Origin of the sequence: Endozoicomonas sp. ALB091 (genome assembly GCF_049310265.1) — a bacterium.
In the GTDB taxonomy this organism is placed as follows: Bacteria; Pseudomonadota; Gammaproteobacteria; order Pseudomonadales; family Endozoicomonadaceae; genus Endozoicomonas.
Genome location: NZ_JBLYNQ010000006.1, coordinates 660003 through 775345, shown reverse-complemented (window position 1 = coordinate 775345; position 115343 = coordinate 660003). Strand labels below are relative to the sequence as shown.

Here is a 115343-nt window from a genome sequence, read left to right as displayed (position 1 = left end):
TTCACGAACCTCTCGCAATGAACGCCACCCAAGCAAAACCAGAATCGAAGCCGCGCCAGTAATGATGAAAAAGATATTGTTAACGGTATCCGTTGTATAGCGAACTGCTCGATCTGAGGCATCCAGCCGGGCCTCAGCAACTTTATTGATCAGTTCAGCCCGCATGAACTGCTGGTCCTGACGGAGATTCTTGAGCTCATCAAGAATATAGCGCTCAATGAACGGCTTATATAGGGGTTCATCAATCTCAGCTGGGGTTTGAGCCTTAACTGAAGAGATGTTCAGCATTACAGAGCAGGCAAGCAACAGCTTGAGGATAAGTTTATGGGGCATTAATCCTCCCTGGATTAGCCATCGTCTGATAATAACTGCGTTAAAGCTCTACCTTATCCCGACACAGGAAAACGGGTCAATGAGCTAAAGTTTTAACCTGAATCAAACAAACGTCCATTAGAAACCGGCAAGTCGAGTTTCAGATTTTAACAAAACTGTCATTTTGAATTCTTAGGATGTGTTCTGTTGACTAATAAAATCAGAAATGGATCATTATAAATGAACATCAGAAAATTGATCGTGTTTGCTGGCTTGAGTGTCTCCTCTTTTGCGGCATCAATTGCACAGGGTGCAACCGAATTAACCTTGTGGCATGCCATGGGTGGCAGAAATGGTGAAGTGGTTGAAATATTAGTAGACCGCTTTAACCAGAGTCAGGATGAATACAGGCTGACAGCGGTAAACAAAGGCGGTTATGAAGACACGATGACTGCCGGTATTGCAGCTTTCAGGGCAAGAAAAGCGCCACATATCATACAGGTTTTTGATGCCGGTGCTGCAACTGTTATCAATGCGAAGGGTGCCGTCTATCCAGTGCAGGATCTGCTGGAAGATAATGGTATTGCCTTTGATAGCAACGATTATATCCCCGGTGTTCGACACTTTTATGCAGACTCTGCCGGCAAAATGATCGGAATGCCCTTCAACAGTTCCACACCTCTTCTTTATTTCAACAAAGAAGCCCTTGCCAAAGCCGGTGTAACTCCACCCAAAACCTGGGAAGAGTTTGAGCAGGCCGCGCCCAAACTGAAAGCCGCTGGTTATCTGGCATTGGCTCAGTCTCACAGCCCATGGATCTTTTCCGAGAACTTCCATTCCCGCCATAACCTGCCCATGGCAACTGGCAACAACGGTTACGACAGCACTGATGTAAAAATTCTCTATAACAACGATGCCCTGAAAATGCACTGGGGCAAAGTCAAAGAGTGGATGGATGATGGCTACTATGGCTATTACGGCAGAGCCTGGGGCGACAATCAGGATGCCTTTACCAAAGGTCAGGTGGCAATGTGGCTGGGCTCATCCGGTTCTTTCGGAAACTTGCAAAAGACGGCTGACTTTGAATTTGGCACAACCTATCTGCCCTACTGGAACAGCCTGATCGAAGAGCCCAAAAGCACCTTTATTGGTGGTGCAGCACTGTTCAGTTTTACCGGGCACGATGCGGATGAATACAAGGGCATTGCTGAATTCTACAAATTCCTGACACAGGCTGAGACTCAGTTGTTATGGCACAAGGAAACTGGCTATGTGGCCATCACCAACGATGCCTATACACTGGCCAAAGAGAGTGGCTATTACCAGGAAGCACCGGATGCTGAGGTTGGTATGCTGCAGTTGAGCCTTGCTGGTGGCGAGTGGACCAAAGGCTATCGTCTGGGCTACTACGTTCAGATTCGTGAAAGCCTCTACAAGAATTATGAAAAGATTCTCTCCGGACAGACCAGTGTGGACGATGCCTTCAATTCTATTGAGCGTGAATCCAACAAACTGCTGTCCCGCTTTAACGACACTTATAACTAAGTGGCTAATTGTTCTATCACCACAGTTACTCAGGGGCTGTGGTGCTTCTGGTAACATTTTTCGGGTTATAAATTGTTGTGCAGAAAAATCAGTTTCAACACAGTGCACTGCCGTATTTCTTGATATTACCCCAGGTACTCATCATCCTGGTGTTTTTTCTCTGGCCATCTGGCCAGGCTATTCAGCAGTCATTTTATATGGAAGATGCTTTCGGGCTTTCCAGCGAATTTGTCGGGTTGCGAAATTTTACTGATGTTCTGGAAGATCCGGAGTATGTCAGCACGGTGTTGTTTACCTTGTTTTTTTCAGTGATGGTTACCCTTTTTTCTCTATCACTGGCATTACTACTGGCGGTTCAGGTGAATGAAGTGTTGACCGGTGCCGGGGTTTATAAAACCTTTCTGATGTGGGCCTATGCCATCGCGCCTCCAGCGGCTGGCCTGGTTGGCAGTTTATTGTTCAGCCCTTTGATGGGGGATCTTTACAATGGTATCAACGCACTCGGCTTTGACTTTAACCATACCCGGGATGGAAGTGATGCGATCTTCGTTGTCGTTTTAATTTCTGTATGGAAGCAGTTAAGCATCAACTTTATTTTCTTCTTATCCGGTTTGCAGGGGATACCTGCTTCTGTTCAGGAAGCTGCAAGAATTGATTGCCCGGGTTCTATTAAACGATTCTGGACAGTTACCTTTCCACTTCTGGCTCCAACCACGTTCTTCCTTTTGGTTATCAATACGACTTATGCTTTCTTCGAAACTTTTGGCGTGATCGATCTGACCACCCGTGGCGGCCCCGCAGGCTCAACTACGACATTGGTGTACAAGATTTATCAGGATGGTTTTCTTGGCGCTGATTTGGGAGGTAGCGCCGCGCAGTCGGTTATTCTGATGCTGTTTGTTATTTGCCTGACGATTATCCAGTTCCGTTATGTTGATAAAAAGGTGCATTACTGATGAGTAAACCATGGACTCGCACCGTCATACGTCACGGTATTTTAATAATGGGCACCCTGATTATGGTGTTGCCTTTATGGATTGCGCTCATGTCATCCACCCATACGCCGGAGACATTGTTTAAGGAAGGGCTGCAATTTTTTCCCGGAGGGCATGGATGGGAAACGTACAAGGCCATTCTTGGCGGTAATGATGATTTATCAACACCCGCCTGGCGTATGTTGTGGAACAGTCTTGTGCTGGGTCTGGGCTTTGCTATTGGCAAGATCATTATCTCCACCATTGCTGCCTATGCCCTGGTTTATTTTCGGTTTCCCCTGGCAACACCGTTGTTCTGGATGATTTTTGCAACACTGCTGCTACCTCTGGAGGTCAGGATTATTCCTTCCTATGAAGTGGTCGCCCAGCTGGAGCTGCTCAACAGCTACGCCGGATTGATTATTCCCTTGATCGCATCAGCGACGGGCACTTTTTTCTTCCGGCAGTTCTATCGCTCAGTGCCTGGAGAATTAATGGAAGCTGCCCGTATGGATGGTGCCGGGCCGGTGCGGTTCTTTGTCGATATTCTTCTGCCTTTGTCGTCCACCATGCTGGCTGCAATTTTCATCATCATGTTTGTGGTTGGTTGGAACCAGTATCTCTGGCCATTACTGATGACAACAGATACTGACTACTACACAGTCGTCATTGGCATACGACAAATGTTTCAAACCATCAACGAAGGTGGTGACTTACCTCAGTTTAATATCGCCTTTGGCTTAACCATTCTGGCGACAATTCCCCCGGTTCTGGTTGTGGTGATCTTCCAGCGAATGTTCATCAAGGGGTTGGTGGAAACCGAAAAATAACAGGATATCAATATGTCTCGAGTGCAAATAGACGGCCTTGGAAAGACTTATGCCAATGGTGTTGCAGCCGTAAAAAACATCAGCATCGATATCGCTGATGGTGAGCTGGTGGTTGTCGTTGGCCCGTCCGGTTGTGGTAAATCAACGCTTCTGCGAATGATTGCAGGCCTGGAATCCATCACCAGTGGCGACTTGTGGATAAAAGATCAGCGGGTGAATGACAGGGAGCCGGCGTACAGGGATATTGCCATGGTGTTTCAGAACTATGCGCTCTACCCACATATGACGGTGTTTGACAACATGGCATACGGCCTGAAAAATCGAAAGCTGGCAAAGGCTGAGATTGACAAGCGGGTTAAAGAGGCTGCAAAAACGCTTGAGCTTTCTCAACTGCTGGATCGGAAACCAGGCCAGCTCTCAGGTGGACAACGTCAGCGTGTGGCCATGGGGCGCGCAATTGTGCGTAAGCCTGAGGTCTTTCTCTTTGATGAACCTTTATCCAATCTGGATGCAAGGCTGAGAGGCCAGATGCGACTTGAGATCAAGAAGTTGCAGCGTCGGCTTAAAACAACTGCCATCTATGTGACCCATGATCAGATCGAAGCCATGACGTTAGCCGACCGATTGATTGTTATGAATAATGGCATACCCGAACAGATTGGTACACCGGACGAACTCTATAGTAATCCGTCGTCGCTTTTTGTCGCCGGCTTTCTTGGCTCTCCCTCGATTAATTTGTTGAAAGCAACTCAGTTAGCTGACGGAATTGCATTGGGACATAGCCAAATTGCCACACTGTCGGGCAAACTCGATGGTGACTCGGCTATTTTGGGCATCCGTGCTGAAGATTTACAGCTGTGCTCAAAAGAGGATGCGGACCTGATACTGTCTGTGGAACTTGTTGAGCGGTTAGGCTCTGAGTTACTGGCGGTCGGTGTTGTAAAAGGCTCTAACGAGAGGCTTAGTGTTCGCCTTGATAAATCTGCCCAGATTGATGAAGGGCATGAGTTGCCACTGGAAATCAACCGGGATCATTGGCACTGGTTTGATGCTGACACAGGTCTGCGCAATGTAGACTGTTATCGTGAGGCCATTAGCGAAGCAGTGATTTAATGCTATTGATGATGCGGTTTTTTATCCTCAGCAGGGAATATAAAAACCGCTATTTATAAAGGAATACGCCATTTACCTGCCTTAAAAACGAAGAAAGGCGAAGTTCTGAATATCGGCAGCGGTTGTCTTGAGCCCGCTCTTTCTGTTAGCTGTCACTACCAGTAATGTCCAAAAAGCACGGTAAATTCATCACTTTCGTCATGTTCATAGGAAAACCTTAACTCCCGGTTTTTGCTAATCTGATATCGGGTATCAAAGCGGAAGCTGTTTAGGTCTGATCTGGAGCCATCAATTTGCTTCTTATGCTGGTATTCAAAAAGTGCATTTATCCGTTCAGAGATGCTGGCCACGGCATTGACGGTGATGCGGCCTTCCAGATTTCCGGCCCCTTGTTTGTTGTCACGAACGGCGGCACCAACAAATCCGGAGAGAGCCAGGTGATCGGTAGCCATTGCCGTGTATCCCCTGTCGCCCTCTAGCTGAAGTGTCAGACAGGTTTCTGAACAGTCGGGCCGGGCAGGCTGTAAACCCGCTTTCAGTCTCCACGAATCATACCCATCACCGGGAAGCCCGGTCGCTTCTGTTGCGAGGCTCTGAATACTGACAAAGTCCACACCATCCACAATGACTTTGTCGTCAAACATGGACAGTTCAACCTGGCCCATAATCAGCTCACCAAACTCAGCATGTTCTGCCCCTCCATCCAGACTGTCATAATAGGCAGGACGAATATTCACCGTCATACCACCGCCAAGCTCGTCATTGTAACGCAGCCCGAGTTGAATAAGGCTTGGGTCGCGCCCTTCATCGGGCGAGACGGGCTTTTCATAGGTGGGATTACTGCCACCGGGAGGAAGAGTGTAGCGGTGTGCCAGTACATTGTGATAGGCCAGCTCAATGGCGTGTTGATCGTCCTCTGAAGCGGTCTGACCAAGGAACTGATAATAATCAAGCAGGGTATCCAGTATTGAAAACCTGTCGTCCATACGTTCTGACTGGAAAATATCCGTATCGAGTATGTGCGGGTTGGCAATGGCTTGTGCAACCATGCTTTTATGTCGGTCCTGAAGCGTGCGAAAACGACTATAGAGACGGAACTGCCTTGATGGCTGAAAAGTAATCGCTTTTACCAAGTGTTTGCCGTTTAATGTGGCTTTGTCCAGTTCCAGAATTTGAGATTGCGGTATCACCCAAAAATCATTATCGGGGTTGGCTTTCACTCCATCGATAATCTCAAGCAATTCCCCAAGACGAAATGAGCAATTTTTATTCAGGAAAAAGTATTGGTATTCCTTACCCAAGACTTCCCATGTATGGGCGAGGACAAAATCGACCTGTTCAGGTGTTAAATCCAGTTCATACTCCCAGAGGTCACGCAGTTCCAGCTCCCCATAATTCTGATTATGAAAATAGTATTCAGCATGGCTGAAGCCTCCTTTATATCCACCAAACAAGCCCTTGAAAATGTAACTGACCGGGTCTTCACCATCTTCTACGATGGCTCCAAAATTGACACTGGTATCCAATAGCTGAGTACGGTCTTTGTCTTTTGAGTTCAGCTTCAGCAGGGTGTGGCCATAATAAGATGCCGGGTTACCCAGGTACCCCGAGGCAAAAATAATGCTTAATGATTTCGCATCACCGTACTCGGACCATTCAGAAAATTCAGGGCAGTGAACAGGCGTCACTGACTCATCTGTTAAACCAAGTTCCGACTTGAGCCACTGATACCTTGCAGGAAAACGACATTGTGCGTGAGAGTCAGGGTCACTGTCCACTGGCTGTGAGAATGCCTGTAGTGTTGCCAGTAGTTCAGCTTCCGGTTTGGTTCGACCATCGGGAGCCAGAAAGAATTCTTTGGTCTGAATTGCACTTTCAACTTCTGCACCCAATAAGCCGGATGGCTCATAAACCAGCAATTTTTTCCATGTATCGGTTATTGATAGCTTTTGGATGGTAGCAAGATGGATATAAGGATTAACAGAGGAGGTGTCAGGCTCAACAGCAAAAGAAGACAGCGATAAAAGCAACAGGCAAAGAGAGAAGATAGGTTTAGTCACTGCTTACAGGTCTTATGGTTTGACTGAGATATGGACTGGCGCTGTCTGCAGACAACGCCAAACATCAGATCAGGCGGAGCAGCTATCCGCTACACTGGCAACACCTGCATCCATCGCCTGATAATATTGAGTGGCTTTTTCCACGTCAGACAGGGTTGAATAGCTGGCAGCTGTCACGTTGCCCACCATGTCTTTGCGGATAGACTGAACAATCGTCGGGTGAGCCGATGCCTGACACCCCCGCACAGTCAACATTGCGGTCAAATGCTCACCTTGTCCAAGTGCCGTTTCTTCGGCCAGATTGTCGTAATTATCAATAATGAATTGTGCCGTTTTTACTTTGCTGCCATTACATGTTTCAGGGCTCATGGTTGCAGAAGTAACAGCCGTTGATCCAATATCCCAGATGACATTTGAGGTTACCGCAGCCCACACAGGACCTTCGGAAAACAGAGCGGCTCCAATACCACAGTCTGAATATGGGTTAGGACCGGATCCAACCGGCTTGTCGGCAGCGCTTACAGATGTGGCTACGCACAGGAGTGCAGAGGCAATGACTGGAAATTTTAACATTGATAAGCTTCCCTGATGATCATTCTGATTTGAGTCAAACTCTCGCATACGCTGTCCGTATGGCATATACAAGAGCTTAGTATGTAACAATACTTATCAGATCATAGAAATACAATGCAATCTTTCAGGTATTTGGTGGTTTAAATAAATTTAACGACAGAATTCGCCAACCTGAATATCATCGCAAACCTAACAATGAAACCATCAGGGTAGTGAAAGTTTAATGCCTATCTCAAGTACAAGTGCTGATACCGCACTGTCTATTCTGGCTGTTATTTTCTTTGTTATCATGTTAACCGGGTTTGCCATTAATACTGGCAGTCAATATTTACACAACAACTGTTAGATAACTATTGAGAAGGCGACTACTCTGTTGACATTATCTGCGTTTGGCTGCTTTCTAGCATTGAAAATTCACCACTCTCCGAGGGTTATCGGTTGTTTAAGCTGTTTTTGTCCAGCGTGCTGCTATTTTTTGGCATCTTGCCACTAGCCTATATCAGAAAGAACCTCATTATTGAAAACGAGTTGTATGGCCTGTTTTTTGGTAATTATGTCTATCTTGCACACTACTTGCTGCTTACTGTACTGATACTGCTGATCGTTCATTATCTGATAAAGCCTGTGCCGGTCTATCTTCGAAAATGGATTATTGCCGCTTCGCTATGCACAGTGACTGTCATTGGTTATATCAGCTATCGTTATACCGATGTCGTTCATACCCAAATCACTGTTAACAAAATCGCTGATAGAGAACAGCTGCGTATCGCCTTTATAAGCGACCTCCATCTTATGCCAACGTCCAACAAACAGCTGTTTGTGGATATGGTAGCGAAGGTTAACGCTGAAAATCCCGACATCATTATGTTTGGTGGCGATATTTTTCAGGACAGCCATACCAACGTTAATGAGGGATACAAAAAAGTTTTTGCTGAATTAACAGCAAAACATGGTGTCTATTCGATTCTTGGTAATCATGAATACTACGGTAACGATGTGGATGGTAATGTTGCCTTTATCAAGAATTCAGGAATTGAGATTCTGCACGATGAGGTACTCACTATTGATGGCATTCGCTTAATTGGCCGCGATGACATCGGTAATAAGTTTGCCGTTACCAATCGGATGAGTCTGAAAGAAATTTATGAGCGCGACAATGTTCAAGCCAGTGATCCGATCATTGTCTTTGACCATAATCCCGTCTCTATACCAGAAAGTATTGAGAACAAGGCCGATCTACAGGTTTCCGGTCACACTCATGCTGGCCAGTTTTTCCCTTATAATCTGATCTTGCGTCGAATGTACCCGAACGTCGTTGGCCATAAAGTTATCGACGGGCTGCACACTATCGTCACCGCTGGTGTTGGCGTGGGTTGGTGGAAAATCGTTGGGCCATGGCAAATGCCCTACCGATTTGGCACCAGAGGCCAAATTAATATTATTGATGTGAGCTTCGCAGCACTCTAAACAAGGCAGTTGAAATAAAAAGCAACGAGCGCAACAAGCCCTGCCAGACTTGTCCTGTGCAGGTCTTTTGGTCGCAATAATACAGTCATTTGCCCGTTTCCAGGGTGGTGTATTGTATTTAGGACTGGCATAAAGGCAGCTTGAGCCTTGAATCATAACAACGAATGTTGCGCTCGTTGCGGTTTTAATCAAGAGTGAATAACCTGGGGGCTTGTTGCAGTTAACAAAAACCTATCTTAGTTACTTGAACCTATTCACAATGAGTAAGTTCTGTTGTGAATGATCGATACTCCATCTCTCAGGCCGCTGACCATTTAGGGGTATCCCCTTCTCGCTGGGAGGCTTGTGGAAAACTCGTGCCTGAGCCTACTGTCGGCGGTCAACGACCTTACAGCGCCAGTCTGTTAATGACGAAACAGTCTCCACAGGCACAGCGCAAAACGGTGGGTTTCCAGTCATACCAGAAAGAAAAAGACCTGGAGAGGCAGCAGGAAGTGCTTTCGTTATATTGCGCTTCTAAAGGCTGGTATGGCAGTACGAGATCATCAATGATCTTGGCAGTCACAAAAACCAGCAGCGGATGGAGAAATTGATCAAAGTTGTAGAGGATGCTGGGTAGCCATGAGCGAAAAAGACTCGTTTCTGACTGACTGCCTGTCACTGACCTTTCAGACCCGCCTGAACGTCTCCGCTGCCCAGCATGCCGCCCTGTCCGCTATCGCTGGGCTGATGACGTCCATCGAACGTGGGTTATATGCCCAGTGGCGTAAGGGACAATCACTGGCTTCCCTGAAAAACAAGACCATTGCCCGTTACCGGATTCCTGCCCGGTACTTTAATGCAGCGAAAGCCAGCATTGAGGGTAAGATTCGATCAGTCATATCCAACCTGGCAAACACTGAAGACAGTTACCAGCGTCGCATCAAGGCAAAGCATCGGCACATAAAGAAACAGACAAAGGCACTGAACAAAGAAGATAATCCTCAAAAACACGCTCAACTGCGCTTTGGCCTACACCAGTCTAAACGATGTCTGTCAACCTTAAAGGCTCGCCTGCTTCACATACGGCAGAGGTTGGAAAACAATGACCCGGCTATCTGCTTTGGCTCCAGGGTCCTGTTTAAAAAACAGTTTCACCTGGAGAAAAACGGCTATTCTGGCCATAGCGAGTGGCAACAGGACTGGCAGGAAGCTTGGCTTAAAATCGGGCTTTGGCGTAGCCGCTCACCGCTCAAGAATCTTAAAGACTCTATAGGAACGGAATCTCATAGCAATTCTCCAGCAACCTATGAAGTAAGTCCCTTGTTGATATGCCTTGGGCGGATTACTACTTCACATCAGGGCTGTAGAGCTAATTAAGGAGCTGTCCTGAAATAATTTCCACATTTCTGAGTTTCAAAACTACGTTCGTCCTGAGTGCTGAGCTTGTCGAAGTATCGAAGGGCGTGAACTCCGGCCTCATGTATTGTGCCAATCACCCTTCGATACTTCGACAAGCTCAGCACTCAGGATGAACGGAGATCGAGTCCAAAATGTGGAAATTATTTCGGGGCAATTCCTAAGATTGTTACCTGGCCACTTCAGATGTCAGCCACACCTTCTTGTGGTAGTCGTTGGTGGCCTGCTATCAACGCCTTCATTTCGCGGATAACAAAACGCGGCATCCAGTCGCATAGCGCCTCAAAATCAAATCGCTCGTTGTTTGCATTGCCCTCGGGCGTCATTAAACGATTGAGGATCAGCGCATGGTAAAGCGATTCATCCAACTGTAGAGATATGCCGTAATCATCAAGTAACTTGCAATGCAGTTGGTGGGCGATTTTCAAACCGGCCACATCCAAGTCACCAAAATAGAGCAATTGCGTCACTTGCTCCGACTCAAGCAGCTGAGATACACGCTCCGCCTGACCTGATACCTTGTTACCGGCACCATAAACAACCAGGGACCATCGTGTTTTGTCACGATTAATTTGGCACAGCCTGTAATACACGTCAGAGTTCTCAACGATCACAGCCGGAAGGTCGGGACGGCCTGATGTTTCATACGGCAGCGGCGGCGCACGACGGATAGCACCCATGTCAGCCAGTGTCAGCAGGACATGCTTCCAGCCATTGGCAGGCATGGAGTCCAACGTTTTTTCATCGCTAAAGATCAATAGCGAGCGCTCACGGTGCCCAAGCGTACCCGGGAATAGTGGCTTATCCCGTTCAGTTTGGCGAAACAGGTATGCATTCAGCCGCTGCAGACGCTCCTTTACCTGCACTGTTACTGGGCCGGTAATTCGTCCTGCCAGCCAGGGATGCCACGCGATCTCTTGCGCTGTCTTTACGGGGGCGCTGATACCGTTGTACACAAATGCACTGGGCAGACGTAGGCCCCGCCAATAGGGTTGCCACTTAGCTTCGTTTTTGGGCTGAGCTCGCCAATCACCCGCAATCAGCTCTTTAATCGCCTGACGCAGCAAATCAGGGATGTCATGGCTTCGTGATTCCTGCTGATGGGTACGTAGCACCTCTTCTAGTACTGCCTGGGCTTTCACAGTGCGGGCGCTTTTGCCAGCCATACGGCGGTGTTTATGGGCGGTCGACTCCAACCGGGAGAGCCACGTCGTTACAACATTCATCATAGCCCCCTACAAGACCGGCTCAGGCTGAGGTTTAGCGGCCAACGAGGCAGCCCATAAAGCTTGGCGGCTATTGTCAATAGTAACCAGATCCCGCCTTTTCAGCTTCTGTGTCTTATTCAGAAAAAGATGGTTATCAAACATCGACTGGGCGTTTTCATCAGAAATGCCAGTCAGATAAATGAGCTGAATGTTGTAGGCCCGGGCCATCTGAGTTTGAATGCGCAACAGGTCATCGGCATTCGACTTGCCAAGCGGGTTATCCGCCAGCAAGAAGCCTGCGCCTGAAATTCCAGTGTCATACTCACGTACTTTGCCTACCGTCACAAAGAGCAGGAAGGCCGAGGTGAGGAGCTGGCCTCCTGAGCCTTCAAGCTGAGTGATATGAGTCCACTTCGGGCGGCTAGCGTTGGTCTTCAACATGCGCACATCCAGATCCCCTTCGCTCAATACCGACTGAACCAGGTCAGCTGTAAGTACGTCTCGGTTGGGGGAGCGGGCTACTTGCCCCTTGGCGATCCAGTGCTGCAGGCGGGCGCTAGCAAAACTTTCGAGGTCTGCAGGAAGATCATTCAGCCGGTCCGTCATCTTCAGAATAGCGCGGCCAGGCAACACAGGGCAGTTGTCCGGTATTCTAACCGACTTGGCGCGCTTCAGAAGCTTGATGGCTCGATCCAGATGAGAAGTCAGTTGCTTAACGGTCAGCTTAATCGAGCGCTGGAACTGCTCCAGACTGTCCTTCACCGCCTCATACACCTCTGCTATCCCAGTGTCTACACGCTCCAAATCGCCCAGCACCTCTCGCCAGGTGGCGATGGACTCCAACCGGTGCAGGTATTCCTGACTGGCCCGATCATCTGGGTTCTTGGCGGATTCTTCCATAATCCGATTGCGATAGTGCCCCCAAACGATGCCTACTTGCGTTTCTTGCACCTTCAGCGTCTTTTCCAACTGCGCATACCTTTGGCTCTCAGTGCGCAGTGCATCCACATACTCGGCTATATCCAGAATCTTGACGGGCAGACCTGCCGCAGGTGTCGGTGTGTAAGACTGAATCATCGCCTGAGCGTTATCGGCCTTGTGAAGTTGCTCTTTCACAGCCTCTATATCTTTGGAAAGGAGCTTCTGCCGTTCCGCCAGGTGATTAATTCGCTCCTTCGCTTCCCTTAGGGCTGCATTGGTATCAGAAAGGGTTGTTTTTATCGTCTCAACCTCAGTGGGCTTTTCCGTCCACACAAAACCCTCGACTAATGCCTCGCGAGTCTCTTCACATTTCTGTCTAATATTTTGCAGAGTTGCCTGCGCCGTGATTTGTCGCTTCGAGCACTCTTGCTGTTGCCTCTCAAACTGTGTGATCCGGTCATTGATCAGCGCGAGAGCACTGCTGGCCGCAGCTTGAACATCACCCAAGTGCGTGCGGTAGGCGGAGTGAGTGGATAATTGATCATGCGCATCGTTCTGTGCCTGCTCGGCTTTTTCCCGCTGGTGCTTAAGTTCCGTGACCTTATCACCTTGGGCCGCCTCAAGTAGCTGCTTCTGTGCCTGAACGGCAGCGTCATGTGCATCTTGCGGGTTCCGATCAGCTCCACCTTCGGTTGCCAGCACTCCTGAATAAAGGGCTTGGTTACTCAGGCTGGCCCACTGGTCAATCTGAAAGCTGAGCCGGGTTGCCTCGGATCGGTCGCTTTCTGCTGCCTGTTCGGTCTGCTTTAACTCGTCACTTTGGGTCTCAAGGGTATCCTCGCACCGCTGTTTCTGCTCATTCAACTTCGCTAGTTTTTCTATTGCTGTGTTGCGCGCAGCCCATTCCGTTACCACAAAATCATCCAGAGTGTCATGGAATTTTTGGGCCTGCTGGTGCTGTTGTTGAGCACTTTCAAAGAGTGCTTGAGCTTGACCTTTTGCATCACGCAGCTTCTGCTCATGCTGTTTCGCCTGCTCCAATTTTTCTACCATCTCCGCCAGTGCGGAGCGAGCCTGATCTAGCTGATTGACCAGGTTCGACCAGTGCTTCCCGTATTGATCATTGTGCAAGCGCCAGTCACCCTTGAATGCCTCCAGCATCATCAGGTCACGCTCTGCCTCCTCCACAAGAGTCTCTTGCGAAACGACAGCTTGTTCCAGCTCCTGAAGCCTTGCCTCGTAAGCCGCCTGGCTATAGCCGTATTTATCGGGATTAGAAAGTACCGCCTGTACTGAGTCGGGTGACCCGCCCAGGAGATCCTTCGCCTCATCGAGTCGATGAATGGCAATCGGCACTCCTTTCCATGGCAGCGTGTCGCTCAGTTCGCTGACCTGTGCGAACGTTGCGTCATCCAGCGCAACCAGACTCAGATAGCGGCCCGGATTTTGGTCGATCACCCCCGCAATACGTTCCGCATCGTCATTGAAGGCGGAGGCGAGGTATCGAGGGAAGGCCCACAGCTTTTCACGCGCAATGCCCGCCGCGTAAAACCCCTCAAGCGCCTTCTTGATCTGCTTGGTGACCATTTCATGGCCCGTCTGCTTTAGCTCATCCCGCTCGTGCTGGGCGGCCAGCAGGCGCTGCCTAGAGACCTGCAGCGTTTGAGTATCGGTTTCCAGTACCTCATCGATCCGCAATCCGCACTGCGCGCTGTGCCAGTTAGCATCTTCAAGATCAAGGGCACGCTGAGTCAGCGTGGGAAGCGTATGGTAGTTACTAGTCAGCGCCTGTGCGCTGTCCACCCCCTCCTGATGCTTTTGCTCGACCTGGGTGAGTGTGTTCTGGGCTTGACTGCGTGCAACTTCGGCTTGACTGACCACAGAATAATGCGCCTCAAGGACCTGCTCAGCCTTGTCTGCATCGATTTTGGTTTGCGCCTTATGTTGTGCGGCATCTTGTAAGAGCGATGCCAATCGGTGCTGCGCTGACGCTGGGGTTTCATCCCCCTGAATCAGGCCATCCTCGCGCAGCGAATCCCGCCGCAATTCGCCTTTACGCCGGTCCTTTCTGCACTGCTTACTCTCAGCATTCAGACCACCTAGCTTGGCCCTCAAATCGCCAATGGACTCTCCAAGAGTCTGAATTTGCGTTTCAAGCGCTGCCAGCTGTCCCGTGACTTCAGACTTCTTCTTTTGGTGACCACTTATCGCTCGCCGCAGTACACCTAATGCCTCGCCAGCCGCGCGGTCGAAGATAACCTGCAGTGGTTTTTCCGTCTCGCTTTGGAACACCTGAAGGTCATTAACCGATTGGCGGTAGCGATCTTTCGCCGTTGCATAGGTTTTGTAATCGATAGCAGCATGCGCAATCTCTAAGTGACACTGATGAGAGTCCGCTTCATCATTGAGTTTGTCGACATTACGCTGTTGTTCGTTCAATTGATGTTGAGCAAGATCATGTTCGAGAAGCACCTTGCGTTTTCTATGCAGAACACGGTCAGATGTCGCTTGATCAGCCTCTTCCTGCAGCCTTTCAGACTGTTCCTTCAGACGGGTGTGCTCTGCCTGTGTACTCTCAGCAAAGGCTGTGAGGTCTCGCATAGCCTCGCGAAATCCTTCAGCCATTTCCTGCTGCTGCGCTTCTGCAGCCTCGAGTTTATGAGCCGGTTCAAGGAACTTCCGCCAATTAGACAACACATCCCCCAGGAAGGATTCGTTACGTCGAATCGCTTCCAGCTCCCCCTGACGATGGACCTCGTGCGTCACCAACTCGCGTAGCTGTTCAGTTGTGTCCTTGGACATACTGCACGCAAAGAAGGCACCGAGAAAATCCTGTTCGGTCTTATAGTCGATGAATTTAGTTAACCCGCCCTCTTCAGAGTTGAAGGTCACCATGGTCTTGATAAGATCAACGTTGATCTGTTGCTCCACTAGAAACTCGCGCCACTCTTTATTTACCCGAGTCTTGCGCCAGTGCATACCACCGTCACCACCTGCCTTCTGATTAAGCCAACTCTCAAAACTGTGCAAGGTGTTAGCGTAGGGGCGCAACTCACGACTACGCTCGGCGCGTGAGTATGAGGGCACCTCATCAAACGGTGCATCCAGCAGGCTGTCGGGAGCGTCGCAGATAAAGAATAATCGTTCCACCTCATTCCCATTGCGCTGATGAGCGTGCCCCAGCAGCAAGGTTTGGCCGTCCTCATTCACCATCTCCACCAGGATGACGGACAGCTCCCGATAGAAGTAATTTTTATAGTGGTATTGGCTCTTGCGGCGGTTGGCCAGGTATTGAGTGAAGTCGTTGACAGATGGCTCAAAGACAGATAGTAGCAAGGCGATGTAGGTAGACTTTCCACCCCCGTTCACCAGTTGCTGATAGGTACTGACCACTGCCTTTGTATTCTTGGCAGGGGCTCTGCGCACTGCATCATCCGGCAGTTCGGAAGCTTGGGCGAGGCCGATGTAATTCAGATTGAGGTCCTTGTAGAAAGCCTCTTCGTGACCAGCGCCATCCATATAGACCCGTTTGATCAGCCACATGATCAAACCTCCAATTTGTGTTGTGTTTCTGCGGTTTCGATAGAGGCAGGCTGTCCTCCGTCCTCTGCGGATTGAGGATGATCGACTGATGTCGTCGCCTCAGCATTGCCTGGGGCAGATGGCTGCTCCTCTGTTGCAGGATCGATATCCATCACGAAGCGCACTGTCTCTTCAATGCCTGTATGGCGCAGATAGTGTTTGAGCTTCTGGGTCGGATACCAGTCAGATTCTCCCGACAGGCTGCTGTCCTCAGCCAGAAAGCCTTCCTCCTGCAGCAACTGTATCCAGCGCATTGCCATCTCAGTTTGCGAGCGAATACTGGAGACGCGCGCCACCTTTTCGTCGTAGATACGGGGGATGCGCTCTTCCTGCACAAACCGGGCAGCAAGGAGCAGGCCATCCACCGCCCCATCTACCTCGGCCTTGCGCTGCGCAATAACCTGATCGGCTACATCGTTGAGCTTGGCCACCACCGAGGCTGCACTGGTGCCTCTGACTTGACCAGACTCAACCCGAACCGAATCAGGGTTAGGAAACATGTCCGCAAGCAACGCGATAAGCGTCAGGCCTGCAAAGAGGCGCTGCTCCTTGCGCTCTTTGCCCATCTGCTCAGTGGTCACATCGTGTAGCAGGCGCTTATTAAGCCAACCCAGGGTGGGGGCATACGGACCACGACCATTGGCGGTCAACAACACCCCATAGCTCTCGTGCATACCGAGATAGTTCAACTTCATGCCAGCCGCGATGCCACGAATAATTTCCATAAACAGGACATCACCATGGAGTTCCAGAGCCCGCTGAATCGCATCATCAGCCATTTTGTATCCCAATGAGCTCATGATCGCTTGCGTGGCGATCTCGGCGTAGCGTTTAGCGTGTTGATCTGCGTCGTACATAACTACTCCTCGAGGGTCGGTACAGGGGCTGCTGTCAGCAAGATGATGTTGTCGGCTCGCCAAAGAGCTGATTCGATAGGGGTGTCGTCCACATCTACTTCAATGGAGGAATCGTTGTTGGTCGCCAAGCTGCCGATATGAAGCAAACAGACCTGCTGCTCCTGTTCGGATAACTCACCCTCCTCGTAGGCATCAAATACGTCTGCAAAACTGACTTGGCCCTGCGCTTTCAGACGGCTGGACACCCAGCTACTGCAATGACGGATCACCGAATCGGGAATGCCTTGCAGACTGGTTTCTATCGCCTCGGGTTGTTCGGTGGGGTCCTGGATCTCGTGTGGCAACACCTGATCGAACTGATCGATGTAGAGGTTCAGCACCAATTCCAGATCAAGCAGGGTGTGGCAATCATCATATTGGCAGCGCGGGGCCAGCAGGCATGCAACTAAGTCGTCCATGCTTTGTTCAGCTGCCGTTGGAGTGTGGGCCAGCAGAGGCTTAAGTGCGGCTTTTTCAAGTGTCTCCCGGAACAGGGTATTATCCCTCGGAATGATCAGCTTTAGACGGGCCTGCTCAAAGTCCTTGTTCACATCATGCAGGCAGTCCTGATAGCTCAGCGTGAAAGTGCTGACGTCGGCGAAGATTTCCTGCGCCTTGCGCAGCTTATTGAGCTTATCGGGGTGCAGTTCTGAGCGGCCATCGGCAAGCATTTCTGTGATGGTGGCGAGTGTGCTCTGGATATGCCCAAGCACCTCCTCGGTCTTATCGAAGGAGTCGCTGAGAATTGGCCGGATGTCCTGTGCGTAGGATGCACTTAAATCACCTGCCTGGGCGGCGCGCACTTTCATTCGCATACCAATCAGGTATTGCTCAAGTTGCCGCTGGGTCGACTGGATCTGGTGCACCGCTTTGTCGATCTCGCCACGACGGATAGTCTTGAGGGTGCGCCAAGCCAGTATGGCGGCACGTTCGATTGGCGTTTCATCAAGACGAAGGGTATAAAACATCATCCCCTCATCGGTCAGTGACCAGAGGATATCGTCTGAGCCGACAACCTGGTCATGACGCACCAGTCGAACCACCTGCTCGTCAGAATGTGCACGTTCGGTAAAGTCATAGAACCGCAGACGGAAAGGATCCTTGATCGCGGCGAAAATCTTGCCGGCTACCTGCACATAGCTAGCATCATTGTGTCCAGGATACGCCTCTCGCATGTGTTCCACTAGGCACAGTTCCGCCTCTCTACGGGTCATACCCGGCTGTCGCTCACGGTCGGTGTAGTACAGCATGGCGTCAAATAGGTACATGATGGCCGCAAGGACATCAAAGTCGATTCCGCCGAACGGCTTGCGTTGTAGGGCGCTGTAAATTGAATCGAGCGTTCGTACAACGAGCAACGCATGAGACTGAATGGTCAGTTCTCGACGCGCCATCGGTTCGTTGCGAGCTTGCTCCAGAAACTCTAGCGACATAGCATTCTCCGACTGAGAAGACGCCACTATAGCACCACGCAGTAACTCAAACAAAGATACTTTGCATAATATGATCTACATGCAATATTATTTGTCCTGAAATAAGTCAAGCCATATACTGGTTCCGAGTATCGGTTAGATCTCGAATTACACTCCGTCCACCAACGCCGAACAAAAACTGGTATGCATTACTCAACGTTTCTCGGTCAGCACAAAACATCGCTCAGTCATGCGCAGTGGCTGCGCTTACGTTATATCGAGCGTCAGTTGCTTTGGGAGCGCAAGGTCACATCGCGCATGATTGCAGATGAGTTTGGCGTCTCTGCGCAGCAGGCCCGGACTGACGTACGAACCTATTTGGAGCTGGCACCTGGTAACGTGGTTGACCAAAGCGGTAGCCGCAAGGGGTATTTTCCCAGCGCCACATTTTCGCCTGTATTGCTGGGGGAGAATGACCTGGTATGGCGCGCGACGGCAGAGTTTCAACCGCCGCAAGCGGCTCATGTGCAGGAAATCCCGATTATTCATCGCGCGGTACCCAGCCGCACTTTGTCGGTTTTCCTGTCTGCGATCGAGCAGCAGGGTCAGGTGCACGCGACCTATGCGTCCATGGAGAATCCGGAAGGTACGCCTCGAAGGCTGACCCCCGCAGTCATTATCACCGTCAACGGACGACAACATGTACGCGCTTATGATTGGGGCAGTTCGGCGTACAAAGACTTTGTTCTGGCACGATTCATAGGCGTCCCGGAAATAATTACTCCTGCCGAAGCTCCGCTAATTGAAGACAAGGCATGGGATATTGCGATCCCTGTGCGCTTTATTGCCAATCCTGCGCTGAGCAAGGCGCAGCAGAGGGTGATTGAGCAGGACTACCTGCTTGAGCCCCGCGAATTCAGCATTCGCGCGCCGATGATTTTTTATTTATGCCCCGAGAACAACCTACCCAAAACCGATGGCGAGTATGCGGAGGCTACTGATCCTAATGGCCACGGACCCTCCGTTTATCCGGTTCTTGCTGTTCACGCTCAAACGGGTGAACCCATTCACAAGTATCGTTGTGCGGGTGAGCATTAGAGTGTACTTCCCACGGTTTGGTAAACACTTCTGGGTACGCTCTGAGCTTAGGAACTCAGGCCATGAACAACCGTGATAAGATTCAAACTGGTAGTAAACTGATCGGTTACAGCCTCAATGTTTATCTGGAATTTTTCAGCAGTTTTTCTACTGCCCTTTTGCGTTTGTACAAAAATGAATAACGTCGATCTACCATCATGTAAGCAATTTCAACCAGATTCCCCCTGGACTCCAACCAGGTCTTGCGGTCCGAACTGCGCTTCTTGGCCAGCAGCATGTCCATCCGCTGAGTCGTCTCCTGCTCATTGTCGAGGGTCAACTGAACCAAACGACGAGTGTCTGCAGACATGGTGGTTTCACGCAACTGCAGAGGGTTCATTTCGCCCAGTCCCTTAAAGCGTTGCACATTGATCTTGCCTTTCTTTTTCTCAGCACGGATGCGTTCAAGAATGCCTTCTTTCTCCGCTTCATCCAGGGCGTAATAGACGTCCTTGGCCACATCAATCCGGTAGAGCGGAGGCATGGCCACATAAATATGGCCGCGTTCCACCAGCGGGCGGAAGTGTTGAACGAACAGGGCGCAGAGCAGGGTCGCGATGTGCAAGCCATCGGAGTCCGCATCGGCCAGGATGCAGATTTTTCCGTAGCGCAAACCATCCAGGTTATCCGATGCCGGATCAACTCCCAGGGCTACGGAGATATCGTGTATTTCCTGGGAGGCCAGTACTTCTGAGGAGTCGACTTCCCAGCTGTTGAGGATTTTACCCCGCAACGGCATGATGGCCTGGTACTCACGGTCACGGGCTTGCTTGGCAGAGCCGCCCGCCGAGTCCCCTTCCACCAGGAACAGTTCGGTCATGCTCAGGTCCTGACTGGCACAATCCGCCAGTTTACCCGGTAGTGCTGGCCCCTGGGTCACTTTTTTACGGGCGACCTTCTTGGCTTTGCGCATCCGTTTCTGGGCATTGCTGATGCAGAGTTCTGCCAGCAGTTCAGCTTCAGCGGTATGCTGGTTCAGCCAGAGACTAAAGGCATCTTTTGCCACACCAGAGACAAAGGCGGCACACTCTCTGGAAGAGAGGCGTTCTTTGGTCTGGCCGGAGAATTGTGGGTCTGCCAACTTGGCAGATAATACGTAGGCGCAGTTTTCCCACAGGTCATCGCCACCGAGTTTCACGCCACGGGGCAACAGGTTCCGGAACTCACAGAACTCCCGGATCGCTTCCAGCAGGCCGGTTCTCAGGCCATTCACATGGGTGCCGCCCAGCGGGGTGGGAATCAGGTTGACATAGCTTTCCGTCAGCAGTTCACCACCCTCGGGTAACCATTGGACGGCCCAGTCTACCGCCTCGCTTTCCCCTTTCAGGGAACCGGTAAAGGGTTCAGCGGGCAGCACGGCAAAGCCTCTGGTGGCACTTTTGAGATAGTCATTCAGGCCATCTTCGTAGTACCACTCGGTCACGTCTTCAGAAATACGGTCATCAAATTCAACCCGCAGGCCAGGGCAAAGGACTGCCTTGGCCCGGAGAATATGCATTAGCCTTGGTACGGAAAATCGTGGGGAGTCGAAGTAGCTGGCATCGGGCCAGAAACGAACCGTTGTTCCGGTATTGCGACGTCCGCAGGTGCCGGTTTCGTGAAGGTCTTCATCCTTGTAGCCATCTTTAAAGCTGATGGCAGAAACAACGCCGCCACGGCGAACGGTCACTTCCAGATGGCTGGAGAGCGCATTGACCACAGAAACACCCACCCCGTGCAAACCACCGGAGAACTGGTAGTTCTTGTTGGAGAATTTACCACCGGCATGCAGGCGGGTGAGAATAAGCTCAATACCCGAGATGCCATGTTCCGGATGGATATCGGTGGGCATGCCACGGCCATCATCCACTACTTCCAGAGACTGGTCTTTGTGCAGGGTGACCTTGATATGGGAAGCAAACCCTGCCAGAGCCTCATCCACACTGTTGTCGATGATTTCCTGGGCAAGATGGTTTGGCCGGGTGGTGTCGGTGTACATTCCGGGGCGTTTGCGCACCGGGTCGAGGCCACTGAGTACCTCAATCGCCTCGGCATTGTAGTCGTTCTTTACCATGAGTCCTTGCTGACTGATCGCTTTATGATGTAAAGCGTGAAAATGGAGAGTGTAACGAATCGACGGTGATTTGTTCAAACGGATGTCGGAAAATCCTGTTCCAGAAAGTCAAATATTTCTGGTAACACGGTCTCAAAATGATCAAAAGTGTGGCTGCCACCTTCCTGTACGATCGCTCTGCATTGCTGATATTTTTCCACCGCCAGGCGGTAGTCCAGGGTTTCATCGCCCGTCTGTACCATAAGCAGTGTGTTGTCCGGTGATGCTGGTGGCTCTGTTTCCAGAAGGAGCAGCTGCTCAACATACTCTTCGGTCATAACCCAGTCGGCTCCCGTATGGAAGTTTTTCTGGGGGCCGAGAAAGGCTTCGAATCGTTCATGGGGAACGACGGCCGGGTTAATCAGCACCAGTCTTGCCTTTTTCCGGTGGCCATTATCCAGTAGCCAGCGTTGCAGCCAGGTTCCCAGGAAGCCACCAAGGGAGCTGCCAATGATGTAGATATCCCTGAGGTTCAGCGACTTTTTCAGGTGGCTCTGTATACACTGCACAATATCCGATGGAAAAACCGGCAGATCTGGTATCCATAATTCAATATCCAGCCGGTTATCCCGGACATACCCGGTGGTTTGGATAGCCTTGCTTGACTGGGATGAACTGTTCAGACCATGCAGATAAACCAGCAGCGGCTTCATATTTTTGCCCCTATCATTCTATTCACCAGTTCTGCCGGGGAGTGGTCAATCACCAGCTGTTCAAACCAGTAGCGGGTGATAAAGCCTTCATCCACGGCATTCTCCAGCCAGGCCACCAGGTGATCATAATAGCCAGCCGTATTCAGAATGGCGCAGGGTTTACCATGGTAGCCTACCTGCTTATGGGCAATTTCCTGAAACAGTTCATCCATGCTGCCAACACCACCGGACAAGGTGATAAAGCCATCCGCCAGCTCACCCATGGTCTGCTTGCGCTGGTGCATGTCCTGCACATGGATCAGTTCGCTCAAGCCTTTATGGGCCTGCTCCTGTCCGACCAGGGCATGGGGAATCACCCCAACCACCGTGCCACCTCCGGCGATGGCTCGATCAGCGATAGCGCCCATCAGTCCAACATTACCACCGCCATAAACGATGGTGATGCCTTGCTCTAACAGCGAGTCCACCAATGCCTCAGCGGCCTGACGGTACGCTTCCTTACGACCAGACCGGGCACCGCAGAAGATTGCCACTGACTTCATTGCTTATCCCTCTATTTCTCTGCATGGCAATAAGTAGCTAACCATATGAAATCATATATTTCTGACTCCTTGTTCAGGCACTCCCGGCAACCGCTCCTGCGTTGCTCTAGCTCCTGCATCCATGCAGTCGTGCTTCGTTACAACTCCGGTCACATAGCTACGGCTATGTTCCCTCCGTTGTGCCTCGCATAGCACCTGCCCAAGTAGCCAGAAATATGTGATTCCATATGGCCAGCTACTTAGCAAGCATACACAATTAGCTATACTGCTGCCTGTCCTAATGATCAGAATAACGCTCATACCATGCATAATATCGTGATTGACATTGATTATCGGGAAAGGGCTTCAGGGATTGTTGACATACTGCAGGGGCGGGAAGGGATTGTTGTGAACACCGTCTCTCTTGATAGTGGAGATTATAAAATCAACAACGACTGGCTGGTTGAGAGAAAAACGCTGACCGATCTGGCGGCCTCCATTATTGATGGTCGGTTATTTCGGCAGTTGAGCCAGTTTAGTTTTCCTTATCGCAAAGTATTACTGATTGAAGGAACTACTGACATGTTGTGTTCATCGGGTATACGACGAGAGTCTATTCAAGGGGCTCTGGTCACAGTGTCACTGTATTTTGGTATTCCCGTACTTCGTTCCATGAACCCGAATGAGACTGCTGCATTATTGATTATGGTGGGGCGACAATGGAGCAAGTTCAGAGGGCTTATGAATTCTGCGGGTATGGGGTCCCGGCCTGTTCCATCTAAAAATCCGGTCCGGCAATCGTTAAATATGCTGCAGTGTTTGCCGGGTGTTGGCTCGCTGAAAGCCCGGGCTCTGTTGCAGAAATTCGGTTCGATTGAAGCGGTCTTGCTGAGTTCGGTTGAAGAGCTGGCACAAACCAGGGGGATTGGCAGAAAAACAGCGCAGGGCATCAAGCAGATGTTGAAGCATTCCTACGCTGGCAAAGCTGAAACTGAATGACCACATCATAGGTCATTCAGTTAAACCTTGATTAACCTTTAACACGAAGGTGCACAAACCACTTGCTCAAACCCACCATCACACCACCACCAATGATATTACCGATGGTAACCGGCAGCAGATTCATAAAGATGTTGCCCAGGCTGATCATGTCGAAATCGGCAGCGGTGTAACCAATCGCCTGCCAGAACTCAGGGCCAGCCACAGTCTTAACCATGTAGCCCACTGGCAACAGGTACATGTTGGCTACGGAGTGCTCAAAACCCGCTACCACAAACGCCGCTACCGGCAGAATGCAGGCCATCATTTTACCCGCAGCTGTGCGTGCACTCAGGGTCATCCAGTAGCACAGGCAAACCAGCAGGTTACAGAGAATACCCAGGATCAGGGCCTGGAAGAATGGATAGCCCAATTTGGCCTTGGCAATATACATGGCAGAGAGGCCTACCTGACCATTGCCGCCTTCCCAGACCCCGCCACCAATAATCAGCAGGGCAAAGAGAATAGAGCCGATAAAGTTACCAACGTAAACCAGCCCCCAGTTTTTAACGATGTTACGGAACTTCAGTTTACCCGTTGCCTTGCCCATCAGCAGCAGAGTACTGCTGGTAAACAGTTCGGCACCGCAGAGCACTACGAGCATCAGGCCGGTACTGAAGACAATACCACCCACCAGTTTGGACATACCGTAAGGCATGCTTTGGGCACCGGCCATCACTACGGTATAGAACATGCCGGCAATGGCAATAAAGATACCGGCCATAATCGCCAGGATCATGGTTATCTCAGGGTGTTTTTTGGCTTTGCCTATTACTGCCTGCTCAGCCAGCTTTGCCATTTCCGCAGGAGGAACCGCACCATAGTTGGGCATATTTTGAACTTGCATGGGGTTATCCACAGCCAATCGATGTTGGCGCTAAGTCTACCAGTGAGAAGAATCGGGTATCAGAGTGGTAAATTCATCGGGTATTACGAAAAATACTTAGTACATGGCGTGAACACTTCATAAATTGAATCAATGAACAAAAACAGTGCATTAAAAAATAGATAGAGTTTGTGCAAAAGAACAGTTGCTTCTTGTGATAAATACAGCGACGATAAAATGAGTTGTGTTATAAAAATGCTGTTCAATATCCACAGGCATCGAGCATACCGTTTTCCGGTTCTTCACACACCAATGGAGAAAAGGATGGAGGGAAAATGCCATGAATAGTCATCTGCTGATCATTGCCCTGGGAGTCACTGTTCTCGGCTCTGCGCAAGCAGACGACCATGGGCAGATGCCTGGTGATGTTGAACTGCTGCCGGAGCAACACGCGGCAGAATCCCCGGATAAGCCCTCTACCTTGGAACTGAGCAACCAGTCATTAAGCCCGGCTGATAACGCCAGAGGCCTGCGCATTGATTATCAGCCTTTTGATAACAACTTCAGTATGTCGGCTGGCAGTTTTCGCCATGCGGCAAAAGATTCACAGAATTCACGCTACAACAACAAAACCTATCTTGGTGTAGGTTGGAAGAAAATGGTGGATCAGGCAAGGCTGGGTGTTCGGGTTGATATTGGTGCTGTTTATGAAAATAATGAAGGCAGCAATCTTGCCGCCCCTACGGTTAACAGTTTGAAATCCATCTCAAGAAACAACGTTGATGAAACGACAACTGCCCGCTGGCAGCCTGTGATCAGTTTTGGGGTTTCCTATCGTTTCTAGCGCATCCAAGCCTTAATACCCACGCATCTTCACACCTGCAGAGGACGGCCTTTGACAGTCCATTTAAATGGCTTGGCCATCCTCTCATTGAAGAACTCAATAAAACCGTAGAGCCGTACCTTCAGGTCCTCTTTGGAAGTGAAGCTGTTCCTTTTCAAAAACCTTCTGACCAGGATGGAAAACCAGATTTCAATCTGATTCAGCCAAGACCTGCTTGCGTCTCGTGTTTTCGTGTCACATCAAGACAAAAATCACCGACCTCGGATAACAAGGCGGAACTTTTTTACAGAGCGATTGCTCTAAGCATCCACCTATTCGGACAGATGGCAAGTTACCATGCAACCACTAAATACCGGGGGTTACCCTGGCTTGCTACCAGCCAGTGCTGCCGGAACCTCGAAAACTTCGGAGAAAGTAGACGACACTTATTTACCGACCTATGCAAAACAGATTCCCCGTATCTCTGTTCCCGACGATCCGGGAATATCCGGCAGAGTCGGGTTACAGCCCACTTATGGTCATAATCTGTCTGTGGCCGTGCAATCCGGAGTCAGGACTGACGGTCTGGCTGCTGCAGGAACCGGCGACAACCGTTGTATGGTCGCACATTGCACCGGCGCTGCCAGTAAGGTCCCTCTGAATTGTGCAGTTGAGTGCGGGGATATCAATATGGTGGCATGGCTGTTGCGCAATGGCACCGAGGTTAATGGCCGCGAGGAAGGGTTGCGGAAGCAGCATAAAGCCCTCAGGTTCCCCGGCAGAGAAGGGTTTACCCCATTGACCCGGGCAGCCATGTACGGGTTAGTTGACATCGCGAGGTTACTGCTTGAGTCTGGAGCTCGTGTTGACCACCCCGATTGCAAGGGCATGACGCCACTGGCCACAGCTGCGGCCTTGGGTAACACTGAACTTATGCAACTGTTGATTGATTGCCAGGCGGATATTAACAGCAATACCCTTGGCTGGCCGACTCCCCTGACTCAGGCTGCCAGGAACGGACAGGTCGGGGCGATAAGCCTGTTACTGGAGCATGGAGCGGATATTTACAGCTTTGCCTACGGAGGCGGAACGCCACTGACTCAGGCTACCATGCATGGGCATACCGAGAGCGTACGAATGTTGCTGACTATGGGAGCCGACGCCAACAGTAATAGTTCTGGAAGGGGGACGCCACTGTGCAAGGCTGCGGGCAAGGGTTATATTGAGATTGCCCGGCTACTGGTGAGTCATGGAGCCAACATTAACAGGTTTGATGGCGGCTATTTCAGGTCAAATTCCCTGAGCGAAGCTGTCAAGCATGGGCATGTTCAGCTGGTTAAGCTGTTGCTGGAACATGGTGCGCATTGGCAAGGTCCGGGTATGGAGAAAGGTCTGCTTAGAGTAGCTGTTGAGAAAGGTTGCATCGAGACCGTGAAATTGCTGTTGAAGCATAATGCGGATGATGTAAACGGCGGAGGATTCAGACCACTTTCACCACTGTCAGGGGCAGTCAAAAAGAGGGATATTGATTTAGTGAAACTTCTGTTGCAATTCGGTGCAGATCCTGATTGTAATGCCTTAGGTGGTGTCTATCCCCCCAATCCGCTGGCCACTGCGGCTGAATTTGGGCGAATTGAATTTGTTGAACTGCTGTTGCAATCCGGTGCCGATGTTCACGGCCATACCTTTGGGAAGAATTCGCCCTTGACGCTTGCGGCGGCTGCAGGACATTACCAGGTGGTGCAGTTATTGTTGCAGCATCAGGCGGACGTTCATAGCCGTACCAAGGGTAATGATACTCCTTTGACACAGGCGGCGGCTCAAGGGCATTACCAGGTAGCGCAGTTATTGTTGCGGCATAAGGCGGATGTTAATAGTCACTCCTCTGGTCTTGCTACTCCTCTGACGCAGGCGGCTATTGCAGGACATTACCAGGTGGTGCTGTTATTGTTGCGGTATAAGGCGGATGTTCATAGTCGTGACGTTAGAGATGGTACTCCTCTGTTCTGGGCCAACAAACGAGGGTTCTGGAAAATTGCTTTTGAACTTATCCACTACGGCAGCTGTCCAGAGAGAAGCCTGTCACCGAATGTTATCAGTACAGTCACTCAGAAATTTGGCTTCAACCCACAAGAAACTACTCTCAGTCTGGAAAGTTTGTGCAAGAGGAAGCTGCATGATTTGCTTGATAGACGAACAATATCTTCTTTAAATTTGCCTTATGGTTTGAAAAATGCACTTCTGAAGGAAAATTTTTTCCCATAAGTCCATGGCCTCCGCAGTTCAGCTGCCTGGCTCCCTTATAACCAGAGCGACAGATTCCCACGTTCCACAAAAGAACCTGAAATCAGTTCATGTCCCGGACAGCGCCCAGTCAGTAACCGGATTACCCCCTGAACTTCTTCATCTCGCCTGGGGGCATCTTCCGCTGCGGCGTCATGATAGATGATCGCCAACGACAACAGGTTTTTTCAGATTCAGAGAAATACATCAGATCGAATTTCTCCAGTAGCTCGATGTACCACATCAGATTGTTCCGGGCCAATATATGGCAGCAGGTGTGATCCGGCTTCCTTACCCCATAAAAATGGAACATAAAAAGGAACATCCCACTTTCACCACCAAAATAACGTAATCATTTGATTTTGAAGCATATATTCTATTCGAATATATGGTTGGCACGATATTTAATCGTTTAAAATCAAAATGTTACCAAGGGGTGGTGAAGGTCGGAACATAAAAAGGACACCCACTTTTATCGGTCGAAAAGTCTATGGGTGTCCTTTTTTTTTCTGGGTTAACAGTTTGAAATCCATCTCAAGAAACAATGTTGATGAAACGACAACTGCCCGCTGGCAGCCTGTTATCAGTTTTGGGGTTTCTTATCGTTTCTAGTGCATGGTTTCAATGCAATTGATGGGCTCTTTCCTTGACCTCCAAACTCCGTTCGTCTTGAGCGGAGTCGAAAGGCGTAAACTCCATACCCTGAATACTGTGCCAATCACCCTTCGACTCCGCTCAGGGTGAACGGAGATTGTACGTCAAAATCATTGAAACCATGCACTAGTGCAGATAGGCGCTAATACCACACCGCTATCAGGAACCTCGGTAACGAGGCACAGTCGTCTTCTATGGCGTGGTTTTCATTGGCTTAAGCGCAGCCGTCTTCTTTTCTTCCGGCTTAACGGCAGTAATCGTATTAATGTGCATCCCTTTTAATACATTCAACGCCTGATTCAGCTGATAATCCTGGGCCAATAGCTCCGCTACCTCTTTCTCTGCCTTACTGGCCCTGGCTTTCTTACTGTTGGATGCATCCTCTTTATTGCCATTGCTGAGATGTCGTTGCAAATCGGCTTCCTTATACTGCTGAGGGGCATCAATCGGGGTTACTTTGGCACGCTGGACCAAAATATCCGGCTTAATCCCTTCGGCCTGGATGGATCGGCCATTGGGCGTATAATACAAGGCAGTGGTCAGTTTTAATCCCTTGGCTGCATCAACACTCAACGGTAAAACGGTTTGTACCGACCCCTTGCCAAAAGACTCGGTTCCCATCAGCACAGCACGCTTATGATCCTGCAGGGCACCGGCAACAATTTCGGAGGCTGAGGCTGAACCGCCATTGATTAACACCACCAACGGGACGCCCTCTGACGGGTCATCAACCGATGCGCTAAACCTCAACTCAGAGTTTGGAATACGACCTTTGGTGTAAACAATCAACCCTTCGCTGATAAAGGCATCGGTAACGCCAACCGCAGCCTGCAGCACACCACCCGGATTGTTGCGCAGGTCAAGGACCAGGCCGTTAAGTTTGCCATCTTTCTGTGCTTGCTTGAGTTCTTTCAAGGTATCCACCAGCTCATGGCCGGTATCCGCCTGGAACTGACTGACACGAATATAACCATAACCCGGCTCAAGATGCCTGGCCCTGACACTCTGGACTCGGATAACCGCCCGCTCCAAGGCAATCTCAAGGGGCTTCTCCACACCCTCACGGACAATCGTCAGCTTGATCGGGGTGCCTGCCTTACCGCGCATCTTATCCACCGACTCTCCCAGGCTCATTCCCTTAACCGAGACATCATCCAGCTTGATAATCAGATCCCCTGCCTGAATACCGGCTTTTGCGGCAGGTGTGTCATCAATGGGGCTCACCACCTTGATAAAGCCATCTTCCATGCCCACTTCAATACCCAGGCCACCAAATTCTCCGGAGGTATTTTCTTCCAGCTCTTTGAAGTCATCCGGTTTCAGATAAGCAGAATGAGGATCAAGCCCGCTGAGCATTCCCTGAATGGCATTTTCCAGCAACGTCCTGTCATCGACTTCCTCAACATAGGCTTTTTTGATGCGTTCCATGACTTCGGTGAAGGCCCGAAGTTCATCAAGAGGCAGCTTTCCTTTTGGCTGCTCACCGTGCCCGGTGTCCTGGTCTACTGGAGACTGGCTGTTGATTTCAGCGGCAGGAGCCTTTGGGGGCTGTTCTTCCTGAACAGCCGTATCAGCCCAGCCATTGAATGCCAGTCCGGTAGCCAGCACCAGGGCCGATGCCTTGATAAGCCGGTGGAGGTTAAAAATCAAATTCATGAATGCTCCCGAGCATTATTTAATTCAGTGAAGTATAGAAATTACTTATCGGTATCACCGTTTGAAACTACACTGAGTTCGGGATACTCTCCGACAGTGGTACATGGTTTGGATTCCCTTACTCACTTACGGCCAAGCCATAAAGATGGGTCTTGGGGTTTGCCCTTCAGGCGCACTTCAAAATAAACGCCCTCAGTCTGCTGCCCTCCACTTTGACCACTCAACGCCAGTGGCTCACCCGCCAGCACCGTATCACCTTCCTGCCTGAGAAGGGTGTCATTGTGAGCGTACAGCGTCAGGAAATTATCACCATGGTCAACGATCACCAACAGGCCGTAACTGCTCAGCCAGTCGGCAAAGATAACCCGGCCATCATGCACGGCATTAACTGTTGTTCCGGAGGTTGCGGCAATGAACATGCCCTGCCAGCGCATGCGTGTTTCCGGATTCTGATCGTTGAACTTAAACAACACACGCCCTTTTACCGGCCATAACAGCTTGCCTTTACGACTGTTGAAAGACGCACTGTTACCGTGCTGCCGACTGATAATACTGGCCAGTACCTTATCCAGCTTTTCTCGCTCCTGTTCCAGTTGTTTAAGCGCTTTTCCTCCCTTTTGATAACGACTCGCCAACTCACTCAACCGCTGTTTACGTTCAGACTGCTGTTTGACCAGGGACTGCTTTTTCTGGTCAATCACGGCTTTTTCCTGATTCAGTCGGGAGAGGAGGGTTTGCTGGTCATGTTCCACAGATTTCAGTTCCGCAAGGGTTTTCTCATACTCACGGATAGACTGAAGTTGTGCCTTTTGAAAGTAATCAAGATAAACCAGTTGTCGGGAAACACTGTCCGGATCTTCCTGGTTCAGCAATAGCTTGATGCGGCTGTCACTCAGACTCTTATAAAGCGATTGCAGACTCCGGGCAACCTGAACCTTCTGTTGTTCACTCTTTGCCGTCAGTTGCTGCTGACGGCTCTGGAGCTTTTTTATTTCGCCCTGCCCCTCCTTAAGGCGCGCTTCCAGCGTGATGATATCGGTGTTCAGTTGTTGAATGGCCTTGTCGTTCTTCTGCACCTGTTTCTGGGCAGAAGTCCGTGCCGCATTGAGGGATTCCAACAGCTCTTTCGTATGTTGGATATCACTTTCAATGGCTTTGATTTCTGCCTCGGTTGCCACCTGTTCATTACTGATGCCCAACTGAGGAATGATTGAGCAGGCAGCAAACAACAGTGCTGTGAACATTTTTTTATATCTGCCCGGGAGCAGCGAATTGAAAAGCATCATGGGAGGTGTCTTTGGCTATTGGCGAAAATTCTAAGTAGTTGGCCAAATGGAATCGTATATTTCTGGCTAAGTGGGCAGTTACTATGCAAGGCACAACGTAGGGAGCATAGCCGTAGCTATGTGACCGTAGTTGTAACGCCGCAGAGTGACTGCCCACTTAGCCAGAAATATACGATTTCATTTGGTTAACTACTTATCAGTATGCCTGCAATTAAAGACCAGATATAGACAGGGGGTGACACTCAATTCAATGAATGCCACGGGCGGTTACTCTTGATTAAAACCGCAACGAGCGCAACATTCGTTGTTATGATTCAAGGCTCAAGCTGCCTTTATGCCAGTCCTAAATACAATACACCACCCTGGAAACGGACAAATGACTGTATTATTGCGACCAAAAGACCCGCACAGGCCAAGTCTGGCAGGGCTTGTTGCGCTCGTTGCTTTTTATTTCAACTGTTCAGGCAAGGCGATATTTCGGATAGGGTCGCTGTATAACTCAGCTCTACCGGCACCGGTGATACCACTTATCATCACCAGCGCCTCAAATCTGCAGCCGCAATAGGGAGTGAGAAGTACTGTCCCCACATCATCTCCCCGGAGTCAGTTTGTGACTGTCATTGATTGACTTAAGCGATATTTTCATTTCGCACAAAAGGTTTTTCGCACTACCCTGCTCGAAATCTAACTGAAATAGTTTATTGATCAGGTTTGTGACATTCCTCATGGTCCATTTACGGGATTTAATGCCAAAATCAGAGGGTTTCTGGCTTTCCAGGATTGTCCTGAGTTCCTTTTTTTGTTTATCCGTTATGCGATGAGCCTTCATGCTGATGATGTGATCAGATGTTGAGCTATATATTCCACACAGTGGCCGTGGCGTTGGATGTTGTCTAAAGAGTCTGGACAGTTCCAGCTCTTTCCTGTTTCCCGACAAAAAATCCCGAATATACTCATCAAGGGCATTTTTAGGTAAGAATTTTTTCGATTCCTCAATCAGCCCCTTATATTCTTTTAACTCCGCTAAACGTTGATAGTACTCCTGCTCCCGGGTACAAGAATCCGCTGTTGCAGATTCCGGAGGGTTATAGCAGTCCATATCGTTAGCAGTCGGAGGGGTTCTTTGCTCACTGTTATTTCCGGGAAAGTCAGTTTCTACTATTGGCATTTCATATCGTTCGAACGTCTGATTACCCATTATGTTGAACGATGGTTCATCATGTTCGCTAAAATCATAATATTGCTGACCTGTGAAGCCCTCGCCAAAATACCCCCCGGAATAAACAGGCCGAACAGATCGATAACCTCTCTCAAAACAGTAAGAATCGCCGTCAATCCGGGCACCCGCACTGGCAGCCATTGCCCTTATGGGTACCACCTCTGTGCAATGATGTGTGCAAAAGCGGGCAGGTTCACCCGCAATCCGTGGTAACTCAGCGTTGCCATAACCTACGAAGGTGGGTGTTGGAGCTAAATAAATATATCCGGGATAAATCATCAAGAAAGCCCAAATAAACAATAACTAACGTGATCGATATCAACTAGACAACTAAATGGGCAAGAAATTTCATAAGTTCGAAGCATTCCTCTGATACAATAAAAATTGAATTATGATAAAGCAGGTGTTCATGAAACTGACTTTTCTGGGAACTTCGGCTGGCATGCCCACCACCGAAAGAAATGTCACGGCACTGGCACTGGCCATCGATGATGCCAGACAATGGTATCTTGTGGACTGCGGTGAAGGTACGCAACATCAGTTGCTTCGCTGTCGCTATACCCTCAACAATCTTAAAACCATCTTTATTACTCATGTTCACGGCGATCACATGTATGGCCTGCCCGGGCTGATTACCTCTGCCAGCATGCAGGGGCGGCAGGGGGCCCTGACCATCTGCGCGCCTGACGGCGTTCGGCAGTTTGTGGAGGCGGCACTACACTATGCCGATGTCCTGGAACTGCCATTCACTATTGAGTTTATTCGCAGCGACCAGCCAGCTTTTCACTACCAGGATACCCGGGTTGCTGTCACGGCTCACCAGCTCTCCCATCGTGTACCAAGCTTTGCCTATCGTTTTGCGGAAAAAACACTCAGCACCCAGCTGAACATTCAGCAATTGACGACACTGGGCGTTCCCAGGGGAGAGCTATGGGGGCTTTTGCAAAAAGGGCAGGCCATTACTCTTGAAGATGGCCGGACGATACTCCCTGAACAGGTTCTGCAACCACCACCCGCCAGCCGGGTTGCCATTATTGCAGGTGATAACGATAAGCCGGAATTGCTTATCGATGCACTGCAAGGCAGCCATCTATTGGTTCACGAAGCCACACTCACCGAAGCCGCCCTGCAAAAAGCCGGACCAGTCTGGATGCACAGCTCAGCCCGAATGGTTGCTGAAGCAGCAGAGGCCAGCGGTGTTCCCAATTTGATTCTTACCCACTTCAGTGGCCGCTATCAGCGCTCTGCTGAGGCTGGAGCCAACAGTATTCATGCGTTAAAGGCAGAAGCTGAAATGTACTATTCAGGAAATACAGGCATGGCCCGTGATTTCAGTACCTGGGTAGTGGATAGGGACGGCCGACTGGTTGAAGCAGATTGAAATCTGGTTTTCCATCCTGGTAAGAAGGTTTTTGAAAGGAATACCTCCCCCATGGGTAGCGTTTATCCCTTACCTATTTTTTCCTTTTCACTCTGAGGTCTGCGCTGATGCCATAAATATTTACATCGACCTGTTCTACCACCATGAAGTCATTGCCAGAAGTGATAATACGGCGTGCACGATCAAGTACATCGCCTGCCGACGTGTGATCAAACTCCAGGTATTCACCGCTCAGGGCAATAACAACATCCTCCATGGAACGGGGCAGCACATCCTCGGATACGTTGATAACAATTTTTGAATCAGAATCCAGTCGGATTTTTCCAGTGGCCTTAAGCAGGGGCTTATTCCAATTATGATCTTCTGGAAAAGGATCAAGTTTTGTTATGGTGATATACGTGGTTCCTCCGGAGCCATTAAAGTCAGCCACAACGGATCCCTGTTCAAACGATAACGTACCTTTATTCCTTACATTACCGCTGCTGGTGATGACCCCAAGGGAAGCGACCGCCCCCATACTATTGACAAAGTGCCCATCACTCCAGTAACTGCCAGCGGTCAGTGTTCCCTCATTGATGGCCGTAAATATACTTCCGGAAATATTCAGCCCCATAGCAACATTAACGGAGCCACCCGCTCTATTGGTAAAAGGGCCGTTGACATTCATATTACCGTTTATGTTGATTGAGCCAGCGTTATCGATACCGGCAGAATCATAATTTTCGCTCACAGAAAGCATATTGCCCCGAACCATGACCTCTTCAGCCATTACCGGGGAAGCCAACGCAGTTGAAAGCCCGGCCGTAAGAACTAATCTGATAAACGGCTTTTTATATTTATCCATGTGTCTTATTTCCTTCATCCCGGTTTAAACAGTAGAAATTTCTGCTCTCACGTTTTACTGTCGACACACACAGGGAGAGTTTTAAAAATCGTGATGTAGAGACAGGCTCAGCTCCCATGGTAGCCAACTCACGACCCGGGCATAAATGGGATGAACCAAATAATTGTTTTGGGGTCAAATGGTCGTGTTTATAATCCAGACTGGGCTTTATTTTGAAACCATCACCCACTGCATCACCATCATTTTTCTCCCATCCAAACACTGCTGGCCGGGTTGATCCAGAAGCCGGTTCAAGCGGGATTTCTGGCCATTCTACCGGTACATTCAGTGGTAAAGGCATCTCAAACCGTCCGCCTCATGGAGATACAGCCACCCCCTTGAGTGAAGGCAAATGTATTGAAGATGCCTTTTGGGAAAAAAAACCATTACAGGGACGACAAATCACTTCTTCAGATGTGCTTGCAGCCTATGGCAACGATAAAACGTCGCTCAGGGGTGGCCTCTTCCTGCAAAAACTGTGCTTGCAGAAAATTCCACACGACAACAGAAAAGTGACCCCGGATGACGTTATTCAAGAATTCAACCGGGTGCCAGATCAAAATAATGAGTCCATGCTGGCGATAGAGCATTTCAAAGATGAGTTAGCCAGCGCCCATGCCGCCGAGGAAGCGCGGTTGAAAGTGGAATGTTATCTGAGGGGGGATGTCGGGAAAGGCCTGCAGGTGACTAAGGATGAGGCGTTGGCAGCCATTGAATTTCTTCGCAAGGAAGAGTCGTTCCCATTGCCGTTAGCGCGCTTTAAAAGTCAATTTAGCCTGAGGGACCTGGCGAGGCATGGCCAGCGTGCGGCTCCTGTTGCCGTTCAGAGAGATAACCCTTTCCGTATGCCCGGTAATGAAATAGAAAATACCTCAGCCAATCAGCGTTACCGCAAGTCCGGCTGAAACCATTATTAAAAACAGGCGGACCGGGTTTTCCGGACAATCAGGCTCCGCCGTTAAATTTGCTAACACCGTGTTGATTTTGAACACAGAGCTTATTCCTTACCTATTTTTTCTTTTTCACTTTAAGGTCTGCGGAGATGCCAAAGATATCCACCTCGACATGTTCTACCACCAGGAAGTCATTGCCAGAAGTGATAAGATGGCGGCCCGCACGATCAAGCTCTGAGCCCGTCGAATCGTGATTAAACTGCAGGTATTCACCACTCAGGGCAATAGCAACCCTTTTCACGCTATCGGGCATCGCACCCTCGGCTACGTTGAGAACGATCTTTGAGTCAGAATCAAGTCGGATTCTTCCAGTGGCCTTAAGCAGGGGCTTATTATATTGATTTTGGAAAAAATTAAGTTTTGTTATGGTGATATAAGTGGTTCCTCCGGAGCCATCAAAGTCAGCCACAACGGATCCCTGTTCAAACGATAACGTACCTTTATTCGTTACATTACCACTGCTGTTTATCACCCCAAGGGATGCGACCGCCCCCGTGTTATTGATAAAGTGCCCATCACTCCAGTAACTGCCAGCAGTCAGTGTTCCCTCATTGGTGGCGGTCAATGTACTTCCGGAAATATTCAGCCCCATAGCGACATTAACTGAGCCACCCGCTCTATTGGTAAAAGGGCCGTTGACATTCATATTGCCATTTATGTTGATTGAGCCAGCGTTATCGATGCCGACAGAATCATAATTTTCACTTACAGAGAGCATATTGTCTCGGACCATGACTTCTTCAGCCGTCACCGGGGAAGCCAGGGCGGTTGCAAGCCCGGCCATGACAATGAATCTGAGTACTGGTTTTTTATACCTGTCCATGGGGCTTATATCCTTTTTCCGGAGTTAAACAATAGAGATTTCAGTCCATTCGCTTTCTGTCGGCACGCTCAGGGAGGAATTTAAAAATGAGGTGGCTATCGCAAAAAGCAGGTCTTGACGATAGCCGGTGACGTCCATTCCGGATTAAAAATCCAGCATGTAGTCCTTGGTGTTTACCGGAGTTTTCAGCTCTCCAGTCGCTTGCAGATAGTCAGCAAATGCCTGATAACGGCCCGCATCCCTGGCGGCAGGTCGCAGATCAAAACGGGGAATGGTGTCAAACCAGGCGCGGCGGTTCAGTTCATTATCCAGTTTCTCCGGGCTGTAATCCCTGAAGATCTCCCAGGATTTTTCCGGGTTATTCACAATATATTGAGTGCCCAGTTCAATCGCCCTGAGAAAACGACGAATGGCGTCTTTATCGTGCTGCTTGCTGTTGGCGATAAAAATCAGTTCATCGTAAGGCGGGATATTGTTTTCCTCGTAATAGAACATACGGCCCTTACGCCCTTCAATCGCCAGCTGATTCAGTTCGAAGTTACGATACGCGCCCATGATGGCATCCACCCGGCCACTCATCAGGGAAGAGGAGAGGTTCCAGCCCACATTGACCAGTTTTACATCCCCGGCACCAAACCCGTAGGGTGCAAACAGCGTGTCCAGAATGGCATTCTCTATGCCGCCAATATTCAAACCGATGGTTTTACCTTTCATATCCTTCAGGGATTTGATCGGGCTGTCATCCAGAACCAGCAGGCCGTCCAGGGGGGTGGCCACCAGGGTTCCGGCCCAGGCAAGGGGAAGGCCGTTGGCTACTCCGTGAATCATGCTGGGCTGATAGTAAACGGCAAGGTCCACCTTTTCTGCCGCCACCAGTTTGGGAGGAAGGTTGGGGTCTGCCGGTTCCTGAATAGTCACCGTAAGCCCCTGGTCTGCAAAGTAGCCATTCTGCCGGGCAATGATGATGGGGCCGTGATCCGGGTTGACAAACCATTCCAGCATCAGGGTCAGCTCTTTCAGCTCCCTGGCCGGTGCGGTGCTGGATACCTGACTGGCGCTGGCCTGCAGGCTGACGGACAGCAGCCATGCCATTGCCCATAAAAAAGTGTGTTGCATCAGTTTATTCATTTCTTATTCCTGGGAAGTCTCCGGTTGCCACGGAATGAGTCTGCGTAAAACACGGTCGGTCGTGTAGTAAAGGGTCACGGAACAGAAGGCCAGCACGGTGAGCGCAGCAAACATCTGGTCAGTCCAGAGTCGTGCATTGGCCTGAAGCATGAGATAGCCAAGGCCAGCGCTGGAGCCAACCCACTCCCCGACAACGGCACCAATCGGTGCCACCACAACGGCTACCCGCAGCCCGGAAGCCAGGGCTGGCAGTGCCGCAGGCCAGCGGATATGGCGCAGAATGGCCAGCCGGCTGCCGCCCATGGTCTGGGCCATATCCAGCCAGCCCTGGTGGGTATGGCGCAGTCCGTCATAACAACAGGTGGCCACGGGGAAAAAGATCACCAGAATGGTCATCACCACTTTCGACGTCAGGCCGTAACCAAACCAGAGCATCAATATCGGTGCGAGCGCAAAGACCGGAATGGCCTGGGTAATCAACAATGGCGGTAAGAGCCAGGGTCTTAACACGGTAAAATAGACCAGCACCAGCGCCAGAATAATACCCAGCAGAACACCAAGTAACAGACCCAGCAGCATTTCACTGAGGGTAACCAGCGTGTGTTCCCACAGCAGGCTGGCATTGTCTACCATGCTGTTGGCCACCGCTAACGGACCGGGAAGGATGTAGGATGGCATCTCAAAGGCCATCACCAGGGTATGCCAGAGCACCAGCAGGCCAATAAGAACGACAAAGGGTTTGACGGAGTCTTTCATTCTTTATGGCACTCCAGCCTGTTCATCAAACGACTCATGACGTAAACGATCCAGCAGTTTGCCCTGTAAGGCCAGCAGGTCATTATCATCCAGTGAGCGGGGTGTCTTGCCCGGTGGCGTAATGGCATCCGTCAGTCGGGCCGGGTGCCCCCTCAGGTGATAAACCTCATGGCCAAGGCGCAGGGCTTCCAGGGGATCGTGGGTGATTAACAGCACCGTACGGTTCTGTAACAGCTCACAGGCCAGGTCTTGTAAATTGAGCCGGGTGATGGCATCCAGTGCGCCGAAAGGTTCATCCATTAATACCAGTGGCCGGTTTTCCATCAGGGTCCTGGCCAGTGCTACCCGCTGGCGCTGACCGCCGGACAGATGCTGGGGCAGAACGTTGGCTTTTGCGCTCAGGCCTACCTTTTCCAGAATGGACATGGCCTGGTCCCGAACCTCGGCTGACAAGAGCGGACGACGGGTGAACACATCGGTCAGATTGCGGCGCAGGCGCTGCCCCAGGGTGATATTGTCCAGTACCGAAAACCAGGGCAGCAGCAGGTCCTGCTGCGCCATCCAGGCGATTCGGTGATGAACCGAAAAGCCGTCCTGACAGACCACTTCCCCCGTTGTCTCGCCCGCAGGCAGACCGGCAATCAGACGCAACAGACTGGTTTTGCCCACCCCGCTGCCACCCAGAAGGCAAGTCCACTGGCCGCCTTTAAGGGTCAGGTTGAGGTCGGTAAAAACACAGTGGTTGCCAAATCTCAGGCTGGCCTGGCGGATAATCACATCAAACATGCGTTGCGGTATTCTCTATGACCAGGTTCGGTAAAAGTGATGGACCGGGCCATGGCCGGAACCGATGTTCAGATGGTCGGCATGGCCAATGGCATCGGCAATGTACTCCTTGGCAGAGCGCACGGCATCGATCAAAGGGTAATCCCTGGCCAGCAAGGCAGTGACAGCAGACGACAATGTACAGCCTGTCCCGTGGGTGTTACGGGTTGCCACCCAGGGAGACTCAAGTTGGTGCAGGGTGTTACCGTCATGGAACAGATCAACGGCCTTCTTATTGCCCTGGTCTGAGGTAAGGTGGCCGCCTTTGAGCAAGACTGCACTGGCTCCCAGGGCCATCAACGGGTCAATCATGGCGACCATGGCTGCCAGTGACTCAGGTCGGGGGCAGTTCAGCAGAACCGCTGCTTCCGGCAGGTTGGGGGTAATCAGGGTTGCTTTGGGAATCAGTTTGCGACGCAGGTTATCGATGGCGGCTTCCTGAAGCAGAACATCACCGCTGGTGGCCACCATCACCGGGTCAACCACCAGGTATTTCGGCTGGTAATCACTGACCGCGCGGGCAACCGCATCAATCACTTCAGGCTGGCTCAGCATGCCCACCTTGGCGGCAGAAATGTTCAGGTCGGAAAAGACCGAGTCCAGCTGCTCCCGGACAAAGGCGGGTGAGACATCAAAAATACCCTGAACACCCACCGTGTTCTGTGCGGTCAGCGCAGTGATCACACTGCAGCCGTAGGCACCAAGGGCTGAGAAGGTTTTCAGGTCTGCCTGAATGCCGGCACCACCGCCACTGTCAGAACCGGCAATGGTCAATGCGATGGGTGTAGAAGACATAAGCTCGCGCCGCTCCACAAGAGAAACTCCATATCATTAGGACTGGCGGGAACAACGGGCGGGGTGTTGCAGTTCCTGTCGGGGCAATAAACTGCATTGATTAACTGGCTTGCACGATGGTGAGTACATCAGGGGTTTAGCAGCTCTCAGGCCCGTCGGTTTCCTACGCCAGCATTATCTGGTTCAGGTTCAATGGGTGTATCTCAGTTCTGCCATCACTGGCAGAACACCCCAACCAACACCGGCGGAGTCTATGGGGTTTGCCACAGGCTGTCCAGCGATTGAGTGAATTGACGCTTATCCGGTCTTACGGACCAACCAGAAATACATCGAGTAGGGCAGGTGACGCAGAAGCGCCATGATGGCGGCAAACATGCGCGGGAAGCGAATCTCGAACTGCCGCCCCTTCATCCCTTTGACGATGACCTCCGCCGCTTTATCCACCTCCATCAGAAAAGGCATGGGGAACCGGTTCTTGCTGGTCAATGGTGTTTTGACAAAACCCGGGTTGATCACTTTGATATCAATACCCTCTTGCCAGAGCTCCGAGTTCAGGGATTCCGCCATATTGATTAACGCCGCCTTGCTGGCACCATAACCCGCTGCTTTGGGCAGGCCACGATAGCCTGCCAGCGACGCATTAATGGCAATCACCCCTTTACCCTGTTTTTTCATGGCAGCGATCAGTGGCTCAAGGCAGTGACAGACACCCATCAGATTCAGTTCCATCTGTTGGCGCACCACATTGCTGGTAAACTCCGCTGCGGGCGAAGCAATATAGGTGCCGGCATTTAAAATCGCCTGGCCAACGGCACCATGATTGGCAATGATTTTGTTGACCGTCTCATTCACGGCTGTTTGATCCGTCACATCCAGCGGATAGGGAACGATCCTGCCCGGCAGTTCATCTGATTGCCTGGCCAGTGCTGCCAGCCGTTCTTCATTTCGGGCACTGGCCGCTACGGTCACTCCTTCCCGGGCCAGGGCAATGGCAACGGCTTCGCCAATGCCCTGGCTGGCTCCGGTGATCCAGACCACCGGAGCATTAGAAGGCGTTGTATCCTGAGTAGAGTTCATATCTGCTGCCTTTATGGTTCTTCTTCTGGCCCGGGTTTTTCAAAGGCGACCGTTAAAGTACCCAGCTTGATCCCCCATTTGCTCATGGTGGCGACATTCAGTAGTACGCCATCTTCTTGCAGGAACATCCAGTCATCAAAGGTCACCACCCACTCCCGGCCACGGATGGGCAGACGCATCTGGTATTTGAAGTTAAAGGCATTGCCGGCACTGCGGCCAATGGCCTGGCCAACGATATCTCCGGCGGTGCCCAGGTACTGTCCGTCACCCATAATGTTGACCTTCCAGATACGGGTTGACTCGTTACCATCGGAATAGATGAAGCGTTCATCCAGAGTCAGTACACCGTCTTTGACGTCTCCGGTCATCAACACCTTGAACCGCTGTTGAACATTGCCGAACCGGTCCTGAAACATGCCCCAGGCAACGGTTTCCCCGGCAAAGTAGTGTTCAATTTTCAGACTTGGTTCACTAGCTGCATAATCTTCAATATTCATGGCTGAGCACCCCGTCAGCATAAACAGTAGGGTCAGGAGCCAGGCCCGTCCCGACGTCCAATCTTTTATTGTTGTTAACGCGACTCGCATGATGCGGCCTCCCCTGACACAGGTTTGGTGAGTTTGTAGAGGCAAACATCAATACTCCTGAATTGGAAACCGGTCGTGCAGTAATCCAGGTAAAATTGCCACAGGCGTTTAAAGCGCTGATCAAATCCGAGCTGTTCAATGGCAGGCCAGGCCGAAAGAAAAAGCCGTTTCCATTCATCCAGCGTTCTTGCATAGTCGAGACCGAAAGAGAGGGTATTGGTTATGGCCAAACCGGCCTTTTTGGCCTGCTCTTGCATCACCCTGTCACAGGGCAACATACCGCCAGGGAAGATGTAGCGCTGAATAAAGTCAACACCGCGGCGATACTCCTCGAAACGGGCGTCGTCAATCAGAATGGCCTGGATAACGGCGGAACCTCCGGGTTTCAGGCTGCGGTACAGTTTTTCAAAATAGACCGGCCAGTGCTCTTCACCCACGGCCTCAATCATTTCGATGGAAACGATACGATCATACTGCTCATGGATATCCCGGTAATCCGTAAGACTGAACTGATGGGACTGGTTGTCCGACATCTGTTGCGCATAGGCCAGCTGTTCCTGCGACAGTGTTATCCCTTTGTATGCGCCCTGGTGCCGCTGATTCAGCGCCCGGGCAAAGCCGCCCCAGCCACAGCCTATCTCAAGCACGGAATGCCCCGGACGAAGCTCAAGCCAGTCGATAATGGTGTTGTACTTATTGCCCTGTGCGGTTTCCAGGTCCTCATGCTCATCAAAATAGAGGGCGCTTGAATAGGTCATGGTCGGGTCAAGCCATAGCTGGTAAAAGTCGTTGCCCAGGTCATAATGCGCGGCAATATTGCGACGGCTGCCGGAGCGACTGTTACGGCGTATTTTGTGCAACACCCGGTTAAACAGATTGCTGAACCAGTTGGCAGTCATCACCTCCTGCAGATTGTCTTCATTGGCCATGGCCCAGTCGGTCAGCGCTTTCAGGTCCGGAGAGCTCCAGTCGCCATTAATAAACGACTCTGACCAGCCCAGTAACCCCTGGCTGCCTTGCTGGATTAACCCCACCGGATTATGGATATGCAGACAGGGGATGGGTGTACCTGACCGGAACTGCCCCACCATCACACTTTCGTTGCCATCAATGCGCAGCTCAATTCTGCTCACCCCCGCCTTGACCAATCGTTTTTCCAGCCAGGAGAGTACATTTCTCAGCGCAGGGAACCAGGGTTTGCTGGTGATCTCCGTGGAGCTGGTTGAGTTCATGGTTTCTTCCCCCTGTTCGCTGTATTGTTTTGTGAAAAATATTTTGCTTTCTCACCGTTCATCGCGGCGTAGGTCGCAAAATTTTTTTCTTTTGCTTTTCGCGTTTCTGCACGGGTATGGCTGAAAAAGAAATGTCTTGGCGTGTGTGAGTAAATCGATATGCCCTTTAGCCAGAGCCGCAAGGCTTCCCAATGGATGGCCGCCATGACTTTCATGGTTTGCAGTGGCAGCAGCATGGTCTGTTTTACGATAAAACGATCGGTGATGGTTTTGCGCAGCCCTTTGAACACGGCAGTGAACAGCTTGCCGCTGGCATCGTTCAGGTTAATGGCGAGAGTAACCTTCTCTTTGGGGGGCTGGATCCGGAAATGGTAATAGCAGTCCATGGGAAAGAAAGGGGAAACATGCAGTGCTTTATCGGCCTGTTGTTGAAGGGTTGGTTGAACAATCTGCCTGCTATGCGCTATCAGTCGTTGATCGTCCGACTGCTTTTCAGGCTGCTCTCCAGACTCGACGGCCGCCACATAGGAATGCCTTTCGCCAAAGGTATTGCTGACTTCATAGACGATGGCGGTCAGCTGTTGATCCCGATAGCAAAAGTACACCGCCAATGGGTTAAAGGTGTAGCCAAACATCCGTGGATAACAAAGTAAGCTGACGTTATCCGGTGTCTCAATATTATAGTCGTGAAGCAACCGGTTGATCTGTTCCCGCAACGGTGTCTCTGAACCATCACCATGATCACGGGGGTAAAAAGACACAACATTAAACCGGTTAAGGGAAAACAGGGAGAGCTGCTGATCCAGCGCCTCAATGGTGTCCAGATCCAGCAACCAGGAAGCCACCTGATAAGAGAACCGATGTTTCTTCGGTTTGAACCGGTGGTGCATCAGCTCGCCAACATAAATAGAAGAACCTGAGGAAGACTCCATTCTCAAGATTCCTGCTGCCGAGGCTCAGAGGATTCAAGTTGCGTGCTGTCAACACCCGGGTCAAAAAAGCTGCGGCCAAACAGATCCGGACGATGGAGCCGGTCATTTTCCCCTTTGACCTGCCAGGGGCGGCGAATGCCTCCAAGGCTCTCCGCGACAGCCAGGCCGGACTGTAGCCCATCTTCATGGAAACCATAGCCCATCCATGCACCGCAATACCAGGTACGGTTTCTGCCCTGGAGCTTCCAGATTTTCTCCTGGGCTTCGATCGCGGCGCGATCAAACACGGGGTGGTCATACAGGTAGCAACCATGAATCAGATCGGTGGCCGGCTCCTGCTGGGGATTCAGCGTGACAAACAGTGGCGGACCGTCGAGATGCTGCAGCTTATTCATCCAGTAGGTAACCGCTGGCCCCTGCTCACTGCCAGGGTCTGATGTATGGGAACCCAGATAGTTCCAGCTGGCCCAGGCCTTTCTGTTGTCAGGCATCAGTCGTTCATCGCTGTGCAGCAGAGCCTTGTTCCGTTGAAACATAAAAGCGCCCAGCAAATGCTGTTCAAACTCGTCTGGCTCAGAAAGCAGGCTGAGCGTGGTGTCAGCATGGCAGGCCATAACCACATGGTCAAAATGCCAGTCTTTACCCTGGAAATCGGTCAATTGAACCCGGTCAGGGAACCGTTTTATTTTGCGGATACAGCGATTGGTGAGCGCCGATGTACCCAGCTCATCAATAATCCGCTGAACATACTCCCGACTGCCTCCTTTCACGGTTTGCCACTGAGGGCGATCCGACAGTTGCAAGAGACCATGGTTTGAGCAGAAGCGCAGAAAAGCCAAAGCCGGGTAGTCCAGCATTTTGTCTGCCGGTGTTGACCAGATGGCAGCACCCATGGGAATCAGGTGGTCATGAATAAACCGTTGACTGAAGCGCTCACGATGCAGCAGCTGGCCAAGGGTCAGGGAGGCATCTATGCCTTGTTCATGCTCAAGGCTGCCCATCCATTTTTCGCTGTTGCGATAGAAACGCAGAATATCAGCCAGCATTAGCCAGAAGCCCGGACGGAACAGGTTGCTCTTCTGGGCAAATAGTCCGGAAAGATCAGTACCAGCGTACTCAGTAGAGCCGTTGTTCAGAGAAACGGCAAACGACATATCCGTAGGGACAAAAGGCACCTTCAGGTGTTTGAAAAAAGCGATCAGGTTTGGATAGGTTTTCTCATTAAAAACAATAAAGCCGGTATCGACGGGAATGGGCTTCTCATCGCCCACAGACACAGTATGGCTGTGGCCGCCGAAGCGATCATCCTTTTCAAATAAGGTCACGTTGTGTTGTTTAGAAAGTAGCCAGGCGCAGGAGAGTCCGCTAATACCGGAACCGACGACAGCTATGTTCATTCCTTTTGTGGACACAAATGAGACTCCCTGTTGATTTTATTCGCTATAAAAAGGTTGGAGTGCCAATAAGTAATTCTTATCTACAAAAACCTTTCATCAGAGCAGTAAGGTACCATGCCAAAAATTTACGAACAGAGTGTCGTAATGGTTCACCCATTTATATGGAAAATCAATCAATAATGTTTCAGCCACTGTAAAAAGAGGCGCATGAGTGCAACAGGCAAGTGGAGCATGACAAAAAACGCACATTGGATTAAAACTTGGGACTGGCCCGGGCTGAAGAGCCTTGGTATAGAATTCTCAAGAAGCATATTTCCCGCCAAAGGCTATCGTGCCCCAGGCCATTACTGATGTTCTGAGTATGGCGGATAACTTAACACGGATATTTCATCAACGTGCTCCCGCTCTCGCTTGTTCTTTGCCGCTTTATGTGAGTTATGCTCAGTGGACCGTACTCCCCGCGCTTCCTGACAAAATCTCCTGGAGCGACAAAGTCCCCGGCTTTGCATTCGCCCTACCTCCGACATCCATGTGGTCGCGCGCGAGATTCGGGGCAGTTTATGAAATATCCGGGTTAATAAAAATATCCAACGGAAATGTGGATGAGCTGCGTCAATCTGTCCGGGAAATTCGACCGAAAGATGCCCGAACGAAGATACCAGCAGATGAGATGGAGCAGCGCAATGAAGAGGCAGTGGAAACCCCGGGATTGACGAAAGATGTCAGCCTGAATGATGTAAAAAAGCCTTTCGTACCAGGTTCAAACCTTAATTGTGTAAAGCTAAAAGTAATTGTGGTTTTTGGCTTTCAGGTTTCAATTGAATGAATGTGTGAGTTTGTAATAAAAGATCATCTGCCTATTCAATCAAAAGACCTGCTATGAAAAAAAATTAAAATGAAAAAGCTATCTAAGTAAATAATTGAACTTTTCTTTGACCGAAGAATCAAACTCGTCAGAAAAACTTTCAACCAGGAGCATTTCTCATGAGTACACCACAATTTCCTACCCAGAGTCCGGCATTTCCGACACAGCCTCCAGAGGTATCAGGTTTCAATAAAACACCAGGCCTTAACGAGTGCGGTGGGGCAAATACGACATCTGTAGTTTTTAATGGCAGAATTGTCGATAAGTATGTTTTAAGTACTTTTTTCAAGGAAATGACGCAAGGGGGAATCAGGCAGCTCGCAGTGGATACTTGTGCTCAGGCTGCACAGGATCATACAACATTCTGGAAAAAAGATAATCTTATTAAAGACCTTAAGGCCTATGGATTGCCCGTAGACTCTAATCACCGTGCACAATTAACGGATCGTAAGACCAGCATCATAATGAATGTTTTCCTAAAAGTAAAAGAAGAAAGCGAGAAAGCGATTGATCAGGGGGGAAGTGGCGATAATCTGGAGGTCGCGAAAGGTTTATGTGATCTTTTGAATGGCACAGAAGTAAGAGTGAATGGGAAAATCCACAAGCCCCATTTTGTTGACATGAAGTTCTTTGCTGGTGAAATGAACAAATGTCAACAGAAACTGGATGCCGCTCGCTCTGCTATTGGTAGCCTTGGGCAAGAGAGTCAGGGGGTAAATGAGCCAGGCTTGCCACCTGCTGAAAATCCGGCGTTCACCATGGAGGGGAAACCATTGTTACCTTCGGGGAATGCTCCGACAATGACACCCACAGCGCCACCGAACTACGATGCAGTTCAAGCTGAAAAGGAGTTAGCGGCGTTGAACACTCAAATTGTTTTTTTACAGCAGGGAGTAACGCAGGATTTTCACAGTCAACCTTTCCAGTACCAATTAAGTTCGGTGCAAACGAACATAGCGCGACTTGGTCTTAACTTGCCGTTGAATCTACAGGAACAATACAATCAGGCTAAAGCCAATCTTGCTGGCCTCCAGCAACAACAGTTAGCCATGCAAGAGGGTGCCAGGGTCATTGAGTTCCATGGCCAGATAGATGGGCTGAAACAGTCGTTGGTACAGAATGAGCCAAAATCAGACAATAGAACTGAAATAAAGGCGCTGGAACGGAAAGTTAAAGCGTTGGATGATCAGATTAGCAAGCTCAGTTCTCCAGAGTCCGGGTGCCATAAGGAAGAACTCAAGGAGCGATTGAGCGACTTAAATATCAGTATCCGTCAGTGGTCTTCAGTGGTTACTGCTACCGAAATCCTGGCAGGCCTGAAAAGTGACCTTGAGGGTTTTCAGTATCAACAATTACCAGAGGAAGTTAGTTCTTTTTCTGCCAAATGTGACTCACTTGATGCAATTGTCAGAAAGATGCCTTCTGGAGATCAGCGAAATCAATTGATTAAGGAGTCCAGTATTCTTAAACAAAGTTTTTCTGAAATTCAGAAAAACGTCCAACAAAATCATTTAATCGCTCAGCTTGAGAAAGCTGAAAATATCATAACAGTGATGGAATTGGACGCTAGCAGTAGTCAGTCGCATCACGTTGAACAGGCCAAAGCAGCATTGCTGGTTGTTGAGTCACTCTCTCTGAAAGAGGGTGCGGATGATTGTTTTGCCAGGCTGAGTAATTTGAGGGAGAGGTTGAGTAAACTTGAAGACTCCGCTGCTGCGTCGGCAGCCGCTGCATCGGCAGCCGCTGCAAAAATGCAATCTTCTGCCCGGGGGGATGCTGAGAAGGTGATTGCGCACATTGAGAAATTATTTAGCGAGGCTGAAGGCCGGTTAAGCGGTCAAGAAAAAAATCGTGAAGCCGTTAATGGAATTCCTCTTAATCAAACTCACATGGATGAAGTTCAGGCGAATCTGCATCAGATCAGTGAAAAAATAATTCAAGAGTTGAATGGGAGGGATCTTCGTGATGAACGTGAACGATTGCAAAGTATGTGTTCGTCTTTGCGCTGCAGACTGGATAAGCTTCAGGGAGGAGGGGCAAGCAGCGGTCAACCCACTGCTGCCAGCGCTCAGACTGTAAGTGGTTATCAGGATCACCCCGAAGTAGTTAAGATCCGTAAAGTGCTGGATGTTGCAGAAGCACCAATTCAAGCTTTAACCAGCAACCCGAATTCTTCTGCTAAAGATGAACTTATTACCACGGCGAGAAGTAATCTGGAACAAGCAACACATATGATTGGCGGGCTCACTGATGAAACACTCAGACCTTCACGGTCAGGTTTGTCATCCAGACTTGGCCATTTGAATAAACAGTTAAGTCTCATTGAATCAGGTGGGGGCCAGGGGCAGGTGACTCCAGCTGAGCCGCAACCGGAGGTTTTGCTGCAAAAAGGGGTCGCTGCGTTTAAAAAAGAGATGGATGAATTTGGCAAGAAGGGAACCGTTTCAAATGCGGGGTTTGCAGCGGCATCAGCCAATATGTCCGCACTGTTAGGCCAATTTGCTGGATCACAGGCAGTGCCGAGCAGCCAAAACGTCCTCCAGCCACCAGTTGCGCATCCTCCGGTCAGGCAAGGTACTCTTCTGCATGCAGGGCCTGTGATGAGACCTGTTCGTGCCAATGGCGATAGCCTGGCGTCATTTGCCGATGCGTTGAACTTCACCAACGCGATCGTATCTGATAGCAGTTACTCTATCGCCAGTGTGGGCATCAAGCCTTCGTCTGAGAAGATCAAATCCCTTGTCACCAGTACAGATATTCCTTTTGAATCTCTGCCTTTCGATGTCCAGGAAAGAATGATGGAAGCTTATAATTTCGGCAATCACTACCCGACAAAGATCAAGCTTGTGCAGGTGTACGCCTTTGCTCCTGACGAGAGCGATTTTAACGGTGCCAGCTTTAAGGTAAGACTTGATAGCATCTTGCCTGATTGCCATCTTAAAATTTACCAGAGTAGCCCTCTTGCACGATACTACAGCCCTCTGGGGGCAAATCTCCGGATGCCTGAGGGCTTAAAGAAAGGGAATCCCTTTTATGAGGCACGCTGGTCTTTAAATGAAAATCTGGACAGACAAAATACAGTCAGTTTCGCCCATGGTTCAGGAGGGGATAGCCATAGCAACCTGGAAAATATTGGTTTTACCCTGGTCGCACCGGTGCTCAAAGCTCTCGGTGCGAGCGCTGAAGAAGCGACATCCGCAGAAGCCGGTTTTGGTATCCCCTTCGGGATTGATTTGAGGAGGCAGCCGGAAGCCGTGCTGAATGAGTTAAAGCAGGACGGAATGCGGCGTTATTTTGAGGTGCCAGATGTCACTGATAGTGTGGTGCCTGATGGTGGTGCGCTGGATTCTGACGTCGTATCAGATTCAGAGTCTTTGGGCACCAGTGGAATAAATCCGCTGGCCCTTCATACAAAGAGCATACATGGCGTTTCTTCACGGGCATTGACCAACGAGATATTTGTAAAAGAGGTGGGTATCTTGTGGGTGAAAACGGTCACAAACTTACCAGAGGTAAATAGCCAGAATAGTTTGATTGACTGGGTGGAGAGTAATAAACCTGATTCTGAAAACCCGCGTCTCCCGCAGTTGTTATAATACTTCTGGTGCATGGGGGCAGGCCGTTGTCATTATTCTCGGTCAGCCTCCTGGATTTGAGTGAATTTGGCTGTTCAATCAACCTCTCTCTACCTCTCAGATGAGGTAGAGAGAACCGCTATTTTCTGTTGAGGAAATGCTACGCAGGACGTTTAATAGAGGTATTATGCAGGACAGTGGCTGTATCCATCGTGAAAGATCCTTGTTGGCACTTTTTACGTACAACCACTTATGTATAAGAAATTTAAAGAATTATGGCACATCTTCGGCTTGTTGAAACCTCTATGGAATTCAAACCTGATCAGGTAGCGCAAAAGCAGGACTTCAGGCTCGTTCTTGTTGGTCTGGCGAAAAGTCGTGATAAACAGCTGTTTATGCAGATTTACGACTACTTCGCCCCGCGGCTGAAAAGCTTTCTGGTCAGGAAAGGGGCGAATGAAGAACTGGCTGAAGAGCTGGTTCAGGAAACCCTGTTATCGGTATGGCGCAAGACTTCCAGCTATGATCCGGCAAAAGCAACAGCGTCCACATGGATTTTTCGTATCGCAAGAAATCTATGGATTGATCGGCTTCGTAAAGAGAAGCCTGACATGCTCTCCCCGCTGAACAGTTATCCCGAGGCAGGTTACACACCCAGCATGGCGGCCTGTGATTCAGGGCGACTAAAAGATGCCCTGGGTGCCCTGCCTCAGCAACAGGCTCAATTGGTTTATAAAGTGTATTACGAAGGAAAATCCCATCGAGAAATCGCCGAAGATATGGACATGCCCATTGGCAGTGTCAAGTCTGGCCTCAGGCTCGCATTTGATAAATTACGGGTTCGCATTGGAGGTGGGTCATGAACTGCAATCACCACCCCGATGACAGCACCCTGCTCAGCTACGGTGCCTGCAGCCTGCCGGACGCACTGTCCATGGTCGTTGCCTGTCATCTGGCGGTTTGTGACCACTGTCATGACAAGGTTGCAGACGCTGAGCTGATCGGCCTTGGGCTGATGGAGCAGGAACCGTTGGAATCCATATCCAAAAGCTCCCGGGATTCGATGCTGGCCATGTTGGACGAACCGGTCGACGAGGCATATTTTGAGACCCGGACAACACCAGACGATCAACCTGACGGCGATATTCCGGCTCCTCTGCGCCCAATGATTGGCCAATGGTTCAGTGATCTCCACTGGCGTACCATGGCTCCGGGCATGAAGCAGTTTGTTCTGCCAGCTTCTCAGGGCAAATTGCGACTGCTGAAAATTTCCCCGGGCACCTTTATGCCGTCCCACGGCCACAGTGGCTCTGAACTCACCCTGGTCCTTAAGGGCTCCTACAGCGATGAACTGGGTCGCTTCTCTGTGGGCGATGTGGCGGATGTTGACCCGGATATCACCCATCAGCCGGTTGCTGATACCCACGAAGGCTGTATCTGCCTTATTGCAACGGACGGCCCTCTGCGCTTCAAAGGTCTGGTTCCACGGCTGTTACAGCCATTTTTTCAGCTATAAATGCTGCAAGTCAGGTCTTTAGCAAGATTTTTTGCTATTGACCTGAACTTTTATCTCGATGAACCTGTCAAAAAGTCATTCAGTGTAATTCCAGAGAGATTGTTTCATGACGCTTACTGCCCTCGTCGTAGTTGCTCTAGCTTCACTGCTGTCGTTTGCAATGGCGTGGTTCGTCTGCCGACAGACCCAGCACAGCCTTCGATTGCAAATGGAACGGGAGGTGGATGCCCAGCATCTGCAGATTGCCCAGCTGACAGACCAGAAAGCCGATCTGCAGGACGAGCTGACGGAACAGAGCGTGGTCATGCAGGAACAGCTGGACGCTGGCAAAGCCCTTCTGCATCAGGAGACGTCACGTCTTAACGAGCTGGCCCATCAGCATCAGGTGAAGGTCGGGCGGCTGGAGGCCATGCTGATTTCAGAGCGCAAGCGTGAAGCAGAAAAAAACAGGGATCTTCAGGATCGGGTAAAAGAACTGGCTGCTGAGCGCTCTGGCCGGAGCCAGGCTGAGCAGCGGGTAAAGGAGCTGGAAACCCGCCTTGAAGAACAACAGGCGCAGAACCAGAAAGCCCTGATGCAGCTTCAGGAAAACAAGGAAGCCCTCAAGCAGGAGTTCAAACACCTGGCCCACGAAATCTTTGAAGCCAGGGGGAAAGTGCTCTCTGATCAGCACCATGAGCAGCTGCATTCACTGCTGGCACCGTTCAGGGAGCAGCTGGGTGAATTCCGTAACAAGGTTGAACAGGCTCACCGGGAAGACAGTGCCAGCCGGGCGGCTTTGAAACAGCAGCTGGAAACCATGCATCAGCTCAACCGCAAGATGACCGACGATGCCGAGAATCTGGCTAAGGCGCTAAAGGGTGACAAGAAACTCCAGGGCAACTGGGGTGAAATGCAGGTTGAGACCATTCTTGACAGTAGCGGCCTGATCAAGGGGCAGGAATACCAGCGGGAACCCAACTTCAGGGATGAAGAAGGCCAGAACAAGCGGCCTGACTTTATTGTTCACCTGCCTGAAGGTAAACATCTGATTATCGACTCCAAGGTGTCGCTGGTGGACTACATGGCGTATGTCAACGCTGAGACCGATGCTGACCGTGATACTGCCATGGTTCGCCATATCCAGAGCATCCGCAACCATATCAACAGCCTGAACCAGAAAGACTATCCGAGCCTGCCGGAAATAAAGGCCCCTGATTTTGTCTTTATGTTCATGCCAGTAGAGCCGGCATTTATTTCGGCATTCCAGTATGACCAGAAGTTGTTTAATGATGCCTTTGAGAAGCGCATCGTGGTTGTCACACCCACTACCCTGCTGGCCACCCTCCGCACCGTTGCCAATCTGTGGACCATTGAGCGGCAAAATGCCAGCACCCGTAAGCTGGCTGACAAAGGCCGTCAGGTGTACGACAAACTTCGTGTTTTTGTTGAGAAGATGGAAAAGCTGGATATCCAGCTGGGAAATGCCCGCACCACCTACGACGATGCCATGGGCACACTGAAGCACGGTCGCGGAAACCTGATTGCCCAGGCGGATCAGTTTCTGGCTCTGGGTGTTAGAGTCAAGAAAGAATTGCCCGCCAAAACTCTGGAAACAGCCGACCTGGAGCCACTGGAAGCAGAAGAGTTATTGGCACTTGAGGCGGAGGCACCGCCAGCCGTTGCGCCGGTTGATGACATGACTGCCCCTCAGGAGGCCGTGCCCTCTGTGCCAGAGTCTGCACCTGAGACCGCAGAGGCCTCTTCTTCCGTCGACACCACTGCACAGCCGAGAACACCAGAAGCCGTCGGGGAAGAACCAGTATCCCCGCCCGCTGTGGATAACCCGGTCTCAGACGAAGTGAAACGTTATCCACAGGCTGAAACCGATGCCGCTGCTGACCGGACTCCTGACAATACAGAACAGTCTGCTGTGCATCATCAGAACCCTGGCTCAGCTGATCTGGCTTCACTGGAGGCAAGGCCCGATCCGGAATTTGCCCAGGCCACTGACAGCCTGTACCAGACTGATCTTCCCACTGAAGACTGTACCGTTGTGGATGAAGGTGAACTCCCGACTGCGCCGGACTTTTCTATGCTGGAGTCCAAGCTTTCAGAACTGGGCATTGACATGCCTTCGCCTGAAGGGGAGCTACCATCTCTTGAAGCTGAACTGGCGAGGCTGGAACAGGAGCATCCCGAATATTCCTGGTCAGACTATGAACAGCAGTTCCGGTCAGAAGATCCCACCTCATAGTGACGCCTTTTAAATTGCGTATTTCTCCGAAGCTCATGAGATGTCATTAAGCAGGTAGCCTGTTGGACTTAAGGCTCTCCTGCTGCGGTTGTGAAAAATTGGTCTGAAAATTAGGGCAGGGAATTATCTTGCTATTTAAATGTCTTTCCACGTATGGATTTATGTTGGGGAAGACAGCAGTGAATACTTCAATCACCAGGCAATCCGTTTTTCACAGTTTACAGGAAGCAACTAACACTCCTCATAAAGCGCAAAGTCAATCAGCATCATGGGGTGGCTATGGTCTAACTTCCTTGGAGTCAGCAAGAGGCTGGCTTCTAATGGCTCCACTTGGGGACAGAGAGAAAAGTCATTTTCAAAAAATTACGGCTTCAGAAAAAAATGTAATTTATCTTACCGGCAATAAAGAAAGTCCAGACGATAAACACTATATTGAGCCGGTGGATAAGCTACCTGAGTACATACTCAATGATACCATTTTAGATTGTTACTCTTGGTGTAATGCTGGTGATACAGTTAGTGATATTATTACTGAATACAGTAAAACAAGCGGCTACGGTGTATTCTTGGGGAAAGTTGACATCCCGTGTGTTTATGAATTTGCATTACCACAACGTCGATATTTTCATTTTGCGCCAGCATTCCCTCGCCTGGAGTCAGAGTTGACAAAAGGGCATACAGAACATATTGCATTTTTTACAAGTTATGATTTTTTTTGGGAGACTAATACGTGGAATGCCTTTACCACCGGGCATAGGTACTTAATTTCACTTATGCTTCCCAATTATGAGGTTAGCTCTAAAAAACAATTCTCATATACGCTAACAGAACTAATGTCTTTACCGCCAGATCCGGACAAGTTCTTCCCCGGCGGCTCGATATATAGAGAATCTGCAGACAGGTTCCACTCATATCAAACAAAGGAAACTTCTGGCTTTGCGTTCTCTGGAGATAAGCTTTAGCGTGAAGCTGAAATTATTGACAGAGCCTGAAAGAGAAAAACCATGCCTACCAACAATAAAAATGTACTGATTACCGGATGTTCCAGTGGCATTGTCCGGGAACTGGCTTTGGAGTTTCAGCAAAGAGGCTATCGTGTCTGGGCAACCGCCCGCAACCTGCAAAGCACTCAGGCGCTGGCAGAGCAGAATATCAAGGTGCTGGAACTGGATGTGACCTGTGAGTCGCAGGTGCATGAGGTTGTGCAGCATATTCTCGGCAGCCAAGGTCATTTGGGTATGCTGGTGAATAATGCTGGCTATGGCAGCATGGGGCCATTAATTGATATGCCCGGTGAAGAGCTGGAGCAACATGTTTGGTCTGAATCGCTTTCGGTAATTTTTTTGTCGGTAGGTATATATTTTTTTTGCCTTTGTGAGAAAGGTGATATAAAGTACGCCACCTGTTCGGGGCGATAAGCGTTTTGAGCAAATGGTGAGGTGTCCGAGTGGCTGAAGGAGCACGCCTGGAAAGTGTGTGTACGTTAATCGCGTACCGAGGGTTCGAATCCCTCCCTCACCGCCATATACCTTTCTCTACCTCCTTGATTTTCTCTCCTTTTATTCCACAAGCTTGTTTCAGGTTTCAGTTTTGTTTGAGAAGTGTTTTCACAAAACCTGATGATCTGAATTCACTGATTTAAAACTTGAGTTTAGAGTCAACTTTTCTCTGCAAACTCTGAGAATCCCACATTGCGTTGGTTTAGTTAATGAAGGCAAGAACAGCGCAAGTTCATAGCGAACCTGACCAATGACATGATAACGAGTTTCTGTCAGTCCTTAACTACGACCAGAGGGTGACAGTCTCTTAACCAAAAATTTCAGCAGACGCCTACTGCACCGATGAATTTAGCGTGAACTCACTGCATAACCGACAATTTCAACAGTAACATAACAATATTTGTCTATATTATTCCTGATGGTGTTTCTGGTTGAATAGCACAGTTCTTTTTCTCCGAAATATTGCTGGAGCAAATGATGGGCAAAGATTTTTATACACATGCAGTGTCTGTTTTCTTAGGATTTTTTGCAATTATGAATCCAATAGCAAATACAGCAGCTTTTAATGGTTTGGTAGGAAACAGTGGCAGTAGTGAGAGATTTAAAATTGCAACAAAATCTCTCATAATAACTTTCGGCATAGTGTTACTTTTTTCCGTTTTAGGTAAAGGTATTTTTCATGTTTTTGGAATTACACTTCCAGCATTAAGAATTTCGGGAGGCATTCTTGTTTTTCTTGTTGGTTACCATATGCTGAATGGTAACGCTTCAAGTTTACAGTCCAGTCATAAAAGTAATCTCGAAAATATTGCAGTTTCACCTTTAGCAGTACCTTTGCTTGCAGGGCCGGGAACCATTGCAACAGCTATGAATTATTCTGCATCTGGTGAGTTAACCAGAGTTTTGATGACCATTTCCATTTTTGCTCTTTTGTGCCTTATAACATTCTTCTGCTTTATATTCAGCTCCAGGATAATGGCACTGATTGGAAAAGGTGGGCTTGATATTGTTACGCGATTAATGGGATTAATTTTGACAGTCATTGGTGTTCAAATGTTGATAGCGGGTGTTTTAGAAATTGTAAGCCATTTGACGTAATGTCTAAATTACAGAGTTTTTGACAGTAGCTATATTGCCCTTAAAGGTTGAAAATAAATTACTAAACTTCGTTAGCCAGACGCATTGTAGTGCTAGCGAAGCTTAGACCTACAAAGCCGTTTAAAGAAAACATAGTACTGGTAGGGACTGACGGCTTTTTCAAAGACTATCTTGTCATTGGCTAGCAATAAACTCCAGCAGACACCCGTGGTGCCACTGAAGTTACATTAATTGGTTACAAAAAACTCTCGCAAATATGCAATATGCTGATCTTCTATACGTTTCAAAGGGCTTTCATTATCTCTATGATTTAAAACTGCATCTTCGTATGAATCAATACCTGTAAACAGTTTGGTTACTTCATACAAATTGAGCGAAAATGATTTTTTCCATAATTGAGATTTTAGAATGCTGCTATTTTCCGATATTGCATAATCAGGATTTAAAGTGTCAAATTCAGATGACTCTTCATAATTCTCAAGGTATGTTAATCCATCAACAAACCTGAATTGAGGTAATGATCTTAATGTACTGCTGTTAGTTAGAGTGTGTTTAATGGGTACTTCTTCGTAAACTTCATTAACCCACTGACTGGATTTTATAGATGTAGAGCGAGGAATCTGTGGATCAAATATTCTTAAGCCATCTTCTGTTTTACCCATAATAAAAACATGATGATTATAACTTTTTTTAAAGTAAGTGATTATTCCATTGCCTGCGTGAGTTGCAATAACTACCACTACCTTTTTGGTTAATTCATCCGGTAGTTTCTGTAGGGTCTCAAGAATATTATTGTTACATGAATGGAGGTATTTTGGTTTCTTGAACTCTACAATAGCATGATCAATTCTTGATGTTTCTTGATTTGTTAAAAAATCCAGTGAATGTTTAGCTGTAGTTTCCGGTGATTCACATTTTTTACACTGCATGGCGCTGGAGGAGATAGTCTGTAGTGGCTGCATATGAGAAGTTCCAGGAGTTGGTAAAGTTTTACTTCGTTGAGAGAAGACAAGTCATGATGAAATTAGTTCCAGATGGTTGTGTATATCTGCAATTAACCATCCAAAACAGGAAAAAACTGTCTTCAAAAATGATGATGAAGTAAAACCGGAAAGATTATGGTCAAATAAGAAATTTTGAATCTTTTCGAATTGGAGTGGTCTAACCGTACTGCCGATAAAATCCCATAGAGTGTGAGATTGGTACTATGCAGCCGACGTATAATGAGAATATTAATTCAGCCTCCTAGAGGTTCTGCACAGATATCATCATTAAGAAAATAGTAAAACGGGATGTTAGCAAACTCATGTTAAGAGATCTTGTTCTCTACGAGGTAATGGTATGATTCCATCTTCTGTGAACGATCTATCATATAGGAGTTGGTATTTTGATAAAAGTAACCCTATACACAAGGGAGATACTGGAAAATTAAGTAAACGCTCTTTTCGAGTGATGAAAAGAGTATCTCCTTATCCACTGAAACTTACCTACATACCTGTTTCTGATAAAGTGCGAAGACCTCTCTCCTTAAGTCTGGAAAGTGGCAAAAGTTCAGCAACGCAGGCACTGATTAAAGTACTTTCGGCCGGTCAGGTTGACTGGGGTAGAGCATTAAAACTATTGCAAAGAGGAGGTGATGGCTATGTTGCCTTTAAAGGTTGAAAGTGAATAAATTCCAAAATCTTGTTGGCCAACCGATCAGCTGTTAAAGCATTAATGCCAGTTAGAGCCCTTCGCCAGCCCAGGTAATGTGACAGATATTTTGTTGCAACTCCGTGAAAAATCCCTGTAATCCACTGCTTCAAGTGGCTGTGATATGCATTCACACGTTGCAGGTGAAAAACACCTTCTATAACCCGTATTCCAGAGGATGACACCAGTTCTTTAAAGGTGAACCCCAAGGTTCTCGCAAGCTTCTCATGTGCAAGGCTTGCATCGGCGCATACGACTGCTTCAATATTTATTCGACCGTTCAAATGACGACAAAGCTCGTCTGCACTCTGATTCTCCAGAATGCCATCAACCGTCTGATTATCGCGGTCTCTGGCTACCATGACCGGTATTTGTCGACACTCTGTCTTCTTCTCATTACCCCGCTTCCTGGCAGCTCTTGGAAGACCTTTCTTCTGACCTTTGAAGGATTCACGGAAGAAAGTTTCATCCAGTTCTGTGATGCCACTAAGCTCCGGTGCCTGGTCGTGCTCAATAGCCTGTAAAAATCGATGCCTCCAACGGAATGATGTTTTCAATGAAACGCCGCATTGCTTGGCAGCCGGGCGAAGCGTCAAAGAGTAAGTCATCCCCTCAAGATACTGCGGCCAACGCTCAGGATGTCTTAAACGGGCCAGAGGCGTTTTGGAAAAAGAGTTCAGGGTCTTTCGACAAGACTTGCACCGGAAACGTTGTCGTTGGTTCCGCATCCCCCAGCGTTGTAGGTCTTCTGACCCGCAGTGAGGACATTTTGGAGCCCGGACAAAACTATCTTCGATAGACTTGGCAATATCGGAAGGAGAATTCTGCTCTGACAGAGCGTTAATAAGTGTATTTCGCTGCTGGCTGGATAATAACGGTATAGCATTAAGAAGGTCTTGAAACTGTTGGGACTGCATAACAGAATCTCCCATTACATGGTTTTACGACAGTTTAGACCCATCAACCCATAAGGGAAACATAGCCGGAGGTGATCCTTTTGCCTATAGAGGAAGTGCTTTCAGGCCCAATGTGTTATTTAATGTTATTGTTGATATTACCAATACGCCAAAAATTGAAGCAAAAAGAAATTTAAATTCAAAAGAGCGGGAAGAGTTTATTGCAGTGCTTCTGAAAAGAGAAGGAGTTGAATCTACATTGCTGGAATTTGATGCGACACCTTTTGTAAATACGCCATTTACTGCAGCAATTGCAGCCAGAGATAAAACTTTATCAAGAGCTTTATTAAATTATCTCAAAGAAACAAACCATGAATTATTGATTACGCCAAATCAAAAAATAATGTCAGGACAGTTTGGAAAAAATACCCCCCTGGTATTAGCAATTAAAACAAACAATGAAGAGCTGGCTTTGGATCTATTACCTTTTTATACCAATGAGTTACTGCGTCAGCGTATAACATGGGCAAACAGTAATGCTCTTGAACTGGCTCATTTAGCAAGATTCAATCGTCTGCTTCCCGTCATGGTGGCAACAGCTCAGGGTCTTACAATGGATGAAGCTACTCATTTTCAATCATTGTATGATGGATGTCCGCGTGGGAATAATATATGGCATGATTTATATGAATCAGATATGTTCCTTAATGACGAAGGAGATTTTATTGAGGATAGAGAGAGAGTTTTAAATCCTGTCCTCTACCATACTTCACAATATATTCATAAGCCTGTTTAACTTGATTGGTGAGGTAGTCGTGAAAAGTTTATTTTTCTATTGCATTTTTTATCGGATTATCTCAGTCATTTCTCACCTTGTTCACCGCGTATAGTTGTACCAACAGAGTCTATTCAACCATGCCAACGTCTGGTACAGTCGGGCAGTAAAAATCCGAAAAACTGTTTCAATAGCCTTAAGTCCGACAGTCTCCTGGTCTGCAAGCCATGAGGAAAATTGCATAACACCTGGTATTTGACGTTGTGTCCGGGATGCCTTCGGTGTCCCGTAACCCAGGTGTTATGTTTTTACCCAACTCATTAAATATTTAATTCAATAATGAAAGCAGTTATACTCACTACAATATCCCTCCTGGCTTTTGCTGGAAATTCCATTCTTTGCAGAATGGCTTTGGGTGAACAAGAAATAGATGCTGCAAGCTTTACTTCTATTCGTCTCTTGTCTGGTATCATTTCTCTGGTTGTACTCTATAAATTACTAAACCCTGGTGACAAAAAAATTGCAAAAGGCAGCTGGTATGCTTCCGTTATGTTGTTTATTTATGCCGTTACCTTCTCCTATGCATACATTATTTTAGATACCGGAATTGGGGCACTAATCCTGTTTACCTCGGTGCAAATCACCATGATTCTGGCCAATTTTATTTCAGGCGTAAAAGTTCGCTTCATTGAATGGATTGGTATTACTACCGCTTTTTCTGGCTTCATGTATTTGGTGGCACCAACCTTATCCACACCTTCCCTGAATGGTTTTATTCTGATGGCAGTCTCTGGCATTGCATGGGGGATGTATACGTTAGCGGGTAAAGAATCCACCAATCCGTTGAGTGATACAATGTGTAACTTTATTAGAACGTTGCCTTTCCTTATCGCCCTGACAGTTCTTACTATTGAATCCTCACACCTTTCCCTGAAAGGAATTATTCTTGCAGTTTTGGCAGGCGCTCTGACCTCAGGCATTGGTTATACCCTGTGGTACATAGCATTAGGCAGACTTTCTGCAGTACAAGCTGCTGTTGTGCAACTTCTGGTGCCTGTAATGGCAGCAGCAGGCGGCACATTACTCATTGATGAGGCTGTATCCATGCGATTGGTTCTATCCTCAATTGTTATACTTGGTGGGATATTCACGGTGATATCCGGTAAACAATACGTTGGGAAACCTCTGCAAACAAAAAAATAACACAAACGAGCGTCTCCGGAGTCAAAAGTAAAAACGATAGCACCGGACATTCATCGGGCAGCCCCCAAATCAGGCGTGATCTGCCAGAAAGTGAGGACCTCTTTCCCGTTGTGATATACCCTGGTTTGTAAAGAGCGGCTGCAGGAGCTGAACTCAAAATCTCTGATCTGTCCTTCTGGCTGCCATCGGTTTTTTTCCTGCCAGGTTCCGTCGCTGCACAACCCAAGAAGCAACAGGCTGCCATCGTCGGTTCGTGCGGCAAGCAGGCAGCCTTGCCGGTTAAAGCGCGCCTCCTGAATAGACAGTTTAACAGGTTGCTTGCACCATTGGCCGCTATCTTTGTACTGATATATATCCGTACTCTCTGACTCACTTCTGCACACCAGCGCATTGCCCCGGGGGCTGGCCTTCAGGAGGGTGCTGGAATTCAGTGCGTGTTCCCACTCCCACTGTCCTGACTCACCACGGTACCAGATACTGGCTCTCAGTTCATTGTCGTCTACACTCAGCGACGACGCTGCCATCATAAAACACAGCAGCCGTGAGTTCATGGAAAACTTAATGTCTGGCAGGTCCCGCAGCACTTGCCCTGCTCCGTCAATATAAGCCTGATCCTCCATAACCGGCGAACAGCTGTCGTCGTCCAGGCTCCAGATGTCGAAGCCATTGATAGTGGCAACAACCAGCAGTCTGCCATCAGGGCTAAAATCAACGCTGAGCAAAAAGCAGTGGTGTGTGTCACTGTGTGTTTTGGTAATGGTCAACTTGTGTGACCAGCGTTGGTTATGATCAAGCCCGGCAACTTTGACATAAAACTCTTTTTCTGCACCCGGAATCGTCTCATCGTATATCCCGAGGTCATCAGACCATGCGGCAAAATGGCGACTATCCGGGCTGAATGCCATATCAAACTCCATATTGTCAAACAGTCGGTCATTGTCCAACGCTGCCCGACTGGCTGCAGCAGCATCACAGCTCAGGCCAAAGTCAATTTTGCTGCTACATGACCATAACCCATCGTCACCCCGGGTTATGAAAGAAACCTCAGCTCCGTCGAACAGGGCAAGATATTGGCTATCAGGACTAAAACGAATTTCATGATTATCACCCCAGCTTAAAGCATTATTATGCCGCCAGTTGCCATCGGTCCCGCAACACAGGATGGCCCCTCCCGATTTACGGTCAATGCACACCAGCGACTTGCCATCGTCGGATACGATCATTTCATTTATACGACGGTGACCCAGGCTGTGATAAATATCGGCTCCTGTCATTTGCTGAACCTCGGACCAGTTACCGGAATCACTGCGCCTGACAACTGACAACAAGAATTCGTGAGCACTACCACCGCGGTCAGGCACGGATGGCTCACCGGACGACCGGCGAGAGGGGAGAAACAGAATATTGCCCCCGGGCTGGTTGTGCATGTTTATTCCCGTCGTGTAATCCATCGAACACTCCCGATGCCAGCTACCACTGTTGTCCGGAGCCCAGATATGCATGGCTCTGGCCCGGCTGTCTTCATTGATCAGGCAGTTGTGGTTGGTGTTCAGGAAAAAAGCCGACACAATCGGCAGGAACTCCATACGCCCGGAAGCTTTCAGAGTGACTGATGGTGCATGAATCACCTGTTGACAGAAATGGTTGGTGTAATAGGCACAAAGCGCTTCTGGTCTGCACTGGACAGGGTGACAGGGACTGAAAACGGTGGGTACCGTCCTGAGGTGGTGCAGCAGTTGCTGATTACCGGTGGCCATCGCCTGATAAAAATGCTGCTCTGCCTTTGGCAGGGATAAAAAGTACTGGTAGTACTTGTGGAGCTGGCTTACCGACAGGCCACATTTATCATGCAAAATGGTACGTACCCTGCGGGACGACAACTCCAGGTTAGCCAGATCTTGAATCGATAGATAACTTAACAGGTTAGCCAGTGAATCACCCGACAATGTGCCAATAAACCGGCCAAAGCCACTGGCCGAAAATTCAACGGGACTTTGTACATCCTGATGGACATCGCTGGTTTTGAGGTGTTTGACGACGCAATACATAGACAGACCTTCCGGCTAACCTGATAACAGGAAGGTTCAGGATAGTAGAGCCTGCGGAGAATTAAACCGAAGATTGATGCTATTCGGAGCAGGAAAACAACATTGATGTGGATAAAGAATTGCCGATGATGACGCAGTTTAGCTCACTGGACCGTCATTGTTGTCTGTTATCGTATCTGACTGGCCTGTTAGTGATTTATGGCAAGGCAAATTGTTAACTGGTAATCCAATTCCTAATAAAGCTCATGGAGGTAGCGTATTATGGATGCTGCAAGTTTTCCTGTCAGTCTTGATCAAACAATAAAGCCTATCCCTTCCACTCGTGAGGCAACGTTCAGAGCTGTAAAATGCTTTGGTCGAATTGTATGCAAGATGGCCATCGTCGTTCCTTATGTTTTGTTTCACGCCTTTAGCATAGGCACTGAACACATATTTGGTGCCGGTGGCGCTGTTGTCGGTGCCGTAAGAGGTGGCACTGTCAAGCTGGCCAGAGCGGCAGGAGCAAAGCTTGGCCTGTGCGAGAGGTCAACAAAGCCTCTGAAGGAATACATCATCAAAGACTTCCATCGGGGTGCTAATATTGGCTGGCTTCCCGGTCAAATCATTGGAGCAGCTGTGGTGGCGTCCAATTTACTGCTGCTTGCGCACCCCATCACACTTGGTGTTTGTGGCGCTGTTTTTGGCACATACGCCATTGCAGAAGGTGTCATTGCCTACAAGGAAATCAAAGCCACTGGACACTCGGATACGGAAGAATTTTCCAAAAATTTATTGAAAGGTACCCGTCAACAGGTCAGAAATTTTCATGATTTCCTTTATGGTGAACTGGATGAAGGCAGTACTTTCAACCCTAACGATATAATTCACTAAAAAAATAGTCGTTTAATGAGCCCGGTTTATTCCCTGTTAATGCAGCTAATTCCTGCAGCAGGGATTAACCAATAAGAATACTAATGGAGGTAACATAAAATGGATTCTGTCACCGTTCCTGTCGTTCCTAATGCAACAACAACACCCATCCCTTCAACTGGAGAGGCATCGGTAAGAGCTGCAAAGTGCTTTGGTCGAGTTGTATGCAAGTTGTTTATAGCTGTTCCCTACGTTTTATTTGAGTCCTTAAGCATAAGTACTGAGGTCATATGTGGTGTCGGTGGTGCTGCTGTCGGTGCCATAAGAGGTGGTTCTGTCAAGCTGGCCAGAGCGGCAGGAGCAAAGCTGGGTCTGTGCGAGAAGTCAACAAAGCCCCTGAAGGAATACGTCATCAAAGATTTCCACCGGGGTGCTAATCTTGGCTGGCTTCCTGGTCAAATCGTTGGTGCGGCTGGGGTCGTGGCCTCTTTGCCGGTGCTTGTAAACCCAACCATGCTGATTGCTGAGGGTATTAATTTTGGAATTTACGGCCTGGTAACCACTGGATTTGCCTACGATGAAATAAAACGAGATGGGCATTCATGTGCTGAAGATCATTCCAAAACTATGTTGAGCGATCTTCGCCATCAGTTTAGAGAGTTGCATGATTTCATCTATGGTGACAAACAGCCTTGACAGTCTGCCCAGGGCAGTTGAGTGTTTCTCTGAATATACGCTGGTTTGCCGAGGTCAGCCTTTCTGCCAGTGAGTTGAACGATTATTGTTGACTCCGGCAGGAATTTAAGTATGATTCGCCCTCGTTGACGCAGCGCGCTCGTAGCTCAGCTGGATAGAGTACCTGGCTACGAACCAGGCGGTCGGAGGTTCGAATCCTCCCGAGCGCGCCATATCAGAAAAGCCCATCTTGATGATGGGCTTTTTTTTGTCCGCAAAAAAGTAGCTGTTAAACTTCTGTCGTGTTGTTACGCAAGGGATTACCAGAAGGCGGGCTCTGCCACTGACAAAAAACAGGTTTGTGACAAATTGGTTAATCCCTACAGAAGAGTTGCGTAAGACATACTCCGGTAAGCAGTGGCGTTGACGATGCAGTTAAAACCGGATAATTCTGATTATCGTGGTTTTTTATTAAAGCTAAATAATCTCCATCTTTTTTTTGAGTGGGCTTTTAGATTCTCCTCGGCAGTGATCAGGGCTTGTCGGCAGGTCTCATTGTTCAGGAGGACTGCGAGTTTCAATGGGGTGGCTCCTGAAGTCGTGGTAGCCTTGATACTGGCCCCGCCATTGAGCAGGGGTTCCAGGCAGGCTATGCTATTTCGCCAGACAGCGATGTGCAAAGGGGTGGCTCTTGGAAGCATGGATCTTGAAGCCGTGACAGCGTTGATATTAGCCCCGCCATTGAGCAGGGTTGGCAAGCAGTCTATGTTGTTCTTGTAGACAGCGATGTGCAAAGGGGTGATACCATCCTCAGAAGGGGCGGCGTTGGGATCCGCCCCTGCATTGAGCAGGGTTTGCAGGATGTCGCTATAGTTTTTCCGGGCAGCAATGTACATAGGGGTAGACCCATCAGCCAGGGCGGCGTTGACATCTGCCCCAGCAGCAATCAGGGTTTGAACGCAGGCGAGATGCCCCTTGAAGGCAGTCACGTACAGTAAATAAACATTTTTCCCTGTAACTGCAGATCTGAACGTCTTCCGGGCAATGGTTTTATCCTGCGTCAACAATTTTTGTAACGTTTCCACGTCTCCAGTTCTGCAGGCTTGCAATGGCAGATCTTCGCAATAGGGGGAGTCTTCATGAAGCAAGGCACCCGATTCTCGTACCGCCGGTAACGGAAATTGCCGACAAATCGGACACGCCGAGCGAGAGGTTATAGGTGTTTCACGCATGTGTTCAGCGAAACAGTTCACATGATAGCGATGCTGACATTCAGTCACGATGACGGGAGATACTTGACGCCCATCGAGTTGCTCGTAGCAGATGGGGCATTCGTTTTCATATTCTCTTACCTCCGAGATCATATCTTCTAACAACTCGCACATTGCGGGTTGGGCTGCTGAAATATGCATAGGTCAGTCTATTCCTCATAGTGTTTTAGTACTTAGGTTACAAAAAACCGGAAAAGTTCAAACTTTCGTACAGAAATAGAAAAACTGCCGATGACATCCTCTGCCAACAGGGGGGGGGTAAGCCCCGCAGCCCAATTATTCATTATTAGTTTATGGCCGGGTTATCAGGCGCTGGCTGCGGTCACCATCAGGCCTGACTGCGCAGTGCTGCCCAGCTGCTCTTCAGTTTGCTGTGCCAGGTAAAGATCGCGATAGTGTCCTTCCTGTTGCAGCAGCTGTTCATGGGTGCCACGCTGAACAATTTTGCCTTTATCCATCACCAGAATCTGGTCGGCATCCTGAATGGTTGACAGACGGTGAGCCACGGCAATGGTGGTCCGGTTTTCCCGCAGAGTAATCAGCGCCTCTTTAATATGGTGCTCTGTCTCACCATCGATATTGGCGGTGGCTTCATCCAGCAGCAGAATTTTCGGATTCTGGGCAATGGTCCTGGCAAATGACAATAGCTGCCTTTCACCGGTGGACAGTGCTTTGCCTCCGGGTCCGGGCTTATGTTCATAGCCTTCTTCCAGCCCCCGGATAAACGGGTCCGCATGCACTTTTCTGGCCGCTGCCTGAATGTGTTCATCGGTGATCTGGCGATGGTTCAGGCTGATATTTTCGGCCATCGTGCCACTGAAAATATAAGGCTCCTGGAATACCAGACCCAACCCCTGGCGCAATGTGTCTTCCGGCAGGGTGGACAAAGGCTGGTTATCGATCAGAATCTGGCCTTCCTGGTGTTGATAGAAGCGCATCAACAGGTTGATCACCGAGCTTTTACCACTGCCACTGTGACCCACAATGGCAACAAACTGCCCCTGCTCGACGGTGAAGCTGACATTATCCAGCGCCAGGTTTTTCGAGTCATAAGACAGTGTTACGTTATTGAATGCCAGCTTACCGCTATGAATCTCCGGGCTCTGACCATTGCCCTGACCATAGTGAGTGTCTTCTGTCTTTTCGTTCAATACCTGGAACAGTCTTTCCGAGGCCACCAGAGATTGCTGCAGGCTGCTCATCTGCATGGTGATCTGCCGGAAAGGTTCAAAGAATCGCCCAAGGTAATTGATAAAGGCGTAGAGCGTACCCACTTCGACCAGAGAAAACCCGGACCGGTAGCCAAACCAGCCCACCACAACGGCCAGGGCAATACCATTGAGCAGGTGCGTGAAAGGCATCAGCAGCAGGCTGTCGATATTGATGTTCTTTTGTTTGAGCTGGCTCCACTGTTCATTGTCCCGGTCAAACTGCTGTTGCAGGTGCGCTTCCTGTCCCATGGCCTGGATAATACGCATGCCATTGAGGGATTCGTTGACACGGGTATTGATGTTGGCCAGCTGGCTGCGAACTCCGTGAATGACGGGGTGGCTGATTTTCTGGTAGAGGTGAATCGCCAGCAGCATGACCGGAATCAGCAGCGCCGTCATCAACATCAGTCGGATATCCAGCAGAGCCATGGCAATAAAGATACCCACCACCCGGAAAAAGGCCTGCAGAATCGCCGGAATCACGCCCACAAACATCTGGCGCAGCACTTCCGAGTCATTGGTAATACGGGACACCAGACGGCCGGTTGGTTCGCTGTCAAAATAGTACATGGGCAGCTTCAGCACATGGGCGAATAGCATCCGTCGAATGTCGTGCACCACCTTCAGGGCATTTTCCTGAAACATCACATTTTGTATGTATTGTAGAATGGCCGAACCCAGATAAGTACCAAACAGGGCTGCACCCATGATGGCAAGGCCCATATATTCATGAAGGGCATCATTCACTCCGGGGGTGATATGTTCATCCAGAATGATCTTCATCAGCCACGGTGCCAGCATTTCCAGGCTGGTGGCCAGCAGCAGGATCAGAAAGGCACCCAGAAACGGCCATTGATAGGGTTTGGCATAGCGAACCAGCCTGGCCAGCCCCCGGTAGCCTGATGTTTTTTTCTCGTCGTTGGCGATCACTGCATTATTCCTCAGGCAACATCGGACCGTTTGTTCACGGCATCGGGCTTCACTTCCAGGGGGTGCAGCAGGGCTCTTGCCTGCTGTCGGAAGATTTTTGCATACCAGTGTTCGGTCGTATTCTGTTCAGGCGAGTCGGTGGCTTCTTTACCGTTAGAGAGCAGCTGTTCATGGTTGCCCTGCTCGATAATACGACCACGATCGAGTACCAGAATATGGTCCGCCTTAATCAGCTCGGGTAGCCGCTGCGTGACCAGAATGATGGTTTTCTTACCTTTCATGGCCATCAGGTTTTTCAGAATACGGGCTTCGGTTTTCATATCCAGGGCACTGAAGGCATCGTCCAGCAGCAATATTTCACTGTCAGCCAGCAGGGCCCTGGCCAGTGCCAGACGTTGTTTCTGGCCTCCGGACAGGTTGATGCCGTTCTCACCCAGCAGGGTGTTGTAGCCATCCTTAAAGCCCATGATTTCGTCATCGATAGCTGCCAGTCTGGCGGCCTGTTCGACGGCCTGCTGGCTGGCATCCGGTGTGGAGAAGCGAATGTTGTCGGTGATGGTGCCGGAGAACAGCATGGGCTCCTGGGGGACCCAGGCCAGTTTTTTCCGCAGGGATGCCACACTCAGCTGTGGCAGCGGAATATTGCCCAGTTGGATGGAGGAGCCCTCAGGCAAATCAAATTCACGCAGGATCAGCCGGAGCAGAGTACTTTTACCGCTGCCGGTACGACCGGTAATCCCGATAAATGCGCCTGCGGGTATCTCGGCAGAGATACCCTGCAGTACCGGCTTCTGGTCCGCAACGGAGTCATAACCAAATGACCGGATGTTTATCGAAAGACGTGTGTCGTCCGGAGCCTGTCGTGCATCCGGTGCATTACTCACTTTGGGCTGGCGGGACAGCAGTTTTTCCAGACGCCCCCAGGAGGCACTGCCGCGCTGGAAGACATTGAACTGCCAGCCAAATTGCAGCATGGGGCCGAGCATCTGGCTAAGGTAAAGGGTGAAACTGGTTAACAGGCCCACCGTCATCTGTCCATGGCTGATCAGCCAGGCACCACCCACCAGGGCCAGTACAAAAGAGAGCCCGAAAAACAGGCTGATACTCGGGCCAAACAGGGCATCGACCCTGGCAACGCGGCTGTTCGCTGCCACCGCCTCCATGGACAGCTGTTCAAAACGCCGGGTTTGTCGTTCAGTCAACTGGTGTGCTTTGACCGCACGAATACCGGTGATGGATTCACGGGTCTCTTCGTTCAGATTGGAAAAAGCAGCCTGAGAGCGACCAAAGCGTGAGTACAAGGCCACACCGTAGCGCTTGGTCGCCCAGACCAGTACCGGGAAAGGCAGCATCGCCAGCAGGGTCAGTTGACCACTGACGAGGAATATCATGGCGAACAGAACGGTAAAGCCGGCGATCAGGGAGTCCACCAGGGTCATGATCCCGACCCCAACGCTCTCCTCAACCGCATTGAGGTCATTGGTGGCATGGGCCATCAGGTCACCGGTGGTATGGTGCTGGTAAAACTCCGGAGAGAGCCGGGTGAAATGGGCAAACAACCGGCTGCGCTGCTGACGAATCAGCTCAATGGAAGCACCGTACAGCTTGGCTCGCCAGATATATCGGAAGCCATAGACGACGATACCCGTAATCAGTATCCCGGCAACATAACCGGCCAGTTCCCGGTTGGTAAGGCTGTTGTCTTTGATACTGTCAATCACATGGCCAATCAGCCAGGGTGGCAACAGGTTCAGGACAGAGACAATCTGCAGACAGATAAAGGCCAGCAGGTATTGCTGCCAGTAGTCCTTCAGAATAAACCGGAGTTTCCAGAGTAGTTTCAATGAACGGCCTTTTGGGTGCTGGGCGTTTAACACTTTTCATATCGCTTTCTGTGTTGCCTGCTGCGACTGCTTGTTCAGGAAGATATTGGCATGCCGAGGAAGAAAGCGCGATGAATTTAAAATGGTTCTATTGTGCTAATTTATAACCGACCATTGAACTGAAAATGATTCTTATCGTCAACGAGGTGATTACCGAATTCGGTGTTCGGAGTACGAGGCAGTGATGTGGCCAGGGGGGGCGGATAGGGGAATGGTTGCTGATAGTTACCGCTTGAAATACAACGCCTGACGTAAGTGAGCGACAGGTGGTTGCGGGTGCTGCACCTGCCGGAAAAGTCTCGTCCAGGGAGTATCGAAAAAACAAGGTCAGCACACCCACACGACCTCAACCGCGAAATACGTCAATGTCGCGGGAGTAATGTTCTTTTGTGACTTGACCGCTGATTGTGTTTTCGGATTTCTTCCGACACATAATAAGCCGGTGCGGCAACAAACGGTGATATTGGCGTTTTGCCGGGCACATCATCACTGAGTTTTCTGACTATGGCAAGACGACTTTGCAAAATCTTGTTATAACGTGCTTTTTCCTCAGCTGCGGTCCCCGCCAGGCACGATTGTTTGTGGGCATCAGGATCGACGTAGTAATCCATCAATAACTCCTGTCCGGCAGCAATGCCCTTGACGGCAATAGAGACGGGGATCGTAAAATTGCCAAAATCGGTTGTGATAGCGATAAACTCCACAGACGTATTGACATCTTCGGTCCTGTTGGCGGAATTCACAAAGTGAAAAGGCGTATAACGCTCGTTGTCCGGCAAAATGGCGACCAGACTAAAGGGGTCGTTAACCGCCCCTTCCTGAGTGTATTTTGAAAGCGTGCGCTGCGTTTGCTCTTTACCCCTGAGACCGGCCATCATGGTTCGGTAGTAACTCATGAAATCTGGCATATCGTCAGTAAACTTCTGATGCAAATATTCAAGTTTCCAATTGTGATTTTTTTTAGTCCACGATGGTTTGTTGAGTACATACCCGATACCCGAATAGATCCCGAGCAACTCCCCTTCTGGTACTTTCGCTCTGGCAAATACGCCGTAATTTTTTTCTGCCCCGTCAGGGCCGGTAAAACCATAATCAACCAGACGGTGTTCAAACCGCGCCAGAAAGTCTTGCCGGGCCTCAGCCTCTGACATCCGCAGCTGATCAATGACCCAACGCTGAATAAATGCATACTGCCCAATAGTGGGAGTCAGCAGACGATGGGCAAAAGGGGATAGCCAGACATATGGCTGGTAGGTGTGCCCGCAAGGGAGGTTAGAATCGTCACAGGCCACAGTCTTGCCAATTGGTTTACTGAGCGCGTCGGGTCGATAACTGCCAGCGGTGATAACCTTAATACCGCTATGGGGTAACGGCTCATTCCGGGCTGACAAAACTTTTGTTTCTGTTATTACCCGGGCGATTAAGTCGGTGTCTGGCGGTGTATCTGCATCATCTGCGGGTCGCTCCCCGGGAACGCTATGTTCGCTGCCATGCCCCGGGGCGAGTCCGGGTAAACGACTGTGAGCAGCAACGACGTTACGGGCGTAGGCCACACCCCGGGGCTGGCTATCCTCTGGTTTAGCGGTGTTGGATGACTGTCCTTCCACAAAACTGGCCATCCCTTGAGATGATAAGGTATTGGGCTGCATAATTGGTCACTTTAAGCTGACAAGAGTGTTGGATCAGACACATTATTTGCCCGAAAATTCAATATCCTGGTTAACCTTTGCGAAAGCGCCCGGGCAGAAAGTCTTTAAGCATGACCAGAAAACTGTAAACAGGGTATTTAAAGGTGGCGGGTTTGTTGTGCTCAAAAAAGAAATGCCCGACCAGTCTGACCTGAATATTGGTGGTATTGCTTTTGATCAGAAAAAAGAATCAATATACATAATAAACAACAGCTGTTTATCATTGGCTAATAACATTATTAATATTTTGGTAAGTTGCCTGTGGCTAAGTTATTCACTATTTTCTGGCGGTTTTTCCTGCTGGGCTGGACCAGCTTTGGCGGCCCGGCTGCCCATATCGGATATTTTCGTAATACCTTCGTTGAAAAACGCCAGTGGTTAACCGATGTTGAATATGCTCAACTGATTGCTCTCAGTCAGTTCCTGCCGGGCCCCGGTTCCAGCCAGATCGGCTTTGCCTTGGGCTACCGGAAGGCAGGATTGCCCGGCGGCATTGCAGCGTTTGCCGGTTTTACCTTACCGTCTTTTGCGATTCTGCTGGCGGTAGCCATGAGCAGTCAGCTGTTTCTGTCTGCTGACTGGTACCAGGGGATGATTGCCGGTTTGAAACTGCTGGCCGTTGTTGTGGTGGCGGATGCCACGGTGCAGATGTTCCGGTCTTTCTGTAAAAGTCAGTTGACTATTAGTCTGTGTATTTTCAGTGCCGCCCTGTTGCTGGTGTTTCCTGGTATTCTGGTTCAGATGGCTATTCTGGTTGCAGCTGCCCTGATTGGTTATCGCTGGTTGCCGGGCAAGGACGACAACCAGATCAGGTGCCGCTTTGTTTTCTGGCCACTTATTCTGTTTGCCATTTTACTGTTAGGCCTGCCTTTGCTGGCTGATTATTCCCCCCTGGCAGCCGTGATCAGTGACTTCTATCAGGCGGGCAGTATGGTGTTTGGCGGTGGCCATGTGGTTCTGCCATTGCTGCAGAGCACAACGGAAGGCATGATCAGCACCGATACCTTCCTGACTGGCTATGCCGCAGCCCAGGCGGTACCTGGCCCGATGTTTACCCTGGCTACGTATCTCGGATATTTTGCTTCAGGGTCGACTCCGGTTCTGGGAGCCATTGCCGCGACGCTGGCTATTTTCCTGCCCGGTTTTCTGCTGGTGATTGGTGTCCTTCCTGCCTGGCAGGCTCTGGCTGCACGGGCCCGGATTGCCGGGGCGATTGCCGGTATTAACGCTGCTGTTGTCGGGCTGCTGCTGTCTGCACTTTACTCGCCGGTATTTACCTCTGCGGTGCATTCGGCGATGGCGATGGCTCTGGTTCTGATTGGCTGTTTCCTGCTGCGTGCATTGAAGATTTCTGTTTTCTGGCTGGTGGTGATATTTATTGGCGTTGGTGTGTTGGTGCTTTAAACCACCGCAAATGTAGTTACATTTTATCCAATTCACTTTGTTGGTATTTGCAGTCCGGTGGAAAGACGATAAAGGCGTGACATTTTTCAATCTTCTCCTCATTCGTTATATCCAACAATGTCAGGTTCTCATCACACATGTTGTTCTTATCAGTTATGATGATTCCTTTAATCTGATAGCCATCTTTATGGAAATATTTTTTTGCTTTTATTCTTGCAAATTGAGTACCAGAGGACGTTGTATTGCCAATTTGGAATCCTTCAGGACTTTCAATCCTCCAGTGCCCTGGTAAATCTTTGGAATCTGTATCTACCTTGTACATCGCCTCCATTGAATTCAGGTGTTTGGTTGACAACACCAGTTCAAGAACCCGGATATTTTCGGTTATCTGTTGCAGCTTATCCAATGTTAACGTGTCCTCCATCCCCATACGTCGGGTAAGTGTTTGCAGTAAATCACCCTGTGCTTCGACAGGGTGAATTGAAATCACTTTGGCTATGTCTTTCAGGTTGACCGAGAGCTGTCCGGTGGTGAGTAATTGTTGATGCTTAAAAGGTGAAGTCGCAAAGTTAGCGACTGCTGCCCTGTGGTTAACGCGTAAAAATGGTAAGTCCGCGAATGCAAGTTCTATATCAATGAGATTGTATGGGTTTTGATCGAGAATGATGGACCAGAAATGCTTATCTACGATGGTTTTCAACAGGGTCTGATCCAGGTTAGCGAGATTGGCCAGGCAGGTGAGGGCCAATGGGTGAGAATATTTGCCGTGTAAAAAATTACCGGCCCAGTTGCTGTCAAGAAAACCGTGCTGTCTGGCAATAGCGTTGGCAATGACCGGCGGAATAAACCCAATAAAAATGGGCGCTGAGCCCGGGCGTAAATCACTGCCGCTGTCTGCACAGACTTTGTTCATGGCTTTGCGAACGATGCCCTGCATTTGTTCCCGTTGGAAAAAGCGCTGTTCATGGTTCGTGCCATTATTGCCAGCAAGGAAAGAGTAGGTATTGAGATGTTGCAACATATTCAGGGCGAGCAGACGTTTGGGAGTGTCGAGTTCATTGCTCCGGATAGATTCCCATCGAATAGCAGCAGGAAATTTCTGGACATAGTAACGATCCGCAACGGTACCATTGGGTTTTGGGATATTTTGCGCTTGAAGCAATGCTTCTATCTCAGCACCGACCCTGGCAAGTACCGGTATTTGCGTACTGAACTCTATCATCGAACGGCAACACCTGGTAAGCGCTGTAAGTTTCTCAGGAGTGTCAACACCATTGAATATGTGTTCAGCAATATATAGGACGACAAAGTTTCGTAAATTATCGATATCCTGGCATAGCGCAGGACTGAGAAATGCTTCCGGTAAAATCAGGGCGCTCTCACTGAAGGCAGAGTAATTGATGCCATTTTCATTAAACAGGCGACACAGGGCCGGTGGAAACAGGCGTTCTTTTTCCCCGGCAGTTAACTGGTCGCCAGCCATGAACGCTAAAAAATCTTGTGTATAAATCAGTGTGGTGAGTTGGTGATCGGGCCCAAATGCCATCAGATTATTCGGGTGGAAAATTTTATTGTGCTCACCGGGATCTGTCTGTGGAATCCGGCAGATTGGACAGGATTCGGCAATATTTTTTGTTGCTTTGCCATCAACAAGCCCAAAGTACTCCTCATTTTCACTGGCCACAGGAAACGATAATTGTCTGGTAGAGCTTTCTGGCAGATGTGATGCATTCTGAGCGCGAAAGACATCCAGCCAGACGTTTTCGCCTGCACGCTCTGCTTGCTTCAATAGCCCGCTTTCTTCAATAAGGCTGCCTGTGAAGCCCACCATAAACTGGTCTGACGTTGGGCGGGAAACCAGATATTGGCCGGTTTGACTGGCTATAGCGGATTGGAGGTCAGGGCGATTAAGGCCATTAAACAGTATCCAGGTGAGCTTTGATGTTTCTTCGGCCTTCAGTGATTTGATTTTTTCGACCGTGTCGGCATTGTTCAGATAATGAATCAATTCAGTAGCATCCTTGTTAATCAATTCATTCACTTTTTCCACAATGCAAGCAAATAACTTGTCAGAATTGTTGGTTGGCAAGGGGGCGGTAATGCTTTCAATGTGCTTGTATTCTCTGATTTTTTTTGGATGATTTGCAGGCTGGTACTCAATATCGGGGTGGTTGACAGACAGAGCGGCGCTAACCTTTTTTTCTGTTTCACTGTTCGCTTTCAGTACATCTTTAAAATGAACAAGGGGAGGGAATGGGGCCAATTTTGAATGGATCATATCGATACTCAGCAACCGTTTGAATTATTGTGCAATATATGACCACTCGAAAAGGGAATAGTTCCAATACCGGGAGCGCTTCAGGTTCTGCCTGATAAAGGCACTGAGTGCCAGATATGAAACCTTCTGAGTGGCGATATGACATTCCAGATCAGTCGGCTTTCATCTGGTTTGATTTGTCCACGACGATGGCATGGGTAGCTGGTATTAAAAATCATTGATAGTCGATTTGCCTGATGAAACAGAGGCGCAATCCCGTCCGGTGTAAACTCATCGCTGACAACGATAACTACATAGTTTTTTTTCTCAATATCCAGATCTTCAAGGCTGCATGTTTCAAGATTAACACCCACCTTCCAGTGAGGTGAAAGTTGCTTGCTATCAGAGGGCTTGCAGATAGATATCATTTTTTTCTTCAGTTTGCCGGACAGCCATGCGCCAAAACGGGGGGTTCTTCCTGCTTCGACAATAACGACTGATACACTCTCCTGAGTCTTTCTATCAGCGTATTTATCAGGCAATATTTCTTTTGCAATCCCCTCAATATGAATGGCTCGGGATAACCAGCTAATCATATTGTTTTTCCTGAATAACCAGGGGTTGCTAAATACATCTTCAGACATTAGATGTCGGGAAGAACGTAGTGACATTTGCCAGTGATTGATAAAATGATCAATATGTTCAATAGTGTCGTCATACTCAGAATATATATTGGCAGTATCCACTTTAATATGCTGAACATTTTTTTCTGCGTATAGCGGATGGACTTCATTCACCTCTTCAATGCCAATACATTTATCTTTCTGCAATGGTCGAGTCGGAATGATAGGAAAGGATTTGAAACGCCATACCCGCACAGTGCCACGGGTGGGTGACATATCTCTGGCTTCAAATTCAAAATCAAAGGGGACGTTATGAATGCTGTTCTGTCTGGAAGTAAACCCGCAGCATGGAATGGTAATCAATGAGAGCCGTTTGCAAGTCTTGACTGGCAGGCATGCCTGCTCCGTTGAAACATGAGCATGCATCATTAAAACAACCACATGATATTCTGACAGATCATATTTTTCCGATAGATTAACCTCTTCGACAGGCTTGGCGATCAGCGTCAGATTGTCAGGCAGTACTGATTTTGGTGTTTGTAATACCGGGTCAATGGACAGCACTGGCCAGTCAGTATTTAAAGCTATCCATGCCCCCAGTTTTGGTTTTGGACCCGCACCCACATCTAAAACGATCAATTTATCATCAGGGCTGTAGGGAATGTGTTTTTTCAGAGTATCCCAGATGGTTAAAATTGTACTGATTTCTTTTAATGACTCCCATTGTAATAAGTCCATGGAAATAAATCGTGCGGCCTGTGCATGTTTAATAAATCTTTGGAAAATGGACTTTGAGAGTGTTTTTGCCCAGTCATATTGAGTGTGTGTTTCGGCTGTTATCGGTTTAATTGTTGAATTGTCAGCCTGGTTATCAGGTGCAGGCAATAATGAAGGCATTATGCCCGGAGGTTGAAAGTATTGTGCAGATGCAAGCATGGTTTTTTATTTCGTTGTTGTTCCGGTGAAACAATAAATGAGTAATCAGAATAGTAGGTTAATTTCATGACATCAGCCGGAAACCCAACTATAACGTAAATATCCTGTCCGGAGGTCAAAATATGCCTGTTTCACCGTCTGCGACCTCTTCATCGTCAGCCCCTGCGGAGCACCCAAAAAAAGCAGACGTTCAACCGGCAGAAAAGCAGGTTCAGGTCTTGTCCTGGGGATACCGGCTGACCACACTGACGGCCTTGGCAGGCAACAGCATGTTATTACCTGCCTTGATGAATACGCCAATAACCACCTCCCTGGCCAGGCCATTGATGCAGTCACAATACGATGGAAAACGGCCTGAGCTGCACCTTATGTTTTCGTCACGGGGGTGGCTGCCTGCCCTGGGCCGCACCGGCATTCGTTATCTCATCGCTGACACCGCCCGTTTGGCCAGTGAACAGGCCATCAGCAGGCTGGCGAACATCAATGAAACAGATATTCCTTCAACAAAACAGCCACAGGAAAAGTTAAACCTGCTGGTGGATGCGGCCTCGTCGGCCATGATGACCTGCGCCAGTCAGCCCATGACCTCCATGCAGGTCTACCGACAGGTCCGGCAGAATACATCAGCGGTAGGGCCTCAACACTTCCTGCAAGGGTTGCTGGCACACCCTGTGCGTGGCAGTGCCAGCAATTTTCTCAGTACTTTCCTGATGTTTAGTCTGGACCGCAATGATCGCCATCTGATTGCCCGTCATCAGGCCGGAGAGATATCCCTGGCACAAATGACGGTTATCCAGACAAGTCTGGGCGGAGTTGTCGGGGTGCTGAATAATTTTCTGAAAACCCACGCAAACGCCCGGGCCCTGGGTTTGTCCCATAAAGATATTTTCCAGAAAATCATGGTCAAACAGACCCCTTCGGTATTGGCGGCCCAGGTGTTTTATGCCTGGGTGCTGGGCGGGGTTGCCAATAAACTCTGGGCATCCTCTATCTCTGCGCTGCAAGGCCTGGACAAGTCAGTTCGTGATCGCATCCTGATGGAACCATCGCGGCCAGCAACCAGTGACCACTCGGATGAATGAAGCGACATTTTGCGATCGGTCATGTTGTGTCAGGAAGGCCTATGAAAACAGAGCCACTCCCGCCGACTGATCGGGTTCAGTGTGATCAGATATCCGTTTTTGCTTAAGAGCCTGATGTCACTATCAACCCGGTTTGATGGTTCGGATAAGGCAAGACTTTATAATTTCAGTAAAGGCTGTTGCTTTGGTCTTGCGTCAAGCTATGTGCTTTACGAGCAGCTGGGGTGTCCGGAGGAATATGATGAACTATTGGGTACCCTAAGCCAGGATCCGGCATTGGGCTGGGTATGCTGGAATAAGTACTACGCTCATTTGGCTGATGGTTTGCTAATTCCTGACTGCTGCCGATAGCAATGGCAATACTTCTGACCAGTTATGAATCATGCACAATTTCCTGAGATACCCACTTTGCAGCATCCCTTCTGGTGCCATTGACCCCAGCTCAGCCCAACATGCTTCGGTGCCACTGCCATCGTCTCAAACGACTGTGGGCAAATTTGCGACTCATCAGGCTGAAGTCATGCAGGATGTGCAACCACAAGTGAGCCAATCGGGGGTAGACAGTTTTGACCATACGGGGAATGCCATCGGTGATAAAGCGCTCAGTGACAGGAATATCCAACAGGCTACTGATCAATCGCTGCCCTCTGTTAAGGGTGATCAGCTGGATAAACCTGGCCAGGCAGAACTGAAGGAAACGCAAGGCCAGCTGCTCAAACAGGCCGACGGACTGCTTAAGAAAAGTAGTGAAAAAAAGGCGGTAACGGCCTCTCTGAGTGGTTTGAAAAAGTCAGTAGCTGAATTGAAAAAGGCTCAGAACGATAGCCCGGAGGGGGCTCTTGAGGCACTTCAAAAGACAAATTTCCCGCCCGCCCTGAAGGTCAAAATTACCCTTAAAAGTGGCGAAAAGTTGAGCCTGATCCCCCCGGGGGAAGAGTTGGAAAATCAGACCAACCTGGGCGAGCTGATGGAGAAAGCCATAGAGATTCTTGACAAGCATGACAAGGAAAAATTCGCATCATTTGATCAGGCCAGCACTGACCGGGAAATTGCTAATCTGAAACAGCAAGTCTCTGATATCGATCAACAAATCGGAGATGAGTCCTCGGGTATTAATGACTTGGCCAGACTTGAGAACAGACAATGTCTGCTGACCATCAATGTGCGGGCCAGAGTTGAGGACGGTTCTGTCACTGCCATGCACATTGATGGTGGTCCGATGGCTCAACAACAGACAATGGGAAGTTCTCTGGCAGGGCCAGTGCATACAGCCACAACTGACCAGCCCTCTCAAACTGAGCCTGAGGTGGGGCCGGACGATGACCACTCTGTAAGGCCTGAAACAACAGCGCAGGGGCTGACAGATTCAAGCCCGGCTGATCAGGATATTGCCATCAACTCTGCGGATACCGGAGGTGATACAGCCCCCTTGGATGATATCGCAGTAGCAGTGACGTTTGATAATCCTGTTATAGGGGACACTTCGCTGATGCCCGGCATCATGCAGGGTTCTTCCGGGCAAACAGACTCTGTAACAGACCCCAGTGCACAGCCCGATGCTACTCAGCAAACCGGCGGTACCGGTGAGGATTACAATGAGCTTGATGGCGTTGCCGGGTTGTTTGCTGAGCCAGTGGACTCCGGCAACCAAGTAGTATCAGACAGTGGTTTAGCCACCGGTGAAGTCGATCAAAGTGACACCGAGTCGCTCAAGACAGAAGAGGAATGGACAGAGGCAACATCAGCCGGGGATGTTGACAGTGAACTTGGTGGCGTCGCTGAAAGTGATGTTGAGTCGTTGAAGACAGAAGAGGAATGGACAGAGGCAACATCAGCCGGGGATGTTGACAGTGAACTTGGTGGCGTCGCTGAAAGTGATGTTGATACTGGGTCGATCAGCAACGAAGTTGATCCTCAGCCGATTGAGACTGAAGCTGATACTCAGTCGATCGAGAATGAAGATAATACTCAGTCAATTGAGAACGAGGATGATACTCAAACGATCGAGACCAAAGCAAAATTGGCTGAGAAAACATCAGTCGAGGAGGATTACAGTGAGCTTGATGGCATCGAAAAGTTGTTTGCTGAGCCAGAGAACTCCGCCAACAATGCAGCATTAGACAGTGGTTTATCCGCCGGTGAAGTCGAGCAAAGTGATGCCGAGTCGCTCAAGACAGAAGAGGAATTGACAGAGGCAACATCAGCCGGGGAAGGTGACAGTGGGCTTGATGGTGGAGTCGCTGAAAGTGATGTTGATACCGGGTCGATCAGGAACGAAGTTGATCCTCAGCCGATTGAGACTGAAGCTGATACTCAGTCGATCGAGAATGAAGATAATACTCAGTCAATTGAGAACGAGGATGATACTCAAACGATCGAGACCAAAGCAAAATTGACTGAGCAAACATCAGTTGAGGAGGATTACAGTGAGCTTGATGGCATCGAAGAGTTGTTTGCTGAGCCAGAGGTCTCCGGTGATAGTACCGCATTAGACGACAATCAGGAGGAAGATTACAGTGAGCTTGATGGCATCGAAAAGTTGTTTGCTGAGCCAGAGGTCCCCGGTGAAAGTACCGCATTAAACGAAAATCCTGAGCCAGGGGTCCCCGGTGAAAGTACCGCATTAAACGAAAATCCTGAGCCAGGGGTCTTTGATGATGGTATCTCACCAGATGAAAATCCGCAGCCAGAAGTCTCCGGTGGTAGCACCGCATTAGAAGACAATCAGCAGATAGATGTCAGCGCAAGTGAAAGGTCTGGAGATAGTGCGCCAATCGACAGTGATACAACCACGGTTGGCGATGACCAAATAGATGTTGATACTGAGTCGCCCCAGACCGAAGCGGAGTTGACCGAGGAAACACTGGTCGATGAAGGTTTCACTGAGCCTGATGAAGTCACTGATATTGATGACTCTGAACGGTCAGAAAGCGTGATGCAGCGATCAGATGAGAGTGACATCGACAGTGATACCACCACGGTTGGCGATGACCAGATAGATGTTGATACTGAGTCGCCCCAGGCCGAAGCGGAGTTGACCGAGGAAACACTGGTCGATGAGGGTTTCAGTGAGCCTGATGAAGTCACTGATATTGATGACTCTGAACGGTCAGAAAGCGTGATGCAGCGATCAGATGATAGTGACGTGGCTCAGGCCAGTATTCCAGATGAAGCTGAATTTACCGCTGAGAGCCCAGAACCTCAGGACTCGGTAAGCGATTCTGATTACTTCTCTGACGATGAAGGTGATCTGGGGACAACACAGACGCTCAGTCCCGAGCCCGACTTTGCCACGGATGTTGCCAAAGAGTCTGCCCCGATGGAGAGGGCTGAGGTCGTCCGTCAATCAACGGCTAATATCGGCGAGATCGCCAGGCGTCGGAAAGAGAGCCTGCGGGCTGCTTCGGCCCCGGCAAGTACCACCCCTGCTTCCTCTTCACCTGCCCCGAGGCCAGCAACGGGCATAGTAAACAAGCCTGTTGATGTGAGTGGTGTGAAGTCTGTCGTTGCTGGTCAGATAAACGCCACCAGGAATGCCAAATCAACAGACGCCATACCAAAAGCGGAGAGGGCCAGGGACAAGAAAACGCTGGGTGTTTCGAGTACCTATAACGAAGCCAGTGTTATTGAAAATGCCTTTGACAGGTTGCAAAAAAATGCAGGTAATCTGAAAGTTTCAAAAGATATTGCCAAAACGGCCAGAAAATACATTGCCACCGAGGCTCAGGATAGTGGAAGTTTTCTGGCCAAACCCACTGCACAGCAGAAAAAAGCGCTCGCTTTTCTTGGTTTGGAAGATGGTGCCTCAGAGAGAACGATTCGTCTGACCCTGTTGAAAAAGGCCAGTGAATCGGCTGAATCAGGCAACAGCAGGAAGCATGACAGTACTATGAAAACACTGAGCAAACACCATAAGGCGCTGTTTGGCAAATGATGGCCTATGAAATAACAGTTATTTATGGGGCTGCCTTCATGCCTCGTTCCCGGGCAGAGCGGGGGAACGAGGGTGGACGGAGATTATCGAATGATGTGCTCAGTCTTCTTCAGGGGCTGGCGTTGGAGCTGGAGCTTCTTCGGGTTGTGGCGCTGGGGTGGGAACCTTGCCTTTGCCCTGGATGGCGGCATCATGGAAGGGGAATTCCTCGCCATTTGCCAGTCGACTGATTGTGATCCCCTTGTCCACATGGGAATAATATCGGGCTTCAAACTGAACATCGGCCGCTCTGACAGGAAGCTTGCCCTTCTCCTTTCTTTTATTAATTTCTTTCTGGATAGCCTTCAGCGTTTCAAGCAGATCATTCAGCTTTGCTTCAGCTTGTGCAAGCCCCTGGTCTGCATTAAGTTCCCGGGCCTGATTTTTCATGGCACCAAGCGCGTGGACGTAACAACGGTAGATCTCTATAGGCGCTTTTTGTTCGAGACCAGCACCTACCGGAATCAGGGAGATGGCTTGATGGTTGGGTGGTGGGAAGGTGATGGTAACGGTCAGGTCTTTTGGCGCGTCGGGGGGCAGCTCAATATTTTTTAAGGCAGTAATCATCTCTTTCGAATTTTTATACCAGCCTACACTACCAGGGCCTTTGAGACCATTGGCGCAAGCGGCAAAGATTTCAAGGGTATCCCGAGCCTTAAGGGCAATGTTCATTTCGCCAAAGGCGGTATAGGCCTTTTCAGCTTGTTCCAGTTGGTTTTTACCCCGATTGAGCAGTTCCTCATCGCCCAGCGCCTGCAACGCTTCAGCCATTTTTCCGGGATCTTCAGTCTTGGGAGGTTGAGTTGCGGCAGGGGAGCCATTGACGGAAATGTCAGGATTCACACTCTTTACGTTATCAGGTAAGCGCGGTGGTTGAGCCGAAGGTGGTGGTACAGGTTGGCGTTTCGGCTGAGCAAAATACGACTGGTGTGGTGGTTGTAATTTGGCACCATGTCCATTAAATGCGGGTCGATTGTACTCAGGGTGGGGCTCGAACCGGGTTGGCTCCGAACCAGTGCCGAAGCCCTGTGCAGAAATGGGTGGTGGTGTAATCTGAGTAGTCATTTCAATTACCTCCTTGTGCTGGATTAAATAGTCAGTGTCTTACCTCTTTTGGACAAGAGAAGCCTGATTTAGTTCCAATCAGGCTTTCAGAGGAGGGGGCTATTGAATGATTTCAATGAGTTTGACGGTTGTCGTGCCTCCGCACTCCAGTCGTCCTGAGGCTGTCGAAGGAACCATAGGGCCTAAAGGCGGAAACTCCGGACTCTGATAGATCGTACCAACCACCCTTCTTTCGTGCATCCTGAGCGGAGTCGAAGGACGCTCAGGGTGAACGGAGACTTTACACGTCAAACTCATTGAAACCATGCACCGGGAGACGATTGGCTAATGAAGACTACAAACGCCGAACCTTGAATTTTCTGCCCTTAATCTTTCCTGCTTCCAGTTTTTTCAGTGCAGATCGGGCATTTTCCCGTTTGACCGCCACATAGGCGGTAAAGTCAAAAATATTGATCTTGCCGACCTGGTCTGCGGGAATCCCGGCATCTCCGGTCAGCGCTCCGAGGATGTCGCCAGGGCGGACTTTATGCTTTCGGCCACCATCAATGGCCAGGGTAACCATGGGGGCCGGGGCTGGCTGTTGGTTTCCGGAGAGTGTTTTCGGGTCACCAAAGACCAGGGGGGCCTTGAGGTCATCGCTGATATTATCCAGCTTGTACTGCTCCTGCCGGGTATGCAGGCTCAGTGCCAGACCTTTTTTACCCGCCCGCCCGGTGCGGCCAACCCGGTGAACATGTACTTCCGGGTCCCGGCTCAGATCGTAATTGATCACTGCGGCAAGGTTTTCTATATCCAATCCCCGGGCTGCGACATCGGTAGCAATCAACAGGTTGGCGCTCTGATTGGCGAATCGTACCAGCATCTGGTCACGCTCTTTCTGATCCATATCGCCATGCAGCACTACCGGTTTGTAGCCCGCTTCGTAGAGTTCAGTGCCGACCTCTTTGCAGATTTGCCGGGTGTTGCAGAAAATTACGCTGGACTCAGGCTGGTAGTGTTGCAACAGCTTGATCAGCATGGCGGGTTTGTCGGCGTTTTCGGCGTGATAGAAGCGCTGCTCAATATGTTCATGGCTATGGGTGCTCTCAACGGTAACGGTAACCGGCTGATGCTGGAAACGTTCGCTTAATGCCCGGATACCGCTTGGGTAAGTGGCTGAAAAGAGGAGAGTCTGTCGCTGTTCTGGTAAATGGCCGATGATGTTTTCAATGGCATCAATAAAGCCCATATCCAGCATGCGATCGGCTTCATCAAGCACCAGCGTATTGACCCGATCGATCAATAAGGTCTTTTTCCGCAAGTGATCCTGGATTCTCCCGGGGGTTCCGACAACCACATGGGCACCATGCTCCAGTGAACCGATCTGTGGACCAATAGGCTGGCCACCACAAAGGGTAACAACCTTGATATTTTGCTGATAGCGCGCCAGACGCCGGATTTCCTGGGCAACCTGGGTTGCCAGTTCCCGGGTCGGGCAGAGAACCAGTGCCTGGCAGCCAAAATCCCGCTGTTTCAATTTGACAATCAGGCCAATGGCAAAGGCCGCCGTTTTGCCACTGCCGGTTTTGGCTTTGGCAATGACATCGTGGCCTTCCAGAATTTCTGGCAGGCTGTTCTGCTGAATGGGGGTCATTTCCCGGTATCCCAGAGTATCGAGGTTTTGCAGCAGGGCATCGGGCAGGGAGAGATTGGTAAAGCGGGTAGACGCTGTGGGGGTAAGAATAGGTGCAGTCAAATCAGGCTCTTGGCGTGTGCCATGGTACAGAATAGGTAAATGATTATAACAGAGTCTACCCTTAATGACGGTGAATCATTACCGCAGCTCATCATAAGCCTTGCTGTTTGATGGGCCTAAGCGTGCTATCAACTGATTGACGGTTGAATTGACTATAAATTTTATCAAATGCAATGGAGCGAATCATGAAATCAGGTTCTCCGGAATTGCTTCCAGAGTCTGCACAGCAGGAAAGTACTCAGGAAGGGAAGCCGCTCTTCTGGCTCACAGGACTTCTGATTGGCGTTGCATTGCAGCTATTCACATTACTGGTTGACCCCCCGGCCGGGATGAATGAGATGGCCTGGCGCTGTGCGGGCCTGGCCATGATGATGGCCGTGTTCTGGTCGGTGGAAATTCTCCCGACGGCGATTACCGCACTGCTCCCCCTGATGTTGTCGCCAATGCTGGGTTTGGCCACCATGGATAAAGTGGCTGCTCCCTATGCACATCCGGTAATCTTCCTGTTTATGGGCGGTTTTGTGCTTGGCCTTGCCATGGAGCGCTGGAATCTGCACAGCCGTATAGCCCTGAGAATCATGTTGATTACGGGCACCGGGGAGAAGCGACTGGTGCTTGGTTTTATCATTGCCACAGCCCTGATCAGTATGTGGGTTTCCAATACGGCAACCACGATTATGATGATGCCCATCGGTTTATCGGTTATCGCCATGATTCGTCACCAGGGGAAGATGAGTCATGGCTTTCCTGTCGCTTTGTTGCTGGCCATTGCTTACGGGGCTTCAATCGGTGGTTTTGGCACCCTGATCGGTTCGCCGCCTAATGCATTACTGGTGGCTTTTCTTCAGGAGCAGTACGGTATCCAGATTGGTTTTGTTCACTGGCTGCTCATTGGCCTGCCTGCATCAATCATTTTGCTGGCAATTACCGGCATCTGGCTGGGCTATTTTGGCTACCGTCTGGGCGGGGAAGAAAACCATGGAGTAAGAGAGTCCATTAAGGCGCAGCAAAAAAAGAACGGTGCAATGAGCGGTGCAGAAAAAGCAGTCACCGCGATCTTTCTTCTTACGGCTCTTGCCTGGGTTCTGCGGCCCTGGCTGGGGGCAATGATGCCAGCACTGGCACTTTCCGATACCATGATTGCCCTGGTGGCCACCGTTCTATTGTTTATCCTGCCCGTCCGCTGGAACAAGCCTGAGTTTCTGATGAGCTGGAAGGAGATGCACCGTCTTCCCTGGGATGTGTTGTTATTGTTTGGTGGTGGCCTGAGCCTGGCATCAATGATCCGAACAACAGGGCTGGCAGAGTGGATTGCCGGATCATTAAACATCCTTGGGGATATGCCTCCTTTGATGGCCATCGCTTTGGTTGTCACCATTATTATTTTTCTGACCGAAGTCACCAGTAATACAGCAACCACTGCCGCTTTCCTTCCTCCTTTGGGAGCCCTGGCCATGTCACAGGGAATGGCCCCGGCTATTCTTGCCATCCCTGCCGCTATTGCTGCCAGTTGTGCCTTTATGTTGCCTGTGGCGACACCGCCCAATGCCATAGTCTATGGGTCAGGCATGTTGCCAATTCGACACATGGTACGCAGTGGTATGGTGTTGAACCTTGCGGGTATTGTAATTATCACGTTGTTGAGCCACTGGCTGGTGAAATTTGTTATTTAGAGAAATCGGTTGAATTGAAACTGCTTTACCTGACACTCCCGGATGACAAAATCTGGATGGGTGACGGGTTTATGGAGCCATTCATCCTGCGAGGTCATTTCCAGAAACCAGGTGGTTACTGTTTCTTTTTTCATATTACTTCTGATTCAGTTGTCTTCGATATTGGTTAGAAATTGATGATTGGTTTCTTCAATCGGGCAATATATTGGGCATGGCAATCACCATGTTGCCAGAAGCGGACATAGACCGGTTCCCGATTGACGGGAACCGGCGATAGAATCAATGAGACTGCTCCAGCCGCCTGGCATAGACGACGGCATTATAACCGACCGTCGCGACAACATTACCAGCCACAAAGAACAGGATAATATCAGCTTTGAGGGCCAGAACAGTGAACAGGTCTTTTTCACTTTTGCCGGTGATAATCTGATTTAACTGAATCATGGTGACCTCCCCCGGGCTATGGCCATGTCTCAGTTATACCACCAGTCACGTTTGGTAAAATTGATGTAAGACAGTATTTTTACCTATGCTGATGGGTGGTGCTTTTGTACCACCGACAGGCGCATTTCCAGTTCACATTCCAGCTGACCCAGTTGCTCAAGTTGCTGTTTTTGTCCGGCATTGACATGCCAGTAGTGAGGGGTCATGGCCAGCAGGTCCATAATGGCCTGAGTGTTTTCCAGCATCATCAGGTGATGGATGGTCTGGCTTTCCAGCAGGGCAAGATCTTCCGGCAGATCCTGCAGGCGTTTATCTTCCGGATAAGGACGTACCTCATCATAAATGGCGCAGCGAAGAGCCATCAGGTGGTTCTGGCCGGGGGTCAATAGAACAATATGCCCGCCAGGTTTCAGAACTCTGGAAAACTCAGGCCAGTCACTGCGGGAGAATATGCTGATCACAGCATCAAACTGCTCGCCCATCAGTGGCAGTTCACTGACACTGGCAACCAGCCATTCTATCGCTTTGTTTCGCTTGCTGGCGGCCAGGATGGCGGGTTTGGCAATATCAAATCCACAGACTGAGCTGTCTTCAAGCTGCTCTTTGATACCCGATGTGTAATAGCCCTCACCGCAACCGGCATCAAGAATACGTTGCGGTGCTTCATTACCGAACGACTTGAGTTTATCAATCAAGGCATCAACGACAGGTTGATAGTAACCGTGATTCAGAAACCGTGTCCGTGCTTCGACCATCATCTGATCATCGCCGGGGTTTTTACTGCGTTTCTTATTGCTGGGCAGCAGGTTCAGATAGCCCTGGCGCGCCCGGTCAAACCGATGGTTATTTTGGCACACAGCGCTTTTGGGTTCTGACCTCAGCGTTTCATAACAGACCGGGCAACGAAGTAAGATGGACATCGGGATGGGCAGTATGGCTAAAAGCCAGAGATTTTAATGGTCTCTGGCAGATATGCAACGGCTGCCGATGGTTTCCTGCTGGCAGTGCAGCCTGATTATGAAATTTACTGTAAGCGCTACCCGCTGCCCGAAAAAGACAGGCCGCCAGTGCTTTAGCAGCCAGCAAGCTTAACAAGTCCCAGTCAAAGCGGAACTTATTCCGGGACAATTCCTCAGTCAGTACAATTGCCTCAACCTTTCCCAGCTACAGCCATTTCAACGGTTTTGTAAGCCCCATCATAAACACCCACAGACTGCGCTTTCAGAATATTGTCACACATGGTTTTGATAATACTCTTGTCGTCTATCATTAATTGCATCATCTGAATGGCGGCATCGGTTTGTTCAAACTCTACGGTACCATCACCGATTTCGGCAGATCTTAAAGCACCATAGGCTTCATGCCCACCCACTCTTTGAATGAACAGCTTTGGCACCGGATAAAAAGCAAGCTCACTGGGCTTGGTTATCATAAAGTCGGTGATTCGCATCAGCAGGTTGGTGGTATAAACGGCGGAGAAAACATCACTGCTATAGAATGCGTGAATCCCTTCGATTGACTGATCGGAGTCCGGATTGGCGAAAGCCTGAACACCCTCCCAGTCATTATCCAACAAATGCGCCTTGTGCAGCTCAGGGATATCGGCGACCAGCTGTTCCCAGACGTTCTTATAATCACCAACATTGATCAGCAGGCTGACCTTACGGTTGATAATCTGTGGCAGGAGGTGCCTGATAATGGATCGATAGATTTCAAACTGTGCGCCGGCACCGCCAATGGTCAGAAGTATTCTGACCGGCTTCCCATTATCCAGGCGCTCCTTCCGCTTCTGGCAATCGCCTTTCAGATCAACCAGCAGTTCATGGTCAATAAAATGCCCGGTATGAAAAATGCTGTCCGCTGGCATTGGCTTTAACACCTTGTCACCATCCATGCCTTTTAACATTCGGTAGCCAAAGTAACTGGAGGGTGTTTGTACCACATGCCGGGCACCTTCTGACAGATGCAGCGCCATGGGCCAGTTATCCGGAACCACATTAATCACATTGCTCATTCCGGCATGAATGGCAGCCTGAGCTGGCCAGGTATGAGTCCCCACGAATGGCATATCGTCAGGCAGATTGCCCAGAACAGTAGCCATTAGCTCACTGACTTTCTGATCTTTGGCGTTGAAGCTGAGTTTTTTGAAACCTTCACTGTTAAGCTTTTCCCAGTATAACGAGTTAAACAGCGAGTATTTTTGGGAAAGACGGGATCCAAGCGAGTAAAGTTTGTTAAGGTGACTGATCACCTGTCCGCCCGTGGTTTCCTGATAGGCATTCAGGTCCAGCCAGTATGGGGTATAGCCAAGATGTCTGGCTGCAGAGGCGATAGCCATTGATATTCGGTAATGGCCATAACCCATTCGAATATTGCCAATGATAATTCCCTTTTTGGTATCAATGGGCTCACCGGTGTTATTCAGGTTGATATTCTGTACGCCCAGTGCCGGGCCGATGACCGGGTTGAAGGTGCTGCTCAGCGGGTAGGATATATGACGGTCGTCGCCAAATTTTTTCAGATAACTTGCTTTGGCTTTAGTGGCTTTTTTAACAACGGCAGTGGGTTGCCTGTTGCCAAAAATTGATGACGTAAGATCCATAACAGTACCTTGTGCAGGTCAGTGCAAAAAATAAAAACAGCAAAATATATGAATGGGTTTCACATTTATTATGATTTTTCTTATGCTGCCCTGTCAAAAGGTGAGTCGAATTCATATATTGATCCGAATCATGGAATTGTTTGATGGGAGGAGAATAACGCCGTGGAAACACAAGCACCAACCCGCCATGCACTGCTCACACCCGATGGCAGAGAAATTCAGGTCCGCTGCTGGTTACCGGACTGCCCGGCCAGGCATGCCGTTGTACTCAGTCACGGCATGGGAGAGCACGTTGACCGGTATGCGCCCTTTGCTCGGTTCTGCAATGAACACGCAATAGCCGTATTCGGCGCTAACCACAGAGGTCATGGAAAAAATGCCCAATTGCAGGGCCATTATGATGACCATCAGGGCTGGCAAAAGGTGATTGAAGACCTGGATAAGGTGGTCGCTTATGCTGCACAGAACACGGGTCTTAAGGTTATTCTGATGGGGCATAGCATGGGGTCATTTGTTGCCAGGCAATATGCGGCAAATTATGGAGACCAGTTAGAAGGCCTGATTCTTTGTGGTTCCAACCATCAAAATCCGGCTCTGTTCCATCTGGCCAGACTGGTTGCCAGAATTCAGATGGCTGTTCAGGGTAAACGACACCCTTCCAGGCTGTTAGGCTGGCTCAGTTTCAGTCAGTTCAATAAAACGGTTAAAAATGCTGAAACCGATTTTGACTGGTTATCCCGGGACCGGGAACAGGTGAGCAAATACATCGCCGATCCGCTCTGTGGTTTTTTATGCACCACCCAGTTCTGGCATGACTTTATGGGCGGATTAATAAGTATTAATTCTATGTCCACGGCCAGACAAATGTCGTCTGAATTGCCGGTTTATCTGGTCGCCGGGGATAAAGATCCCGTTGGACGGATGGGGAAAGGCGTACAATCACTGTATCGGTTTTTAACATCCGCCGGGCTTAAACAGGTGGATATCAGTCTGTACAAAAATGCCCGCCATGAGCTGTTTAATGAAACCAATCGTGATGAGTTTTACCAGGACATTCTCAACTGGATCACCACTCGATAATCCTCAAACTCACTCTGTATTGATGTTACCGAGTGAGTCTGTTTCGTCTCTTTTTTAATCATTTCCCCTCATAAACTGACAAAGATCAAAAAAAGTGAACCATCTTCATATTTTGTATTGACGCTTCTTTGTTTCGAGAGCAGTATGCCTCACATAAAAATATGAATAAATTTCACTTTTTATCTTTTTCGAACACAGCCAAGTTGTTGCGCTTAACACAGAAACCGGGGTGAATCATGAAACTAAAACCTTTGAGTCATATGTTGCTAATGTCGTCTATGGCCGTAGCATCCTGTGCTAACGCCAGTGTTGACGCCTTTCTACAAGACTCAACTTTAGATATGAAAGCCAAGGTTAATATTTATAACCTGTCTGGTACTCATGATTTCAATTCCAAAAATGCGCCCATTTCCGGTACTGCCAAAATCAATATGGATGAAATTGGTTCATCCCTTTGGCTGGATTGGCAGTCCGGTTATTTATTCGATGTGATTGGTGTACAACTGGGTTATCTGGGTGCGGCTCCAAACCTTCGCCAGAAGGGTTATGTTCGTGGTTCTATGTCGATGGGACCAATCACTCTACCTGTGTCTTCAGATTACGGCCGTTATTATGAAGATGATACAAAAGACAAGCTGGTTGGCAAGCTCGGCAACGCCAACGTTCAGGTTCGTCTTGGCGATCAGGACAACTATGGCAAGTTATCTGTAGGTCGTTTTACGCCCACGATTTATAATTTGCTGCACCGTCCGGATTACACCTACGGCGCATTGCACGAAGTTTATGAAGGTGCATCGCTGACCGGCCAGTACCAATGGGACTGGGGCATGATTCAGCCCTGGGCAAATTACTTTACGGGTTACAGTGATATCCATTCGACCAAAACGGTTAATTTCAAAGATGACTTGAAAGACAATAAAGACTTCGGTTCATACGACGAAATTTACAACGTTGGTTTCCATACCGTTACCGATTACTACGTCAGCAGCGCCTCCTACTCAGTAGCCCCTGATTTTCAAAAGAACGGCATTATCGAAGTCTATTCCGGTATTCCAATAGGCTTCCTGACCGGCTCAGATAACTACGATAGCAGCAAGATCATCAAGTTCCTGGTTAAGTACGGAATGGAAGAAGGTGATGGCACACGGAACTCTGACCATAAGACAGATGTCACCGAATTTGGTATTGGCCTGGATACCGGCGACTTCGATATTCTGTTTGGTGTTACCCAGATCGGTGAGGACAGCTTCCGGGGTTTTGGTACTCAGAATGGCAGAAAGGCCGGTGGTGGTACCGCTGTCTGGGGTGATATGGCGGTTGTGAACAGCTTCGACCTGGCTAATCAGCGTACTTACTTTGTCGTGGGTGGTTATGACCTGGACAGCGTTGGTTTGCAGAAATGGCGTTTCCAGGGGGTTGCAGCCATGGCAACTGATACTGACCTGAGTAAGTTGTCCTTTAATCAAGAGATGCTGAGTCCTGAAAAAGACTACACCGAAATCAACCTGGAACTGCTCCATAACTATGGCGGTGAAGGTTTGAGCTATCGATTCATGGTGGGTGCGGATACTAACCTGGACCTTACTGGCTTCGGTATTTTCTTAGAATACAACACTGACATTTTGAAGTAAGTTCGGGTCATGAGAAAGCGCGTTCATCTTAATTTTGACTGGCAATACATAGCAGATATTGATCCGTCTGATATTCACTCCCTGGCGTGGGAAAGCCATGCCTCAAAGGTCGATATTCCTCATACCAACAGGGAGCTGCCTTACAACAATTTTGATGAACGCGCCTATCAGTTTCAATCAGCCTATCGCAAACAGATAGCCTTTGAGCATTTTGCCGATGCCAGTCATGCGCTGTTAAGGTTTGAAGGCGTGATGTCTTCCTGTCAGGTATTTTTCAACCGGGTATTGGTGGGTGAACATCACTGTGGCTATTTACCTTTTGAAATTGATCTATTGCCTTATGTAAAAAAGGGTCAGGATAACGAAATCATCGTTGTTGTTGATGCTTCTGAAGATCCATTAATACCGCCATTTGGCCATGTTGTGGACTATTTGACGTATGGCGGCATTTATCGGGAAGTAGAGCTGATTCTCGTCTCAGACATTTATGTGAAAAACGCCCGGATTCATACTGCACCGGATAACGATAACAACCAGAAAGTCCACCTTGCCATTGACATTGCCAATCCGGATTTACACGACAGTGAGTTAAATCTGGAGATTGCCCTGTGTGACCTGAATGATCAGGTTATCCACCAGGAACCTGTTGCTGTAACGCTGTCAAAGCATCATACCCAACGGATTGAACATCATTTTACAGTGTCCGATGTCAAGCTGTGGGAGCTGGATAACCCGGCGCTTTATAAGCTGGTGGTTCACTTGTCTGGCGATACACCGTTAGATACCAGAACATTTCGCTTCGGCTTTCGCACGGTTGCTTTCAAAAACGACGGGTTCTATCTCAATGGCAAAGCGGTCAAGCTGATTGGCCTGAATCGCCATCAGTCATACCCTTATGTGGGCTACGCTATGCCCCAAAGTGCACAGGCTCGCGATGCCGAGCTTATGAAGTTTGAACTGGGCTGTAATTGTGTGCGCTCATCTCACTATCCACCGAGCAGCCATTTTCTCAATCGCTGTGATGAAATTGGCCTGCTGGTGTTTAATGAAATTCCAGGCTGGCAGCATATTGGTGAAGAACCTTTATGGCAGCAGAGAACAATGGACAATGTTCAGGGAATGATTGAGCGGGATGTCAATCATCCGTCTGTTTTTATCTGGGGAGTTCGTATCAATGAATCCCCTGACCACCATGATCTTTATAAGGCAACCAATGCCCTTGCCCGCCAACTGGACCCATCACGCCCGACCGGTGGCGTGCGGTGTATTGGCAATAGCGAACTGTTAGAAGACGTTTATACCTACAATGATTTTTCCCACACCGGAAATAACGAGCCACTGCAAAGCCGCAGGCAGGTGGCCGGTGCTGATGTGCCTTATCTGGTGACTGAGCACTGTGGCCATATGTTTCCAACCAAGCCGTTTGACAGTCAGGACCGTTTACTGGAGCAGGCATTACGACACGCCAGAGTGTTAAATAAAACCTTTGGTCACGCGGACTATTGTGGTGCTATTGGCTGGTCCCTGTTTGATTACAATACCCATGAAGATTTCGGCAGTGGTGATCGTATCTGTTATCACGGCGTGCTCGATATGTTCCGGGAACCCAAATACGCCGCCGCCGTTTATGCCAGTCAGCAGGATGAGATGCCGGTCATGGAACTGGCTGGCAATATGAAAAATGGCGATTATGCGGCTGGCCAGGCCGGTGCATTATGGGTATTCACCAACTGTGACAGTATCAAACTGTTTAAGAATGATCGTTACATCCAGACGTTTTATCCCGATAAAAACAGCTTTCCTCATCTGCCCCATCCACCGGTGGTTATTGATGATTTTATTGGCGACCAGATTGCTGTCAATGAACCATTCAGCCCTGACGACGCTGAAACCATTCGCCAGCTTTTTTCAATCATCATGCGCAAAGGGCAAGACGGATTAAACCTCTGGCAAAAGGCGCAGATGTTCTGGATATTGAAGAAAAACCGTCAATCAATTCAGGATGGCGTTAACCTGTTTTTAAAATATGTTGGCAACTGGGGTGATGCATCAGCCAGCTATCGCATTGAAGGTTATAAACACGACCAGTGTGTGATAAAAAAAACACGCAGCAAGTCCCGAAAAGCCAAGCTTAACGTTAAAGCCGACCAGTCGCGGTTGCAACACCGGCATACCTATGATGTCACTCGCATCACCGTTCAGTGTGTGGATGAGGACGGTGTCGTACGTCCCTATGCCAATGATCCAATTCAGGTTGAAGTCAGTGCCGGACTGGAATTAATGGGGCCAGACTTTCTTTCTTTAACCGCTGGCAGAACCGCCTTCTGGGTGAGAACCAGAGGCGTCACTGGCCATGAACAGGTCAGGGTTAAATCCTCTCGTTTCGGGCAACACTGCATTGAACTCGACGTTCACGACAATTGATATACATAAATGTGAGCCTAAAACCAAAATTATGGAGTTTCCATGGAAAGTAACAGTCTCTCAAAATGGAAGATATTCTTCTTCTCCTTTGGCAACTTTGGCTGGTGTCTGGCCACGTTTTCGTATTCAATTCTGATTACTTATTTTTACTACCCTCCGGCGACTGAGTCGGCCAGCCAGATTCCTGAGTTTATATCCCGCGCGCCAGTGCTTTTTGGTATCACCACTGTGGGGCTTATTTATGCCTTAAACCGCGCCCTGGATGCCATTACCGATCCGATTATTGGGCTATGTTTGTTTTAAAGGTTGATAGGTCTAAACTGTCGTGATCCCCTGCAATGGGAGGCTACGTTATGAAGCCCCGACAGTTTCAAGATCTTCTTAATGCTGTGCCGTTATTAAGCAGCCAGCAGCGAAATACTCTTATCAATGCTCTATCAGAGCAAAATTCTCCTTCCAATATTGCAAAGTCTATTGAGGATAGTTTTGTACGGGCTCCGAAATGCCCTCATTGTGGATCGGAAGCCCTTCAGCGCTGGGGGAAAAGGAACAAACGCCAACGATTTCGGTGCAAGGTTTGCCGAAAAACACTGAACGCTTTTTCCAAAACACCCTTGGCCCGTTTAAGACGCCCTGAAGCATGGCCGAAATATCTTGAGGGAATGACCCACTCTTTAACGCTTCGCCCGGCTGCCAAGCAATGCGGAGTTTCGTTAAATACATCATTCCGTTGGCGACATCGTTTTTTACAGGTCATTGAGCATGATCAGGCACCAGAACTCAGTGGTATTGCCGAACTCGATGAAACTTTTTTTCGCGAATCTTTTAAAGGTCAAAAAAAAGGCCTGCCAAGACCCGTGAGGAAACGAGGTAGTGATAAGAAGACAGACTGTCGAAAAATACCAGTCATGGTAGCTAGAGACCGAGGAAGTCAGACGGTTGATGGTGTATTGAAAAATGAGAGCGCAGATGAACTCTGTCGCCATTTAAGTGGCCGGATAAATATTGAAACTGTCGTATGTGCCGATGCCAGTCTTGCACATGAAAAGCTTGCGAGAGCGTTAGGATTTACTTTTAAGGAGCTGGTGTCATCCTCTGGAATACGGGTGATAGAAGGTGTTTTTCACTTACAGCATGTGAATGCATACCACAGCCACCTGAAGCAGTGGATTACAGGGATTTTTCACGGAGTTGCCACAAAATATCTATCACACTATCTGGGATGGAGAAGGGCTTTAACTGGCATCAATGCTCTAACATCTGATCGACTGGGCAACAAAATTTTAGAATTTCTTCACTTCAACCCTTAAGCGCAACATAGCTCGATTATTGCCAATCTCAGTGACCGGTCCACAAGTCGTTTTGGCCGCAGACGTCTGTTTATGATGCTCAGCTTCCTGCCCACCGGGCTGATGTCGGCAGCGATTTTCTTTCCTCCGGTGGATACTGTGTCCAGCCTGAATATTGTCTGGCTGGTGATGTGCTGTGTCATTGTGACGGTCAGTGTGACCATGTATGTCGTGCCTTATATGTCACTGATTCCAGAGCTGGGCAAAACCGACCATGACCGGATTATGATTTCTACCTTCTGTTCCGTTTCCTGGGCACTGGCCTTTGCCTTTGGACAGCTGATCTGGGTCATCAAAGACTACATTCAATCCCTTGGTTATACGCCGGTAGAAGCCATCCAGGTAGCCGTATCACTATTTTCTGTGTTGGGCATGCTGGCCATGGTCGTTCCTGTTCTGGCGATTAATGAAAAACGCGATTGCCGGGGCAGCTCAACCAATGAGGATATGCTGACCTCGTTGAAAACCGCCATGGCCAACAAAAATTTTTCCCGTTTTACCGCCTGTAATGGCCTGGCATTTATGACGCGCTTCTTTCTGGAAGTGGGCGCTATTTATTACGTCACCATGTTGATGGGGCTTGAGGAATCTACCGCTTCTATCATTATGCTACTGCTGTTTCTGGCCAGTTTTGCCCTGTATCCGGCAGTGGTCGCATTATCGAAAAGATATTCCAAAAAATCCCTGTTTCGCACTGCTCTGTTTGTTCAGGGCCTATTGTTGAGCTGTTTCTCCCTTTGCACCCTTGTCAGCCGTCCGGATATACTTGGCTGGGCACTGCTGGCGTTTATGCCGTTTCCTCTGGCGATTATGGGCATTATTCCCAATGTTATTGTGGCAGACCTGGCGTTATCTGATGCTGCAAAAACAGGCAATCATAAAGAAGCCATGTTTTTTGGTGCCAACATGTTTGCCTATAAAGCGGCAACCTCTTTAACCGCTCTGCTGTTTCCGTCCATCATCATTATTGGCTCCATTGCTGAAGCGGCTGACCTGTCTCCGGAGCCCACCACTCTGGGCGTTACCCTGTCCGCGTTACTGGCGGGCTGTCTGGCGTTTCTGGGAACGTACCTGATGGGTAAATATGATGAAAAACAGGTGATGGCTCAGATCGAACCTGAACCTGCTGAAAACACTTTTGCTACCGCCTGAAAAAGAAATTATTTGTGATTGCAGTCAATAATGATGAGCAGATTTTTCATCTGCAAACCCTGAACAGCAGCTATGTTGTACAAGTATCAGACGCTGGCCATTTATTGAATCTCTATTATGGTCAACGTCTGGAGCATCGGGACAACCTGTCGATCCTTGATCATTCGTATCAGGTCAAGCTCGGCTCCACCACTGCTTACTCCTCAGAAGATGAGCGTTACTGCCTGGAAACCCGGAAACAGGAAGTGAGCACTTCTGGCAAAGGCGATTATCGTGAATCCAGTCTGCATCTTATTTACACAGATGATGGGAGCAGTACATCGGATTTTGTGTTTGATCGATATGAATTGAACAGCAACAAACCCTGTCTGGATGGGTTGCCACAGACGCACTCACCCGCCGATGGCGATCAATCGTTAACCATCGTGCTTCGGGAAAAAATCAAACCGGTAGAACTGCATCTGCACTACACCTGTTTTGTACAGCAGGATGTGATCTGTCGCAGCATAGAAATTATTAACCTGGGTTCAACACCGGTGGTGGTTGATAAAGCCTGCAGTATGAACCTCGACCTTTCCTCCCCGGCATTTGATGCCCTTCATTTAACCGGGAAATGGATTGCCGAAGGACAGCTACAGCGCCACGCTCTTTACAAGGGAATGTTTTCTATTGGCAGCAACCGTGGTGTCAGCAGTGCCACCCATAATCCCTTTATGGCTCTGGCTAAGCCAGACTGCGGGGAAACGACGGGCGACTGTTATGGCTTCAGTCTGATTTACAGCGGCAATCACAAAATCACCACTGAAGTGTCGCCCTACGACCAGACCCGCATAATGCTGGGTATTTCTGATTTTGACTTTCGCTGGTCACTGGCGGAAGGGGAACGATTCACCTGTCCTGAAGCTGTCATGACATTCAGTCATCAGGGCCTTGGCAAAATGAGTAATAATTTCCACCGGATAATCAAGACACATTTGATTCCCCAGCCATGGCAGAATAAAGCACGCCCGATTCAGGCAAATAACTGGGAAGCCACCTACTTTAACTTTGATGAAGGCAAGCTGATGAAGCTGGCCAGAAAAGCAAAAGATCTTGGCGTTGAGCTGTTTGTTTTAGACGACGGCTGGTTCAGTAACCGGAATGATGAAACATCCGGCCTGGGTAATTATGTTGAGGATAAAAAGAAACTGCCCGGCGGGCTGGCAAGAATCTCCCGGAAAATTCGTCAGCAGGGGCTGCAATTTGGCTTGTGGGTTGAACCGGAAATGGTCTCTGAAGACAGCGATCTTTTTCGTCAGCATCCCGAGTGGGCGGTTATTTCACCTAAGAGACAACCCTCTCTGGGGCGGCGTCAGCTGCTTCTGGATATGTCGAACCCTGAGGTTATTGACTACCTGTATCAGCAACTGGCGGATGTATTTCGTCGTGCAGAAGTCAGCTATGTGAAGTGGGATCATAATCGTAATTTCAGTGATGTTTATTCAAACCACTTGCCGCCCGGCCAGCAATCCGGCTTCTATCATCGTTATGTACTTGGGCTCTACCGCTTGTTATTTAAACTGAAAGAGGCGTTTGGGGAGGTTCTGTTTGAAAACTGTTCCAGCGGTGGCAATCGCTTCGATCTGGGAATGACCTTTTTTATGCCCCAGACCTGGACCAGCGATAACACAGATGCCTATGAGCGGGTTGCCATTCAGCAGGGTTTCTCTTTACTGTATCCGCAATGCTGTATGAGTGCCCATGTCAGCGGGCATCCATCTCATCAGGTGTTGAGGCATACGCCGATTGAGTCACGTTTTAATGTCTCCTGTTTTGGTTTATCCGGCTATCAACTGGATTTAACCAGGCTAACCACCTTTGAAGAAAAGGTGATTATGAAACAGATCCGCTTCTATAAGCAGCACAGGACATTGCTGCAACAGGGGGATTTTTATCGTCTCGCCATTGATGGTGGCAATCAGCAAACCGCCTGGATTGTGGTCAATGACGATAAAACCGAAGCCGTGGCGGGTTTCTTCCAGGGACTTCAGCAAGCCAACCCCACACTGAAAACCCTTAAACTGCCAATGTTGAATACCGATGGGCTTTACCAGGTAACCAGCAGGGAACAGTTTCACAATATTCGTCAGTTTGGCGATCTGGTGAACGAAGAACTGCCTGTGAATATCAAAGACCGGGGGATTTTACACGGTATCGTTGCCAACCGGGTTCTGCACCCAAGTAATAACGAAACCTACACTCTGTATGGTGACCAGCTGCAACATCTTGGCATTCCGTTAAAGAGTCAGTTTACGGGAACTGAAATGTCTGAGCAGGTGTCGCACATTGGTGATTTTGGTACCCGGCTTTTCCATATCAGGCAGCTGTAATGAGATACATGGCCATGGTATTTTAATGTCGCAAAAGCCCGTTGCCCGAAAAAGACAGGCCGCTTGTGCTTTTGCGGCCAGAAGCCAGCAGCCAGCTTCCTAAACACGCGGCGCAGTAGCCCCGGAATACCAACGTATTACCAACCCAAAATTATCGCCGATGCGCGCAAAGAGTGACCAAGATGGATTTACAACAAGTGACCAACCGGCGAAGTCCCGCACAGAGTAGAAGTCGGGCGAGAGTCACTGTCATTCTTCAGGCGGTTAAGTCGCTGATTGAAGAAAAAGGCATTGGTAATCTCAAGATGACTGACATTGCCAAACGGGCCAATACCTCATCCGGTTCTATTTATCAGTACTTTTCAGACAAAGACACCCTGGTTCTTTCTCTTGCTGAGCACTTTATCGATCAGATCCATGCCATCCTCGACAACAACCTTGCCGAACTGAAAAGCTTCAGTGACATTACGCGGGTTTTTGAGAAAAACTTTGATGATATCTACCGGTTGCATAAAAACGAACCGGCATTGAGGGAGGTCTGGTTTGACGCCATTAACCCGGAGCTAAGCAAACTGGCGATCAGGGACTGTGAAATTAACACCGACAAAATTTACCACAAATTGCTTGAGCTGAGAGAGCCGGAAGACCGGGATCAACTCAAACGCTATATTTTGCTGCTGACCACTCAGTTTGCTGCTGCAATGAGACTGTGTTTTGCCAGCGATGCGGGCACTCCTGAGCAGTTCAGGGATATTTTCATTGATATCATGGTGTCCAGTGCGCCCGGGTATTTTAAGTCATGGTAAAGAATACCAGATCATTAAGGGCTTTGCGGTCGAGGAGGAGCTTCTCCGAATCAACGTACAGGGAAACTCCGGTCTGGACAATTTCCCGAACGAGGCTATATGTATCGTCGAAGCCTTTCCGGCTGAGTCGGTCGGTATGTTCCAGAAAGATTACATCACCGGCTTTGATTTCACCTGTATTGATAGCGTGGAGCAATGCCTCAAGCCCTGACCGTTTTTTATTCCTGTAACCGGAAACACCAAGATCAGAAAATGTTTGGTCGGAGAAGGTAAGCCCTTCCTGTTGAGCGTATGCACGGGCGGCAGTTTGACGGCGAACTGTATCACCATCAATCTGGGAAAGCATGGAGCACCTTTGATAACTATAGAGGCGCGGCACGACCTTCGCTCGCCCTGTCTGGGCAGGTTGTGTCATAGTTGCCGTTTACCTATTAATGATTGTGGTTGGTCTGGTCAGACAGATCGCCAGAGAGGATAGCAAAAGGTTATGCTGATAACTTCTAACGTGACCATGCAGTTCGGTGACAAGCCCCTGTTTGAGGATATATCCGTCAAGTTTGGCGAAGGTAACCGTTACGGACTCATTGGTGCCAACGGTTGTGGTAAATCGACGTTCATGAAAATTCTGGGTCGAGAGCTGGAGCCAACATCCGGCACTGTCAGTAAAGACCCCCATGAACGTATGGCAAAACTGAGTCAGGATCAGTTTGCCTATGAAAACTACACGGTGATCGATACGGTGATTATGGGTCATGCCGAGCTGTGGAAAGTAAAAGCCGAACGGGATGCTATTTACGCCAAAGCTGAAATGACCGAAGAAGAAGGTATGCGGGTTGCTGACCTTGAAGTTCAGTTTGGTGAGATGGATGGCTACTCCGCAGAAGCCCGTGCGGGAGAACTGCTGCTGGGGCTGGATATTCCCATTGAACAGCATTACGGGCTGATGAGTGCCGTTGCGCCGGGCTGGAAGCTGCGTGTGCTGCTGGCTCAGGTGCTGTTTGCCGACCCGGAAATCATGCTGTTGGACGAACCTACCAACAACCTGGATATTAATGCGATCCGCTGGCTGGAAGAGATCCTGAAGCAGCGTGACTGCACCATGATCATCATCTCTCACGACCGTCACTTCCTGAACAGTGTCTGTACCCACATGGCGGACCTGGATTACGGCAAGCTGCAGTTGATGCCCGGTAATTACGATGAGTATATGACCGCAGCCACTGCGGCCCGGGAGCGCCTGCAGGCCGATAATGCCCGCAAAAAAGCCCAGATTGCCGAGTTACAGTCCTTTGTCAGCCGCTTCTCTGCCAACGCGTCCAAAGCACGACAGGCGACTTCCAGGGCCAAACAGATCGATAAGATTCAACTGACAGAAATCAAACCTTCCAGCCGCCAGAATCCGTTTATCCGCTTTGAGCAGGAGAAGAAGCTGTTCCGTAATGCGCTGGTGGTGGAAAAGCTCAGCCAGGGCTATGAAGAAGATCTGTTCAGCAAAGTCAACCTGATGGTTGAAGTGGGTGAGCGTATCGCCATCATTGGCCAGAACGGTGTCGGTAAAACCACCCTGCTGCATACCCTGGCAGGCAAGATGGCACCGCGTACCGGTGTTATCCAGTGGTCCGAAAATGCCAATATCGGTTACTACGCCCAGAATCACAGTGCTGACTTTGATATGGATATGAACCTGTTCGACTGGATGAGCCAGTGGATGAATGAAGGCGACGATGAACAGGTGATTCGTGGCGTGCTGGGCCGGATGCTGTTCTCCCAGAGCGACCTGAAAAAATCCGTACGGGTTATTTCCGGTGGCGAGCAGGGTCGTATGCTGTTTGGCAAGCTGAGCCAGCAACGCCCCAATATTCTGCTGATGGATGAGCCAACCAACCACATGGATATGGAGTCCATCGAGTCACTGAACCTGGCGCTGGAAAACTACAAAGGCACCCTGATTTTTGTCTCCCATGACCGTCAGTTCGTCTCATCGCTGGCTACCCGGATTATCGAAATCAAGGATACCGGTATTGTCGACTTCCACGGCTCTTATGATGATTACCTGCGCAGTCAGGGAATTGAATAATTAAATAATTCCGACATTTGATGCGCACTCTCCGCTCACCCTGAGCGCCCTTCGGCTCCGCTCAGGATGCACGGACGAAGTGTGCTTGCTGCGATCTATGTCAGCGCCGATATCCACCAACAATTCGTAGCGTTTTTTTGTTCAACATGACAAGCCTCCGGGATGTCGGTTCTGGCACACAGGATAGCTTAAAAAAAACACTTGCCAGCGGATGGCCGCCCCGCAGCATGACACACTTGTTTATTTATATTGTTAACTGATCTTGTTTGTCTTGGCTCAGACAATAGGGTTAAAGCTGCTGAAACAATACAGGGTGTTGCTGAAAAAAATACCTGTTTTTCTTGCTATCCCAAAACCCTCGACTATGTTTTTCAGGCAAGAAAAAACCCGGCTCGAACGGAGCTGGCACTCCTAACCGGGTTTTACTTCAAACAATGAGCTGATGCTCGTGGAGCAGTATAGCAATGATTTCGTTCGCCTACACAATTGGAGCGGTAAAATTGATTGTTGTTCGAGCCATCCATGTTCCGTCAGGTACAGGAGCAACGTTACAACTGCTTCGGCCAGCGGATCGATGACCCGCGCATGGCCGATACGTCATGGGCCAGCGAGTAAAGAAACACCCTCAATGGATAAAACCGTGAACAGCTGGCTTAAACCGAGAAAGGCGCTTCCGACACAAACACCATTGGCTCCCCGGTTAAAGGGTGAGTAAAGCCCAGTCTTGTGGCATGCAGGTTCAGGCGTTGACTGGCCTGCCGGGCAGCTGGGTGGGCATAGAACTCACAGCCCAGAATGGGGTGGCCAAGTTCAGCCAGGTGAACTCTTAACTGATGGGAGCGACCGGTCACCGGTTTAAGCAATACCCGGTCAAATGCCGGTCTCTGATTGTCAATCACTTGAAAGTGGGTCAGTGATGGTTTGCCCAGTTCATGGTCAACCATCTGTTTCGGGCGGTTTGGCCAGTCACAGCGCAGAGGCAGTTCTATTTTTCCTTCCGGCTGCGCAAGTTTTCCCCACACATCGGCAATATATTCCTTGGCTACGGTACGGTCCTGAAACTGACGGCTTAAGGTACGATGGCTGTCGGCATCCAGTCCGAAGACCATCAGGCCGGAGGTGGACATATCCAGCCGATGGACGACACGGGTTTGCGGGTTGATGGTCTGCAGCCGTGACAGTGCGCTGTCGTTATGATTGGGTGGCTTGCCGGGAACACTGAGCAGACCTGCCGGTTTATTCACCACAACAATGCACTCATCGCGGTAAAGCTCCGACAGTGGCTCGTTGCAGCAGGGGACAATAAAAGTATCATTCATGGGCCGATTATCGGGATAAAGTCGGAGTAAGTCATCTGGGGATAATGCGGATGCCGCTCTGAACGCTCATGCTCCTGCAGGCGCTGGAAGCGGTGAAAGTTGTTCACTTTGAAGGTTGCGGATAACGGTTATCCCTGGCCTGCTGAACGGCTTTCTCCATATCCGATGAAGGCACCGGTGAGGATGCTTTTTCTTTATGCCATTTATGTTGGAACTTGCGACTCAACCCTTTGGCGTCTTTTCGGGGAACCAGCATCAAGTCGACCCGGCGGTTTAATCCTGAATCCGGACTCAGCCCAGGAATAGGCCGGTTAGCTCCCATCGCTGCCAATAACAGTATCTGATCTTCCGGTACGCCGGTAAAAACAATCACTTCCCTGACCGTTTCGGCCCGTTGTCCGGCAAGCTCCCAGTTTACCCGGTTGGGTTCTGTCGAATTTTTAAGGTCAGAACCAATCACGCCATCGGAGTGCCCGGTAATAATGATTTTGAAGGGCAGTTTTGCCAAAACCTGGGCCAGGGCGATTAGAAAATCTTCATAAAATGGCACCAGCTGCTTGCTTCCCGGTGGAAACATGGGGCCGACTTTATCCTGAACCAGTGTCATACGAATCATCCTGGGCCAGGTCTGCAGCTCAATGTCTTTTGCCTCGATGGCACGTTCTTTCGGCAGTTTGGATAATCCGAGCACAATGGCAGCGATGCCCTCGGCACTGGCAGTGTTATGACCGGCAAGCTCTATACCGGTCATGCCGGAGGGCTTTGGCCGTATCTGCACTGGTATTCCCGGTAATATCGAGCGCTCTCCCTGCATCTCCACCGGCGAGTTACTGCTAACACGGTTGAGAAGACCCGGATTGGAAAAATAGGTGGCAATGGCTTCCTTTTGCACGGGTGTAGTGGCGGCCACCAGCCAGAGCACCAGGAACAGAGCCATCATGGCCATGGCAAAATCGGCAAAAGCCACTTTCCAGCTGCCGCCATGGTGCCCATTGCCGTTGGCAGTGCGCCCCCGACGGACCACAATCGGCTGATTGCTATCTGGAGCCCTGGCCATTAATGGCTAGCCCTCAGGGATTGCAGCATATCCTCCAATTCCGGGAATGTAGGGCGTAACTCTTTATAAAGCAGCCGCCGCCCTGAATCCACGGCGGTAATCGGTGCCAGCCCTGAGTGGCTGGCAAGCAACGTCATTTTGACACATTCAAACGCCAGCATTTCACTCTGCTCAGTACTTTCCAGCGCTGCGGCCAGGGGGCCAAAAATACCGTAGCACAGCAATATACCCAAAAAGGTACCCACCAGTGCTGCTGCTACCTTGACCCCGATCAGCTCTACCGGCCCATCCATCGCACCCATAGTCACCACGATGCCCATCACCGCAGCCACAATACCAAAGCCGGGGCAGGCATCAGCAATAGTGTTCAGTGCTTTTGCCGGTCGTTTCAGATCCTCTTCCAGGGTTTCTATCTCGCTTTCCATCAAACCTTCAAAGGCATGTCCGGGCATACTGCCCATACCGGTAATCCGTAAATTATCGGTGATAAAACAGAGCAGTCGTGGATGGGATATGATGCGCTGGTAGCTCTGAAACAGCTCACTGCTTTCCGGTGTTTCAATATCGTCTTCAATGGCGTTCATGCCCTTTCGATGCCGGGTTTCAATCAGGCGGAACAGCAGGGCCAGCAAATCCATAAAGAAGGCTTTGTCGAACTCTTTATTTCTGATCAGTACGTATTTCAGATGAGTGAGGGTCATTCTCTGGACAGTGGCCGGGTTGGAAATCACAAAAGCACCGATCGCGGCACCGAGGATGATAAGAATCTCAGGGGGTTGCCACAGTGCCAGCAGCTTGCCGCCGGCCATGACAAACCCGCCAAAAACACTCAGAAACAGGATGGCAAAGCCAGCGACTCTCAGTAGCATGCAAAACTCGGTACGTTGTTAATATTAAAGATAAAACCTTGCCACGGAGACACGGAGAACAGAAAAAATCTTTTCCTCTGTGCCTCCGTGTCTCCGTGGCAAAAAAGAGGAAGTTATTCCGGGACAATTCGTTGTGTAATTACTGAATCACCATATTAATGATGAAGACATCCTCTACCCCCTTAGTCAGTGATAGCCCCGTCCTGTGACGAACCGTAGTCAGAAGCTGTTTCCGCAATTCCTCGCGATTTTCCGGAATCATCACATCCTCGAATGTCCAGGATGACAGCTGGTCAAGCATGGCATTGAGAATGACCGGTCGATTCATTTCCATTTGTTCAAGGCATTTGCTTTTTCGGGTCATGATAGAAACGGATAACTGCATATAATGGAGTTCATAGGTTTCATCATTAGCCAGATTGACGATCATATCTTTAAACGACAGATATTGCGCAGGTCTCGGTGCAGCCGCAGTGGGCACTGGCGATAGTGAGTCGTCATCCTCCCGGAAAAAAAACCAATACGTTGCACCACCTGCAATAGCAAGCATGACAACCCCCGCCAGAATAACAGCGATGAAATTAACCCTGCCAAGCTGCACTGCTGGCCACTGAGCATAGGCACTGCTCTTTATGGTACGGTCATCGTCGTTAGTCTTCATATTCTCTTCGTGTTCATAAGCACTGCTAAACAATGGCTAAATATGCAGATCAATAAGTGCCACACCAGCGTACCGCGATAACGCAATGGGTGACCGATACGCTTGTGAGGTTTGGGGTGCTAAAGCCAAAAGATCTACGTCTGTGCCAGAAAAATATGACATTCCTGCCAACTCTTCGGCCAACGGATACTGCCTTCCCCGGTCTGACCCGGAATGATCAGGAGTGGTTAATGAGAGTGCTATTTTCAGTCCAGGCTCCGTTGCTGAAGAACCACCGGGCTCTTTATTGACTGAATTATTGACTGAATTACCGGGAATGTGCATCTGCTGAATGCTGTCGCTGACCAGCTGGTGCAGTGTAGAGGAACAGCTTTCAAGGGTTGGCAGAGACTGCTGGCTGGCTTGCAGATTCACGGTGACCTCGCTGTTATGGCGAGTCATCACCACCTGCACCGCACCCAGTCCGGGAAGCTCGGCAACGGCCCGGGCATAACGATCCCCGCCAAGCATCAAACAGTTTTGCACCGGGGCTGTTACCGTCAATCCCTTGGGTTGAATTGCGGACGATTGATTTCCAAGCAATGACTGGCGGACGCTGGCAGGTTCTAACCCTTTTAGCGGTGTATCTGATACATCAGCTATTGCTGGCTGTGTCGTTGTCTGATTTTCCTGATCGGCGGGCGGCTCCAGGGTCGGCTCTGGGGCTAAAGCCTCCTGATTCGACAGTGTTCGCTTTTGTGTGGCTACCATAGAAAGCTGTGCAGACTGACGCAGTGAGCCAAACTCCATGGTTTGCTGAACGTCAGGTAACACAGCCTGGCCGGAAGCCTCTTCCCCCGGATGGTCAGGCTTAACTGGCCCCATCTCTACCGGGTCTGGTCTCCGGGGCTGTTGATCAGACGGCAAGTGTTGTAAATTTAACGTCAATTCGGGGTGAGGGTGAACCGCTGGAACTTCTGCATCTGTGGTCGTTGCCCACTCAATTGCCTGTATGTCTTCCCCGAAATCCGCTGTGTTGGTGTAGATAGTCGATGGTAAATCGGAATGTAAAGACGGATTCGAAGCCCCCTCAGGATTTATCGGTCCCAGAGGTTCGATCATCTGCTGCAGAATTGCCTGAAACTCATCTTCCTCCGGCAGTCCGTTCTGCACCAACCCGTTCTGTACAGACAGCCGCCCGGTTATCGCCTCCCGGAAATACGAGGCTGGAAGGAATTGTCCTTGAATAACTTCTTGCCACGGAGACACGGAGGCACGGAGAACAGAAAAAATCTTTTCCTCCGTGCCTCCGTGTCTCCGTGGCAAAGTTCTTTCCTGGCTGGATAGCATCGGAAATGTGGAAGTTATTTCAGGAGTGTTCCGAAGTGCGTCGATCACACGGTCAGTCTCTGTGCCAACTGTCTCAATATTCATAAAAGATGGCTCTCTGTTTACGATAAACAGGCGGGCTCTTTCATCGCCCTGTTCATCCCATGATATGGACAGGGGAACCGAACTTTCTGCTTATGGCTGTTAATAACTTCGACATTTCAGTAAGCGCTGCCCGCTTCCCGCCACCCGCTGCCCGAAAAAGACAGGCTCCAGCCTTAACAAGTCTCAGTCATCTGCCCCTTGCTGTATGGCCAACTCATCCCAGGCACCTTTAACGGTATCGATCATAGACCAGGCGGTATTCAGGGAGGCAGTATCATTATCAGCGATCACGGATGTCAGACATGCAAGGCAGTGGTCATATAATTCAAGCAGCCGGGCGGTAAGTTCATTGGCCGACGGGGGTTGATCTTGCTGATTGTCGACCATGGCAAGGGCCTGGTTTCTTAATACCATCAAAATAGAGAGGGCGTGGTGAATCCGCTCTCCGCGGGCGGCACTGTCACCACTGTTGATATGGCCGTGGCAGCGGTCCAGGTCATCCAGGAATAATTGGTACAGTAGGGAGGTCTGCTGGAAAATACTCTCTTTTCGGGCCAGGTGCCCGTACTGATGCCGGGTGTATTCAGTGGCTGGAGACTTCATAATCGCTCCTTATTGTCGTTGGTGAAAGTCAGGTCAAGCAGGTCAAATAGTTTCAACATAGGCCAGGTTCCGGTTCATGCGCTGTACCGTTTGCTCCATATTTAAAAACTGCTGATTGGTGCGCTGATGAAGCAATTGTCGTCTCATATCCAGTGCATACTGGTCTGACGCCAGCCGTTGCAAATCCCGTGACAGATAACTGATCCTCGATATTAAAGGGCCACTGCCCGATAACAGCGTGTCCATTTTCTGCGCCAGTGCCAGCACCGGCTTGTCCCGGTCCGACAGAAACTGCAGGACCGGGTAGGGCATGGCATTCAGCTGGTGGCGAAACCAGGCTTCATCCAGAGACCATAAACCGTTGCGCTCAGTACTGACCCCAAGATCCAGTAAACTGGTGATCTGCTCTGAGCTGCTTAACTCGGTATCTGCAGACGTGGCGTTAACCAGTTTACGCAACTGACTGCTGATTCCCCTCAGGGAGGCGGGGGTGCCCGCATCGATCTGGAGGCCCTGGTTGTCCCTGGGGTCACTGGCTTGCAGCAGGCTATTGCAGTGATTGACAAATTCCGACATTGCGCTGACCAGTGCCTCAACATCCTGACTGACCTCAATATATAACTGCCGGTCAGGGTCCGCCTGTTTCAGGGTCAGGCTCAGCCCGTTAATGGCCGACTGGTTAACATTGCCGGGCAGAGAAAGGGTTACGCCGTTGATACTGACCAGTGCGTCAGCCGGAGCCACCTGTTCAGACATAATATCCGCCAGGTAGGCACCGGTTCCGGTGCCACTGAGCGTCATACGAAGATCAGCCCCTTTTTCTGCCCCGGTCAGCAGCAGCTGTTGCCCCGCCTTGCCGTTAATGACCGTTGCCCGGACTTTCCCCTGAGTACTCAGCTGAATGGATCTGGCGATGGTGGCCAGGGTACTGTTGGCAACAATATTAACCGTCCAGTGCCCACCATTAAGGGCGAGATCCAGCGTACCTGCGTCTTTAAAGGCGGTATCTCTGGCAAACGGTGGACTAGTCATAATTTGCGGTGAGGCCAGCTGATGGACCGACAGCTGATAACTGCCGGGATCAGGACGACCCCTGACGCTGACGCCAACCCGGTCGGACTCACTGGAAACCGCAACCCAGCGGCCAAGACCGTGGCCATTGCCATTCACATGGTGACTGTTGAGACTGGCTTCCTGAACCAGCGCCCGGGCGGAGTGCTGCAGGTTGCTGACCGCCTGATAGACCGACACCATCAGATCCTGCTCCCGGGACAGCTGATTTTCCCGCCGTTTCAGGGCATTTTCCGAGGGTGCCATGTCAGCATTGACCACAGCATCCACCACAGTTCCCAGATCAAAACTGCCCGGCAGTGGCGCAACCGTATTCATTCAATGATTCACTGCAACAAAGCCAGGACTTCCTGCTGCATGGTGTTAGCCCGGTTCAGGCCGGACATACTGGCTTGTTTCAGCACCTGATCCCGGGTCAATTTGGACATTTCGCTGGCATAGTCGGTATCTTTAATCCGGCTTCGGGAGCCCATCATATTCTCCCGAACGTTCTGAAGATTGTATATGGTGTGCTGGAAGCGGTTTTGAATGGCACCCAGTGTGCCCCGGTTGGAATCCACGTCGGCTATTGCGTGATCAATGATTTTGATGGCTTTTTGTGCACCTTCATAAGTGGTGATATCAATGGAATTTAGCGACATACTACTACCAGACGGCTGTCCAGCCAGCGGTGCCTTTGTGGCCTTGGCGAGCCCATTTACTAAATTACCACTGCTTGTCATGGTATAGGTGTCTTTGTCATCCGAGCCGACCCACTGAATATCACCTACGACTTTCAACGCTCCTGACGTAATTGACTTTGCTGTCCCAGTCGTACCACCTGCATAATTGAGTGGCTGGGCTGTGGCAGTGAAGGTAAGCGTTTTCTTACTGGGTGAAGTATGGTCTTCATCTGCAGCAGTTGCCTCCAGTTTCATATTCTGACCAGTGGAATCAACCAACGTTATTTTACGGTTGCCGCTCGACGCAATCGTTACATCATACGGTGAAGAATCCAGCTTTCCCTTCAGTTCTTGTAAGGCGGCTTGAAAAGTAGTAGAAGCACTCGTCGATGCGTAAGGAGTGTCATTCACGGTCAGGGTAATGGTATCGCCACTTTCCCAGTCAGTAGCTGTCAACACCACTTCTGCCCCTGTCTTTGCCTGTCCACTTAAATCGGATACCGCGCTTGTTACCTTACGGGCAATAGATTGGGCGGTATCCGTGGTTAATATGGGTATATTGCTTTCATTGCCATTAACCCCGACTGCCAGGCTCTGTTCTTCAATGGGGGTTGTCCCGGGCAGACCCATGCCAGCAAATGTAAGCGTTGCCTCCTTAATGATACCAATGTCTTTGCCGCTGACACTCTTGACATCAATGGTAATAATCTCATCGGCGTAAGCACCCACCTGAATGTTCTTGTCAACAAACGAACCATCCAGCAATTTCTGTCCGGCAAAGGTGGTGGACTCGGCAATCCGGTTCAGTTCCGCCCCCAGCTGTTTCAGCTCCCCGTGCAGGGCAATCCGGTCATCGCTGCTGTTGCTGTCACTGGCGGACTGTACTGCCAGGTCTCGCATCCGCTGGAGCAGAGATGCGGTTTCCGTCATGGCCCCTTCCGCCGTCTGGGCAATAGAGATGCCGTCATTGGCATTACGCACCGCCATACTCAGGCCATTAATCTGTGAACTCATCCGGTTACTGATCTGCATCCCGGCGGCATCGTCAGCGGCACTGTTGATGCGATAACCGGTCGAGAGCCTTTGCATCGCTGTATCAAGACCGTTCTGGGCCCGCTCCAGACTGATCTGGGCTTGCATTGATGGAATATTGGTGTTGATACTGATGGCCATAACAGCCTCCTAGAGATAATCAAATAACGACAGGTTCGCTACTTCAGAAAGCCCTTTAAGAGCGGCTTCATACTGTACTTTCTGCTGATTCAGATGGCTGATGGCACTGACATAATCCAGATCACCCAGCTGACCCGCCTGTTCCTGAAAGTACAATCTGGCCTCGTGAAGGTCACTGCGAATACCGTCCAGTGCTTTCATTCGGGTTCCCAGGGCGGCATGAATGCTGCCAGCCTGATTCTGTGCCTGATCAAGCTGTACCAGGTAACTGGCAAGCAGCGTTGACAGGCTGGCGGGTGGAGCCTGAAGTGTCTGCGCTATCTGACCGAGCATAAGGATTACATTAAAACCTGATCCACCGTCGTTCACAGTAAAGCACAAAGAGTCAGCACTGTCCGTAGACGACATTGTTATATCGGAAGCGACTGTTATTTGCCGGATGTCGTTATTTTTATTAAAAGTAAACGACTCACTACCATCACTGGCGGTTGCAACAGTCACCGGCGGTGTACTGGTCCGGGAGCCGGAAAACAGGTAATAACCTTCGGCATCACGGCTGTTTAACAGCCCGATAATGGCGTTTCGCCACTGCACAACCTGCTGCCCGAGGGTGGCCAGGTCCACCGCTGCCAGCCCGGGGTTGTTGGCCTGCAGCACCAGCGCCCGGATATCCTGCAGGTAGCCGGTATAACTCTGCAGCAGGGTATCTTCCAGTTGCAGCTGGGAGGTCAGGGCAGTAATGGAATCCAGGTAATGGTTCGTCTGGCTGATCTCCCGGTGCACACTCTGCAGGTGCGTCCAGCTGCCCGGTGCCCTGGCTGGTTGGGTTATCTGTTTGCCCGTGGCCACCTGGTTCCAGCCTTCCAGCTGGTGCTGACTGATGTTCTGCAGATCCTGTAAAACCATGGCCTGCTGTTGTGCTGTACTTATCCGCATCGATCTCACCGACAAACTGCCAGCAATTCATCAATAATCATCTGACTGGTTCGTAACAGGCGTGCATTGGCCTGGTAGAACTGCTGGAATCGCAGCAGGTTAGCCGCTTCTTCATCCAGATTAATACCACTGAGCCCCTCCCTCTCGGCAACCGCAGCCTGACATAAACTCTGACTGGTTTTCTGTTGTCGTACAGCGGAAGCCGTCTGGTTGGCAACAGACGACTGAAGCAAAATATTAGCTTCCAGTACATCAGGAGAGCTCGCAGAATCACCGTTTAAACAGCCAAGCAGAGCCAGCAGATTCCGGTTGTCGCCGGGGCCTGAGCCTTGTGCGGCAAACGCCAGCTGCTCAGGGGCGTTAAGGACAATGTTGAGTTGTGTAGCTTCATGGCGCCAGGGCGTCAGCAGGAACTGATCATTGATAGCTGGTGTTCCTGTCAGTTGAATGGTAAGGCCATCAATGGTAAAAGGCGTCGCTGCCGTCAGGCTGCCACTGAATGATTGCCCGTCCGACAGTCTGGTTACACGACATTGATCAGAAGCCGTAAATACCAGCTGGTATTCCGATGGCACCAGCCGGGAAATATCGCCGATTGCAACGGTCAATGCCTCCGTCCCCGCAACCGTTGCCGACAGGACCCGCTGCTGCATGGCCGATGTCGAGTTGATATCCTGAAACAGTGGCTTACCTTTATCACCGGCCAGATCAACACCCAGCTCCAGCTGGGAGTTCACTTCCGAGGCCAGCACCACCGCCATCCGCCCCAGCTGATTGATGACCGGCATCAGCCCATCCCGATGGAGCTTTTGCAGCCCTGCCAACCGGCCCAGCTGCGGTGTGACCGGAACAGCGACGCCCGGGATATTGACCATCACATCGGGGTTCATTGGGTCTGCGGCGTCCGGGTTGATACTGAGGTCAAAATACTGCGTGCCAATGATCAGGGGAATCGCCCCCTGGCTGGATGGAATCACCAGGTTAACGGCATTATTGCTGTTGCGATAAACCTCCACCGATACCTGTTCAGACAGCTGATTAATCAGGTTGTCCCGCTGGTCCAGCAGGTCCGCACAGTTGCCATCGCTGATTTTATGATTGGAGCTATTGCCTTCGATGATCTGTTTATTAAGATCAGCAATGGCCGCGCCCAGCCGATTGGCCTCGGTGATCACATTGCTGATCTGGCTGGTCCGTTGTTGCGAGATGACCTGCAGCTGCTGACCCAGGGTATGAAAACGGTCCACCAGTTGTCCGGCACTGCCCAGCCATTGCTGGCGCAAGGGTAGAGACTCCGGGCGCGTTTCCAGCCGTTGCAGGTTACCGATAAAGCCATTGAGCACCTGGGTTAACCCGGTGTCTTCCCGGCCAAGCAACTGATCAAGCTGCACCATGGGTATGGCAAAGCTGTCTGCCATTGACTGGCTGGCACTGGCGCGAAACACCTGGTCATTAAGATAGTCGTTCGATACCCGCATCAGATAAAGTACCCTGACGCCACCCAGTTGATTCTGCAAACCGCCCCAGTGGCTCTGTTGGGTAATCAACACGGGCTTTCGTCGGCTAAACCCGGGGGTTGCGGCATTGGCAATGTTATGGCCGGTATTATTTAACAAAATATCCGCAGCGTTCACCCCGCTAAGCCCGATATGGTTCACCGCCATGGCTGGTCACCGGACAGTTTTTCCGCCAGCCCCTCTGCCAGACACTGTGCCAGCAACGCTCCGGCAAGTTCATTCTGAAACAGCGATGCCGTGCCGTTGTGCTCTTTGCCGGAAAACAATCCTGAGGTTTTCTGCAGATGACGGGTCACTTCCCCCAGCAACACCCGCATAAAGTCGTTGGATGATGCTTCGCAATCACGATTGCTGCCGGTGACCGGCCTGCTGGCCCCCGCATCAAGGGGGAGGGCAGGGTGGGTGGGGTGGAATAGAGGCGTGATAACCATGGCAAATCTCCGATTGGGAATTGTCCCGAAATAATTTCGACATTTTGAACTCGATCTCCGTTCATCCTGAGCTTGTCGAAGGGTGACAGGCACAATACATGAGGCCGGAGTTCACGCCCTTCGACAGGCTCAGGACGAACGTGGTTTTGAAACTCAGAAATGTACAAATTATTCCGGGGCAATTCCTCACATAATAACCAGCTCACCCTCCATGGCCCCGGCTTCCTGAATAGCCTGGAGAATTGAGATCAGTTCATTGGGCGTCAGTCCGGCACTGTTCACCACATTAACAATATCGGACAGGCTGGTGGTGGCAGGGACAATAAACATGCCACCGGTTTTTTGTATGATGTCGACGGTGCTTTGCTCCTCGATTTGTGTGGTCCCAAGGGAAAATGGGTTGGGCTGTATCACGCTGGGACGCTCCATGACTTTCACGGTGGTGGAACCATTGCTCACGGCTACCGGGCGAATGCGGACATCGGCACCAATAACGATGGTTCCGGTCCGGGAATTGATCACGACGCGGGCCGGGGTGACGCCCTGGGGAACATCCAGAGTCTCCAGCATGGACAGAAACGTCACCCGGTTATTCCGTCCCTCGGGTACCGTGACTTCAATCTGGCTGCCATCCACTCCCCGGGCAATATGACTGCCAAAGTGATCATTGATAGCCTTGACCAGTAAACGGCTTTGGCTGTAATTCTGCTCCCTGAGATTTAATCGTACGACACCAGGCGTTACTTCCGGAGGAATGATCGACTGTTCAATGGTCGCACCTCCCGGAATGCGTCCGACCGTCGTTGTATTGATACTGATCTGGGTGCCGGTAGCGCCCTGGGCAGACACTCCGCCAACAATCACTGAACCCTGGGCCAGGGCGTAGACCTGGCCATCAATACCCCGTAATGGTGACGCCAGAAGCACACCGCCACGGAGACTTTTGGCGTCACCAATCGAGGAAACCATCACATCAAGCGTGGTTCCCGGGCGGGCAAAGGTGGGCAGGTTGGCACTGATACTGACGGCAGCAACATTCTTCATCCGCGGATCACTCCCCGGGGGTAACTGAATACCAAACTGGCGCAGCATGTTGACCATGGACTGACTGGTAAAAACGGTTTGACGGGTCTGGTCGCCAGTACCCTGCAAACCAACCACCAGGCCATAGCCGATCAGCTGGTTTTTGCGCACACCTTCTATATCAACCAGATCCACCAAACGTAAGGCCTGGCAGGGTGGCGGAAAAACAACAGTCGCCGCCAGTAACAGCCCGGCCAGAAGGCTGTCCGACAGTAGCGCCCGAATAAAACCGATTTTTTCAGCTCCATTTACAACTCCAGCGGCCGCCACCGCCGCAGGGCAGGCTATTACCGGGCCGTCCCCTGATCTCAAAATGGAAACCAGCTGCTGTTCAGAATACGGGTGAGCCAGCCCTGGGTGTTGGCCTGGGCCAGGTCGCCCCGGCCGGTATAACTGATTTTTGCATGGGCCAAACGCAGCGAGGAGACCTTGTTGTCCTGGGTAACGTCTTCAGGGCGCACCACACCACTGACAAAGATGACTTCATCACCCTGATTCAGCCGGACCATTTTGCTGCCCTTAACCAACAGCGCCCCACTGGGCAGCACTTTTTGCACGACCACGGTCACCGAGCCGGTTAAATGGTTTTGCTGAGAGGTCGATCCTTTGCCGCCAAAGTTCCGTTTGCTGCTGAGTTGTGTGTCCAGTCTCGAGTATTTGTTCCCGAATACCGTGGGGGGCGCTATGGTGGCACTGGCATTTTTGTCC

Annotated in this window: 95 protein-coding genes, 2 tRNA genes, 1 pseudogene and 1 riboswitch (2 of these 99 cut by a window edge); of the genes and pseudogenes, 42 read left to right on the top strand and 56 right to left on the bottom strand. The window is 49.7% G+C overall.

Annotated elements, in window-relative coordinates:
* Positions 1 to 333: the beginning of a tetratricopeptide repeat protein gene (locus tag ACO6UX_RS10400; RefSeq protein WP_422447335.1), read on the bottom strand. Its footprint begins 540 nt before the window's first position; 333 of the gene's 873 nt are visible here — the first part of the coding sequence; the start codon lies at positions 331 to 333; its stop codon lies off the left edge, out of view.
* A gap of 219 nt (positions 334 to 552) precedes the next feature.
* Here ACO6UX_RS10400 and ACO6UX_RS10395 point away from each other — a divergent pair, with 219 nt between their 5' ends.
* From ACO6UX_RS10395 to ugpC, 4 genes are all read left to right on the top strand, one after another.
* Positions 553 to 1857: an extracellular solute-binding protein gene (locus ACO6UX_RS10395; protein ID WP_422447333.1), complete on the top strand. Its 1305-nt coding sequence runs from the start codon at positions 553 to 555 to the stop codon at positions 1855 to 1857.
* 197 nt (positions 1858 to 2054) lie between these two features.
* On the top strand, positions 2055 to 2813 hold the full coding sequence (locus ACO6UX_RS10390) for an ABC transporter permease subunit (RefSeq protein ID WP_269672698.1): 759 nt from the start codon (positions 2055 to 2057) through the stop codon (positions 2811 to 2813).
* Positions 2813 to 3661, top strand: coding sequence for a sn-glycerol-3-phosphate ABC transporter permease UgpE (gene ugpE, locus ACO6UX_RS10385; RefSeq protein WP_422447331.1), 849 nt, complete (start codon positions 2813 to 2815; stop codon positions 3659 to 3661). The genes ACO6UX_RS10390 and ugpE overlap by 1 nt, the downstream gene beginning before the upstream one ends.
* 12 nt (positions 3662 to 3673) lie before the next feature.
* Positions 3674 to 4774: a sn-glycerol-3-phosphate ABC transporter ATP-binding protein UgpC gene (ugpC, locus tag ACO6UX_RS10380; protein WP_422447329.1), complete on the top strand. Its 1101-nt coding sequence runs from the start codon at positions 3674 to 3676 to the stop codon at positions 4772 to 4774.
* Positions 4775 to 4929: 155 nt separating this feature from the next.
* Here ugpC and ACO6UX_RS10375 read toward each other — a convergent pair whose 3' ends face one another.
* Together ACO6UX_RS10375 and ACO6UX_RS10370 are read right to left on the bottom strand one after the other, a co-directional pair.
* Positions 4930 to 6834, bottom strand: coding sequence for a DUF4105 domain-containing protein (locus ACO6UX_RS10375; protein WP_422447327.1), 1905 nt, complete (start codon positions 6832 to 6834; stop codon positions 4930 to 4932).
* Between the two features lie 69 nt (positions 6835 to 6903).
* Positions 6904 to 7407, bottom strand: coding sequence for a DUF3015 family protein (locus ACO6UX_RS10370; RefSeq protein WP_422447325.1), 504 nt, complete (start codon positions 7405 to 7407; stop codon positions 6904 to 6906).
* A gap of 438 nt (positions 7408 to 7845) precedes the next feature.
* Here ACO6UX_RS10370 and ACO6UX_RS10365 point away from each other — a divergent pair, with 438 nt between their 5' ends.
* The 3 genes from ACO6UX_RS10365 (at position 7846) to ACO6UX_RS10355 (ending at position 10233) form a co-directional block, all read left to right on the top strand.
* Positions 7846 to 8874: a metallophosphoesterase gene (locus ACO6UX_RS10365; RefSeq protein WP_422447323.1), complete on the top strand. Its 1029-nt coding sequence runs from the start codon at positions 7846 to 7848 to the stop codon at positions 8872 to 8874.
* 275 nt (positions 8875 to 9149) lie between these two features.
* On the top strand, positions 9150 to 9467 hold the full coding sequence (locus tag ACO6UX_RS10360) for a hypothetical protein (protein WP_422447321.1): 318 nt from the start codon (positions 9150 to 9152) through the stop codon (positions 9465 to 9467).
* A gap of 28 nt (positions 9468 to 9495) precedes the next feature.
* Entirely contained in the window at positions 9496 to 10233 is a 738-nt protein-coding gene (locus tag ACO6UX_RS10355; RefSeq protein WP_422447319.1) for a hypothetical protein, read from the top strand.
* A 221-nt stretch (positions 10234 to 10454) separates the two neighbouring features.
* On the opposite strand, the gene ACO6UX_RS10350 is transcribed toward ACO6UX_RS10355, so the two are convergent.
* Genes ACO6UX_RS10350 through ACO6UX_RS10335 form a run of 4 tightly spaced genes read right to left on the bottom strand, consistent with a single transcriptional unit; the run spans position 10455 to position 18312 of the window.
* Entirely contained in the window at positions 10455 to 11501 is a 1047-nt protein-coding gene (locus tag ACO6UX_RS10350; RefSeq protein ID WP_422447317.1) for a Wadjet anti-phage system protein JetD domain-containing protein, read from the bottom strand.
* Between the two features lie 6 nt (positions 11502 to 11507).
* Positions 11508 to 15944 (bottom strand): hypothetical protein, encoded by a 4437-nt coding sequence (locus ACO6UX_RS10345; protein ID WP_422447315.1) that lies wholly within the window; start codon positions 15942 to 15944, stop codon positions 11508 to 11510.
* A 2-nt stretch (positions 15945 to 15946) separates the two neighbouring features.
* Complete coding sequence (locus tag ACO6UX_RS10340; RefSeq protein ID WP_422447313.1) at positions 15947 to 16783, bottom strand: hypothetical protein; 837 nt, start codon at positions 16781 to 16783, stop codon at positions 15947 to 15949.
* A gap of 59 nt (positions 16784 to 16842) precedes the next feature.
* Complete coding sequence (locus ACO6UX_RS10335; protein WP_422447311.1) at positions 16843 to 18312, bottom strand: hypothetical protein; 1470 nt, start codon at positions 18310 to 18312, stop codon at positions 16843 to 16845.
* 183 nt (positions 18313 to 18495) lie between these two features.
* On the opposite strand from ACO6UX_RS10335, the gene ACO6UX_RS10330 reads away from it, so the two are divergent.
* Complete coding sequence (locus tag ACO6UX_RS10330; RefSeq protein WP_422447309.1) at positions 18496 to 19389, top strand: WYL domain-containing protein; 894 nt, start codon at positions 18496 to 18498, stop codon at positions 19387 to 19389.
* A gap of 199 nt (positions 19390 to 19588) precedes the next feature.
* On the opposite strand, the pseudogene parE reads toward ACO6UX_RS10330, so the two are convergent.
* The 3 genes and pseudogenes from parE to ACO6UX_RS10315 form a co-directional block, all read right to left on the bottom strand.
* Positions 19589 to 21481 (bottom strand): annotated as a pseudogene (parE, locus tag ACO6UX_RS10325) (DNA topoisomerase IV subunit B); the annotation flags it as partial.
* Positions 21482 to 21555: 74 nt separating this feature from the next.
* Positions 21556 to 22173 carry a YqiA/YcfP family alpha/beta fold hydrolase gene (locus ACO6UX_RS10320; RefSeq protein WP_422447307.1) on the bottom strand — a complete coding sequence of 206 codons (618 nt, stop codon included), beginning with the start codon at positions 22171 to 22173 and terminating at the stop codon, positions 21556 to 21558.
* The gene (locus tag ACO6UX_RS10315) at positions 22170 to 22715 is read right to left on the bottom strand and encodes a TIGR00730 family Rossman fold protein (RefSeq protein ID WP_422447305.1); all 546 of its coding nucleotides are present in this window, start codon (positions 22713 to 22715) and stop codon (positions 22170 to 22172) included. Before ACO6UX_RS10315 ends, ACO6UX_RS10320 begins: the two co-directional genes overlap by 4 nt.
* Before the next feature lie 303 nt (positions 22716 to 23018).
* Between ACO6UX_RS10315 and ACO6UX_RS10310 the strand changes: the two genes are divergently transcribed.
* Complete coding sequence (locus ACO6UX_RS10310; protein WP_422447303.1) at positions 23019 to 23693, top strand: ERCC4 domain-containing protein; 675 nt, start codon at positions 23019 to 23021, stop codon at positions 23691 to 23693.
* Positions 23694 to 23724: 31 nt separating this feature from the next.
* Here the strand turns inward: ACO6UX_RS10310 and focA are convergent, their stop codons facing one another.
* Entirely contained in the window at positions 23725 to 24579 is an 855-nt protein-coding gene (focA, locus tag ACO6UX_RS10305; protein WP_422447301.1) for a formate transporter FocA, read from the bottom strand.
* A gap of 319 nt (positions 24580 to 24898) precedes the next feature.
* Between focA and ACO6UX_RS10300 the strand changes: the two genes are divergently transcribed.
* Complete coding sequence (locus tag ACO6UX_RS10300; RefSeq protein WP_422447299.1) at positions 24899 to 25402, top strand: hypothetical protein; 504 nt, start codon at positions 24899 to 24901, stop codon at positions 25400 to 25402.
* Between the two features lie 336 nt (positions 25403 to 25738).
* Complete coding sequence (locus ACO6UX_RS10295) at positions 25739 to 27646, top strand: ankyrin repeat domain-containing protein (protein WP_422447297.1); 1908 nt, start codon at positions 25739 to 25741, stop codon at positions 27644 to 27646.
* Between the two features lie 864 nt (positions 27647 to 28510).
* On the opposite strand, the gene ACO6UX_RS10290 is transcribed toward ACO6UX_RS10295, so the two are convergent.
* From ACO6UX_RS10290 to ACO6UX_RS10280, 3 genes are all read right to left on the bottom strand, one after another.
* Positions 28511 to 29974 carry a S41 family peptidase gene (locus ACO6UX_RS10290; RefSeq protein ID WP_422447295.1) on the bottom strand — a complete coding sequence of 488 codons (1464 nt, stop codon included), beginning with the start codon at positions 29972 to 29974 and terminating at the stop codon, positions 28511 to 28513.
* A gap of 122 nt (positions 29975 to 30096) precedes the next feature.
* Positions 30097 to 31260 carry a murein hydrolase activator EnvC family protein gene (locus ACO6UX_RS10285; RefSeq protein WP_422447293.1) on the bottom strand — a complete coding sequence of 388 codons (1164 nt, stop codon included), beginning with the start codon at positions 31258 to 31260 and terminating at the stop codon, positions 30097 to 30099.
* A 589-nt stretch (positions 31261 to 31849) separates the two neighbouring features.
* Positions 31850 to 32620, bottom strand: a complete 771-nt coding sequence (locus ACO6UX_RS10280) for a hypothetical protein (protein WP_422447291.1) — start codon at positions 32618 to 32620, stop codon at positions 31850 to 31852.
* Between the two features lie 268 nt (positions 32621 to 32888).
* Between ACO6UX_RS10280 and ACO6UX_RS10275 the strand changes: the two genes are divergently transcribed.
* Positions 32889 to 33860 (top strand): ribonuclease Z, encoded by a 972-nt coding sequence (locus ACO6UX_RS10275; protein ID WP_422447289.1) that lies wholly within the window; start codon positions 32889 to 32891, stop codon positions 33858 to 33860.
* Between the two features lie 73 nt (positions 33861 to 33933).
* Here the strand turns inward: ACO6UX_RS10275 and ACO6UX_RS10270 are convergent, their stop codons facing one another.
* Positions 33934 to 34704 (bottom strand): hypothetical protein, encoded by a 771-nt coding sequence (locus tag ACO6UX_RS10270; protein ID WP_422447287.1) that lies wholly within the window; start codon positions 34702 to 34704, stop codon positions 33934 to 33936.
* A complete protein-coding gene (locus ACO6UX_RS10265) occupies positions 34697 to 35044 on the bottom strand; it encodes a hypothetical protein (protein WP_422447285.1) in 348 nt (115 codons plus the stop codon). The genes ACO6UX_RS10270 and ACO6UX_RS10265 overlap by 8 nt, the downstream gene beginning before the upstream one ends.
* A gap of 37 nt (positions 35045 to 35081) precedes the next feature.
* Here ACO6UX_RS10265 and ACO6UX_RS10260 point away from each other — a divergent pair, with 37 nt between their 5' ends.
* Entirely contained in the window at positions 35082 to 35648 is a 567-nt protein-coding gene (locus ACO6UX_RS10260) for a hypothetical protein (RefSeq protein WP_422447283.1), read from the top strand.
* A gap of 103 nt (positions 35649 to 35751) precedes the next feature.
* Here ACO6UX_RS10260 and ACO6UX_RS10255 read toward each other — a convergent pair whose 3' ends face one another.
* From ACO6UX_RS10255 to ACO6UX_RS10210, 10 genes are all read right to left on the bottom strand, one after another.
* On the bottom strand, positions 35752 to 36519 hold the full coding sequence (locus tag ACO6UX_RS10255; protein ID WP_422447281.1) for a hypothetical protein: 768 nt from the start codon (positions 36517 to 36519) through the stop codon (positions 35752 to 35754).
* A 144-nt stretch (positions 36520 to 36663) separates the two neighbouring features.
* Entirely contained in the window at positions 36664 to 37647 is a 984-nt protein-coding gene (locus tag ACO6UX_RS10250; RefSeq protein ID WP_422447279.1) for an ABC transporter substrate-binding protein, read from the bottom strand.
* A 3-nt stretch (positions 37648 to 37650) separates the two neighbouring features.
* The gene (locus tag ACO6UX_RS10245) at positions 37651 to 38403 is read right to left on the bottom strand and encodes an ABC transporter permease (RefSeq protein ID WP_422447277.1); all 753 of its coding nucleotides are present in this window, start codon (positions 38401 to 38403) and stop codon (positions 37651 to 37653) included.
* A gap of 3 nt (positions 38404 to 38406) precedes the next feature.
* A complete protein-coding gene (locus ACO6UX_RS10240) occupies positions 38407 to 39189 on the bottom strand; it encodes an ABC transporter ATP-binding protein (RefSeq protein WP_422447275.1) in 783 nt (260 codons plus the stop codon).
* Between the two features lie 15 nt (positions 39190 to 39204).
* A complete protein-coding gene (gene thiD / locus ACO6UX_RS10235) occupies positions 39205 to 40023 on the bottom strand; it encodes a bifunctional hydroxymethylpyrimidine kinase/phosphomethylpyrimidine kinase (protein WP_422447273.1) in 819 nt (272 codons plus the stop codon).
* A 143-nt stretch (positions 40024 to 40166) separates the two neighbouring features.
* Positions 40167 to 40267, bottom strand: a riboswitch (TPP riboswitch).
* A 53-nt stretch (positions 40268 to 40320) separates the two neighbouring features.
* Entirely contained in the window at positions 40321 to 41100 is a 780-nt protein-coding gene (locus tag ACO6UX_RS10230) for an SDR family NAD(P)-dependent oxidoreductase (protein WP_422447271.1), read from the bottom strand.
* 11 nt (positions 41101 to 41111) lie between these two features.
* A complete protein-coding gene (locus ACO6UX_RS10225; protein ID WP_269676019.1) occupies positions 41112 to 41687 on the bottom strand; it encodes a DUF3833 domain-containing protein in 576 nt (191 codons plus the stop codon).
* The gene (locus ACO6UX_RS10220) at positions 41672 to 42919 is read right to left on the bottom strand and encodes a class I SAM-dependent methyltransferase (RefSeq protein ID WP_422447269.1); all 1248 of its coding nucleotides are present in this window, start codon (positions 42917 to 42919) and stop codon (positions 41672 to 41674) included. The genes ACO6UX_RS10225 and ACO6UX_RS10220 overlap by 16 nt, the downstream gene beginning before the upstream one ends.
* Positions 42916 to 43851, bottom strand: a complete 936-nt coding sequence (locus tag ACO6UX_RS10215; protein WP_422447267.1) for a DUF1365 domain-containing protein — start codon at positions 43849 to 43851, stop codon at positions 42916 to 42918. The genes ACO6UX_RS10220 and ACO6UX_RS10215 overlap by 4 nt, the downstream gene beginning before the upstream one ends.
* Before the next feature lie 2 nt (positions 43852 to 43853).
* Positions 43854 to 45263, bottom strand: coding sequence for an NAD(P)/FAD-dependent oxidoreductase (locus ACO6UX_RS10210; protein ID WP_422447265.1), 1410 nt, complete (start codon positions 45261 to 45263; stop codon positions 43854 to 43856).
* A 316-nt stretch (positions 45264 to 45579) separates the two neighbouring features.
* Between ACO6UX_RS10210 and ACO6UX_RS10205 the strand changes: the two genes are divergently transcribed.
* The 9 genes from ACO6UX_RS10205 to ACO6UX_RS10165 all read left to right on the top strand — a co-directional run bounded on the left by ACO6UX_RS10205 (position 45580) and on the right by ACO6UX_RS10165 (position 56037).
* Complete coding sequence (locus ACO6UX_RS10205) at positions 45580 to 46074, top strand: hypothetical protein (protein ID WP_422447263.1); 495 nt, start codon at positions 45580 to 45582, stop codon at positions 46072 to 46074.
* A 1325-nt stretch (positions 46075 to 47399) separates the two neighbouring features.
* Positions 47400 to 49709 (top strand): hypothetical protein, encoded by a 2310-nt coding sequence (locus ACO6UX_RS10200; RefSeq protein ID WP_422447261.1) that lies wholly within the window; start codon positions 47400 to 47402, stop codon positions 49707 to 49709.
* Between the two features lie 254 nt (positions 49710 to 49963).
* On the top strand, positions 49964 to 50551 hold the full coding sequence (locus ACO6UX_RS10195) for a sigma-70 family RNA polymerase sigma factor (RefSeq protein WP_422447259.1): 588 nt from the start codon (positions 49964 to 49966) through the stop codon (positions 50549 to 50551).
* Positions 50548 to 51204: a ChrR family anti-sigma-E factor gene (locus ACO6UX_RS10190; protein ID WP_422447257.1), complete on the top strand. Its 657-nt coding sequence runs from the start codon at positions 50548 to 50550 to the stop codon at positions 51202 to 51204. Before ACO6UX_RS10195 ends, ACO6UX_RS10190 begins: the two co-directional genes overlap by 4 nt.
* Before the next feature lie 106 nt (positions 51205 to 51310).
* A complete protein-coding gene (gene rmuC / locus ACO6UX_RS10185) occupies positions 51311 to 53440 on the top strand; it encodes a DNA recombination protein RmuC (RefSeq protein WP_422447255.1) in 2130 nt (709 codons plus the stop codon).
* 179 nt (positions 53441 to 53619) lie between these two features.
* Positions 53620 to 54402 carry a hypothetical protein gene (locus ACO6UX_RS10180; RefSeq protein WP_422447253.1) on the top strand — a complete coding sequence of 261 codons (783 nt, stop codon included), beginning with the start codon at positions 53620 to 53622 and terminating at the stop codon, positions 54400 to 54402.
* 42 nt (positions 54403 to 54444) lie between these two features.
* Positions 54445 to 54858, top strand: a complete 414-nt coding sequence (locus tag ACO6UX_RS10175; protein ID WP_422447251.1) for an SDR family NAD(P)-dependent oxidoreductase — start codon at positions 54445 to 54447, stop codon at positions 54856 to 54858.
* A gap of 15 nt (positions 54859 to 54873) precedes the next feature.
* Positions 54874 to 54964, top strand: a tRNA-Ser gene (locus ACO6UX_RS10170).
* A 449-nt stretch (positions 54965 to 55413) separates the two neighbouring features.
* Positions 55414 to 56037 carry a MarC family protein gene (locus tag ACO6UX_RS10165; RefSeq protein WP_422447249.1) on the top strand — a complete coding sequence of 208 codons (624 nt, stop codon included), beginning with the start codon at positions 55414 to 55416 and terminating at the stop codon, positions 56035 to 56037.
* A gap of 227 nt (positions 56038 to 56264) precedes the next feature.
* On the opposite strand, the gene ACO6UX_RS10160 is transcribed toward ACO6UX_RS10165, so the two are convergent.
* Positions 56265 to 56999, bottom strand: a complete 735-nt coding sequence (locus tag ACO6UX_RS10160) for a hypothetical protein (protein ID WP_422447247.1) — start codon at positions 56997 to 56999, stop codon at positions 56265 to 56267.
* Between the two features lie 379 nt (positions 57000 to 57378).
* On the opposite strand from ACO6UX_RS10160, the gene ACO6UX_RS10155 reads away from it, so the two are divergent.
* Positions 57379 to 57699 carry a hypothetical protein gene (locus ACO6UX_RS10155; RefSeq protein ID WP_422447245.1) on the top strand — a complete coding sequence of 107 codons (321 nt, stop codon included), beginning with the start codon at positions 57379 to 57381 and terminating at the stop codon, positions 57697 to 57699.
* Here the strand turns inward: ACO6UX_RS10155 and ACO6UX_RS10150 are convergent.
* Positions 57678 to 58646, bottom strand: coding sequence for an IS1595 family transposase (locus ACO6UX_RS10150; protein WP_422446623.1), 969 nt, complete (start codon positions 58644 to 58646; stop codon positions 57678 to 57680). The genes ACO6UX_RS10155 and ACO6UX_RS10150 overlap by 22 nt on opposite strands.
* A gap of 112 nt (positions 58647 to 58758) precedes the next feature.
* On the opposite strand from ACO6UX_RS10150, the gene ACO6UX_RS10145 reads away from it, so the two are divergent.
* Both ACO6UX_RS10145 and ACO6UX_RS10140 read left to right on the top strand, forming a co-directional pair.
* The gene (locus ACO6UX_RS10145; protein ID WP_422447243.1) at positions 58759 to 59421 is read left to right on the top strand and encodes a hypothetical protein; all 663 of its coding nucleotides are present in this window, start codon (positions 58759 to 58761) and stop codon (positions 59419 to 59421) included.
* A 318-nt stretch (positions 59422 to 59739) separates the two neighbouring features.
* Positions 59740 to 60603, top strand: coding sequence for a DMT family transporter (locus tag ACO6UX_RS10140; RefSeq protein ID WP_422447241.1), 864 nt, complete (start codon positions 59740 to 59742; stop codon positions 60601 to 60603).
* 50 nt (positions 60604 to 60653) lie between these two features.
* Here the strand turns inward: ACO6UX_RS10140 and ACO6UX_RS10135 are convergent, their stop codons facing one another.
* Positions 60654 to 62651, bottom strand: a complete 1998-nt coding sequence (locus ACO6UX_RS10135; protein ID WP_422447239.1) for a hypothetical protein — start codon at positions 62649 to 62651, stop codon at positions 60654 to 60656.
* A 261-nt stretch (positions 62652 to 62912) separates the two neighbouring features.
* On the opposite strand from ACO6UX_RS10135, the gene ACO6UX_RS10130 reads away from it, so the two are divergent.
* The 3 genes from ACO6UX_RS10130 to ACO6UX_RS10120 all read left to right on the top strand — a co-directional run bounded on the left by ACO6UX_RS10130 (position 62913) and on the right by ACO6UX_RS10120 (position 64408).
* Complete coding sequence (locus tag ACO6UX_RS10130; RefSeq protein WP_422447237.1) at positions 62913 to 63521, top strand: hypothetical protein; 609 nt, start codon at positions 62913 to 62915, stop codon at positions 63519 to 63521.
* 99 nt (positions 63522 to 63620) lie between these two features.
* Positions 63621 to 64196 (top strand): hypothetical protein, encoded by a 576-nt coding sequence (locus ACO6UX_RS10125; protein WP_422447235.1) that lies wholly within the window; start codon positions 63621 to 63623, stop codon positions 64194 to 64196.
* 135 nt (positions 64197 to 64331) lie between these two features.
* Positions 64332 to 64408, top strand: a tRNA-Arg gene (locus ACO6UX_RS10120).
* Positions 64409 to 64630: 222 nt separating this feature from the next.
* Here ACO6UX_RS10120 and ACO6UX_RS10115 read toward each other — a convergent pair.
* The 5 genes from ACO6UX_RS10115 to ACO6UX_RS10095 form a co-directional block, all read right to left on the bottom strand.
* A complete protein-coding gene (locus ACO6UX_RS10115) occupies positions 64631 to 65587 on the bottom strand; it encodes an ankyrin repeat domain-containing protein (RefSeq protein ID WP_422447233.1) in 957 nt (318 codons plus the stop codon).
* Positions 65588 to 65751: 164 nt separating this feature from the next.
* Positions 65752 to 67587, bottom strand: a complete 1836-nt coding sequence (locus ACO6UX_RS10110) for an ABC transporter ATP-binding protein (protein ID WP_422447231.1) — start codon at positions 67585 to 67587, stop codon at positions 65752 to 65754.
* Between the two features lie 11 nt (positions 67588 to 67598).
* Positions 67599 to 69464 carry an ABC transporter ATP-binding protein gene (locus ACO6UX_RS10105; RefSeq protein WP_422447229.1) on the bottom strand — a complete coding sequence of 622 codons (1866 nt, stop codon included), beginning with the start codon at positions 69462 to 69464 and terminating at the stop codon, positions 67599 to 67601.
* 368 nt (positions 69465 to 69832) lie between these two features.
* The gene (locus ACO6UX_RS10100) at positions 69833 to 71119 is read right to left on the bottom strand and encodes a hypothetical protein (RefSeq protein ID WP_422447227.1); all 1287 of its coding nucleotides are present in this window, start codon (positions 71117 to 71119) and stop codon (positions 69833 to 69835) included.
* Between the two features lie 70 nt (positions 71120 to 71189).
* On the bottom strand, positions 71190 to 71303 hold the full coding sequence (locus tag ACO6UX_RS10095) for an Mpo1-like protein (RefSeq protein WP_422447931.1): 114 nt from the start codon (positions 71301 to 71303) through the stop codon (positions 71190 to 71192).
* Between the two features lie 116 nt (positions 71304 to 71419).
* Between ACO6UX_RS10095 and chrA the strand changes: the two genes are divergently transcribed.
* On the top strand, positions 71420 to 72562 hold the full coding sequence (gene chrA / locus ACO6UX_RS10090) for a chromate efflux transporter (protein ID WP_422447225.1): 1143 nt from the start codon (positions 71420 to 71422) through the stop codon (positions 72560 to 72562).
* Positions 72563 to 72578: 16 nt separating this feature from the next.
* On the opposite strand, the gene ACO6UX_RS10085 is transcribed toward chrA, so the two are convergent.
* Both ACO6UX_RS10085 and ACO6UX_RS10080 read right to left on the bottom strand, forming a co-directional pair.
* Positions 72579 to 74840 carry a hypothetical protein gene (locus ACO6UX_RS10085; RefSeq protein ID WP_422447223.1) on the bottom strand — a complete coding sequence of 754 codons (2262 nt, stop codon included), beginning with the start codon at positions 74838 to 74840 and terminating at the stop codon, positions 72579 to 72581.
* 80 nt (positions 74841 to 74920) lie between these two features.
* On the bottom strand, positions 74921 to 76180 hold the full coding sequence (locus tag ACO6UX_RS10080) for a hypothetical protein (protein ID WP_422447221.1): 1260 nt from the start codon (positions 76178 to 76180) through the stop codon (positions 74921 to 74923).
* A gap of 320 nt (positions 76181 to 76500) precedes the next feature.
* On the opposite strand from ACO6UX_RS10080, the gene ACO6UX_RS10075 reads away from it, so the two are divergent.
* The 3 genes from ACO6UX_RS10075 to ACO6UX_RS10065 all read left to right on the top strand — a co-directional run bounded on the left by ACO6UX_RS10075 (position 76501) and on the right by ACO6UX_RS10065 (position 81394).
* The gene (locus tag ACO6UX_RS10075) at positions 76501 to 77460 is read left to right on the top strand and encodes a hypothetical protein (protein WP_422447219.1); all 960 of its coding nucleotides are present in this window, start codon (positions 76501 to 76503) and stop codon (positions 77458 to 77460) included.
* 114 nt (positions 77461 to 77574) lie between these two features.
* Positions 77575 to 77811: a hypothetical protein gene (locus ACO6UX_RS10070; RefSeq protein ID WP_422447217.1), complete on the top strand. Its 237-nt coding sequence runs from the start codon at positions 77575 to 77577 to the stop codon at positions 77809 to 77811.
* Between the two features lie 31 nt (positions 77812 to 77842).
* Positions 77843 to 81394, top strand: a complete 3552-nt coding sequence (locus ACO6UX_RS10065) for a hypothetical protein (protein WP_422447215.1) — start codon at positions 77843 to 77845, stop codon at positions 81392 to 81394.
* 99 nt (positions 81395 to 81493) lie between these two features.
* On the opposite strand, the gene ACO6UX_RS10060 is transcribed toward ACO6UX_RS10065, so the two are convergent.
* Together ACO6UX_RS10060 and dbpA are read right to left on the bottom strand one after the other, a co-directional pair.
* Positions 81494 to 82498 (bottom strand): hypothetical protein, encoded by a 1005-nt coding sequence (locus tag ACO6UX_RS10060; RefSeq protein ID WP_422447213.1) that lies wholly within the window; start codon positions 82496 to 82498, stop codon positions 81494 to 81496.
* A gap of 334 nt (positions 82499 to 82832) precedes the next feature.
* Positions 82833 to 84233, bottom strand: a complete 1401-nt coding sequence (gene dbpA / locus ACO6UX_RS10055) for an ATP-dependent RNA helicase DbpA (protein ID WP_422447211.1) — start codon at positions 84231 to 84233, stop codon at positions 82833 to 82835.
* Positions 84234 to 84418: 185 nt separating this feature from the next.
* Between dbpA and ACO6UX_RS10050 the strand changes: the two genes are divergently transcribed.
* Positions 84419 to 85906, top strand: a complete 1488-nt coding sequence (locus ACO6UX_RS10050) for an SLC13 family permease (RefSeq protein ID WP_422447209.1) — start codon at positions 84419 to 84421, stop codon at positions 85904 to 85906.
* Here the strand turns inward: ACO6UX_RS10050 and ACO6UX_RS10045 are convergent.
* The 4 genes from ACO6UX_RS10045 to ACO6UX_RS10030 form a co-directional block, all read right to left on the bottom strand.
* Positions 85903 to 86040, bottom strand: coding sequence for a hypothetical protein (locus tag ACO6UX_RS10045; RefSeq protein ID WP_422447207.1), 138 nt, complete (start codon positions 86038 to 86040; stop codon positions 85903 to 85905). The two genes, ACO6UX_RS10050 and ACO6UX_RS10045, sit on opposite strands and share 4 nt — an antisense overlap.
* 145 nt (positions 86041 to 86185) lie before the next feature.
* The gene (locus tag ACO6UX_RS10040; protein ID WP_422447205.1) at positions 86186 to 86350 is read right to left on the bottom strand and encodes a hypothetical protein; all 165 of its coding nucleotides are present in this window, start codon (positions 86348 to 86350) and stop codon (positions 86186 to 86188) included.
* Positions 86351 to 86433: 83 nt separating this feature from the next.
* The gene (locus ACO6UX_RS10035) at positions 86434 to 87270 is read right to left on the bottom strand and encodes a putative RNA methyltransferase (RefSeq protein WP_422447203.1); all 837 of its coding nucleotides are present in this window, start codon (positions 87268 to 87270) and stop codon (positions 86434 to 86436) included.
* A gap of 230 nt (positions 87271 to 87500) precedes the next feature.
* Positions 87501 to 88952: a DUF6937 domain-containing protein gene (locus tag ACO6UX_RS10030; protein WP_422447201.1), complete on the bottom strand. Its 1452-nt coding sequence runs from the start codon at positions 88950 to 88952 to the stop codon at positions 87501 to 87503.
* Between the two features lie 162 nt (positions 88953 to 89114).
* On the opposite strand from ACO6UX_RS10030, the gene ACO6UX_RS10025 reads away from it, so the two are divergent.
* From ACO6UX_RS10025 to ACO6UX_RS09990, 8 genes are all read left to right on the top strand, one after another.
* Positions 89115 to 90032, top strand: coding sequence for an alpha/beta hydrolase (locus ACO6UX_RS10025; RefSeq protein ID WP_422447199.1), 918 nt, complete (start codon positions 89115 to 89117; stop codon positions 90030 to 90032).
* A 236-nt stretch (positions 90033 to 90268) separates the two neighbouring features.
* The gene (locus ACO6UX_RS10020; RefSeq protein WP_422447197.1) at positions 90269 to 91663 is read left to right on the top strand and encodes a hypothetical protein; all 1395 of its coding nucleotides are present in this window, start codon (positions 90269 to 90271) and stop codon (positions 91661 to 91663) included.
* A gap of 9 nt (positions 91664 to 91672) precedes the next feature.
* On the top strand, positions 91673 to 94087 hold the full coding sequence (locus ACO6UX_RS10015) for a glycoside hydrolase family 2 TIM barrel-domain containing protein (RefSeq protein ID WP_422447195.1): 2415 nt from the start codon (positions 91673 to 91675) through the stop codon (positions 94085 to 94087).
* Positions 94088 to 94129: 42 nt separating this feature from the next.
* Entirely contained in the window at positions 94130 to 94390 is a 261-nt protein-coding gene (locus tag ACO6UX_RS10010; RefSeq protein ID WP_422447193.1) for a hypothetical protein, read from the top strand.
* Between the two features lie 50 nt (positions 94391 to 94440).
* Positions 94441 to 95397, top strand: a complete 957-nt coding sequence (locus tag ACO6UX_RS10005; protein ID WP_422445623.1) for an IS1595 family transposase — start codon at positions 94441 to 94443, stop codon at positions 95395 to 95397.
* Between the two features lie 15 nt (positions 95398 to 95412).
* Complete coding sequence (locus ACO6UX_RS10000; RefSeq protein ID WP_422447929.1) at positions 95413 to 96588, top strand: MFS transporter; 1176 nt, start codon at positions 95413 to 95415, stop codon at positions 96586 to 96588.
* A gap of 14 nt (positions 96589 to 96602) precedes the next feature.
* Positions 96603 to 98957: an alpha-galactosidase gene (locus tag ACO6UX_RS09995; protein WP_422447191.1), complete on the top strand. Its 2355-nt coding sequence runs from the start codon at positions 96603 to 96605 to the stop codon at positions 98955 to 98957.
* A gap of 182 nt (positions 98958 to 99139) precedes the next feature.
* Complete coding sequence (locus tag ACO6UX_RS09990) at positions 99140 to 99763, top strand: TetR/AcrR family transcriptional regulator (protein WP_422447189.1); 624 nt, start codon at positions 99140 to 99142, stop codon at positions 99761 to 99763.
* Here the strand turns inward: ACO6UX_RS09990 and ACO6UX_RS09985 are convergent.
* Positions 99750 to 100109: a recombinase family protein gene (locus ACO6UX_RS09985; protein WP_422447187.1), complete on the bottom strand. Its 360-nt coding sequence runs from the start codon at positions 100107 to 100109 to the stop codon at positions 99750 to 99752. The genes ACO6UX_RS09990 and ACO6UX_RS09985 overlap by 14 nt on opposite strands.
* Before the next feature lie 141 nt (positions 100110 to 100250).
* On the opposite strand from ACO6UX_RS09985, the gene ACO6UX_RS09980 reads away from it, so the two are divergent.
* Positions 100251 to 101840 carry an ABC-F family ATPase gene (locus ACO6UX_RS09980; RefSeq protein WP_422447185.1) on the top strand — a complete coding sequence of 530 codons (1590 nt, stop codon included), beginning with the start codon at positions 100251 to 100253 and terminating at the stop codon, positions 101838 to 101840.
* Positions 101841 to 102493: 653 nt separating this feature from the next.
* Here ACO6UX_RS09980 and ACO6UX_RS09975 read toward each other — a convergent pair.
* From ACO6UX_RS09975 to ACO6UX_RS09915, 13 genes are all read right to left on the bottom strand, one after another.
* Positions 102494 to 103159 (bottom strand): pseudouridine synthase, encoded by a 666-nt coding sequence (locus tag ACO6UX_RS09975; RefSeq protein WP_422447183.1) that lies wholly within the window; start codon positions 103157 to 103159, stop codon positions 102494 to 102496.
* A gap of 103 nt (positions 103160 to 103262) precedes the next feature.
* On the bottom strand, positions 103263 to 104216 hold the full coding sequence (locus ACO6UX_RS09970) for a flagellar motor protein MotB (protein WP_422447181.1): 954 nt from the start codon (positions 104214 to 104216) through the stop codon (positions 103263 to 103265).
* Positions 104216 to 105085, bottom strand: a complete 870-nt coding sequence (motA, locus tag ACO6UX_RS09965; RefSeq protein ID WP_422447179.1) for a flagellar motor stator protein MotA — start codon at positions 105083 to 105085, stop codon at positions 104216 to 104218. The genes ACO6UX_RS09970 and motA overlap by 1 nt, the downstream gene beginning before the upstream one ends.
* 139 nt (positions 105086 to 105224) lie before the next feature.
* Positions 105225 to 105746, bottom strand: a complete 522-nt coding sequence (locus ACO6UX_RS09960; protein ID WP_422447177.1) for a flagellar basal body-associated FliL family protein — start codon at positions 105744 to 105746, stop codon at positions 105225 to 105227.
* 36 nt (positions 105747 to 105782) lie between these two features.
* The gene (locus ACO6UX_RS09955) at positions 105783 to 106898 is read right to left on the bottom strand and encodes a hypothetical protein (RefSeq protein ID WP_422447175.1); all 1116 of its coding nucleotides are present in this window, start codon (positions 106896 to 106898) and stop codon (positions 105783 to 105785) included.
* Between the two features lie 444 nt (positions 106899 to 107342).
* Positions 107343 to 107762: a flagellar export chaperone FliS gene (gene fliS / locus ACO6UX_RS09950; protein ID WP_422447173.1), complete on the bottom strand. Its 420-nt coding sequence runs from the start codon at positions 107760 to 107762 to the stop codon at positions 107343 to 107345.
* A 42-nt stretch (positions 107763 to 107804) separates the two neighbouring features.
* Complete coding sequence (fliD, locus tag ACO6UX_RS09945) at positions 107805 to 109151, bottom strand: flagellar filament capping protein FliD (protein WP_422447171.1); 1347 nt, start codon at positions 109149 to 109151, stop codon at positions 107805 to 107807.
* A gap of 8 nt (positions 109152 to 109159) precedes the next feature.
* Positions 109160 to 110668: a flagellin gene (locus ACO6UX_RS09940; RefSeq protein WP_422447169.1), complete on the bottom strand. Its 1509-nt coding sequence runs from the start codon at positions 110666 to 110668 to the stop codon at positions 109160 to 109162.
* A gap of 9 nt (positions 110669 to 110677) precedes the next feature.
* Positions 110678 to 111604: a hypothetical protein gene (locus ACO6UX_RS09935; protein WP_422447167.1), complete on the bottom strand. Its 927-nt coding sequence runs from the start codon at positions 111602 to 111604 to the stop codon at positions 110678 to 110680.
* Between the two features lie 5 nt (positions 111605 to 111609).
* A complete protein-coding gene (flgK, locus tag ACO6UX_RS09930) occupies positions 111610 to 113268 on the bottom strand; it encodes a flagellar hook-associated protein FlgK (RefSeq protein WP_422447165.1) in 1659 nt (552 codons plus the stop codon).
* Positions 113259 to 113552 carry a hypothetical protein gene (locus tag ACO6UX_RS09925; protein ID WP_422447163.1) on the bottom strand — a complete coding sequence of 98 codons (294 nt, stop codon included), beginning with the start codon at positions 113550 to 113552 and terminating at the stop codon, positions 113259 to 113261. The genes flgK and ACO6UX_RS09925 overlap by 10 nt, the downstream gene beginning before the upstream one ends.
* Before the next feature lie 186 nt (positions 113553 to 113738).
* The gene (locus ACO6UX_RS09920; RefSeq protein WP_422447161.1) at positions 113739 to 114947 is read right to left on the bottom strand and encodes a flagellar basal body P-ring protein FlgI; all 1209 of its coding nucleotides are present in this window, start codon (positions 114945 to 114947) and stop codon (positions 113739 to 113741) included.
* On the bottom strand, positions 114944 to 115343 hold the 3' portion of the coding sequence (locus tag ACO6UX_RS09915) for a flagellar basal body L-ring protein FlgH (RefSeq protein ID WP_422447159.1). Its footprint extends 299 nt past the window's final position; only the last 400 of its 699 coding nucleotides appear in the window; its start codon lies off the right edge, out of view; its stop codon occupies positions 114944 to 114946. Before ACO6UX_RS09915 ends, ACO6UX_RS09920 begins: the two co-directional genes overlap by 4 nt.

What these genes read in the sequence shown, in the direction of transcription:
- ACO6UX_RS10135 (WP_422447239.1), bottom strand. Translation starts at nt 62,651, where the DNA reads ATGTATTGCGTCGTCAAACACCTCAAAACCAGCGATGTCCATCAGGAT.
- ACO6UX_RS10050 (WP_422447209.1), top strand. Translation starts at nt 84,419, where the DNA reads ATGAAATCAGGTTCTCCGGAATTGCTTCCAGAGTCTGCACAGCAGGAA.
- ACO6UX_RS10255 (WP_422447281.1), bottom strand. Translation starts at nt 36,519, where the DNA reads ATGGACAGGTATAAAAAACCAGTACTCAGATTCATTGTCATGGCCGGG.
- thiD (WP_422447273.1), bottom strand. Translation starts at nt 40,023, where the DNA reads ATGTCTTCTACACCCATCGCATTGACCATTGCCGGTTCTGACAGTGGC.
- ACO6UX_RS10165 (WP_422447249.1), top strand. Translation starts at nt 55,414, where the DNA reads ATGATGGGCAAAGATTTTTATACACATGCAGTGTCTGTTTTCTTAGGA.
- ACO6UX_RS10190 (WP_422447257.1), top strand. Translation starts at nt 50,548, where the DNA reads ATGAACTGCAATCACCACCCCGATGACAGCACCCTGCTCAGCTACGGT.
- ACO6UX_RS10395 (WP_422447333.1), top strand. Translation starts at nt 553, where the DNA reads ATGAACATCAGAAAATTGATCGTGTTTGCTGGCTTGAGTGTCTCCTCT.
- ACO6UX_RS10230 (WP_422447271.1), bottom strand. Translation starts at nt 41,100, where the DNA reads ATGAACTCTACTCAGGATACAACGCCTTCTAATGCTCCGGTGGTCTGG.
- ACO6UX_RS10280 (WP_422447291.1), bottom strand. Translation starts at nt 32,620, where the DNA reads ATGGCTGCCAGTGCGGGTGCCCGGATTGACGGCGATTCTTACTGTTTT.
- ACO6UX_RS10010 (WP_422447193.1), top strand. Translation starts at nt 94,130, where the DNA reads ATGGAAAGTAACAGTCTCTCAAAATGGAAGATATTCTTCTTCTCCTTT.
- ACO6UX_RS10020 (WP_422447197.1), top strand. Translation starts at nt 90,269, where the DNA reads ATGAAACTAAAACCTTTGAGTCATATGTTGCTAATGTCGTCTATGGCC.
- ACO6UX_RS10320 (WP_422447307.1), bottom strand. Translation starts at nt 22,173, where the DNA reads ATGAAGCCGCTGCTGGTTTATCTGCATGGTCTGAACAGTTCATCCCAG.
- ACO6UX_RS10035 (WP_422447203.1), bottom strand. Translation starts at nt 87,270, where the DNA reads ATGTCCATCTTACTTCGTTGCCCGGTCTGTTATGAAACGCTGAGGTCA.
- ACO6UX_RS10100 (WP_422447227.1), bottom strand. Translation starts at nt 71,119, where the DNA reads ATGCAGCCCAATACCTTATCATCTCAAGGGATGGCCAGTTTTGTGGAA.
- ACO6UX_RS10080 (WP_422447221.1), bottom strand. Translation starts at nt 76,180, where the DNA reads ATGGACTTATTACAATGGGAGTCATTAAAAGAAATCAGTACAATTTTA.
- ACO6UX_RS09985 (WP_422447187.1), bottom strand. Translation starts at nt 100,109, where the DNA reads ATGCTTTCCCAGATTGATGGTGATACAGTTCGCCGTCAAACTGCCGCC.
- ACO6UX_RS10330 (WP_422447309.1), top strand. Translation starts at nt 18,496, where the DNA reads ATGCATTACTCAACGTTTCTCGGTCAGCACAAAACATCGCTCAGTCAT.
- flgK (WP_422447165.1), bottom strand. Translation starts at nt 113,268, where the DNA reads ATGGCGGTGAACCATATCGGGCTTAGCGGGGTGAACGCTGCGGATATT.
- ACO6UX_RS09975 (WP_422447183.1), bottom strand. Translation starts at nt 103,159, where the DNA reads ATGAATGATACTTTTATTGTCCCCTGCTGCAACGAGCCACTGTCGGAG.
- ACO6UX_RS09970 (WP_422447181.1), bottom strand. Translation starts at nt 104,216, where the DNA reads ATGGCCAGGGCTCCAGATAGCAATCAGCCGATTGTGGTCCGTCGGGGG.
- ACO6UX_RS09990 (WP_422447189.1), top strand. Translation starts at nt 99,140, where the DNA reads ATGGATTTACAACAAGTGACCAACCGGCGAAGTCCCGCACAGAGTAGA.
- ACO6UX_RS09980 (WP_422447185.1), top strand. Translation starts at nt 100,251, where the DNA reads ATGCTGATAACTTCTAACGTGACCATGCAGTTCGGTGACAAGCCCCTG.
- ACO6UX_RS10245 (WP_422447277.1), bottom strand. Translation starts at nt 38,403, where the DNA reads ATGAAAGACTCCGTCAAACCCTTTGTCGTTCTTATTGGCCTGCTGGTG.
- ACO6UX_RS10130 (WP_422447237.1), top strand. Translation starts at nt 62,913, where the DNA reads ATGGATGCTGCAAGTTTTCCTGTCAGTCTTGATCAAACAATAAAGCCT.
- ACO6UX_RS09940 (WP_422447169.1), bottom strand. Translation starts at nt 110,668, where the DNA reads ATGGCCATCAGTATCAACACCAATATTCCATCAATGCAAGCCCAGATC.
- ACO6UX_RS10275 (WP_422447289.1), top strand. Translation starts at nt 32,889, where the DNA reads ATGAAACTGACTTTTCTGGGAACTTCGGCTGGCATGCCCACCACCGAA.
- ugpC (WP_422447329.1), top strand. Translation starts at nt 3,674, where the DNA reads ATGTCTCGAGTGCAAATAGACGGCCTTGGAAAGACTTATGCCAATGGT.
- ACO6UX_RS10140 (WP_422447241.1), top strand. Translation starts at nt 59,740, where the DNA reads ATGAAAGCAGTTATACTCACTACAATATCCCTCCTGGCTTTTGCTGGA.
- fliS (WP_422447173.1), bottom strand. Translation starts at nt 107,762, where the DNA reads ATGAAGTCTCCAGCCACTGAATACACCCGGCATCAGTACGGGCACCTG.
- ACO6UX_RS10390 (WP_269672698.1), top strand. Translation starts at nt 2,055, where the DNA reads ATGGAAGATGCTTTCGGGCTTTCCAGCGAATTTGTCGGGTTGCGAAAT.
- ACO6UX_RS10070 (WP_422447217.1), top strand. Translation starts at nt 77,575, where the DNA reads ATGTCACTATCAACCCGGTTTGATGGTTCGGATAAGGCAAGACTTTAT.
- ACO6UX_RS10085 (WP_422447223.1), bottom strand. Translation starts at nt 74,840, where the DNA reads ATGATCCATTCAAAATTGGCCCCATTCCCTCCCCTTGTTCATTTTAAA.
- ACO6UX_RS10285 (WP_422447293.1), bottom strand. Translation starts at nt 31,260, where the DNA reads ATGATGCTTTTCAATTCGCTGCTCCCGGGCAGATATAAAAAAATGTTC.
- ACO6UX_RS10060 (WP_422447213.1), bottom strand. Translation starts at nt 82,498, where the DNA reads ATGACTACTCAGATTACACCACCACCCATTTCTGCACAGGGCTTCGGC.
- rmuC (WP_422447255.1), top strand. Translation starts at nt 51,311, where the DNA reads ATGACGCTTACTGCCCTCGTCGTAGTTGCTCTAGCTTCACTGCTGTCG.
- ACO6UX_RS10335 (WP_422447311.1), bottom strand. Translation starts at nt 18,312, where the DNA reads ATGTCGCTAGAGTTTCTGGAGCAAGCTCGCAACGAACCGATGGCGCGT.
- ACO6UX_RS10160 (WP_422447247.1), bottom strand. Translation starts at nt 56,999, where the DNA reads ATGCAGCCACTACAGACTATCTCCTCCAGCGCCATGCAGTGTAAAAAA.
- focA (WP_422447301.1), bottom strand. Translation starts at nt 24,579, where the DNA reads ATGCAAGTTCAAAATATGCCCAACTATGGTGCGGTTCCTCCTGCGGAA.
- ACO6UX_RS10040 (WP_422447205.1), bottom strand. Translation starts at nt 86,350, where the DNA reads ATGATTCAGTTAAATCAGATTATCACCGGCAAAAGTGAAAAAGACCTG.
- ACO6UX_RS10155 (WP_422447245.1), top strand. Translation starts at nt 57,379, where the DNA reads ATGATTCCATCTTCTGTGAACGATCTATCATATAGGAGTTGGTATTTT.
- ACO6UX_RS10045 (WP_422447207.1), bottom strand. Translation starts at nt 86,040, where the DNA reads ATGAAAAAAGAAACAGTAACCACCTGGTTTCTGGAAATGACCTCGCAG.
- ACO6UX_RS10355 (WP_422447319.1), top strand. Translation starts at nt 9,496, where the DNA reads ATGAGCGAAAAAGACTCGTTTCTGACTGACTGCCTGTCACTGACCTTT.
- motA (WP_422447179.1), bottom strand. Translation starts at nt 105,085, where the DNA reads ATGCTACTGAGAGTCGCTGGCTTTGCCATCCTGTTTCTGAGTGTTTTT.
- ACO6UX_RS10125 (WP_422447235.1), top strand. Translation starts at nt 63,621, where the DNA reads ATGGATTCTGTCACCGTTCCTGTCGTTCCTAATGCAACAACAACACCC.
- ACO6UX_RS10220 (WP_422447269.1), bottom strand. Translation starts at nt 42,919, where the DNA reads ATGAACTCAACCAGCTCCACGGAGATCACCAGCAAACCCTGGTTCCCT.
- ACO6UX_RS10195 (WP_422447259.1), top strand. Translation starts at nt 49,964, where the DNA reads ATGGCACATCTTCGGCTTGTTGAAACCTCTATGGAATTCAAACCTGAT.
- ACO6UX_RS10225 (WP_269676019.1), bottom strand. Translation starts at nt 41,687, where the DNA reads ATGCGAGTCGCGTTAACAACAATAAAAGATTGGACGTCGGGACGGGCC.
- ACO6UX_RS10175 (WP_422447251.1), top strand. Translation starts at nt 54,445, where the DNA reads ATGCCTACCAACAATAAAAATGTACTGATTACCGGATGTTCCAGTGGC.
- ACO6UX_RS10295 (WP_422447297.1), top strand. Translation starts at nt 25,739, where the DNA reads ATGCAACCACTAAATACCGGGGGTTACCCTGGCTTGCTACCAGCCAGT.
- fliD (WP_422447171.1), bottom strand. Translation starts at nt 109,151, where the DNA reads ATGAATACGGTTGCGCCACTGCCGGGCAGTTTTGATCTGGGAACTGTG.
- ACO6UX_RS09960 (WP_422447177.1), bottom strand. Translation starts at nt 105,746, where the DNA reads ATGAAGACTAACGACGATGACCGTACCATAAAGAGCAGTGCCTATGCT.
- ACO6UX_RS10215 (WP_422447267.1), bottom strand. Translation starts at nt 43,851, where the DNA reads ATGGAGTCTTCCTCAGGTTCTTCTATTTATGTTGGCGAGCTGATGCAC.
- ACO6UX_RS10340 (WP_422447313.1), bottom strand. Translation starts at nt 16,783, where the DNA reads ATGAGCTCATTGGGATACAAAATGGCTGATGATGCGATTCAGCGGGCT.
- ACO6UX_RS10065 (WP_422447215.1), top strand. Translation starts at nt 77,843, where the DNA reads ATGCACAATTTCCTGAGATACCCACTTTGCAGCATCCCTTCTGGTGCC.
- ACO6UX_RS10015 (WP_422447195.1), top strand. Translation starts at nt 91,673, where the DNA reads ATGAGAAAGCGCGTTCATCTTAATTTTGACTGGCAATACATAGCAGAT.
- ACO6UX_RS10150 (WP_422446623.1), bottom strand. Translation starts at nt 58,646, where the DNA reads ATGCAGTCCCAACAGTTTCAAGACCTTCTTAATGCTATACCGTTATTA.
- ACO6UX_RS10005 (WP_422445623.1), top strand. Translation starts at nt 94,441, where the DNA reads ATGAAGCCCCGACAGTTTCAAGATCTTCTTAATGCTGTGCCGTTATTA.
- ACO6UX_RS10370 (WP_422447325.1), bottom strand. Translation starts at nt 7,407, where the DNA reads ATGTTAAAATTTCCAGTCATTGCCTCTGCACTCCTGTGCGTAGCCACA.
- ACO6UX_RS10300 (WP_422447299.1), top strand. Translation starts at nt 24,899, where the DNA reads ATGAATAGTCATCTGCTGATCATTGCCCTGGGAGTCACTGTTCTCGGC.
- ACO6UX_RS10265 (WP_422447285.1), bottom strand. Translation starts at nt 35,044, where the DNA reads ATGCCTTTACCACTGAATGTACCGGTAGAATGGCCAGAAATCCCGCTT.
- ACO6UX_RS10270 (WP_422447287.1), bottom strand. Translation starts at nt 34,704, where the DNA reads ATGGATAAATATAAAAAGCCGTTTATCAGATTAGTTCTTACGGCCGGG.
- ACO6UX_RS10350 (WP_422447317.1), bottom strand. Translation starts at nt 11,501, where the DNA reads ATGATGAATGTTGTAACGACGTGGCTCTCCCGGTTGGAGTCGACCGCC.
- ACO6UX_RS09925 (WP_422447163.1), bottom strand. Translation starts at nt 113,552, where the DNA reads ATGGTTATCACGCCTCTATTCCACCCCACCCACCCTGCCCTCCCCCTT.
- ACO6UX_RS10030 (WP_422447201.1), bottom strand. Translation starts at nt 88,952, where the DNA reads ATGGATCTTACGTCATCAATTTTTGGCAACAGGCAACCCACTGCCGTT.
- ACO6UX_RS10115 (WP_422447233.1), bottom strand. Translation starts at nt 65,587, where the DNA reads ATGCATATTTCAGCAGCCCAACCCGCAATGTGCGAGTTGTTAGAAGAT.
- ACO6UX_RS10315 (WP_422447305.1), bottom strand. Translation starts at nt 22,715, where the DNA reads ATGAAGTCAGTGGCAATCTTCTGCGGTGCCCGGTCTGGTCGTAAGGAA.
- ACO6UX_RS09935 (WP_422447167.1), bottom strand. Translation starts at nt 111,604, where the DNA reads ATGCGGATAAGTACAGCACAACAGCAGGCCATGGTTTTACAGGATCTG.
- ugpE (WP_422447331.1), top strand. Translation starts at nt 2,813, where the DNA reads ATGAGTAAACCATGGACTCGCACCGTCATACGTCACGGTATTTTAATA.
- ACO6UX_RS10240 (WP_422447275.1), bottom strand. Translation starts at nt 39,189, where the DNA reads ATGTTTGATGTGATTATCCGCCAGGCCAGCCTGAGATTTGGCAACCAC.
- ACO6UX_RS10310 (WP_422447303.1), top strand. Translation starts at nt 23,019, where the DNA reads ATGCATAATATCGTGATTGACATTGATTATCGGGAAAGGGCTTCAGGG.
- ACO6UX_RS10290 (WP_422447295.1), bottom strand. Translation starts at nt 29,974, where the DNA reads ATGAATTTGATTTTTAACCTCCACCGGCTTATCAAGGCATCGGCCCTG.
- ACO6UX_RS10075 (WP_422447219.1), top strand. Translation starts at nt 76,501, where the DNA reads ATGCCTGTTTCACCGTCTGCGACCTCTTCATCGTCAGCCCCTGCGGAG.
- ACO6UX_RS10250 (WP_422447279.1), bottom strand. Translation starts at nt 37,647, where the DNA reads ATGAATAAACTGATGCAACACACTTTTTTATGGGCAATGGCATGGCTG.
- ACO6UX_RS10345 (WP_422447315.1), bottom strand. Translation starts at nt 15,944, where the DNA reads ATGTGGCTGATCAAACGGGTCTATATGGATGGCGCTGGTCACGAAGAG.